This is a genomic window from Arthrobacter sp. R3-55 (assembly GCF_054161505.1).
The window spans coordinates 3,206,226-3,321,568 of record NZ_CP096423.1 but is presented as its reverse complement, the minus strand read 5'-3'; the positions used below and the strand labels follow the sequence as shown (position 1 = coordinate 3,321,568).

Here is a 115,343-nt window from a genome sequence, read left to right as displayed (position 1 = left end):
CCAGCACCATGGAGATGGTGACCAGCACAACGTGGACCGTGAGGAACTTGGTGGCCTTGCCGGCGGCGTCGCGGGCGCGGGGGTCCTTCATGACGCGCTTGAGGAACTGCGGCCACACAACCAGGGACCACACGCCGGCAACGATCAGGACAACCGCAAGGAGTGCAGGGATCTCCACGCTTAGTGGCTTTCGAGCCAGGCCTGGGCCTGCTGCGACTGGATGTTCAGGGCCTTGCCCACCATCGGTTCCGCGGCGTCGGCAATCTTGCCGCCGAGGAACGGAACCGAGGAAGAGACGTTGCCCTCAAGCTCGATCCTGGTGTTGCCGCCGTCGGCCACAAGGCGCTGGACGGCCGTGACGTCCAAGGGCGCACCCGAGATCTTCAGGGCAATGTTGCTGGCACGCGAGCCATCGGCGGCAGGAGCTTCCCACTGCTCGGTCTGGGTGACCTTGAGGGTCTCGCCAACAAACTTCCGGGCAATGTCCGGCAGGCGCGTGGTGGGCAGGGTGCGGACGGTAACGGTGCTGAAAGCACCGGCGGGATCGCCGTTGATCGTGAACGATTCCAGGGAGCCGCCCACCAGTTCGCTCGTGTGACGCAGGAATTCTTCGTCAACAAATACGGCAGCTACGCGGTCAACGCTGTGCGGCAGGGTGGTGGATGCGCTCAGGGCCATGGGTCCTCCGTGAATGGTGGTGGTGAAGCTTTTTAGCTCCCAACATCCTACGGGGTTCCGCCGGCCACCCCTGAACCGGTGGACGTGGGCGAGCTCTCCTGGAGGGTGATGGCCGCTGCCGAAATGTTGCGGGCCATGGACGGGAAGATGAAACCGTGGAACGGGTAGACACCCAGCCAGTAGAGCCGACCGGCCAGTCCGCGCGGGAAGAAAATGGCGCGCTGTTTGTAGAGGCTGCCGTCGCCGTCGGCCTCCACTGCCAGCTCCAGCCAGGCCCCGCCCGGGGCCCGCATTTCGGCCCGTAACCGCAGCAGGTGCCCGCGGTCGATGGCCTCCACCCGCCACCAATCCACTACCTCGCCGGCGTTGAGGGTCTTGGGATGCCGGCGTCCCCGCAACAAACCAGCACCGCCCTGAAGCTTGTCCAGCCAGCCGCGGATCCGCCAGGCCAAGGGCAGGGAGTACCAGCCGTTCTTGCCACCGATGCCCTCGATGATGGTCCAGACATGCTCCGGCCTGGCCTCGCTGTGGAAGGTTCGTTCGTCGAGGAACACTTTGTAGCCTGCCCAGTCGGGGTCGCTGGGAAGGGGATCGGCGTCGATGCCGGCATTGGCCCAAGTGGTCTCCACCTGCCCGTCCCGTTCCTTGCCCAACGCCAAAGCGACGGCACGGCGGTACTGCGTCAGGCCGCCGTCGGGCTGCGGAAAGTAACGGTCGACGTCGTGCTCCCGCGACACCGCGTCATGTTGGAGCGACTGCACCAAAGGCAGGGACATGGACAAGGGGATGGGTGTCACCAGGGCCACCCACAAACCGGCGAGCTTCGGTGCCGGCACGGGAAGCGCAACGACCAGCCGGCGCGGGAGCCCACGCTCCACTGCGTACTCGTTCATCATCTGCTTGTACTTCAGGACGTCCCGGGAACCGATGTCAAAGGAACGGTTCAGCTTCTCCGGGAGCGCGGCCGCAGCCACGAGGTAGTGCAGGACATCACGGACCGCGATGGCTTCCACCCTGTTGTTGACCCAGCTGGGGGCGGGCATGACGGGGAGGGTTTCGGCGAGGTGCCGGATCATCTCGAACGACGCCGACCCCGAACCGATCACCACACCGGCCTGGAACACGATCGCGTCCACCGGGGAGTCGAGGAATACCTTGCCCACGGTTTCGCGGGAACGCATGTGAATGGACAGTTCCTCGTTCTCCGGGTGCAGTCCGCCCAGGTAGACGATCCTGTCCACGCCGGCCTCCGCCGCGGCTCCAGCCACGAGCCGGGCCATGGCTTCTTCCTTGGCCTCGAATCCGCTGCCGGACGCCATGGAATGGACCAGGTAATACAGGACGTCCACACCGGCCAGGGCATCGGTGAGGCCGTCGGCGTCCGAGAGGCTGTTCTCGATGATCTCCACCTGGTCATGCCAGGGAACATCGGCGATCTTCTGCGGGGTGCGGACCAGGACCTTGACCGTATGGCCGGCTTCGAGGAGCCGGGGGACCAGGCGGCCGCCGATGTAGCCGGTGGCGCCAGTGACCAGCACCGTCTTGGTGTCCTGCGGGGTATTGGAATGCGTAGCTTCCGAAGGCTGCAAAAGGAACTCCTGTGGCTGGGGGTAGAGGTAGGCTGGAATGACCCGGCATTCATCTGAATTTCCGGGCATTTGTGTTGCCTGCCCTTGGACCCACCCTAGGAGTTTCTGTCATGAGCCTCAACGGTCTGCGCCGCGCACTGGCGGAGGATAAGACTTTTGCGCGCGTCCGCTCGGAGGCGCAGCGGTCTTTCCGCGACCGGAACGCCGACTACCAGATCAGTGCTCCCCAAGGGATGCGTGCCGTGTTGCTCGCCGAAATGGCGGACGCGCTGGCGGACGCTGGTGCCGACGACGCTCCCGTGGTCCTGGCTGTCACCGCAACCGGCCGCGAAGCCGAGGACCTCACGGCCGCGCTCGCTTCCTACCTCCCCGCGGAGTCCGTTGCCACCTTCCCCAGTTGGGAGACCCTTCCGCATGAGCGGCTTTCTCCGCGCTCGGACACCGTTGGCCGCCGACTCTCCGTCCTGCGCCGCCTGACCCACCCTGAAAGTTCGACGACGGCCCCCTTGCGTGTTGTGGTGGCTCCGGTTCGCGCCGTGGTCCAGCCCCTCGTGGCCGGCTTGGGGGACCTGGTTCCCGTGACGCTGCAGGTGGGACAGGAACGTTCCTTCACGGAGGTCGTCAGGGCCTTGTCCGACGCCGCGTATGCCCGCGTTGACATGGTGACCCACCGCGGCGAGTTCGCGGTCCGAGGCGGCATCCTTGACGTCTTCCCACCCACGGAGGACCATCCCATCCGCGTGGAGTTCTTTGGTGACGAAGTGGACCAGATGCGCTGGTTCGCCGTGGCCGACCAGCGCTCGCTGTCCGCCCCTGGAATCCACCATCCCACTGAACTGCATGCCCCGCCGTGCCGGGAAATCCTGATCACCGCGTCCGTCATGTCCCGTGCGGCCAAGCTCAAAGCCGATATGCCCGCAGCGGCGGACATGTTGGAGAAGATTGCCGGCGGTATTGCTGTTGAAGGCATGGAATCGCTGGCCCCCGTGCTGGTTGATGCCATGGTCCCGTTCGTGGATCAGCTCCCGGCCGGCTCGCTGTCGGTTGTCATCGAACCGGAGAAGGTCCGCACCCGCGCGCACGATCTCGCGGCGACCAACGAGGAATTCCTGGAAGCTGCCTGGGCAACAGCGTCCGACGGCGGTGCGGCGCCCCTTGACCTGTCGTCGCAGGCCTCCACGGACTTGCATGCGGCCAGTTTCCGATCCCTGACCGACACCCGGTCGGCCGCCCTCGCCCACGGCGTCTCCTGGTGGTCCATCACTTCGCTCGCCTCCGACGAGGACCTGGTCCTGGACATTGACGTCCTGAACATGCGGGCCCGCGAGCCGCGTGGGTACCAGGGCGACGTAGCGGAGATGCTGGAGTTCATTGGCTCCCGTGTCCGCGAACAGTGGCGGGTAGTGGTGGTGACCGATGGTCCCGGGCCCGCGCAACGCCTGGCCGAGTTGTTCCATGATTCCGACATTCCCTGCTCCCGGGTGGAGTCCCTGGATCAGGAACCCCAACCGGGCATCATCGAGGTGACCACCGCCGCCGTCGGGCGTGGATTTGTCCTGGACGGCCTGAAACTGGGCTTGCTGACTGAAGCCGATTTGTTGGGCCGTGCCACGGCAAGTTCCACCAAGGACATGCGGCGCATGCCCTCCAAGCGTCGCAACGCCGTGGACCCGCTGCAGCTGCACGCGGGCGACTTTGTGGTCCATGAGCAGCACGGCATCGGCCGGTTCGTGGAGCTCATCCAGCGGAAGGTGACCGGTACCTCGGCCTCCGATGCCGGCCTGCGCGAGTACCTGGTCCTTGAGTACGCGCCGTCCAAACGAGGCGCTCCGGGGGACCGGCTCTTCGTCCCGACCGACCAACTGGACCAAGTGACCCGCTACGTCGGCGGCGACACCCCTGCGCTGAGCAAGATGGGCGGTGCCGACTGGGCCAGCACCAAGTCCAAGGCCCGCAAGGCCGTCAAGGAAATCGCCGGAGAGCTGATCCGGCTGTATTCGGCCCGCATGGCGTCCCGCGGCCACGCCTTTGCTCCCGACACCCCGTGGCAGCGCGAACTTGAAGAAGCCTTCCCTTATGTGGAGACGCCGGACCAGCTGACCACCATCAATGAGGTCAAAGCGGACATGGAACGCGAAATTCCCATGGACAGGCTGGTCTCCGGTGATGTGGGCTACGGCAAGACGGAGATCGCCGTCCGCGCAGCGTTCAAAGCCGTCCAGGACGGCAAGCAAGTGGCTGTCCTGGTGCCCACTACGTTGTTGGCCCAGCAGCACTACGAAACCTTCACCGAACGCTTCTCCGGGTTCCCCCTGCGGGTGAAGCCGCTCTCCCGGTTCCAGAGCAGCAAGGAAGCCAAGGAAACGGCCGAGGGCGTCAAGAGCGGCGCCGTGGATGTGGTGATCGGTACGCATCGGCTCCTGTCCAAGGACTTCGAGTTCAAGGACCTCGGGCTGGTGATCGTCGATGAAGAGCAGCGCTTCGGTGTGGAGCACAAGGAGGCGCTCAAAAAGATGCGCACCAACGTGGATGTGCTGGCCATGAGTGCCACACCGATTCCGCGAACCCTGGAAATGTCGCTGACAGGTATTCGGGAAACGTCTACCCTGGCCACGCCCCCGGAGGAGCGCCACCCCGTACTGACCTATGTGGGCCCCTACACGAACAAGCAGACGTCCGCCGCGATCCGACGCGAACTCATGCGCGAAGGCCAGGTGTTCTTTGTTCACAACCGGGTTTCGTCCATTGAGCGCATCGCCGCCCAGATCCGTGAGCTCGTCCCCGAAGCCCGCGTTGAAGTAGCTCACGGGCAGATGTCCGAGAGCCGCCTTGAGAAAATCATTGTGGACTTCTGGGAGAAGCGGTTCGACGTCCTGGTCTGCACCACCATCATCGAAACCGGCCTGGATATCTCCAATGCCAACACCTTGATTGTGGATGGCGCAGACAAGTACGGGCTCTCGCAGCTCCACCAGCTCCGCGGACGTGTTGGCCGTGGACGTGAACGGGCGTACGCCTACTTCCTTTACCCCTCCGAAAAGCCACTGGGCGAGGTAGCCCTGGAGCGCCTGAAGGCAGTGGCGGCGCACAATGAACTCGGTGCCGGCATGCAGCTGGCCATGAAGGACCTTGAGATTCGTGGTGCGGGAAACCTGTTGGGCGGTGAACAGTCGGGCCACATCCAAGGCGTGGGCTTCGACCTCTACATTCGCCTGGTGGGCGAGGCTGTGGCCGAATATCGCGGGGAGGCCGAAGAGAAGGCCGCCGAGATGAAGATCGAGCTCCCCGTCAACGCCCACCTTCCGCACGACTACGTGCCCGGGGAAAGGCTGCGCCTGGAAGCCTACCGAAAGCTGGCCGCTGCCATCACCTACGAGGCCATCGACGAGGTCCTGGCCGAACTGGTGGACCGTTACGGCGGGCCGCCGCTGCCAGCCCAGAACCTCATCGCCGTGGCCCGCTTCCGGGTGGGTGCCCGCGAAGCCGGCCTGTCCGACGTCGCGCTCCAAGGCAACTTCATCCGGTTCTCGCCGGCCCAACTGCCGGAGTCCAAAACCATGCGCCTGAACCGCATGTACCCGGGCTCCCAGGTGAAACCCGCGCTGGATGCCGTGCTGATTCCCAAGCCCAAGACAGCCAAAATCGGTGGACGCGACCTTCAGGATGCCGAGATTTTGCAATGGGCCAACAACGTTATTGAAGCGATCTTCGCTGAAGTACCTGTAAAGGCGGGCTAACTTCCATGATGGGAGGACATCACGCCGCGTCGGGAGCCGCGGCGTGGATAGCTATTGCCTCGACCGGCCCCTACGCACTGGGTTGGTACCCCTTGGATTCCACCGGGATCCTGATCGGCGCCATGGCGACGGCGGGAACTGCTTTGGTGGTCGACTGGGACCACCGCCACAGCACCATCGCCAATTCCCTGCCGCCGCTGTCCAACGTGATTGCGGTGGGGATCGAAAAAGCCAGTGGAGGGCACCGGCAGGGAACGCACTCTTTGTTGGGTGCCTCCGCATTTGTGGTGCTCGCAGCCATGGCGGCCCAGTTCCAGATGGTCACCCCGGTAGGCAAGCTTTCCATCGGTGCCGGGCTGCTGTGCATGTTCATGATCAACCTAGCGGCCAAAGCATTGAACCTGTTCCCGAAATCCGGGTGGATTACCAACTGGCTGTTCGCCTTGGTGATGGCCGGCCTGGTCACTTGGTTTGCGCCGGACCAATGGGGTTGGTTGCCGCTGTCCATGCTCACGGGCGTGGTGGTGCACATCGTGGGGGACATGATCACGGTGGGCGGGGTGCCACTCTTATGGCCCATTGTCATCAAGCCGCCTAAATTCCTGCGCAAATCCCTGATTCGGGGAATCTGGCGGCCGAACGGAGCCTTCTCCATCCCGTTGCTGGGGCGGGCGGGTTCCCGGCGCGAATGGTTGGTCCTGATACCCGTGAGCGGCTACGCCATGGTGGGCATGGGAGCCGCCGCGTGGACCCTGGCGCAACAGCACTGGCCCGGCGTTCTGGCAGCACTGGGCGGTGTGGTGCAGATGCCGTGACGGCGTGTTGCGATGGAGTAGTTTCGAGGCTTAAAAGAAAGCGGCCCGGGCATCCCGCCCGGGCCGCTTTCCTGCATCTAACGTTTAGTTTTCGCCCGCGGAGTCCGAGCGGCCAAGAATGGTCTGCGGGATCCAGAACGCCAGGGCGAACAGGCCCAGGCAAACGGCCATCGGCCACGGGTTGTCCAGGCTGAGGAAGGACAGCGAGTAGATGGCGCCCAGGAAGAGCACAATCATGACCAGGAACAGGACAATGCTCTGGACCAGGTTGTTCTCGCGCTCGATGGGGGCGCTTGTTGTGTTCTTGGACATTCGTTCCTCCTCGGCCCCGCGGGGCTCAAAATCTCTGGTGGTCCTGGAAGCCTTTAGTAGGCGGATGAACCCTGCTCACCCTTGACGACGGCAATTCCGGAACTCGCTCCGATACGTGTTGCACCAGCAGCAATCATAGCCTGTGCATCGGCGAGGGAACGCACTCCACCTGAGGCTTTGACGCCCAGGTCCGGTCCCACGGTCTTGCGCATCAAGGCGACGTCTTCCACGGTTGCCCCTCCACCGTTGAATCCGGTGGAGGTCTTCACGAAGTCAGCCCCTGCCTCCACAGCTGCTTGGCAGGCGATGACCTTCTGCTCGTCGTCCAACATGGATGTCTCGATAATGACCTTCAGGATGGCTTCACCGGCGTGGACCGTTTCGGCCACGGCCCTGATGTCGTCCACCAGCGCACCTTTGTCATTGGCCCGGGCGGAGGCCATATTGATGACCATATCGATTTCGTCAGCGCCATCGAGGACTGCTCCGCGGGCTTCGAATGACTTGACGTCGCTGGGCGTGGCGCCCAGCGGGAATCCGATGACCGAACACGTCAGCACACCGGAACCTTTGAGGGCCTTGGTGACCGTTTTGACCCAGACCGGGTTCACGCAGACGGACTTGAACCGGTATTCGATGGCTTCGGCGCAGACCTTGAGGACGTCTGCTTCGCTGGCCTCCGGCTTCAACAGGGTGTGGTCGATGTAGGAGGCGATGTTCGCCGGGGCGACCGCTTGGTTGCTCATGGGATCCTTCCGTGCCGGGCGTGGCCGGCCCGGTGGCCGCAGGGTTGTCACTGCCCGTCAAAGGACCATCTTGCCACATGGGTTGCAGACCATTGGGGCTTGTCCACATAGCCAAAGCGGGGCCTGATGCTTATCCCTGTGCCTCTGGAAGAGTGCCGGTATGGAACCCATGCATCCGTGCCGGGCTGAGTGGATCACGCCGCCATCGGGACTTGCTGATCCTCAGTTCCCCGCGTGCCCAACAACATCCCGGAAGCGCACAACATCGCAGAAGACTCGGCGGAGAGGAGCAAACCAAGGCGAAGACCATCGCAGGAGGCCGCGTCGCCGATCGCCCAGATGCCCGGGACGGTGGTGGCGAGGTCGCGCCCCACGGAAATGCCGCCGTCGGAGGCAACCAACAAACCGGCGCTCTCGGCGAGGTCGTTACGGGCGGTGCGTTCCTCGGCAATGACCACGAGGTCGCCCTTCATGCTGCTGCCGTCCTCGAACACAATGCCAGTGGCCGGCAGCTTGGAGCCCGGCACACCTGGTGTGGAATCGACTGCAGCAACGGGGGCGGGGTCGGCAACGATAGCAGCGGGGCGAAGGGTGGTCCGCACGGGACGCACCCCCCGGGCCCGGAGCACGGCTTCTGCTTGTCCGGCGGCGGGCCCGTTGCCCACCAGAATTCCGAGGGGTCGACGACCCACCGTGTTGGTGACGTCCTTGACGGCTTCACCGATGGTGGCGGCGTCATCGATGGTGGAATAGCTCAGGCCGGATTCGGCTCCTGCTACCGGCGGGAGGGAAGGCGCCGAGCCGGTGGCGATAACCAGCTGGTCATAGGAGAACTCCAAGCCGTCCACCGTGGTGACGATATTGGCGTCGGAGTCGATGAAACTGGCCGGCTGCCCGAAGCGGATCGAAACCTGGGGGAGTTCTGCCAGTTCCAGCAAGGCGTCGGGGCACTCGTCGCGATTGCTGAGGACGGTGATGGTTCCCTCGAAGGCACGCTGCCGGGAGTCTGTCCGTCCCGCAAGCCGGCGCACCAAAGCCTGAGCCGCGGGGCCTGCGCCTGCGATGACGATGTGGAGGGAAGGTGCGGACGGGGTGGCGGACATGTTTGGCCCTTTCGCTCAAATGACGTGCTGTTGATCTTCAGCGTAGGGGGCTGGTTTTTCGCGGGTGTTTCCCCGCTGTTGCCATCTTTGGCGTATCCGTAGCGCGCTGTTTACCGGCCGGTAATAACGTGCGTCACATTGAGCCGGCGGGCGCCTTCAATACCGGCGCAGCAGTTCGCGGAAACCTCTGCCCGCGAAACCCGCCGCCGCCCCTGCGCGGTCCACGATTCCGTGGGCGCCCACGGGTTCAACGGAGGCCAGGAGTCCGGCGGCATCGCCCAGGCTCATGGTCAGATCGGCAATCAACCCACCCACTTCAAGCCGGGCGCGCCGGGAATCTGCCCAAGCATCCGGCCCCGGATCATCCCTAAGGGTGCGTGTCACCGCGAGGTTCTGCCATCCGCCGTCCACCCTTATCCGGGCGCGGTAGGTGACGTCGTCACCGCGGGTCTCCAGCCGCCCACCGGCCAAAAAGGCCCGCCCGAAGCTGGAGTGTTCCAGATAGCCACTGAGCTGTGGAGCTTCGTCATGGGGATCGGAGGGAGAAACCACTGTGGCCTTGAAAGTTACTGGCAAGCCCTCCAGCGTGCCCCGGAGCGTGTCGTTGAAGCGGACTCCTGGCGCCGGCTCGGTCATCGCCGTGCAGCCGGCGTCCTTGGCCAAACCGGCCGGCCGCATGGTGTCCAAGTAGGCCCGGGCGTCCCTGTAACCCATGCCGATCAGGGTATCGGCGTCGATCCTGCCCAGATAGAACTCCGGATCCAAGGGAAGGGGGTGCCGGGGACGGACCACATGGAGCACAAACTTCCGCCCAGCGGCCTCGGCAGCATCGAAATCAGCCAGGAGGGCGCCCATGGCACTCATCTCGATCATGTGCACGTACTGTTCCAACGGCCCGTCGCCCCAATACGGCGTGTTACCGATGCACCAGATCAGCCATACTTCCTCTGCACCACGCCGCAGGGCTTCGGCCACGTTGGCATCCCTGATCCAGACGGCGTCGGTCCACACCTTTCCGTCCCGACGCAACGGGGTCAGGAAAATCGGAAGTGACATGCCTGCAGCCATGAGCCCGGCGTCAATGTCCGCTGCGTCGATCGCGTGGCAGCGCTTCTCGGTGAACTCCACCACGTTGAAGGAACCCTCGACGGCGTCCGGTTGGGTTGCCCGGGCACGGATGGTGGCGTCGTGGATGCCCAAGGCGGGGAAGACTTTGCCGAGGATACCGTCGGCGTCGCCCACGGCGGGTAACGACCAAGGGCCCTTGAGGTAGTCGCCCAAAGGCAAAGCCGATCCGAAGTCCTTGACGTCAACGCCTGACCAGCGGGTGCACATCTCATCCGGTGAAACGCCGGAGAGCATCATGCCGGCCGTGAGGATCCCGCCGGAGGTGCCATCGACGTGCTGGAATTCCAGGCCTTCCTCCGTGAGCGCTTTCACTACGCCGGCCTGCCAGGCCACCCGCATGCCGCCGCCGGCGAGGACCAGTGAGCGCTTTGTGGTGTGTTTCACCCTGTCAGCCCGATGTTGGCTGGTGCTGCGCTGATCCGGCGCCAATAGATGAAGAGCAGTATCCCGGTTGCAAGGTCAAAGAAGGCAACCAGCAGGGCAACGGGGGCGAAGACGCCGTTGAGGACGCCGATGCCCACCGCCCCGAAGGCTCCTGTTTTCTGCAGACCGGACCACAGCACCACTTCGGGGGAGGGTACGTCGTTGAGCAGGGTATGGAGGAGGAGTCCTCCCACTACCACCATGAACATGCCCACAGTGCCGAAGAGTTGGCGGGTTTCGGGGGTGGAGTCCGCGCCGATGAGTTGGAGGACTTGCCCGCCGAAAGGGACCTGCACGGCTCCGGTCAGGACGGTGATGATGGCAATAGCTGCCAGGACCGCACGGAGGGGATCGGCGAGGGCCCAGGCGAGGGTGCCCGGCGGGTGTGTTTTCCGGGATGGTGCCGGACGCCCGGATTGGGTGGGCTGGTGGGCGCTCACGCGTATGACTCCAGTAGCCGGCCGCGGTCTACCAGGAGCCACACCATGGCGGCCCAGGTCAGGGTGGAGACGTAGAAGCGGATGTCGTTGAGCATCATCCAGCGTTTGAGCAATGACCTCAGTTCGGTGTCGTCAGCGAAGTCGCCGCCGCGTATCCGGACGTTGATGGGGATGATGATCCCTTGCCCCACCCAGGTCAGGACGATGATTCCCAGCAGGCAGATGGCGGCGGGGATGACGCGGATAGTGCCCCACTCGGACCAGACCAGGATGCCGCCGGAGATGAACATGACGGGCACCACGATGGTGAAGAACTTGGTGGCCGCCCGGGTGGGGATGCCGAAGTGCATGTCCACGTTATCGCGGGCCAACGATTCCCAGGTGGGGTAGAGGAAAAATTTGAGGACCCACATGGTGCCCACGTACATGGTGGCACCGAAGAGGAAGTAGAGGGCATTCAGGAGCAGTAGCCAGTTCACCGGGCACCACCGTGGGGCGCCGGGCTTGGAACGGCGCCGGGGACCCGGCTCCGGTCCGGCGGCGTCAACCATTCCTGCCCTTGGCCCAGCTCCACCACACTGTCCATCATGTCCCCGCCACGAAGGGCTACAGCCTCCAGTGGGGTGGGAGCGGTGAGGAACCACGCTTCGTAGTGGTCATCCAGGACTCCGTGGGCTTGGGGCAGCCAGGCGGTGAACACCGGTTTGCTCTCTACTTGCAGGTTTTTCAAGGGTTCGACGCCGGGCGCGTCACCGAGGACGAGCCGCGCCTTGGCCTGGGCGCCGAGGGCGATGTCTCCTGTGGCTTCGAAGTAGATGTCCGATTTCCAGAGCATGTTCCGGAAGACGCAGTAGTTGGAGGCCGCCAATTTGAGGGGCAGGTTCAGGGGTTCGGGCCGTTGGATTTCGATGTAGCAACCCAAACGGCCGTCTTTGTCGTATTGGGCTGAGACGGTGGTGTCGGTAACCACGAAGTCCAGGTTGGCCTGGTGCTTGGGCATGCCCCAGATTCCCTTGCCCCCTTTGACGGAAACTTCTGAACTGACGGGCAGGTCAACTACGAACTGGCCGAGTTTGAAGGTTTTTTGGAACATCAGGGGAAGGATGGGCGGGGCGGGCCTGCTTCCGTGGGTGATGGCGATGGCAAGGGAGTACTCGATGTATTTGCCGATGTCGGTGGATTTGTAGTTGACCACTGTCACCACCAGCAGCCCCTTGCCGCCCAGGACGAAGGGCCGCATTTCCGAACCGGGGAGTGCGGCGGCGGCTGCGCGCTTGTTGATGGGGAACGCTGCCATTAACACGGGCGAGTCATCGGAATTGACGGGCATGAGGTATTTGATGCCGTCCGCGAAGGCATGCTGCCCGCGCAGGCGTTCCTGTCTCCGCGGAACGGGGGAGGGCAGGAGCTTGAGCAAAGGTGTGGCCAGTTCGGTGAGGTTTTTCATGGCTTCGGCTCCTGGGCTGTGGTCAGTACTGGGGTTCGATTCAGTTCGTCGATGATGATGGGGAAGGTGTCCTGCCAGGCATGCTCGCCGAAGAAGACGTCCAGGTGGCCGTAGCCGGGGATGAGGTGGAGGGAGTCCTTCCCGGGGCGGTGCTTTTGGAAGAATTCGTAGGTGCGTTGCTGGCTTTCGGGAAGGAAGCATCGGTTGTCCAGGCCGGCGATGAAGGCGAACCTCGCATCGGTCTGCGGGGCGTCGGCCACCAGGTTGTCCGGCAATTCAGGATGGTCCCCGGCCGCCACCATGTGCCCGGCCTTGATGCTGCGGCCCATTTCTTCGAAGAATGTCACGGGTACTTCCGCAAACTCACCGGTGAGCCATTGGTGGGTGGCGTCGTCGAGGTTTTCATGGGACCAGAGGGCGGGACGACCGCTGCCGTAGGTGAAGCTGACCATCTTGCAGACCGTGTTGTCGCATTCATGGTGGGTGGCTTTGACCAGGCCACGGATGGCCCGTGTGAAATAGCCTTGGGACTTGTAGCCCCACGCCGGAGACAGGTATGGCGTGAAGGCTTTGACCACTGGCGTGAGGTAATCGATTTTTAGCCGCGAGAACGCCGGTACTACCGGGTGCAGGGATACTGCGTTGGACACGATGGTGTCCACCTGCGGCAGCAGTCCCGCCACGGCCGACATCGTGAAGGACGTGGACCCCTGGCAGTGGATGACGGCTTTCAAGCTCTGCGCGCCGGTAGCGTCCAGGATGTGCTCGACGGCGGCTGGATGGTCGTGCACGGCGGCATCGGCCAGCGTCCATGACAGAGGATCAAGGTCGATCGATGCACGCCAATTCAGCATCCAGACATCCCACCCGTCCTCGAGGAGGACATCAACAATGGTGGTACCGACCGGCGGCCTGAACAGTTCGGCCCGGACGCCGGAGCCGTGAACCAGGATCACCGGCCCTTTGTCCGCTTCAACAGGTGAGGTGACGTGGACCAGGCTCAGCGGTGTGTTGTCCCGGGCACGGATCGGGATGACCTCGGTCCTGTGCTCGGCACGGGTGATCATCATGGGGTGCTTCCCTTCCCTGCGATGGTGATGGGTTCTTCAAGCAGCCGCACGGACGGCAGGCCGGGCACCGGAACAAGCCGCGCGCCGTCGTCGTCCGGTGCCAACTGCCAATCGCGGCAGATGGTGTCCACCATCAGCGGGTAGACGGTGAGGTTGTTATCGGCAGCGAGGTGAAGGCGGAGGAAGCCCTTGTGGTCCTCGATCGATTGGCCGGACATTTTCCAGGAGGCCACCTCTCCGCTGGGTGTCGCCAGGATGTACAGGGCGAAGGCCTCGCTGCCCAGCGCCCAGCCGCCCAAGTGCACCAGGGCAATCGACAGCAGCAGGATCAGGACGTCCGGCCACCCTTCCGGCCAGGGAATAAGGATCACGACGGCGGCACTGACCGCGAGCGCGGAGAGTTGGTACAGTGCGCCGCGGACGAAAACGACGATGCCCGCTGTGGCCACTCCCAACCAGCGCGCGAGCAGGGACCCAACGGCCAGGAGGAGGGGCACCGCAAAGATCAGGAAGAGCACCACTACCAGTGTGTTGCCGCGGGCCAGGCTGCGCAGGCTGTCCACGAATCCTTCCCCGCGGAAGGCGCTGAATACTGTCCACAGCGTTAAGGCAGCCACCACATGCACTATGCCCAGCGACAGGCCGAAGCCAGGGTTGCGGATGGGGAGCCAGCACGGGGAGAAGGGGTTCGCCAGTTGCGGCCCGAGCAGACGGGAGTCCCCTTGGCCGGGAAACGTTGTGGGCGCTCGGGTGAAGGTGCGGGGTGTGCCCTTTTGTTGTGTTCCGGTCTGGTGGGGGTTGCGCACGCTGGAGGATTCACCGGTCACGGCCGGGCCGGGCAGGGTGAGGTGTTCGGGGAGGTCGTGGGTGTCGGAGAGGTAAGCGCCGCCCAGCCCGCAGGTGATCATCTGGGTCCTGCCGGGATCCGGGATCCCGTCCTGGTTGCCGGAGGGATCCGGAGGAGGGGAGTCCTCGTAGCGGGAGTAATGGTGCAGGTCTCCGGTGAGCCAGAGCCTGACGTTGGCGCCGGTGGCCTCGAACAGGCCGGATTCAGGGTTGAAGCGGCGGCGCAGGTAGTCCTGTTCAAAGAAATCCACCTGCCGGAACCCGCCCCAGCCGGGTTCAGCAGCATCAACCCAGAACGGGGCGGCGACGCAGAGGATGATCGCGTCACCGGGGACCAGGTGCAGGGTGACGTTCCGGTAGAAGTAGTCCAGCTGTGGCTCGTCAATGTATTGCCCGAGTTGGCTGTCCAGGCCCAGCAACCACCAGCCGGGGGTGCCGTTCCGGCCCGGACCGGGAGAGGTTCCCGTGAGTCGGAGGGCAAAGTAGCTCCGGGTTTGGATGGTCCGCCAGCTTCCGATGCTCCGCTGCCTGGTAAATACGCGGATGAAAGAGGTGAGGCCGTCGTACCAGTCATGGTTTCCGGGGAGGGCGAGCATGACCGGAGGCATGTTGTGGGGCCCGCTTTGCGCACCTTCGGAGCTTCTTGGCGCGCTGAGCGGGCCTCGCAACGCAGGTGGGAAGGCCGTCCGGTACGGACCCACCATCCGATTCTCGTACGCTGACGGGGACGCCACCGGATAGACTTCATCCCCGCCCAGGACCAGCACGTTGCCCCGGGGAAGTTCCCGCCCGTCCACCCTGAGCGAGTCCTGGGCCAGCAAGGACGCCACAGTGTAGGTGGCATCGAATCCGTCGCCGAGGTCAGCGGCAAAGTCGAGCCACATCTCCGTTGTTGTCGGCGCTGAGGCACGCTCCTTTTGAAGATCAGCAGGCGCTGGAAGGCCCCGGCTGGTGACAGCGGGCTGGGCCGGTTGGCCAGGAACAGGCAGCTTGTCCAAACGCAGTGGGTCCGCGGGAAAACTGCCCTCGAGCTCGCGCTTGTCGCCAAAGTCGGCAAAGACTGTAGCCGCAGCCACCTTCAACGCGGTCCGGGCCAAGGACATGGGCGAGAGCCAACGAACCGCCGTCTGGGGCGTGAAGCCCAGGACAGCGTAGTGCTTGGCGAGCTCCCGGCTTTTCATTTCTTCGGCTTGGCGGGGAACGGGACCCGTCTCAGGCCCCGGCCGTAGACCTGCCACAGTTCGCCGCCGAACAGCTTCCCGAAGGTCACCAAACCTGCCGCAGGCGCCGCTCCCTTGGCACGGAACGTGGTGAGTTGCCTGGCGAAGTCCAGAGGACGGATGTAGAGGATGCCCGCGCCAACGACGCCGTCGTTGCCAGTGCCGCTGGCGACACCGGCGGCCGGTTCAGTACCCTCGCTGTCCGGAGGAACATGGCCCCGCAGCACGGTGGCGTACAAGGTGGTGGTGTCCGCCCAGAGGTCCAAACCCGCCTCGTTGTGGATCAGTTTGTGTCCGGTGAACGTGAACGGTGTTCCGCCCGGGTCCCGCAGCCACAACCGGTACAACATGCGCCTGGCCGGTGCGCCGTCGTCGGAGGTGTCCTGGACGAACAGATTGAACCAGCCCCGCTCCACGGGCATCCGGCCGCCGAAATAGTCCGCCAACACATAGCCCTCAGCTGTGGCCGGATGAGCCGGATCGGACGCGAACGCCTCAATATCTTCTGCAACGATGGTCAGCTCGAACATGATCTTCCTGCCCCGGTCCCGGCCCAGGCTCCGCCCCTTCTCCGGATCGGTGACACCAGGACTGAACCAGCCGTGCATCTGCTCGGTGAATCGGACGGACGTGGCCTCCTTACCGCTTACGCCTGCAGCGCCGCGACTGCCCAGTCCGCGGCTGCGCACTTGGGGAACCGCGGAGTCTTCAGCTGCGGCGCTCGCAGGTTTTTCCTCCGGTGCGGCCTTGCCTTTGGTGGCGTCCGGCGCCAACGCGCGCGGAGCCAACGCGGCGACGTCGACGACGGCGCCTGCTGCCTCCCGCTGGGCGGCCGCCTCTTCGCTGGCCCCGCCGGAGCCTGCCGCATCTGCCGGGCGGATGCCCCGGCGGCCGGGTTCCCCTGCGTTCCCGAGGATGTGGGCGCAGGTGCGTTCGGCAAACGCTGCGATGGTCAGGGACGGGTTGGCGCCCACGGGGCCCGGCATCGCGGCTCCATCCACCACGAATAATCCGGGATACCCGAAGACCTCGCCATAGGAGTCACAGACCGCCTCGCCCGGATGCCGCCCGGAGGGTGCTCCTCCGATCGGGTGGACCGTGATGACGCGTTTGGCCCACCAGAGGGGGTTGTCGATGAAGTCCCCGTCCAGGTCTTTGGAAATGGACTCCATGGTTTCGCGGACGCGGCCGAAGTACTCCTTGGACGTTGCCATGGTCCAGGCGATGGCCAGCCTCCCGTCGCGAAGGGTCATGACGCCGTCCGGAACGTCCCTGCCCATTCCCAGCAGCGGCACCGAACTGGAGGACAAACGGCCGTCGCCCAACGCTGCGGCGAGGTCGGCGGAAACGTTGGACCGGCCGGCGTCGAACAGCCTGTCCTTGAAGAGCTGCCCGGCCACCTTGGCGGTCCGCTTGATGGTGGTGCCCAGCTGGGCTGTCTCGATGAGCCAGTTCATGAAGGCCGGATACCCTGCGTCCTCCACGTAGTAGCCGCGGCCATCGCCGTCGTCGTCGTGTGAATCCGGGACCCTGATGGCCGTGGTGATCACCGGACCCCGGCTGCCGGCCAGGTTCCGCACGCCGGGCCGTGAGCCGTTGGCCGGGGGTGTCTTTGCACCCATGATGAACGTTAGAAGGTCCCCGTTTCCGCTGAAACGGGTGCCCAGGGCGTCGCTGAGTGCGGGGAGGGAACCCCGGTTGCGGAGCAGGAGGAAGTTGGTGCCGAACGTGCCGGCACCCAGGATGAGCCGGCGGCAATGGATGATGCGTTCGGTGAGGAGCCCGCCATCATCATCCGGATGATGCACCACATAGCGGACTTCATAACCCCCGCCCTGCGTACCCGGGTCCAACGGACGGATCCCGCGGACATCGTGGAAGGTCCGGACGTCGGCTCCGTTGAAGGCCGCCGCAGAGATGTAGTTGTGGTCCAAGGTGTTCTTGGCGCCGGCGTTGCACCCGATGTCGCATTCACCGCTGAGCGTGCAGGTGGTGCGCACCGTGGCGGGTCCATGGATACTGCCGTAGCCGGGCATCGGCAGTGCGTGGTTGGTCCGCGGTTCGGTCCCAGGCGCTGCCGAGAACGTCACGGCTATAGGGGGTCTGGTGATGGACAGTCCCAGGTTCGCGGCGGACTTCTCCATGGCCATGGTCTTCGCGGTGTCCTTATAGGGGTACGGGACAGGCTGGAGCATGGCTTCGGCGGCATCGTAATAGGGATCGAGGTCTGTTCGGGTGAAGGGCCAGTTCTCATAGCCGCCGCCGGGGATGGGGGATTCGTTGACGAACCACTTTTCGTCTTTGCGCAGGAGGACGTTGGCATAGATCAGCGAACCACCGCCCAAGCCGCTGGACACCAGACCCTCGGTGCCGCGGAACGTCCAGGCGTCAAAGAGACCGTACAGGCCCCGGTCCGGGTCCCAGAAGTTGCGGCCCATCTCCGAGGGCGAGCGCGCGAAGCTGCCCGGCGGGTACGGTTTTCCGCGTTCCATGAGCACCACGGACTGCCCGGCCTCGGCCAGTCGAAGCGCCGCAACGGAACCGCCAAAGCCGGAGCCCACCACCACGGCGTCGACCTTTTCGATGCCATCGCCGCGGCGTGCCTGATCAGAAACGGGGTCGGGCCCCGCATCCCCACTGTTCCCGGTCCCCAGAGGACCCATGGCCGTTCCTCTCAGAGGAAAGCTGACTACATAGCTGCAGCTGACGGCGCCGGGCCTGGCCGGGCGATGCCTCCGCGGACTATGGGGCTTATGTTCCCACCGGGCAGGGGATCTGTAAATGAGGCGGTGACAGTGGATTCCGAGTGCACTAGGGAATGCGGGTGTAGATCATGTCAAAGTCGTGTTCCAGCGGCCCGCCCGGGTAGCTGCCGCGTTCCAACCGGGCCGTGATGGTGTTGCCGTCCTCGGAGAAGTGGCCGACAAAGCGTTGGGGCCAGTCGGGCCCGTCCCGGAACAAGGTCCACACCTTGTCCTTGAGCGTCATGTCGTAGATCCTTGCGACGCCCCGGGAGTCAAAGTAATGCTGTTGGAAGGCTCCATCCGAGCCCGTGGCTCCGATGACGCTGACCGCATTGGGATACTCCGGCCGCTGGACCGTGGAACGCTGAATGAGGAAGCCTCCACTCTCCAACCATTCAAAGGTGGTCCGGCCGGGCACATCCTTGCCCGGAACTGATGTTTCCCAGCTACCGACGAGGATATTAAGCTGCTCCATCGTGGGTTGTGGATCCCGTGCCATGGCCGGCCTCTTTTCGCGTCTTCACGCTGTTGAACAGCTTCAGGGTATGACTCGTCGACGTCCCCGCATAGAGTCTGAGGGTGGCTGAGTCTTCGAAAGTTGCTCTTGTAACAGGAGTGGGCAGGCGCCGGGAACTGATCGCTGCAGCCCGCGGTCTTGGGCCGGTGCGTGGCCTGGTGATCTCCCATTGCGAATCAGTGGATAGTTCCATCCCCACCACTTCCCTGGAGAGTTGGGATCGTCATTTTGCGGTGAATGCGCGCGCTGCCTGGCTGCTGATCAAGGCCTTCGCGGAGCAACTTCCGCCTGCCATGCCAGGTGAGGCAGGCGGACGGATTGTGGCCCTGACCAGCGATCACACCGTGCACAATGTGCCGTACGGTGCCAGTAAGGGAGCATTGGACCGGATTGTCACTGCTGCCGGCGTTGAACTCGGTGATCGGGGAGTGCGGGCAAATGTGATTAATCCGGGACCGATCGACACTGGCTGGATGGACGATGCCACCCGCGGGTGGGTCAAAGGTGCAACGCCGGCCGGGCGCCTGGGAACTCCGGAGGATACTGCCCGGCTGGTGAGGTTCCTTTTCTCTGACGCCGGTTCCTGGATCAACGGCCAGATCCTGAACAGCAACGGTGGTTTCAGCGTTTCCTGACCACTGGTGCGCCTGGCACTCAGCTGGTGGCAGGATGGGCCCATGAGCCGAGTCACCTGTGATCTCACTGTTTCCCTTGACGGATATGTTGCCGGGCCCAACCAGTCCCTGAAGGAGCCGCTTGGTGAGCGCGGTGAGAGCCTGCACCGTTGGCAGTTCGAGGAACGGGAAGCCAACTCGGCTGAAATTGCGGGCATCCTCGAAGCCGGTGCCTACATCATGGGGCGCAACATGTTTGCCGGCCCCGGACCTGGCGCGTGGGAAAAGGACTGGCGAGGATGGTGGGGTGAGGAGCCGCCCTATCACTCAGCTGTCTTCGTCCTCACCCACCATGCCCGTGAGCCGTTGGAGATGGACGGCGGCACCACCTTCCACTTCGTCAATGATGGGATCGAATCGGCGTTGGCCCAAGCCCGGGAGGCCGCCGGGGACAGGGATGTGGCGGTTGCAGGGGGAGCGCAAACCGCCCGCCAATTCCTCTCCGCGGGCCTCATGGACGAGCTCAGGCTCCACATCTCGCCAGTGATCCTTGGTGGTGGTGAGAGATTGTTCGACGACGTGGGGAACGTGACCCTGGAGCCGATCGAGACCCGTGGCACCGGGCTCGTCACCCACGCACGGTATCGCGTGCAGCGCTGATCCGGACCTGGCGACCAACGCGGCACTACGGCTGGCGGGTGACCCTGCGCGTCTCTCGGAACTCCTCGGGTACCGTGACAGTGCCTTTTGGTACGGCGACGGTAATGCCCTTCTTTGTGACACTGGTGACGTTCTGACCCAGCTGCTTCGCGTACTCGACGACGGGCCTCGCCGCAGCCTTGTTGCGGACGATTGCTACGAGCGCGACGACGAGGAACGCAAGGGTCATCAGGCCGGGCACCATGACGACGACCACCTGGTTGATGAGACCGTTCAGGAACAGTACCGGGCCGAGGAACCACAGCGCCACCGTGGAGAACATCATCACGAGAACCAGTTTCTCAGAGCGTGCGTGGACGGCCTGTGCGTGTGCCAGCTCATCCGGGTAGCGTTCCTTGAAAATGCGGGTGACATCGGCGCTCAGCGCGTCAACGACGTCGTTGTTCAGTGCCCGCATGGCTCTCCAATGCTCGTTGTACCGTCCGGCGGCGGACAGTGTTTGCCCTGCAGCCGGAGGGGATGGTCCTGCCAAGAAGCCGTTACCTTGGCTTCCTTAAAGTACCCTTCTTTCGCCGCATCTACTGAGTGGGATGTACTGGCGGACCTCCATGTAGCTTTTCACCAAGTAGGCCCGGTTTTCAGTCGTAAATGTTCGTCTGCCTACTCGTTGTTAGCTGCAGACTGGCAGCCCTGGAGGGAGACGGAGCAGTCAAAGTACAGAATTGCGTGAATACAGCAGCCGATGTACTTTGTTTGTATGGAGACGCTCACTCAGGCACCTGTGCTGGCCCGGTTCGGCTATGCGGTGTCAGACCCTACCCGCGCCCGGATTCTTCTGGCACTCTCGGGTACCCCGTCATATCCCTCGGATCTGGCCGATTCGTTGGGGGTGTCGAGGCAAAGCATGTCCAATCATCTGACGTGTCTGCGCGGCTGTGGGCTGGTGGTGGCGGTCCCTGATGGGCGGCGGAGCCGGTATGAGCTGGCCGACGTGAGGCTCGGACATGCCATCAAAGACCTGATCGCTGTCGTCCTCGCAGTCGATCCGGCCTGCTGCGCCCCGGACGGGACGTGCCTGGTATGAGCGCGGTCCTCGAAGCTCCTGCGCCGGAGCGCCGGCTTGTCCTGATGCGTCGCATCCGCCTGTTCGCGGCCGCGACCATCACCTATAACGTCATCGAGGCGGTTGTCGCACTCTGGGCCGGAGGGGCTGCTGACTCGTCGGCGCTGATTGGCTTCGGCCTCGATTCGATCATCGAGGTTACCTCGGCTCTTGCCTTGTCCTGGCAGTTCTCCGCCAAGGACCCGGAGCGGCGTGAGCACCTGACGTTGCGGATCATTGCCATCTCCTTCTTCGCCCTTGCCGCGTTCGTGGCCGTGGACGCTGTCCGCTCACTGACCGGGGCGGGAGAGGCCCAACATTCAACGCCGGGCATCGTTATCGCTGCGTTGAGTTTGGCGATCATGCCGGTGCTGTCGTGGGCTCAGCGCCGCGCCGGGCGGGAGCTCGGCTCCCGGACCGCAGTCGCCGACTCCAAGCAGACTCTGCTCTGCACCTACCTCTCCGCCGTCCTGCTGATAGGCCTGGTTCTGAACAGCACCCTGGGCTGGTGGTGGGCCGATGCCGGTGCGGCACTGGTCATCGCCGGGATCGCCGTCCGGGAAGGCATCAACGCCTGGAAAGGCGAGGCTTGCTGCGCCATTCCGCACGCCGATCGCCACGCCGACGAAGAAGACGACTGCTGCACGCCCACCGATAAGACCCCAGCAGCATCCGCTCCGGCAATCATCGAACTGGCACTACCGGCCGATGCACAGTCCTCGGACGCCTGCTGCGCCGGGTGCGGATCGGACGCCGCGGCTGAGCCTGTGACCGTGAAGCTTGGGGCAAAGCCGGCCGATCGATGAGCGCAGTAATTTCCGGCCGAAGGGTCCGCATCGCCATCTGGATCCTCCTCGGCGCAATCGTTGGCGCCGGAGTGATCTGGTACGCAGTACTCACCGCCAACAAGCCGGCTCCACCGGCCCCACTCGCGGCCGCCGACGCGCAGCTCGTCAGGGACGACAGCCACCGGGTCACGAGCCCGGCCACGGAGAAAGCCCAGTTGGTCGAATTCTTGGACTTCGAGTGTGAGTCCTGCCGCGCCGCCGAACCGCTGGTGGCGGAACTGAAGAAGGAATACGGGGACAGAATCACGTTCGTCCACAGGTACTTCCCGTTGCCCGGTCACCGGAACTCCGGCACCGCCGCCTTGGCCGTGGAAGCGTCGGCCCAACAGGGCAAGTACCAGGAGATGGCCTCCAAACTCTTCGCAACCCAAAGCGAATGGGGTGAAAAACGGGACTCCCAAGCCGCGCTGTTCAGGACGTTCGCCCAGGAACTCGGTTTGGACCTGACACAATACGATGCCGCGATCGCAGACCAGAGCACCAAAGACCGGATCAGTCAGGACGTCGCCGATGGGAAGACCCTCGGCGTGACGGGTACGCCTACGTTCTTCCTGAACGAAAGGAAGCTCACCCTGAACACCGAAGCCCAATTCCGGCAGCTCCTCGACGAGGCCGTGCGTTAAAAGTCCCACTCTAGGCTCAGCCGGGAGGGGCCCCCTCCGCGCCCACCCTCAACCGTTTGCTGCAACATTCCTGCAGGAAACGCACGATTCCCCAGCGCGACCAGTCCGCCCATGCTCTAATTTCACACCCGCCGGCGGTCTTGCAGGCCTGGAATGCCAAACCATCGTGCACCCTCGGAACTTGGTGGAGTCAGCGCAATGTCCGCCATCGGCTGTACACTCAAGTATCGAACATATATTCGAATAAAGGTGTGTTGTGGGCGTGATCGTCGGCCCCCGCGTGATAGATGCGGGCTTTTCCCTGATGTCAGTATTGCTGGCACCTCTCCCGGTGGCGGCCGGGTATCCCTCGCCTGCGCAGGACTATTTTGATGGCAGGATCGACCTCAACGAGCACCTCATTAAGGATGTCACCAGCACTTTTGTGGTCCGGGTGACTGGGCAGTCAATGGAAGGTGCCGGGATCAGTGATGGCGATGAATTGATCGTTAACCGCGCGCTGCAACCAAAGGACGGGTCCGTCGTCGTGGCCGTCCTTGATGGTGAACTCACCATCAAGAGGCTCCGGATCACGCCCTCTGGAGTGATCCTCCAGGCCGACAATCCCAAGTATCCGGACATTCGCGTCCCGGCGCTTTCCGAACTCACCATCTGGGGAGTTGCCACCACATGCCTGCACCACATCTGAGCGGGGCCGGTTTGCAAGGGCCCGTTCCCAGCGAACTCTGGGAACGGATGGGCGCCGAATTCGGCTTGCCGGATCTGGAAAGAGTCCGTGGTCGGCTCGCCCAATTACATGAGGATCCTGAACCTGTGATGCAACAACTGGTACGGGTGTTTTCTGCAGATGGCACGTACTGTCCGGGTTTTCAGTTCCGTGAAGACTTGTCCTTGCACCCCGTGGTGCTGCGCCTGTTTGCGCATGCCATGGAACTGAGGATTCCGCACAACTACTTTTCGGCCTGGATGGTCACCGGCTGTCCGGCACTGCGGGATGCCAGGCCTGTGGATTTGTTGGACCGGCTGGTGCCAGCTGTCCTCGTCTCTGCCTTGGAGCGCTCCTTTGGATCCAGACCAGGGGATGGGCGTATTTGAGGGCCGATGATCTTCCTTAAATACAGTCTCGACGCCGGCCACTACGCCACCTTCACCATGGGTTCTGTTCGTACTCCTCCAAGTAAGAGCGGAAGTAGTCCGGCGTTAACCAGTGTGATGACGCCTGCAGTGACGAGTAGTCCTTCCGGGCCTATACCGATCCAGAGCGGAGCCCCCATGACTCCACCGAGGGCATCACCAACCAGGAAGGCGGTCTGCGAAATCCCGAAGATGAATCCTGTGGCCTTCGCAGGGATCACGGCGTACTGGATGGTTTCTTCTGCCGCAACGGCAAGGGATACGAATGCGGCGCGCACAATGAAAATAATCGCGATCCACAGAACACCAAACCCCAAGGCGAGGGCGGCCGCCGTCGTAATGAGTCCAGTAAAAACTTCGGCGACTGTGAAAAGTCCGAAGGGTTTGGTCCCCTTGCTGTGGCGTGAAAAGAGCCACGTGGCTCCGATCTGGGCGAGGCTCATGAACGCCATAATCAATGCTGCCTGAGCCGCTGTGGCTCCACCGTTGGTCAGAATCAGAGGCAGGTACGGTGCAACCAAGCTGACATAGAAGCCGGAGACTGCTCCTATGACAGCCAACTTGGCCGCGATCGCCGTGTATCGCCGGCGATCAAGTGTGGAATCGGCCTGTCGAGGCTCTTCTTCCACACGGGGACGCACAGGCGGCTGAGGGGAAATGAGAACCCAGACAAACGCGGCGGCAATCAGCGCAGGCGCGGTCAGCAATGCAGTCCTTGCTCCGTCCAGCTGCGTTGCCGCCAGCGCGAAGACCGAGCCGGCGCCCACAGTGCCCAAGAGGATGCCGGTCTGATTGCCCAGATTCCTGGCTCCAACAATCTTCGGTATCTCATCATCAGTTGCAGTGGCACGGACCCAAGGCCTGATGGCCACGAGGACCAGCGAAGCGCCTGCCCCGGCAATTGCCGAGAAGACAACGACAGGGACGACGTCGGTAAAAAGTCGACCAGCGATTCCGATACCGTAGATCAGCGTCCCCAAACGAACAGAATTGAGGCCACCAAAGCGATCTGCGAACGCGCCCCAAGCAAAAGAGAATCCTCCTACGACTGCCATGACGGCATACCCGATGCCGAATGCGACCAGCGCGCCAAGTTGTTCAAAATAGAGGGGTTGGGCGATCTTGGACATCCACATGCCACCGGCAAAAAGAACCGTGAATAGTCCGAGCTGTCCGCGCAATCCGACTTTCATGCGGAATAGCTCAGAATCGCTTCGCCGTTGGCTGTCTTAAGCTGCGGCCAGGTCAAGCGTCCGTTCCCCGGGCTTTCCATCCTTGACTGCATTGACTTCCCCCAGGCCATAAATGATGGCAAACCTTTGCTGCCTCGGATGAGGAAGTTAACACAAGCAACTGCACAATCAAAGTCATATGGATTCTATTTTTCACCAGACAGCAACTGTCGGGCTGAGGCTGCTGCTCCTTGCCCTCGCTGCACCCGGCCCGCCGGTCTATCCGCGTTGCGGGCTCGTCTCCAGGGCCCGTCGACGCTGAAGGGCGCCCACCACGAAGTACGGCAACGTGCGCAATAAAAGCTGAACAGATAGTCCGGTTCCTCGTTGGTGCCGCGGGCCGCGTCGCCACAATGGCGTCAGAAGCGTGATCGGATGGCGGGGTGCGGAAACGCTTGCCAGGCGACGATGTAACGGCGGCCCGGTTCGAGGTTTGTATTCTGCGGGCATGGGGCTAGCCGCCGTGGCGGCAACCTACACCCAAGTGGCGGCTGGCAGCGGCGAAAGTGTCGTCATCGAACAATCAGGTTTCGACCCCAGGCCTATTCCGTTTATTCACAAAAATCGTGGGGGCTCTGGCAACGAACTGTCCCGTGGCTGTCCGCCATAGAGGTCTTCGACCCCAAGGACTGCATACTGACGGAGGGAAGTGGCAACCTTGTGCTCCACTGCGGAGCCGATGGCATCGTGGTGCCGCGCTAGGGTCGCTTCCCACGAACCAGGAAACATTTGAGAGCCAATATCGGCAGCTAAGTTCTTCGACCCAGGAAGCGGCAGGTTCTTGACCGCCGTCTTCTTGTCGGGGCCTGGCGGTACAGTAAAGGTATTCGAATATATATTCGAATGCGCGGCGTGTCCTGCTCCGGAACGGCGGCGCGCGTGCTATGCCCGAACGGAGGAGAACCATGTCCAAACCAGCACCCATGCATCGGATGCAGGAGATTGCCCACGTGGATATCAACTGTTTCTACGCATCGGCGGAGCGTGCTTTCAACCCTTCCCTCGAGGGCAAGCCGCTGATAGTGCTGTCCAATAATGATGGCTGTGCTGTGACCAGGTCTCCGGAAGCGAAGAAGCTGGGAATCGGCCTGGGCGACCCATGGTTCAAACTCGCTCCGCGGGCCAAGGAGTGGGGGCTCATTGCCCTCTCAAGCAACTACGAGCTCTACGGGGATATCAGCTCCCGCGTGATGGAACTCCTGGCCCGGTACTCAGCATGGCAGGAGGTCTACTCCATCGATGAGGCGTTCCTCGGGGTGAAGGGCCGCTCTGAGGACCTGCTGGAACTGGGGCGCACCATCAAAACTGCGTGCCAGCGACACGTGGGGGTGCCGGTCTGCGTGGGGATTGCCCGCACCAAGACGCTCGCCAAGCTGGCCAACAAATGGGCCAAACACAATCCGGCCTTCAACGGCGTATGCCGTTGGGACTCGGTTCCTGAAGCCCAGCGGGAGGCCTTGATGGCAAGGCTGTCGGTGATTGAGATCTGGGGTGTAGCCACCAGGCTGACCAAACGGTTGAACGCCATGGGGATCTTCTCCATCCTTGACCTGGTCAGGGCCGACCCCGTGGCCCTGCGGGACAAGTTCTCCATTGTCATGATGCGCACAGTGCTGGAGTTGCAGGGAACCCCTTGCATCCCTATGGAAGAGGAAAGGATCGGGCGTGACCAGTTGATCTTTTCGCGCTCCTTTTCCACCCCGATCACGACGACGGCGCAGCTGCGGCAGGTGCTCAGCGTCTACGGCCAGATGGCAAGTGCCAGGCTCGCCAAACACGATCTTCAAGCAAAGCTGCTCACAGCGTTTGCCGCCACCTCGTTCTATAATCCCAACGACAAGTCCTTTCCCACGGTTAACGTCAAGCTGCCTATGCCCACCTCGGATCCCGTGCTGCTGACCAAGGCCGCCCACGCGTTGGTTCCCAGAATCCAGGAAGGCGTCAGGTACGCCAAGGCCGGGATCATGGTCACGGATCTCAGGCCCAGCGGCAACCAGAAACCGTTGGAGATCTTCGAGAACCGGCACGAGGAGCGTGGCATCGGCCCACTGCTGGAGCAAGTCAGCAAACGGTATGGCCGCGGCTCCATCGGTTTGGGGCACGCCGGCATCAAGGGAGGACCGGACTGGTCCATGAAACGGGACATGCTCAGCCCCCGGTACACCACCAACTGGGACGAACTTCCCTTGGTAAAGGCGGCCTGAGGTGGGCGGACGTCACCACTGCAGCAGAGGCAGCCAAGGCAATCTAAGCCCGCAGCCGGTAACCGCGCTTCACTACTGTTTCCACGAGCTTGCCGTCCGGGAGAGAGGAACGCAGGCGGCTGACCGTCATGTCCAGGGCATGCACGGAGCCGCGGAGGTCCAACAGATCCGAGAGCGCCTCGCGGGACAACACTGCCCCGCCCGCGCCGAGCAGGGCACGCAGGAGCAACAGGGGAGCGGGCGCCAAGTCAATGACCTCGCCGTTGATCCGCAGGCACCGCCCGCGAAGCTCAATGGTGGCGCTCCTTGTCTCCAAGCGGCGCACATGGTTGAGGGACAAATGCTCGGTGACCAGACGGATCAGCGCCCCCATGCGGTAACGGTCAGGGATCAGTGGCGTCAGACCGGCGTCGACCAATGGTTGTGCGGTGACAGGCCCCACTGCGGCAACCGTCACAGGGCCCTTCAAGGCTTCGATGAGCTGACGGTAAAGGCCCATTTCGTGGGCTGTGCTCCACATCGCATCCACGGCAGGTGCGCTGGTGAACGTCAGGACATCGAGGTTGCCGCCCACCACAGCCTCGATCAGGCGCGGGAGCTTGTCCTCGCCGTCGGGCTTCACCCACCGGTAAGGGGTGACGGTCAGGACCGTGGCACCGGACATGCGCAGCCGTTCCAGCTGGCGCACATCGGTGTAACCATGCAGCTGCACGGCCACCGTCTTGCCGCGCACGCCCTCGGCCAGGAGCATGTCAACCAGTGTGGCCGTGGTTTCGTCACTGCTGATTCCGACGTCGGCAAGTCCGGCCGCCCGCACGGCACCGCGGGCCTTGGGGCCCCGGACGAACATCCGGCAGGCGGACAGTGTTTCCAGCAATTGCTCGCCGATCCCGAAAGAATCAGCGGCCTCGCACCAACGGCGCATGCCGTAAGCGGTGGTGGCGATACAGATGTCCGGCTTCGCGGCAATGATGGTGCGGGTGTCCTCGATGAGGACCATGTCTTCCTGGACAGGGGCGATCTTCAGCGCGGGGGCGTGCAACACGCTCGCACCGCGGCGCTCCAGGGCCTCAATAAGGTCACGGGAACGGCGGTGCGAGGTGACGCCGATCCGGAATCCATCCAGAGGCGCTTCGGCGGCCTCGGAAACTTCCGGTACGGCATTAGGGTCCTGGACTTCAATGGCGCGTGCAACAGTCATGTGTTCTTACCTTCAGGCTTCAAGGAGCGAAGCCGCGAGGCGGCTCAGTTCGGCGGATGCTTCTGCATGGTTGCGGTTGGCTTCAGCCACCTTGACCACTTCGCCAATAACCAGCACAGCCGGGTTGCTGCAACCGGTGGCAGCTGTTTCGATCGTACCCAGGTCAGCAATGGTGGTGCGCTGCCCGGGGCGGTATCCACGTTCCACCACTGCCATGGGCATTTCCGGGTTCATCCCTGCCCGGCGCAACCCTGAGGCCAGCTGGGGAAGGGTGCCGATGCCCATGAGGACCACGATCGTCCCGCCAAGGCCGGCTAGATGCGTATGCTCCTTTTCGGTCAACGGGGCGTGGCCGGAAACTACGGTGAACATGTGGCTGACTTCGCGGTGCGTCACCGGGATTCCGGCTGCGGCGGGAACGGAGATGGCGCTGGTGACACCGGAAATAACCCGTACCTGTACGCCGGCCGCAACACAGGCAGCCACTTCCTCGCCGCCCCGGCCGAACACATAGGGATCGCCGCCCTTGAGCCGGACCACGTTCTTGCCCGCCAGGGCAGCTTCCACCATGAGCTTCTCGATGTCGCGCTGGGTCACCTTGTGAAGGCCCGGCTGCTTGCCCACGTCCACCAGTTCGGCAGAGGTCAGATCGGCGAGCTCCTGGTACGGGGCCAACCGGTCATAGAACACAACATCGGCATCGCGCAGGGCATCCACGGCGCCAACGGTCAGGAGGTCCAGTGCCCCCGGACCTCCTCCGACCAAGGTCACGTGGCCCTCGGCGCCCGGGGCAGGCTCAAAGGCCACGGGAACACCGGCCTCGCGGCAGCGTTCCACCAACGCCAGCCAGCCGTCGTCGCCGTCGTCCACTACTGCCACCAGGAAGGGGCGCTCCGGGAGCGGTCCGTCACCGGGCGCACCTGCAGGTGTGCTCAGGCGGTACACGTTGGCGCCGGCAGCCTGGTATCGCCGGATGGCTTGGCGGGCAGACCTGGCCGAGCCCGTTACGAGGACGTCGCGGTCGGTGAGATCAATGGTGAGCTGCATGGTGGACCCCTAGTTTTCTACGCCGACGGTTTGGCTGCGGACCGGGATGGTGGAGGCGATCAGCACGCCGCCCTTTTCCTCGTTGGTGGCCGGGCGGATCTGTCCACGCTCCGGAACGAAGGAAATGGATTCATCCTTCTGGTTGGGCGCGTTGACGAAGGAACGGAAACGGCGGAGGCGCTCCGGGTCCTTCAAGGTCTCCGCCCACTCGTCCTCGTAGGTGTCAATGTGTTTGGCCATGGCGGCTTCAAGCTCCTCGGCGATACCCAGGGAGTCCTTGACCACCACTTCCTCGACGTGCTTGATGCCGCCGTCCAGCTCCTCCTGCCAGCGCGCGGTGCGCTGGAGGCGGTCAGCGGTGCGGATGTAGTACATGAGGTAGCGGTCGATGTACTTGAGCAAGGTTTCATCGTCCAGGTCCTTGGCCAGCAGCTGGGCGTGCGCCGGAGTGGCGCCACCGTTACCGCCCACGTAGAGGTTCCAACCGTCAGCTGTCGCAATCACGCCGACGTCCTTGCCTCGGGCCTCGGCACACTCGCGGGCGCAACCGGAAACACCCATCTTCAACTTGTGCGGGCTGCGGAGGCCGCGGTAGCGAAGCTCCAACGCGATGGCCATGGCTACCGAATCCTGCACTCCGAAACGGCACCAAGTGGATCCAACACAGGACTTCACCGTCCGGAGGCTCTTGCCGTAAGCCTGTCCGGACTCGAAACCGGCGTCCACCAGTTCCTTCCAGATGTCCGGAAGCTGCTCCAGGCGCGCACCGAACATATCGATACGCTGGCCGCCGGTGATCTTGGTGTAGAGGTTGTACTTCTCCGCAACGGCTGCGATGACGCCAAGGCCCTTGGGGGTGATCTCACCACCGGCGATGCGGGGGACCACCGAATAGGTGCCGTCCTTCTGCATGTTTGCAAGGGCGCGGTCATTGGTGTCCTGCAACGAACCTCGGCCGGCATCCAAAACGTAGGCCGAGTGCTGGCTGGCCAGGATGGAGGCAATGGTCGGCTTGCAGATATCGCATCCCGCGCCGGTGCCGTATTTGGCCATGATCTCTTCGAACGAGGTCAGTTCCAGCACCCGGATGGCGTCGAAGAGTTCCTGGCGGGACAGGCTGATGTGCTCGCACAGTGCCTTGGAAACTTCGATGCCGGACTTCGTCAGTTCGCCTTCGAGGAGTTTCTTGAGCATGGGGACGCATGAGCCGCATTGGGTGCCGGCCCGGGTGCAGCCTTTCAGCTCACCGAGTTCCTGCGCGGGGGAGTTGCCCTCGCAGGCTCCGCAGCCGTTGATGGCGTCGCGGATGGTGCCGGCGGCCACGTTGTTGCAGGAGCACAGGATGGCGTCGTCGGGCAGCTCAGTCTCAGGTGCCTCACCGCCACCGGCAGCACTCAAGTATGCTCCGGGTTCAGCGGCGAGTTCGCGGCCCAGGAGCGGCCGCAGACTCATGTACGGGGAAGCGTCGCCCACGAAGATGCCGCCCAGGAGGGTCTTGGCATCATCAGTGGTGACAATCTTCTGGTAAACGCCGCGTGCGGGGTCGGCGTAGACGATCTCCAGGGAGTGCTCGGTCCGGGCGAAGGCGTCACCAAAGCTGGCCACGTCCACACCGGACAACTTGAGCTTGGTGGCAGTGTCGAAGCCGGGGAACGTCGCCTCGCCACCGTGCAGGCGGTCGGCAACGATCTCGGCCATGGTGTTTGCAGGTGCCACCAATCCAAGGCACATGCCTCCGAAGTTGGCCACTTCACCGATCGCCCAGATGCCGTCTACTTCAGTGGCGCAGTAATCATTGATCACCACGCCGCCACGCTGGCCCAGGCTGAAGAGCTGCTCCTCGCCCTCTGCCGCGCGGAAGAGGTCATCGCGCGGCCTGACGCCGATAGCTACGATCACGAGGTCCGCATCAATGGTCCGGCCGTCCGCCATCAAAACGCCGGTGACGTTGCCGTCGTCGTCCGTCAGTACTTCGGAGGGGAAGACGCCACCGTGGACCTCGAAGCCCTTGGCTTCAATCAGGCGACCGAGCGACTGCCCGGCGCCCTCATCCAGCTGGGTGTTCATCAGCCAGGGTGCGCCGTTGATGACAATCGGAGTGGCACCCAACTGCTCGGTGCCGGCAGCGGACTCAAGGCCCAGCAAGCCACCACCAATAGTGACCGCATTGACCTTGCGGCCAAGCTTCCCGCGCAGCTCGGCGATGGCCTTGTTGATGGCCCAGACGTCTTCGAGGGTGCGGTAAACGTGAGTGTGTTCGGCGCCGGGAATGGGAAGACGGGCGGCATCCGAACCCGAAGCAACCACCAAGTGGTCGTAGTCATAGGTGTTGCCCGCAGCGGTCAGGACGCGCTTAGCGACGGAATCGATCTTGACGGCGCGCTCGCCGGTGATCAAGGTCAGGGCTTCGTGGTCCCACATGGACGCATCGCCCAGGGTGAGGTCAACATCGGTTTCCGTCAGGGCCTTGCTCAGCGCCACACGGTCATAAGGGAGATGCGCCTCTTCGGTCAGCACCGTAACCTGCCAGCCTTCAAGACCGCGATTGACCATGGCATCGGCGAAACGGTGGGCAGCGGGGCCGCCGCCGACGACGACGACGCGGCGCGGGTTCTCTGTACTTGAAGTGTGTCCGGTCACTGGTGGGCCTTTCGCAGATGTTGCATACGGATCTGTTGCAACTTGTGCCTTCAGCCTAGGGACGGGCAGTTTCGCTTCAGTTTCCCTTTTGTTTCGTGATCTTAACTTCTGCATCACGAACGCATTTCAGGTGGCGTGAGGTCTCTTTTACGCATTGGACACAAACCGGGACACCTGATGAAACACCCGGGTCCTAGCGTGGAGGAGTGGCCGCAAGCGTGGCCCGGTCCGGGGGAGTGACGGTGAAAATGCCAGCACCCGGACACTGTGAGAGGGGCTGAAATGACCGTAATTCTGGACCGTGCCGAAGACCTGACCAGCACCGCCACTTGGCACCGCGTTTGCCCGGTGGACGAACTCGAACTTGCCTGGGGCGAGGCCGCACTGATTGCCGGCCGCCAGGTTGCACTGTTCCGCACCGCGCCCACCGAAGTCTTTGCCGTGGATCAGCAGGATCCGGCCACACTGGCCAACGTCATGGCCCGTGGAATCATCGGATCCCGCGGAAGCCGGCCGACCATCGCATCGCCGCTGCACAAAGAGGTCTACGACCTCGAAACCGGGGAGTGCTTCACCAACCCCGAACTCGCCCTCGATGTGTTCGCCAGCCGTTTGGTGGATGGCTTCATCGAAGTTGAGCTCTAACCCGCCTAGAGACCCAACGCTTCGCGGACGTCCCTGAGCACATCGTCCAGGGAGGTCCGCGCTGCTTGGCGTGCGGCAGGCAGTTCCGCCGCCGATTCCACAGCCTGGATGACTTCCAGGTAACACTTGAGCTTGGGTTCGGTGCCACTGGGCCGGATGATGACGCGGCTTTGGTCCCGGGTCAGGTACAGCAGGCCGTCCGTGGGCGGCAATGCTTCGCTTCCCTCTGCAAGATCGGTGAAGACCTCGACGGCGGAGCCTCCGAAGGCTTCAGGCGGATTGACGCGCAGGCGGTTCATCATGGCATCCAGGAGCCCGAGGTCTGCCACACGGATGCTCAACTGATCACTGGCGTGCAGGCCGTGCACCAAGTAGAGGTCGTCCAGGGTGTCAAAGATCGTCTTGCCCTCAGCCTTGGCAGTTGCTGCCAGTTCCGCGATCAGTACCGCCGCTGAGATGCCGTCTTTGTCCCGCACCAGCTCAGGCGCAACGCAGTACCCCAAGGCTTCCTCGTACCCGTAGGTGAGGCCGGGAACCCGTGAGATCCATTTGAAGCCCGTGAGCGTTTCTTCGTGGGCGTATCCTGCGGCAGCGGCGATCCGGGACAGAAGACGCGAAGAAACGATCGAGTTGGCGAAGACGCCCTCTCTGGCTTCCTCGCCTTCGCGGGCTGCCAGGCGTGCCACGATGTGTGCACCCAACAGGGCGCCCACTTCATCGCCCCGAAGCATCCGCCAGCTTCCTGTAACGGGGTCCAACGCGGCCACCGCAGCCCGGTCGGCGTCGGGGTCGTTGGCCAAAACGATGTCTGCGCCTGCATCTGCGGCAGCTGCGAGCGCCAGGTCCAGCGCACCGGGCTCCTCAGGGTTGGGAAAAGCAACAGTGGGGAAGTCCGGATCGGGTTCGGCCTGTTCGGCCACGAGCGTGACATCACTGAATCCGGCTGTGTTCAGGACGGAGACAGCTGTTTCACCGCCGACGCCGTGCATGGGTGTGAGGATGATTTTGAGATCCCGGGCCGGGAAGTGTTCCTGATCCACCAGCCCGGCCATGGCGGTTTGGTAGTCCGCGGCGATGGCCACTGGCAGTACGGTCCAGCCGCCGTCTGCCAGTTCGATGGTGTCCAGGGCACCCACGGCGTCGATTTTCGCCGCAATCTGTGCGTCGTACGGTGCCACGATCTGGGAGCCGCGTCCGCTCTCGGAGACAGCGTGCCGTCCGAGGTAGACCTTGTATCCGTTGTCCTGCGGCGGGTTGTGGCTGGCTGTGACCATCACGCCGCCGTCGCAGTCCAGGTTCCTGACCGCGTAGGCGAGCAACGGCGTCGGAAGTGCTGAGGGCATCAGGAACGTCTCAATGCCTGCGGCGGTGAAGATCGCGGCAGTTTCCTGGGCGAAGATGTCCGAGTTGTAGCGGGCATCAAAGCCGACGACGGCGCGCGGCCGGGTCCCCGGGGCCGCCGCGGCTACCGTCTCGGTGAGGAAAGCCGCCAGGCCTGCTGCTGCCCGGCGGACCACCACGCGGTTCATGCGGTTTGGGCCTGGCCCGAGTGCTGCACGGAGTCCGGCTGTGCCGAATTGCAGTGTGCCTTTGAAGCTGTCGCCCAGTTCCTGGGCTGCTCCTGCGTCACCGCCCGCGGCGAGCCCGGCCAGCTCGGTCAGAGCGGCCGACGTAGCCGGGTCCGGGTCTTGGGAAGCCCACTGGCGGGCGTCGGTGAGCAGCTGGTCAAAGGCGGCATCGCTGGATGTCATAGGGTCAAAACTATCCTCATTGACACCCTCTCGGGCAACGAGGAGCGAGATCCCACCCCTAAGAGCGGTTGTAAAGGGTGGGATCCCGCCCCTCAGCGGGTGCTAAAGGGTGCGGGAAGTAACAAGGAAGTCCGTGTCGCCGTCCACGCTGAAAGCCGACGACCCCGTGTTGTCCCAGTCGGGGAAGAAGGTATCTGAAAGAACGGCGCTTCCATCTGCAGTGAAGACTTCCACCGAGGACGAGTCCAACAGGATCGTGAGATGGACTTTGCTGTTGGCCGAATTGTTGGCCGAAGGCAGGGTCACTTCATGGAATGGACTGAACTTTTCGGAGAAGTTGCTGGTGCCCGCCTGAGACCGATCCACCCTGACGGTACGCGTTTCCTTGTTGTAGGAGACGCACAGGCCGTCCTCGGAGCCGGCGGATGATTGGCGGAGGAGAAGGCCTGCTTCACGCGCATTCTTCAGGTTCATCTCCAGCTCGATCAGCTGCGAGCGGGCACTGAAGTCCCCGCCCAGCTCCTTGGCGGAGGAACCGACGGTGAGGTTTTTGCTCTTAACTTCACCGGAACGTTCCAGTGTTTCCCGCGCCACGCCCGCTATGGCGGATCGGAGCTCAAGCCGCTTCCGGGCCCGGACCAAGGTGAGTTCGCGGGGAATAGCCATGGATCCCCGCCACGGCGTGGTGGGAACATCCTGCGCGTAGTCCCAGTTGCCCATCCACCCCAGAAGGACTGGTTTGTCTCCAGGAGCGCCGGTGATGGAGTTCGCGGCGTAGTAATCAGCTCCATGATCCAGCCACTGGGACTCGTGGAGCGGCGCGTCGGGAGCTGCCGCGTTTTCAGCCGTGAAGCGCGTCCCATCGAATTCACCCACGAAGTACTGCATGCCGGAGCCGCCTGCGATACCGCCGGGGTTGATGCTGAGGAGCATGACCCATTTCCTGGCTGTGGAGTCCTCCACGTCCATTTGCACAAGCTCAGGTACTTCCCAGAGGCCTCTTTGGGCGCCCACGCCGGAGAAGTCACTGAGGTATTCCCAGCGCAGGAGGTCCGTGGACTTGAACAACTTGACCACCTGGGCATCAGCCACCACGGTGGTCATCACCCAGTAGCGGCCAGGCTCGTACCAAGTGATCTTGGGATCGCGGAAGTTGTTGTTGGTGGGGGCAAGGTTCAGGACGGGGTTGGCCTTGTACTTCTGCCACGTGGTCCCGTTATCGAGGCTGAACGCCACCGACTGCGCCTGGGCACCTTGAGGCAGCGCCCCGTTCTTGCCGTAGGCGCTGGTGTAAAGGGCCACCATGGGCGGGTTCTCCGCCGAGCCAAGGCCGGAGGCGTTGAACTTGTCCACCACGATGCAGCCGGAGAAGATCTCTTCTTCCGCGCTGGCTTCCAAGGCAACGGGCTGCTGTTCCCAATGCACCAGATCCTTGCTGGTGGAGTGGCCCCAGGACATGTTGCCCCACGAGTTGCCCCGCGGGTTGTACTGGTAGAACGCATGGTAGGTGCCGTCGTGGTAGACGAGGCCGTTGGGATCGTTCAGCCAGTTTTTCTCAGCCGTCAGATGCCCAACGGGCCGCCATGGGTCCGAAGGGGACGGGCGGTGACCGCCCGGGCCGGGGGCCGGCGTCGGGCTTTCTGCTTGCGTGCAGGACGCGGCGGAAAACGCGACCACGACGGCGGCACTTGCGGCCAGCAGGTGGCGGCGGGACAGGTGGGGGCTGGGGAAAGTCATAGGGGGAGATCCTGGGGTTGGGGGTGGCAGGGGTGACGGTCCTTGTGGGTCCGGCACCCCTGCCGTGGCCTGTTGGCCGGGTGGTGTTTCGGTCTACTTGTAGAGACCTTCGCCGCCAACGCGGACGTTGGTGGGAAGGTAACCGAACGGACCGAGGCCGTTCTTGCCGAAGCTGCGGTCAACCTGTGTGACGCCGCCCTTGAAGTTCATCTTCACGGTGGGGGACAGGGAGCCGCCGCGGACGCCGTCAACGTTGTCGATGAAGGACTGGACCAGGCCGCCCGGCTGAACGTAGTGCGAGTAGGCCTGGAACTGACGGCCGTTCTGGCGCGGGTCCGGACCTTCCGGTGCGTTGGCCGGCATGTTCAAGTCCGTGGGGGAACCCAAGGCCAGGCCGCTGTTGTTGACCGGCTGGTAGTCGGAACGGACGCCGTTGCCGACGAAACCGTACACTCCGTCAGGGCCGCGCATTCCATCGGCATACGTGAACTGGTGGCTGATGGTGAACAGGTAGTACTTGTTCTTGCCGTTCTCGTTCTGGATGTAGATCTGCGGACGTTCTGTCTGATCGTTGACGCAGTTGGCCGAGAGGATCGGCGGCAGGAAGCTCCACTTGGTGAGGTCCTTGTTGTCCGCCACCGCGAGGCCCACGTTGGCGGTCTGGTACCAGGCGCCCGTGCTGTTGACCTGTTCCACGGTCTCAACGTTGGGGTCGCCCGGGGCGTAGCCGAGGTCTTCCTGCTTGCACTTGTAGGAGCCGCGGGTGCCGCCGGTGTTGCCCTCGAAGACCATGAAGGTTTTGCCCGGGTGGGCCGGGTCCGCGAACGTGTACGGGTCACGGAATGCGAAGCCTGGGTTCTGGGCTTTGTTCTGGTACAGCTTTCCGTCCGGCTCCAGCAGTTTGGTGTGCTGGAAGCCATCGAATGTCACGCCGTCCTTGGTGGCGTGGATGTTGCCCAGGGCTTTGGCGATTGCAGCGTCCGGAGCGATTCCGCCCCCGCCCGCATTCCGCTCGGCCACATCGTAGAACGTGGTGGCCGTGTAGAAGACGTTGATCTTGTTGCCCTGCATGAGGCGTGTGGACCCGGACCATTCCGTGTTGCCGATGGACGTGTTGTCCAGGAACAAGTGTCCGCCGTAGTTCCACTTGTCCTTGGCGGGATCAGCGTTGGTCTTGCGGAAGAAGTAGCCGATCCTGGCGTTCCAGTGGCGCTGGTCGAAACCATAGCCTGCATGCCGATCGGCAACCAGGGAGAAGATGACGTCCCAGCCCTTGTAGCTGATCTGGTTGGCGTTTTCGTCTGTCAGGGACCAGGTGTCCCAAACCCAGACGTCATCGTTCATGGCCGGGAAGTCCTTGGGGATTTCCGGCATGGTGACGTTGGGGCTCATGGAGTTCTCACCGGGAGCGACGTTGGGGTTGCTCTGGGCCATGATCTGTTTGGCGTCGGCACGCGTCCACTTGGACGTGAAGTCCGCAGCGGGATCATAGGCCTGTTGCGTGTGTTTGGTGGGCAGTGGGAAACCGGGCGTGGGTGCCGGCATGGTGCTCGACGGCGGATCGGCCGGCAGGTTCGCTTGTGCGGCCGGCGTCACCAGCAGGATGCTGCCGGCAACGCCGGCCGAGACTGCGAGGGCTACTGCCTGTCGCAGCCGGCGGCGCGGCCGGTGGAGGGTTGAGTGCGTGTTCATGCTTGCTCTTCTCGCGGAGTGTTGGACTTCGTGGAGTGGGGCGCATGCCCTGACCCCTGTTGGGGTTCTCGACTCAGGCGTCCATCGATCCGCTGGTGGCGTCTTCGAGGGACGCCATCGTTTCGAGGTGCGGGGGAGCCTTGAAGCTCTCCGCCGCGGTGGCTCCGGCACGTCGACTTACCGGGGCACTCTCCACGCTAGACACGTGTTAGGCCGGAGAGCAAAGGGCGTTTCAGGGCGCAGTGCCGGTTACTCGCCAGTACTTGCGCAAGCGCTTACATTGGCAACGTGCGCGCGTGGCATTGATGGCGGGCTCGGGTCAAATGTTTCGCCACAAATCAGATTTATCCTGAGAATTTGCTGTGCGTTTACTTCTCCGCCGGAATTGTTAGCGCACACCTTTAAGAACACGCACGTTAAACAACGAAGCGGGGCCACCGTTGATGGTGACCCCGCAGTGCTGCTGATTAAAGCTTGGCGATGATCTCCGCCAGAAGCTTGGAGATCCGCTTTCCTGCCGCCTGTCCGGCTTCAAGGACCTCCGCGTGACTCAAAGGAACCGGGCTGATGCCGGCGGCGAGGTTGGTGACCAGGGAGATGCCGAATACTTCCATCCCGGCGTGGCGGCCGGCGATCGCTTCCAGTGCCGTTGACATCCCCACGAAGTCTGCCCCGATCCGCTTGGCGTACTGGACTTCTGCCGGTGTTTCGTAGTGCGGTCCGGTGAACTGTGCGTACACGCCATCCTGCAGGGAGGGATCTACTTCACGGGCGAGATCGCGGATGCGGGAAGAGTAGAGGTCTGTGAGATCAACGAATGTTGCGCCCTCAAGCGGTGAGGTTGCGGTGAGGTTGATGTGGTCGCTGATCAGCACTGGGGTTCCCGGTGTCCAGTCCTCGTTGAGTCCACCGCATCCGTTGGTAAGGACCAGCGTCTTGCAGCCTGCAGCGGCGGCGGTACGGACGCCGTGGACTACGGAGCGCACGCCGCGGCCTTCGTAGTAGTGCGTCCTGGCACCGAGGACCAGGGCCCTCTTGCCTTCCTTGGTGAGGACGGAGCGGATGGTGCCCACATGGCCCACCACCGCTGGTTTATGGAAACCGGGGACTTCTGATGCGTTCAATGTGGCGGTGGTTTCGCCAATCAGATCGGCGGCTTCGGCCCATCCGGAACCAAGCACCAGGGCTACGTCATGAGACTCGACGCCGGTCTCCGCGGCAATGAAGTCTGCGGCGGCTTTCGCGGCCTCAAAGGGGTCTGTGTTCATCAGCTCAGTGTTACTCACTGGTACAAGCTACCTTGCGGCCACAGGAGTTTGGTAGGGACCCGCGCGCCGGTGAGGGTCGGCTGGGTGGCAGCCGGAGCCGCAATGAGCGAGAATTGAGGATTGTGACCACCCAAGTTGACTTCAGTGCCCCCCGTATCGCGATCCTGGGAGGTGGTCCCGGCGGATATGAAGCTGCCATGGTGGCTGCCTCGCTCGGCGCCCACGTCACCATCGTTGAGCGCGCAGGTCTCGGCGGCTCAGCTGTGCTGACCGACGTCGTGCCTTCCAAGACCCTCATTGCCACCGCCGACCTCATGACCCGCGTCGGTGAGGCGGATGAGCTGGGAGTGAAGTTCGACGGCGACGGCACGGCCTCAAAGCCCCGTGCAGACCTCAAACACATCAACGACCGCGTGCTGAACCTGGCCCATGGACAGTCCGAGGACATCCGTGCAGGCCTGGAACGCCTGGGCGTGGAGATCGTCATTGGTTCCGGAAAACTGCTGGACAACAACACCATCGAGGTCCTGACCCTCGAAGGCACCCGCACCATTGATGCCGACGCCATCCTGCTGGCCGTCGGCGCACACCCCCGTGAGCTTCCCACCGCCAAGCCCGACGGCGAACGCATCCTCAACTGGGCCCAGATCTACAACCTGGATGAGCTTCCCGAGGAACTGATCGTTGTGGGTTCGGGCGTCACCGGCGCCGAATTCGCCTCGGCCTACAACGGTTTGGGCTCCAAGGTCACCCTGATCTCCAGCCGTGACCAGGTCCTCCCCGGCGAGGACACGGATGCGGCCAAGCTGCTGGAAGGCGTCTTCGAGCGTCGCGGCGTCAACGTCCTCTCCAAGTCCCGCGCCAACGCGGTGGAACGGACGGACGACGGCGTCAAGGTCACCTTGGGTGACGGATCGATCGTGACAGGTACCCACTGCCTGGTGTGTGTTGGTTCCATCCCCAACACAGCCGGCGTGGGCCTTGAAGAAGCCGGCGTGACCCTGACGGAATCCGGTCACATCAAGGTGGACGGTGTTTCGCGCACCACAGCCCCCAACATCTACGCTGCCGGCGACTGCACGGGTGTCTTCGCCTTGGCATCCGTCGCAGCCATGCAGGGCCGCATCGCGATTGCGCACTTCATGGGCGACGGCGTCAAGCCGCTGAAGCTCAACCAGGTTGCGTCCAATATTTTCACCTCCCCGGAGATTGCTTCCGTGGGTGTGTCCGAAGCCGATCTTGCCTCGGGTAAGTATCAGGGCGATGTTGTAATGCTGTCCCTGCTCAGCAATGCCCGCGCCAAGATGCGCAACACCAAGGATGGGTTCGTCAAGATCATCGCCCGCAAGGGTTCCGGCACCGTGATCGGTGGCGTAGTGGTAGGTCCGAACGCGTCGGAGCTCATCTTCCCGATCTCGGTCGCGGTAACGCAGAAGCTCCACGTTGATGACGTGGCCAGCGCCTTCACCGTGTACCCATCGTTGACCGGATCCATCTCGGAAGCTGCGCGGCGACTGCACGTGCACATGTAACTGCCAGCCAAAGCGGACGCCCGTTTCGGGGCTTCGCTGCGCATCATGCCGTTCGAACGGCACCCTGCGCAGCGGGCCATCGAAACGGGGTGTTCCTGCTCTGTAGTCTTACAGCGCGGCGATGGCCTCGGCCAAGGTCAGGTGCAGGGCAGGGCCATGGCCGGGCAGGATCACGTTGGCTTGGACAGTCCTCAGGGAGCGTGCCGCAGCCAGGGCCGTTGTGGCGTTCGAGTGGTACATCCTGTGCAACATCTGTGGACCGGGCTTCGTGCTGATGGGATGCCCGCTGACGAAAGTATCGCCCACTGCAACGGCGCCGGCATCCGGCAGCAAGAGAGCCACGTTGCCCGGGGTGTGCCCGGGCAACAGGATGGCCTCCGGCTTTCCGGGCAGGCTCCGAAGTTCCTCAGCCGTCCAGGCCTCGGCACGCGTGGCTGGTTCTGCCTGAAGCGCTTTGGCTTTGATGACGTGGAGCATCCATCGGAAAACCCGGGGACGCCAAGCACGAACCAGAACCTGGCCGAACGTGACCTGATGCTTCTCCTTGCCCTGTAGGTGGGCGAGTTCCTCCGGGGAGCACAGAACAGGTGTGCCGAAAGTCCGTGAGAAGTACGCAGCGGACCCTGTATGGTCCACGTGCCCGTGCGTGATGAGCATGGCCTTGGCATCGGCAGGATCCAAGCCCAGCTCACGGATGGACTCGAGGACCACGTCACGGTCGGCGGGGTAACCGCCGTCAATCAGCAAGAATCCGGAAGTGTCCCGCACGATCAGCCAATTGGACGCAGGACCCTCGACGAAAAACACGCCTGGTGCCTGCTCGGATACGTTCACTCGGGCATTCTAGGCGGGGAAGAGGCGGGGGGAACGCGAGCACGCCGGAAACCTGCGAGACCACTCGATCCGTGACGGCGATTTCGCAGGCTTTCAGCGAATTCGTGGCCCTGGCGGCGGGCTGGTCAAGCGCGCTCAGGCAACTGCCGCCTGGAAATGCTTTTCAATGATTCCCTTGATGTCCTCATGGCATCCTCCGCACCCTGTCCCGGCGCGGGTGGCCTTGGAGACCTCGCCCACGGTACTGCAGCCTTCCAGTACGGACTCCGAAATGCCGGCCGCACTCACCCCGGCGCAGCGGCACACAGTCCGCTGGGGGTCGTTGCTGGTGGCTCCGGATTCAAGCTGGTCAGGTCCATCCAAGCGGAGCAGCAGGGACCGGTCGGCGGGCAGTTCCGAGGCGCGCTCAAAGAGCACCACCAACTCGGCGGCGGTCCGGGGCATGCCCACGGCCACCAACCCTTCGAGCACTCCACCGCGGGTGGTCATCTTGACGTACCGGCCGTGCTCGGGGTCGGCCCACTGGGAGATCTGCCGACGGGGACGCCCGGACGCTGCACCGGCTTCCAGCAACTCCTCATCCCACGGATCCGCCTGGTTATCGCCTGCCACGGCAAGGTTGATGCCGCGTGCTTTCAGGACAATCACGCCGGGCTTCTCCGTGGGCAAGGCTTCGACGGCGTCTGCCGCTTCCTGGCCATCACGCGCCAGCACCACGAGGTACTCGGCCAACCACTCGGCCTGGCGCCAGCCCGGTCCCACCAATCCGGAAGGTCCGCCGGCAGTTCTGCAATCAACACACGCAGCGTCGGGGCAGCGCACTTCAGCGCAGTCGCCGATCGCGAACATGTGGGGCTCGTGATAGGTCCGGAGGTGGTGGTCCACCAGTATTCCCGTGGCGGTAGGAAGTCCGCATCCATCCGCCAACTCGATCCGGGGGCGCACACCACAGGACAACACCAGGAGGTCGCCGTCGATCGCTGAACCGTCGTCCAGCAGCAAAGCGGAGAAGCTTCCACCGGGTCCGGCTGTCTCCACGCCGGTGGACCGTGCGTTACCTGCCATCCGGACACCGCCGGCTCGCAGGCTGTTGGTGAGGACTGTTCCACTGCCGCGGTCGATGCTCCTCCCGAGCGGGAAGGGCCCGTTGTGAACCACCGTTGTTTGGGCACCTTCTTCAGAGGCAGCCAACGCGGTTTCCAGCCCGAGCACGCCGCCGCCCAGGACCACCACGCGCTTACCTTCGGCCACGGCGGAACGAAGCACGGCAGCATCCCGCAGATCACGCAGGGCAGTAACGCCGGGGGGAAGTACAGGGTGGGCAGGATCGGGATTGAGTCCGGTGAGGTTCGGAATCACAGGACGGGATCCTGTGGCGAACACCAAGCGGTCATAGTGCTCGGAGTTGCCATCGGACAGCACTACGTTCTGGCGGGCCCGGTCGATCCTCTTGACCTTGACGCCCAACCGCACTTCCACGCCGTCGGCTTCCAGATCAGAGGCATCAGCCATGGCCAAAGCCTCGGCCGTGGTACGGCCGACGCCCAGTTCGGCCACCATTACCCGGTTATATGCTGCCTCCGGTTCCTGGCCCACCACCAGGAGCTGCACCAGCCCGGAGCGGACGGCAGGAAGCAACTCGTCCACGAGCCGCGAGGCCACCGGCCCGAATCCAACAACAACAATGCGCTCACTCATGAGGCCTCCTTGGCGTGTACCGGCAAGCCGGCCATGGCTGGACTGCTTGTGGGAATGGCCGGTGAAGCTTGCGTGGCCGCTGCCTTCCGGACCCACACCCGGCTGGTCTTGAACTCCGGCATGCCGGAAATGGGATCCGTTGCCGCCTCCGTGAGGCGGTTGGCATTCTCTTGGCCGGGGAAGTGGAACGGCAGGAAGACGGTGTCCGGGCGGACCGTGGTGCTGAGCTCGGCACGGCAGAGCACCTCGCCGCGCTCGTTCGTCACAGTGGCGTAGTCGCCGTCGGCAATGCTCCGCGAAGCAGCTGTCCCCGGGTGAATAAGGAGTCGCGCCTGTGGCTGTGAGGCCAAGAGCTCGCTCACGCGCCGGGTTTGGGCACCGGACTGGTAATGCTCCAGGAGCCTGCCTGTTGCCAACGCCAGGGAATCGTCCGCGAACGAACGGACAGCCCGCTTGGAGGGAGTGACCGGAACCATCACAGCCCGCCGGTCGGCATGGGCAAAGCCGTCGGCGAAGAGCCGCGGCGTTCCCGTGCTGCCCGCGGGGTAGGGCCAATAAGCCGCTTCGCCACGGTCCAGCATGGCGTAATCGATGCCGGAGTAGTCAGCCAGTCCGCCGGCAGATGCCAGGCGAAGCTCTTCGAAAACGGTCTCAGGATCGTCGCTGAACGTCGAAGGAGCTTCAAGCATCCCGGCCAGCCGGGACATGAGCCACAGCTCGCTGCGGACACCCGGGGGAGGGGTCAGCGCGCGGCGGCGACGGATTACGCGTCCTTCAAGGTTGGTGAGGGTGCCTTCTTCCTCGGCCCATTGCGTCACGGGCAACACCAGGTCAGCTTCGGCAGCGGTCTCAGACATGAAGAAGTCGCAGACCACCAGGAAGTCCAGGCTGCGAAGACCCTTGATCACAGCGTTGGTGTCCGGCGCCGAGACCACCACATTGGCGCCGTGCACGAAAAGGCACCTGACGCCGTCGGGCTGTCCAAGAGACTTAAGAAGTTCGACGGCGGGCAGGCCGGGACCGGGGATGAGCGATTCGTCGACGCCCCACACTCCGGCGACGTGGGCGCGCGCGGCGGGGTCGGTGATTTTGCGGTATCCAGGGAGTTGGTCGGCTTTTTGTCCGTGTTCGCGGCCGCCTTGGCCATTGCCCTGGCCGGTGAGGGTGCCGTAGCCGCTGCGGGCGGAGCCGGGCAGGCCCAACAGGAGGCTGAGATTGATTGCAGCGGTGGCGGTATCCGTGCCGTCAACGTGCTGCTCCACGCCGCGGCCGCTGAGGATGTAGCTGCCGCCGTTGCGGGCTCCTTGGGCCAGTCGGCGTGCTGTTTCCCGGATGAGGTGGGCGGGTACACCCGTGATGGTTTGGACGCGCTCGGGCCAGAACGAGGACAGGCTGCGCACCACTGCGGCGTAACCGCTGGTGTTGGCCTCGATGTATCCGGCGTCGGCCAGGTCTTCGTGGACCACCACGTGGCTGATGCCCAAAAGGAGCGCCAAATCGGTGCCGGGCGTCGGCTGCAAGTGGAGGCCGCCGCCGTCGGACGTGAACGCTGCAGTCGCCGAACGGCGGGGGTCCACCACGATCAAGCCGCCGGCGTCACGGGCGCCCTGCAGGTGCTGGACGAAAGGAGGCATGGTCTCGGCAACGTTGGAACCGAGCATGAGGATCACGGACGCGGTGTCCAGGTCCGTGACGGGGAAGGGGAGCCCGCGGTCTACGCCGAAGGCGCGGTTACCGGCGGCTGCGGCGGAGGACATGCAGAACCGGCCGTTGTAATCGATGCGGGAGGTGCGCAGGGCCAGCCGGGCGAATTTGCCCAGCAGGTAGGCCTTCTCATTGGTGAGGCCGCCGCCGCCGAAAACTCCCACGGCGTCATTCCCGTACTGCTGTTGGGTTTCCTTGACTGCTGCCGTGATGAGCATGAGGGCCTGGTCCCAGGAGATCGGCTGGTGGACCCCGTCCGATCCTTTAAGCATGGGCTCTGTGACGCGCCCGTTGTGATGCAACAACGACGCCGATGTCCAGCCCTTGCGGCACAGCCCGCCCCGGTTGGTGGGGAAGTCGCGCCCGGAAACTTCCAGGGGCACCTCGGGCTTGGCCGGTTCTGCGGCGGGTTTGGCCGCTGCCGCTGTCCCTTGCACTGCCGAAGCAGCCGGGGTCAGCGTCATGGCGCACTGGAGCGCGCAGTAGGGGCAGTGGGTATCGGCGCCGTTGGGCATCTAGATGTGTCCGATCGTGTTGCGCTTCTGGGCTGGCCGGATGTAGCAGACCCAGCAGACTATGAGCATCAGGACGTAGGCTCCCACGAATCCGTAGAACGCCGGAGTGTAAGAACCGCTGGCCGAGTTTGAGGCGTTGAGAACCTGCGGGATGACGAACCCGCCGTAGGCACCGATTGCGGAGATCAAGCCCAGCGAGGAAGAAGCGAGCCGGGCTGTGGTGGCACTGGGGGCTCCTGCGCGGGCGGCCCGGCTGGAGGTTGCGAAGATGACCGGGATCATTCGGTACGTTGCACCGTTTCCGAACCCGCTGGCCAGGAAGAGCAGCAGGAACAAGGTGAGGAAGAGCCAGAAGTTTTTCAGCGGCAGCGTCCAGATCATGGTCAGCGTGATGACGGCCATGGAGGCGAAGGAGGCAATGGTCATGCGTGCGCCTCCCATGCGATCGGCCATGCGTCCGCCGTAGGGGCGGGCCAGGGAACCGACCAACGGGCCGAGGAAGGCCAGGGAAAGTGCCACCGCTCCGACGTGGATGGAGGAGAAGTCCGGGAAGTAGTCCTTGATCAGCTTGGGAAAGACGCCTGCGAAGCCGATGAACGAACCGAACGTGCCGATGTACAGGAACGCCATGATCCACAGGTGCGGTTCCTTCAGGGCGGCCAGTGAACCGGCCACATCACCCTTGGCGCTGGTGAGGTTGTTCATGTACTTGTAGGCGCCGAAGGCAGCGATGATGATCAGCGGGATCCAGATGATGCCTGCCATGGGCAGGTTGACGGTCCCGGCGGCCAGCAGGGTGATGGCGATGGGGACGACGAGCTGCGCGACGGCGGCACCGAGGTTGCCGCCGGCAGCGTTCAGGCCCAGGGCCCAACCCTTTTCGCGGGCAGGGTAGAAGAAGGTGATGTTGGCCATCGAGCTGGCGAAGTTGCCGCCACCGAAGCCGGCGAGGGCGGCCATGAGGAGCATGATGCCGAAGGGCGTCTCCGGGTTGGAGACACAGATGGCAAGGCCTGTGGTGGGGATCAGCAGGAGAAGTGCGGAGACGATGGTCCAGTTCCGGCCACCGAACTTGGGAACCATGAAGGTATAGGGGATGCGGAGCGTTGCGCCTACGAGGCTGGGGATGGAGATGAGCCAGAAGATCTGGTTGGTGTCGAACCTGAACCCGGCGGCGGGGAGTTGGACCACCACGATGGACCACAACTGCCAGACGACGAATCCGAGGAATTCGGCGAAGATGGACCAGTAGAGATTGCGCTTGGCGATGGACCGGCCTTCGGCTTCCCACTGGCCCTTGTCCTCGGCATCCCAGTTGGCAATCCAGCGGCCGGGGCGGTGTTCAAGGGCGGGGGCGGCGGTGGCAGTGGACTGGACAGGGGCCAGTTCATCTGCGGAGCGATCAACAGTCACGGAGTGCCTCCTTGGTGGGGGACGTTGTTCTTCCAAGGTAGGTTTCGCGCATTTCGTGAACGGGCGCCGTTTGTAAACGGCCTGTGACATTTCCCTATCGGCGGGGTCACCGGCGCGTGAGGCCGTGGTGAGGTAATGTGGCGCGGACCACACTGTGGGATTTTTCCACCCGTCCGCATGCTGGACTTGGTTGTCCAGTCAATGGACGGCGGGAACTATTATTGAACTCTCGAATAATCCATCGCCGGGTAGGCTCCTGGGGTACCGGCCGGCGTGAAAGAAAGCTGCAAATACATGTCTTCCACCGCACCATCCAAGGAAGGCGAGTCCACTAAGCCAGTGAACTCGCGGGGCAAGGTGATCTTCGCGAGCCTGATCGGCACGACGATCGAGTTCTACGACTTCTACGCCTATGCCACCGCGTCGGTACTCGTCTTCCCGAAGCTCTTCTTCCCGGACGCCACTGACATCAACGCGCTGCTGAGTGCGTTCGCCATCTTCGGTGTGGCCTTCTTCGCGCGACCCATCGGCGCTGTGGTCTTTGGCCACTTTGGTGACAAGATAGGCCGCAAGGGCACCCTGGTTGCTTCTCTGTTGACCATGGGTATCGCCACGTTCCTCATTGGCCTTCTGCCCACGGCCTCCATGGCCGGATGGGCCATCCTGGCCCCGATCATGCTGGTCATTCTTCGCTTCTTCCAGGGCCTGGCCCTGGGTGGAGAATGGTCAGGCGCTGCGTTGCTCGCCACGGAGAACGCGCCCGAAGGCAAACGCGCCATCTACGGAACATTCCCGCAGCTGGGTGCGCCCATCGGCTTCATCATCGCCAACGTGATCTTCATCTGGATGAACGTCTCCCTCAGCGCAGAAGAATTCCTTGCCTGGGGTTGGAGGGTTCCGTTCCTCCTCAGCGCGGTCCTTGTGATCGTGGGCCTCTACGTTCGCCTGAAATTGGTGGAGAGCGCATCCTTCACCAAGGTGATCGAGCAGGACAAGGTGCAGAAGATGCCCCTCGCAGCCACGCTCAAGAGCCACTGGCGCCCCGTTGTGGCTGGTACGTTCATCATGTTCGCCACGTACGTGCTGTTCTACATCATGACCACCTTCACCCTGTCCTACGGCACTAAGCCCACGCTGGCCGGCGCCCAGGCAGCAGCGGAGAAGGCCGGCAAGCCCATGACGGCCGATCAGATCGCCGCGTTCGTCCCCGGCCTCGGAATTACCCGCTCCGACTTCCTCTGGATGCTGATCATCGGTGTCGTCTTCTTCGGTATCTTCACGGTGGTCTCCGGGCCGCTCGCAGAGAAGTGGGGCCGGCGAAAGTTCCTGCTGGGCGTCACCGCCGGAATCTTCGTCTTCGGTGCGCTGTGGTTCACCATGTTCGGCCCCGGCCAGGCAGCTGCCATGGTTGGCCTCATTGTGGGCTTCACCCTGATGGGCCTGACTTTCGGACCCATGGCGGCGATCCTTCCCGAGCTGTTCCCGGCCAACGTCCGGTACACGGGATCGGCAGTGGCATACAACCTGTCCTCGATGATCGGTGCGGCCCCTGCCTCGTTCGTGGCCATTGCACTCTGGTCCGCAGCGAACGGCAGCACCTGGCTGGTAGGCGCGTACATGGCCGCCGCAGCTGTGGTCACCTTCGTGGCGCTTTGGCTCACACGCGAGACCAAGGACACGGACTACGAGAACAACGTCTCCTAGGACGTATTGCAATACCCCTTAACGACGGCGGCTCCGCACCAGTGGTGCGGAGCCGCCGTCGTGTTCGGGTACTTTGCCTTAGTCCTCGATGGTGGCAATGACCGCACCTGCGGCGACCGTCTCGCCGGCAACGGCGGCGAGGCCACGAACGGTACCTGCCTTGTGGGCGGTCAGCGGCTGTTCCATTTTCATGGCTTCCAGAACCACGATCAGGTCGCCCTCAGCCACTACGTCGCCTTCAGCAGCTGCCACCTTGACTATGGTGCCCTGCATGGGGGACGTCAATGCGTCTCCGCCCGCAGCGGCAGCCGTGGCGCCGGCTGAACGCGAACGCTTTTTGGACTTGCCGGACTTGGTGCCTGAACCGCTGGAAATTGCTGCGGCGCCACCACCCAGTCCGGAGGGCAGAACCACTTCGAGCCGCTTGCCGCCAACCTCGACGACCACGCGCTGGCGCTCACCGGCGTCGGGCGTTTCAGCGCCGGCGACGTTGGCAGACCATGCAGGGATGCTGTTGACGAACTCGGTCTCGATCCAGCGGGTGTGGACCTTAAACGGGCCCTCAGCCGGGGCGAAGGCGGGATCGGTGACCACTGCGAGGTCGAACGGGATAACCGTGGGGATACCCTCAACCACCATCTCTTCAAGGGCGCGGCGTGAACGCTGGAGGGCTTGCTCGCGGGTGGCGCCAGTGATGATCAGCTTGGAAAGCATGGAGTCGAAGTTGCCGCTGATGACATCTCCCTGCTCCACGCCGGAATCGATCCGGACGCCAGGGCCGGTGGGGTTCTTCAGCGTCGTGATGGTCCCGGGGGCAGGCATGAAGTTGCGGCCCGGATCCTCGCCGGTGATGCGGAATTCGAAGGAGTGGCCTCGGACCTCGGGGTCCTCGTAGCCGAGCGCTTCGCCACGGGCAATGCGGAACTGTTCCCGGACGAGGTCGATTCCGGTGACTTCCTCGGAGACGCAGTGCTCCACCTGGAGGCGGGTGTTGACCTCGAGGAAGGAAATGGTGCCGTCCTGGCCCACCAAGAACTCGCACGTGCCGGCGCCGAGGTAATTGGCTTCTTTCAAGATGGCCTTGGAGGACTCGTAAAGCCGCTTGTTCTGCTCTTCGCTCAGGTACGGAGCAGGGGCTTCCTCCACGAGCTTCTGGTTGCGGCGCTGGAGCGAGCAGTCGCGGGTCGAAACCACCACGACGTTACCGAAAGCATCGGCCAGGCACTGTGTCTCGACGTGCCGCGGAGCATCCAGGAAACGCTCGATGAAGCACTCGCCGCGGCCGAAAGCGGCGATGGCTTCACGGACCGCGGATTCGTAGAGTTCCGGGATTTCCTCCATGGTGCGGGCAACCTTGATGCCGCGCCCGCCGCCGCCGAAGGCAGCCTTTATGGCGATGGGAAGGCCGAATTCCTCGGCGAACTTCAAGATTTCGTCGGCGGACTCCACGGGGTCAGCCGTACCAGGGACCAGGGGAGCGCCCACCTTTTCGGCGATGTGGCGGGCCTGGACCTTGTCGCCAAGGGCCGAAATGGCTTCGGGTGAGGGGCCGATCCACGTGATGCCGGCATCGATGACTTTGGCTGCAAACTCGGCGTTTTCGGCCAGGAAGCCGTAGCCGGGGTGGATGCCGTCGGCGCCGGACTGCTTGGCGACGTCGATGATCTTGTCCATCACCAGGTACGACTCGGCTGCGGTGTTGCCACCTAAAGCGTAGGCTTCGTCGGCCAGACGGACGTGGAGGGCGTCACGGTCAGGATCGGCGTAGACCGCTACGGAGGCAATGCCTTCGTCCCGGGCGGCTCGGATGATGCGGACCGCGATTTCGCCGCGGTTGGCAATCAAGACCTTGGTAAGAGGGCTGGAAATGGGCTGCGCCGGGTTAGCTGACAAGTTGTTGACTCCTTCTGTCCTTGAGGAGCCTAGCGCGATTGTGAGGGTTCCGCCCATATTGATGGGGGATTCCGTGTGTGAGGCGATGTTCCTTTGTAGGGTTGCTACAAAGTGCTTCTACTGCTCGTCGTTGTCCCATAGTTCCGTGATGCCCACGTTGGCGTGGACCAGCAGATCCCGGAGGGTGGAGATGGAAAGCCCGACGACGGCGTGCGGGTCGCCGTCCACCTTGCGGATGAAGGCCCCGCCCAAGCCGTCGATCGTGAAGGAGCCGGCGCAGTGAAGGGGTTCTCCGGTGGCGATGTAGGCGTCAATATCGTGGTGGCTCATCTGTGCAAAGTGGACCTCCGCGCTGGAAACGGCTCCAACCGTGGCGCCGGTGCCTTCGGGGTTGTCAGTTTCCGATGCGTCCTCTTCCGCGTCAGCGGCGGTGTCCCGGCAGTCAACCAGCCAGTGGCCGGTGTGGAGCACTCCCTGCGATCCGCTCATCCGCAGCATCCGTTCCCGGGCAACCTCCGCGGTGTAGGGCTTGCCGTGGGACTCGCCGTCGAACTCGAATACCGAATCGCAGCCTATTACCAAAGCACCTTCAGCTTCGGGGAGGGACGCCACAGCCTCGGCCTTGGCACGGGCCAGCAATAGCGCGGTGTCGTGGGCGTCGGTGACGCCGTACTTGGCCTGGACAGCATCCTCGTCAACGTCCGAGACCAGGACGTCATGCCTGATTCCGGCCTCCGTGAGCAGCTTGGTGCGGGCGGGGGACTGGGAGGCAAGGATCAATCGGGTCACGGTCCCCAGCCTAATACGAACCCTCTCCCACTTCCCGCGTGCTTAAACCGATCGCTCTCTCACGTCCCGCATGCTTAAGCCGATCCCTCTTTCACCTCCCCCGTGCTTAAGCCGATCGCTCTCTCACTTGCCTCAAGCAAGTGAGAGAGCGATCGTGAATATCGGCTGTTATGTGATCGAGCGTTAGTGGACGAGTTCCTCGGTCTTCCGACGATCGGTCCGCTCCAGCTTGGCACCCTCAACATCGACGTCCGGCAGGATCCGTTCCAGCCACTTGGGCAGCCACCAGGCCTTGTCGCCCAAGAGGTACATCACGGCTGGAACTATGGTCATGCGGACCACAAAGGCATCGATCAGTACACCGAACGCCATGGCGAAGCCGAGCGGCCGGACCATGGTGAGGTGGCTGAAGATGAAGCCGGAGAACACGCTGACCATGATGATCGCAGCCGCGGTGACTACGGCTGCAGCGTGGCTGAAACCGGATCGTACCGCGTGCTTGGCGGTCTCACCGTGCATAAACGATTCCCGCATGCCCGAGGTGATGAACACCTGGTAGTCCATGGCGAGACCGAACAGCACACCGATGAGGATGATGGGCAGGAAGCTCAGGACAGCGCCCGGATTGGCGACGTCGAAGATCCCTCCGAGCCAGCCCCACTGGTAGACGGCAACTACGGCGCCGAAGGCAGCAGCGAGGGACAGAAGGAAACCGCCGGTTGCCAGCAGGGGCACCACAATCGAGCGGAATACCAGCAGCAAGAGCAGCAGGGAGAGTCCCACGACGATCGCCAAGTACGGCGGCAATGCAGCGCCGAGCTTGTTGGAAACGTCAATGTTGCCCGCGGTTTGTCCGGTCAGGCCGATTTTCACGTCAAGGTCGTCGCTGATCACAGCACCCTTTGCGCGGAGATCAGACACCACCTGCACGGTGCCCGCACTGGCCGGGCCTTCCTTGGGAATCACCTGGAACACTGCGGTGCGACGATCGTCGCTCAGTGCGATCGGTACCGCAGCAATGACATTCTCAACGCTCCGAAGCTGATCCGCGACATCGAACTGCTTGTTCTTGGCGTCGTTTTCGCTGAGGCCTTCAGGGAATTCGCCGACGACGACGATCGGTCCGGTGACGCCTTCGCCGAAGCTGCTGCGGGTGAGGTCATAGGCCTTGAACGCCTGCGAATCGACAGGCTCGGAACCGCCGTCGGGAAGTGCCAACCGCAGTTGCGAGGCCGGCAGCGCCAAAGCGCCCAACAATACGACGCTGGCAACCAGGGCAACCCACGGATGACGAGTGACCATACCGCCCCAGCCCCCGCTGCTGCGCTTCTCTTCGCGTTCACGGTCGGCCGCTTCGTGGCCCGGCTCAGCGTTGTGCTTTGCAGCTTTGGCCCAGGCGCGCTTTGAAATGAGTCTCCGGCCGATCAGGGCCAGAACGGCGGGGGTCAAGGTCAAAGCTACGACGACGGCGACGGCCACTGTCGCTGCGGCCGCAACACCCATCACGGCGAGGAAGGGAAGTCCCGGAACCACCAGTGCAGCCAAGGCGATGATGACGGTGAGACCGGCGAACAGCACGGCATTACCCGAAGTGCCCGTAGCCAAGGCCGCAGATTCCTCCGCGTCCATGCCGGCCAGAAGCTGGGTGCGGTGACGGTTGACGATGAACAGGGAGTAATCAATACCAACCGCGAGGCCAAGCATCAGGGCAAGCATCGGGGAGATGGAGCTCATGTCGATGACGCTGGTCAGTGCGAACGTTCCGCCGACACCTACAGCTACGCCGATCAGGGCCATCAGGAGGGGAAGCCCGGCCGCGATGAGTGTTCCGAGCATCAGGATCAGGACCATGGCCGCGACTGCGACGCCCACGATTTCAGCAACCCCGAAGATCTCCGAGACGTCCTCGGTGATTTCCTTGCTGGCGTAGGCCGTGACGCCGGCAGATGAGACGCCGTGGACGATCTCCTGGACCTCTTCGCGGACGGCGGGGTCAACGGCGTTGATGGAGGTCTTGAACTGGACCTGGGCTACCGCTGCTTTGTTGTCGCTGGAGACAAAACGGAGGCCTTCGGAGGCTTCGAGCTGTCGCTTTCCCAGAGCCAGCTCGGTGGCGCCGTCGGCAGCTTCCTTGGCTCCGGCGTCGAGCTTTTCCTTGCCAGCCGCAAGCTCTGCGCGCTGCGGGGCCATCCGTGCTTCAATCTCCGCAGGTGTCATGCCCGAGGCGGCCAGCTGCTGTTCCGCCCCGGCCAGTTGGGCTTCGCTCGCTTCGAGCTGCGCGCGGGTTGCGTCAAGCTGCGCCTTGCCCGCGGCGGCCTTGGCTTCACCGGCCGCGATCTCACCGGCGGACTTGTCCAACTGTTCCTGCGTGGTGAACGGGTTCACCGTTCCCTGAATGTCAGGCATGGCTTCAAGCTTGGTCAGCGCAGCGGCCACTGCGTCCTTCTTGGCTTGGTCGAATCCGCCGTCGCCGGCATCGAAGACCACGCTGGCGGAGCCTCCCGAAGAATCAGGGAGCGCTTCCTTGAGCTTGTCCGCCATCTGCTGGGTTTCGGTCCCCGGGATGGTGAAGTTGTTGGACATGGTGCCGTGGAAGGCTGCGGCCGAGCCGCCAACTGCCACCATGACGGCCAGCCAGATGGAGATGACCAGCCAGCGGCGCCGATACGAAAACTTGCCGAGACGGTAGAGGAACGAGGCCATGTCAGAACCGATCTGTGGTGGTTGGAGCGGAGGGGGAGGTGGGGACAGGCGCGTCCGACGGAGGCGCGAAGCCGGCTCCGAGGAGGCCCATCGCATCGATGAGGTGCTGGCGAAGGACCGCGAGGGATTCCGCCGAGAGGTCGGGCCCGCGGTCGGCGAACCAGACGTTCATGGCGGCCTTGCCGCACGAGATCACGGAGCCTGCCAGGGCGTGGAGATAGAGCTCGCTGATGCCGGCGCCGAGCCTGCTGCGGGCGGCGTCAATGATCTGCTCGGTGCAGTGTTCCCATGCTTCAAGCTCGGAGCGGGCCAACTGGCGGTTGTCCTGCGTCAGGCTGAACAGCTCGGCCATGGGGGCGACGGACATGGGGTCGGCCAGTGCCATGAGGGCCGCTTGAGCGGATTCGAGGATCGACTCATCTGCCGGACGCAGCCGAAACTGCTCCAAAGCGTGGTCCATGAAGCCGTCGGCCACGGAGGCCAGGGCCGCCTCTAGGCTTGGGAAATAGTTGAAGAAGGTTCGCCGCGAGACACCGGCGGCGGCCGCGATGTCTTCTACGGTGAAATTGCCGGACCCGTTGCTGCGCAAGAGGTCCAGGGCTGCGGATGCGATGGAGCTGCGGGTGGCCGCCTTGTTGAGTTCGCGCCTGGTGGGCGCTATTGACTCAGCAGTGCTGGGCGACTCCGCAGCAGCTTCCTGGCTACTGGTTTGTGTCACATACTTACACTAAGTGCAAGTTTGCACTCTGCGCAATTTGAGGCGGATGGGCATGCGAAAAGTCCCGCCCTTGTTCGTCACGGCCACCCCTGTGCAGGGAGGAGGGCGAACCAGGGCGGGACTCGGAAGCGTGAACCTAGAACTGAGTCGGGGGCACCGGCGGCGCGGGAGGAGTCGGCTGGCTCTGCTGCTGCGCGGCCGACTTGGTCAGGTAGATCGACTGTCCCGTTGCTCCGGGCTCGCCCTCTCCGAGCGGCAGTACGTAGACGGCGGTGCCGTAGGCGCACACTTCGGTCCAGTTGGTGCCCATTTCCGAGGTGTCGAACCGCATGGCGACGATGGCGTTGGCCCCACGCTGTTGCGCCTCATTGACCATGCGTGCCATGACTTCCTGGCGGCTTTCGTAGAGTGCCTTGGTCATTTCGGGCAGTTCGCCGCCCCCCAGGGAACGGAAGCCGGCCAGCATTTGCGAGCCGATGTCCCGTGAGCGGACGGTGAGGCCCATGACTTCGCCGAAGACGGCATCGATCCGGTGGCCCGGGATTTCATTTGAAGTGACGATCAACATGGTCAGAGCCTATCCAGAGATGGCCCCTTTAACGGGCAAGTCCCCCGGGGAGAACTCCCCGGGGGACTTGCGCACTTCCAAAGAGGTTGAGACTACGCCTTGGTATCGGCCAGTTCGCGCTCGTTGCTTTCGGCTGCTGCCTTGTCGGCGGCGTACTCGTCGGCAAAGGCGGCACCGTTGCGGGGTGCGTTGTACAGCGACTCATCCAGGATGCCCTGGCGCTTGGCCACGATGGCCGGGACCAGTGCCTGGCCAGCCACGTTGACCGCGGTGCGGCCCATGTCCAGGATGGGGTCGATAGCCAGCAGGAGGCCGACGCCGGCCAGCGGCAGTCCCAGCGTGGACAGGGTCAGTGTGAGCATGACGACGGCGCCGGTGGTACCTGCCGTAGCGGCCGAACCCAGGACCGAGACCAGAACGATCAGCAGGTACTGGCTGAAGTCCAGGTTGATGCCGAAGAACTGTGCCACGAAGATGGCTGCAATGGCCGGGTAGATTGCTGCGCAACCGTCCATCTTGGTGGTGGCGCCCAGCGGCACGGCGAAGGAAGCGTAGCCGGAGGGGACGCCGAGGTTCCGTTCAGTGACGCGCTGCGTGAGCGGCAGCGTGCCGATCGAGGAACGGGAGACGAACGCCAGCTGCACGGCCGGCCACACGCCGGAGAAGTACTGCTTGATGGAGAGCCCGTGAATGCGCACCAGGATGGGGTAGAGGACGAACAGCACCAGAGCCAGCCCGATGTAGATGGCGGCGGTGAACTTGCCCAGGGAACCGATGGTGTCCCAGCCGTAGATGGCCACAGCGTTACCGATCAGGCCGATGGTGCCCAGCGGAGCAAGGCGGATGATCCACCACAGCACTTTCTGGATAACAGCCAGAGCGGAAGCGTTGAAGGTGAGGAAGGCTTCGGCCTGCTTGCCCACCTTGAGTGCGGCCACACCGATCGCGATCGCAATGACCAGGATCTGCAGCACGTTGAAGTTGACCGCGGTGCTGACGGTGGTGGCAGCGTTGGCGCTCTCGGTCACTGTGGAGCTGGCGCCAAGACCCAGGAAGTTCTTGGGGAAGAGACCTATCAGGAAGGCCCACCAGTCACCGGTTTTGCCGGCGTACTTGGCTTCTTCGGTGATGCCGGTTGCGGCGCCCGGCTGCAGGAGCACGCCCAGGCCGATGCCGATCAGCACCGATACCAGCGAGGTGATCGCGAACCACAGCAGGGTGTTCCAAGCCAGTCGCGCAGCGTTGGAGACCTGGCGCAGGTTGGCAATGGAACTCACCACAGCGGTGAAAATCAAAGGAACGACGGCGGTTTGCAGCAAGGAGACGTAGCTGGAGCCGATCGTCTGGAGAGTAGCCCCCAAACCATTGGGGGCGGCCTTGGTGCTGCCCGTGTACTTGGCGATGAGACCGAGGATGAGGCCCACTATGAGGGCTGCGATGATCTGGACGCCGAAGGAACCGGCCCACTTGGGGAGCCGGAAGCCGCTCTTGCCAGCTGCTGGGGAAGTGTTGGTTGAGGTGCTCACCGGAACACGTTAGGTGCATGGCCAATAACATAGCGAACGGACGTTGAGAAATGTTACGTGCGCAAAAGTTATTCCCGCAGCTTTGTGACGTTGGTCTCACGGGTGGCTTGGAGAGCTTGCGTGTCATTGACAGTTGGCCGCGTGTGAGCCAGGTCGCCCATCTCCCGGTAATCAAGAGGTTCGGCTTCCTCCGGTCGCGAGAGGTCTCGTATTAGCCCTCCGGGTGCGTCAGCCCGGTTATCCACAATCGTTTGTCTGTTTGTTGGATTTATTGGTTGGTGTTGGTAGTTTGGGCATCGTCTGGTTGCCTGGGCTGGTTTGGTTTGGGTGTTGCGATTGTTCTTATTGGGAGGAAAGTTCTATGTCGCGTGTGTTGTCTACTGAGCAGGCCAAGGCTGCTATTGGTCAGGTGCAGTCGATTATTACTGGTGGGTTTACGGATCAGATTTCGGCGTTGGATGCCCAAGGTCGTGTGTTGTCGGATCCGAATGTGTGGGATGGTCCGTTGGCTGCTGAGTTCCGTGGTTCGACGTGGCCGGAGACGAAGGCTGCGTTGGATAAGGCCAAGGAAGAGTTGGAGCAGTTGCGGGGTCAGTTGCAGAAGATTTCGCAGGATATTTTCTCTGCTGGTGGCGGGGCCTGATTCTTTTTTGGTGTGAGTGTGGGGGCCGGGTGATCGTGCTGCGTTGATGCGTGGTGTGGTTGCCCGGCCGTTGCACTGTCTTGCTGTAGCGCCCGTTGTTGTAGCGCGGGTTGTAGCGCGGGTTGTTGTGGTGTGGGGTCGTGCCGTGTGGGTTGTGGTGCGGGTTGTTGTGGGTTGTTGGGTTTTGTTCGCGTTCTTGTTCTGTGGGGGGCTGTGGTTGTGACCGAGTTCGTTGAGATGCCGTTGTTGCCGGATTCCGGTGTTGGTCATGGTGGCCGGTTTGTGTATGGGGTTGCTGAGTCGGTGAAGGGTGCTTTTGAGTCCGCAGCGTCGCGGGTTGAGGAGCATTCGGGGTCGCGGACGCCGTTGGTGTCCTCGGCTGGGGAGGATTTCCGGGGGCATTTTTCGGAGGTGTTCGCGGCGAACGCGGTGACGGCGTCCCGGGACGCGGAGTCTTTGGCCGCGGCGTTACGGACGGTGGCCGGGTATGTGGGCACCATGATCGAGCGTGCGCGGGAAGAGGATGACCGGCGTCGGGAGAACAACGAGTGGGTGCGGCGGCATAACAACCGTAACTGGCTTGAGCAGTTTGGTGACAGCCTGTGGGGTGAGGAGGCGCGTCCGAATATGGAGCCGGGGAGTGGGCCGTCGTTCCCGTCCGAGGCTCCGGTGCCGGGGTCGCGGGTGCCCCCTGGCCCGGGTGGCGGGTTTGGGGGCGGGGTGTCCTCGGCGCGTCCGGAGTCGTTGCGGACTTTCGCGGCGGGTTCGCGTGGTCTGGATGAGGGTGTTGCGTCGGTGCCGGGGTCTTTGGAGTCGGAGTTGTCTTCGTTCGCGGACCGGTGCGGTTGGGGCCGGATTGACGCTGCGGGTGTGGTGACGGCGTTCCGGCAGTATTTGGCGGCGAATGAGGCGGACGCGGGGTGGGCGTTGGTGGTCGCGGACGCGTTTGCTGCTGCCGGGGGTGAGGGTGCGGTTTCGACCCTGTCGGATGCGGCGGTGAACGAGGCGTTGGCCGCGGCGGGTGTTTCGGGGACCCGGACGGGGTTGGTCATTGACCCGCCCACGGCGGCCGGGGCGATGCCCTCGTCCGGGTATGCCAATGATCCGGTGAACACGGCCACGGGGAATTTCATTGAACCCGAAACGGATCTGGGGTTCGCCGGGGCGGCCGCTGACTTGGCGGTCACAAGGATGTATAACTCTCTCGGTTCGGGCCTGGGCACTGTTGGGGTGTTTGGTCCGGGGTGGGCGTCGGTGCTGGACCAGCACCTGGCCTTCACTGATGAGGGGTGCCGGTGGGTGATGGCCGACGGGCGGGCGGTGGACTTCCCGCGTGAGGGTGCGGGTTGGGCCCGCGCCGTCGGGGAGAATTACTGGCTCACCCGCGAAGATGCCGGCACACCGTGGTTGGCGGAGCTGACCACGGTCCCCGAAGGTGTTACCGAGGTGCTGGTCGTGACCGACAATCAGGGCCGTTGGTGGGCTTACACCACTGCCGGGGTGTGGCTCGGGACCGGGGCAGGGCCCGGCCGAACCATCTCCGCCCACCGCAGTGAACCGGCTGCTTCTGTTGCGGAGACTGCGGTCGATGGTGGTGGGTTGGGTGTGGTGTGCCGGTTGGTGCATGTGCGGGGCCGGTTCGTGGAGATCGACTACGTCGACGGTGTTGTCGGGGTGGTTCGTTCATCGGATGGGCGCCGGGTTGAGTACGGGTACGACGCCGAGGGCCGGCTGACCAGTGTGGGCACGGAGACCGGCACCCGTAGGTATGGGTGGAACGAGCAGGGCTTGATCGCCTCGGTGGTTTCTGCCGCGGGTGTGGTGGAGGCCGCGAACACGTATGACGAGGCCGGCCGGGTCATCATGCAGGTCACTCAGCATGGGCGGCGGACGAGGTTCGCGTATTTACCGGGCCGGGTCACGGTGGTCTCTGATGAGGACGGGTCCCGGTCGAATTCCTGGGTCGCTGATTCGAAGGGCCGCCTGGTGGGGGTGCTGGATGCCGAGGACCGGCGCCAGTCCATGTCTTATGACGGGCACTCGAATCTGGTGTCTTTGACCGAGCGTGACGGCGCGGTCACGGTCCATGGTTACGACACCCGGGGCCGGAAGATCCGGACCGTGACCCCGGAAGGCGCTGACCTGACATATGGGTGGGACGATCAGGACCGTATCACCACCCTGGTGACCGCTTCCGGTGCCACCGTGACCTATGAGTACGCCGATGAGCTGTCCCGGGACCCGTCCGTGGTGGTTGACCCGTTGGGTGGCCGGACCATGCTGGTGTGGCGGGACGGGCTCCTGACCCAGGTCACGGACCCGGTCGGAGTCAGGATTGGTTTTGAGTACGACGAGTTCGGGGACCTGACCGGAACGTCCAACGCCGCTGGAGATGTGGCGAGGATTGTGCGGGACCGGGCGGGCCGTCCGGTGGCGGCGGTGAGCCCGTCGGGGGCTGAGACCCGGTTCGGTTATGACGAGGCCGGGGTGTTGGTGCGTCGGGTGGACCCGGACGGGGCGGTGTGGGCGTTCGAGCACGACGCCGCGGGCCGGACCACCGCGGTGGTCGCCCCGGATGGGGGCCGGACGGTGTTCGAGTACGCCCCCAACGGGGAGTTGTTCCGCACCACCGACCCGCTCGGACGGGTCGTGGAGCGTGTGGTTGATGAGCTGGGGAACCTCACGGCTGCGGTGTTGCCGGACGGGGGCAGGTGGGGCTTCACCCATGACAACCTCTCCCGGCTCGTGGGGGTCACGGACCCTGCCGGGCATGATTGGGTGCGGGAGTACGACACGGTCGGTGCCCTGACCGCCGTGGTGGATCCGACCGGGGTCCGGACCGGGGCGGTCACCGACCGGGCGGCCGGGACGGCGTCCCTGACCGACGCCTTCGCGTCGTCGACGTTGAGTTTTGATGAGTACGGCCGGCCCACGAAAATCGAATCTGTCGACGGGTCCGCGGAACTCATCACGTATGACGGTGCGGGCAATCCTGTCGAGTTGGTCGATGGTGAGGGCGGGTTGACGGTCCTGGGCCGTGACGCTGCGGGGAAGATCACCTCGATCACCTCCCCGACGGGGGCGGTGACCCGGTTCAAATACGACCACTGCGGCCGACCCTTCCGCAGTATTGATCCGGTCGGGGCGGTCACGGAACTGTCCTACGACGTCGACCAGCGTCTCACCGCGAGGAGACTGCCGACCGGTGAGGTCGAAACCTTCGCCTACGACGCGTGTGGCCGGTTGACCGCGAAGCACACCCCCGGGGACGGGACGGCCCGGTACGGGTACGACAAGGTTGGGCGGCTGAGTTTTGCCCAGGATTCCTGGTACGGGACCCGCCGCTTCGAATACAACCTCGCCGGGGAACTGGTGGCCACGATCAACGGGGTGGGTGGCAGGACCGGGTTCGAGTACGACACCCGCGGCCGGCTCACCCGCATCACCGACCCCAATGGTGGGGTCACGACCCGCACGTATACGGCCACGGACCAGGTCGATTCGGTGACGGACCCGCTGGGCCGGGTGACCACGGCGACCTATGACCCGGCAGGTCGGCAACTCTCGCAGACGGACCCGGACGGGCATACCACCACCTGGGTCTACGACGCCGCGGGCCGGGAAGCGTCCACCTCGGTGGACGGTGCCCTGATCGCCGCGATCGAACGTGACGTGGCCGGCCGGCGGGTGGTCATCACCGACCATACCGGCGGGGCGGGGTATGCGGTGGAGCACGAACTGTGCTTTGACCGCCGCGGCCTCCTCACCCGAAAGTCCAACGGCAACGGGACCGGGACCGGGACCGGGACCGGGAGTCAGGTGTTGGGGTGGGAGTATGACGGTGACGGGAACCGCACCGGCTTCACCGACCCCACCGGCACCACCACCCGCTACATCCGCGACCCCGCGGGCCGGGTCGTGAAGGTGTCGAACCCGTCGCTCGGGGACGCGGCCTTCACCCACGACGCTTCCGGGCGGATCACCACCGCCACCGCAGGGGACCTGGTGCAGGAGTGGGTGTATCGGGGAGGGAACCTCAGCGAGCACACCCGCACCACCACCGCCGACAACGGCACCAACCCTCCGGGTGCTGCTGATGTGACGTTGATCGGTCGTGAGGACGGCGGCCGGATTGCCGGTCTGTCCAGGGGCGGGGTCGTGACCCGGTACGGGTACGACACTGCCGGGCAACTGGTCTCCGCCACCACCACTGTGACTGGCTCGGAGGCGTCGGGTTCGGTGGTGGGGTGGGAGTACGACGCCGGTGGGCGGCTGCTCCGCGAAACCACCCCCACCGGGGCCCGCACTTTTGAGTACGACGCCGCGGGGCAACTCCTAACTGTCACGGACCCTGACGGTGCCCGGACTGAGTACGTGTATGACGGGTTGGGTCGGCGGGTGCGGGTGATCGACCCGGGCGGGTCCTGGACCGAATACGCCTGGGGCCCCACCGGCTACCTCACCGGCACCATCGAAAAAGACCCGGACGGGGCCGAACAAAACCGGCACCGGCTCCACGTCGACGCGCTCGGTGAACTCGCCACCGTGGATGGCACACCGTTGTGGTGGGACACCGCCGCGCCCGTGCCGACCCTGGCCGGTGCCAACAGCACCCAGGTGGTGTCCTTGCCCGGCGGGGTCACCGGCATCGGGGACGCGTGGACCGCGCCCGGGTGGCGTGCCGCCCGCCCGACCGATCAGCACGATCCCTGGGCCGTCCTCGGCACCCCCACCACCCCCAACCCGGGCAGCCCCACAGCTGCTAATGCTGGTGGTCTGGGTGGTGTGTTGCCCGCCGGGATCGGCCTGACCGCCGGTGGCGGGATCGACATCGCCGGACTCGAATGGCTCGGCCAACGCGCGTACGACCCGGCCACCCGGGGATTCCTCTCCACCGACCCCCTCGCCCCCGTCCTCGGCGCGGGCTGGGACGGGAACCCCTACTCCTACGCCGGAAACAACCCCCTCAACACCACCGACCCCACCGGCCTGAAACCCCTCACTGACGGCGACCTGAAAGCCTACGACGGCTCCTCCCGCGGAGCCCTCGCCGCCACCGGAGACTGGCTCGGAGACAACTGGGAATACGTCGTGGGAGGCGCTGCTGTGGTCGGCGGGGCCGTGTTGATGTTCGTCCCCGGCGGCCAAGTCGCGGGCATGGGATTGATGAGCTTCGGCGCCGACGTCGTCATCCAAAAAGCAACCACCGGCCAAGTCAACTGGGGCCAAGCCGCGATCTCCGGCGGCCTCGGCATGATCGGCGGCGGGGTCGGGATGATGGCGGGCAAACTCGTCAACAATCCCGTGGCCCGGATGGCCGTGGAAAACGGAGTTGAAGGGGCGATCAGCGGAGCCGGGGGCTACCTCACCGGCCCAGGACCCCACACCCCAACGGGCCTCCTCGGCGCAACAGCCCTCGGCGGAGGAACAGGCGCACTCCCTATCGGAGGCACGGGTAGCAAGCTTGATATAACATCAGCACCATTTACCAAGCTTGGGGACCTCCCGACCACACCCCATGTGATTCCGCCTGCGTCCATTCGCTTCAGCCAATCCTCAGTTAACGGAACCCAAGAAATAATTGAGAATATGAGGGCCAACGGATGGAAGGGCGATCCCATCGACGTGGTGCGAATGACCGATGGAGGACTTACAACGATCGACAATACGAGGTTGTTAGCTGCTCATTACAGTAATATTGATGTACTGGCCAACATACATCCACACGATGCCGCCATCCCGGGGAGCCATGCGGTTCGATTCCCGGGGCGAAATGATGAAATGCCGGTGACATGGGGTGATGCTGTCGAGAACAGAATAAGTTCACAAAATAGTCGTTTCAGGAATACTTATCCGAATGGATCACCATTGACAGGATGGATTGGGAACTAATGAACGCTTTTCTTTCGAATCAGTATCTGCCGCCTAAGTTTGAATATCCTAGCTTCTATAGAAGGCTTGTTGAGCTAAATCTCACTAATCTTGAGCCTTGGCGAATACTTCATGATCAGTTGCTGGCACAACGAGCAGTGGGATTAAAAGGGCGGTATCCCTCTCGTGTACTCGTTCCGTTCGCGCGGCGGGTGGACTCCGACGATGTTGCTTGCTGGGACATTGACGCGGGTTTTGGTGCGATCTCCGTCGTGCATGATTTTGCGGATCCTGGATGGGAGCAGAGGGAAAAATACGGCGATATCACTGATTGGTTTCGCAAAGCTATCGAAGATTTGATTGAGTTTGAGCAATAGCCGCCGAAGCCTTTGGGCTGATGTGGACATGCGAGACTCTAATTGCAGCCGTTATCCTGCGGTTCAGCCCGAGCCGCGTTCGAGGTCGACACGTAACTTGCCCCAATCTGGCACTCTTTCGTTGACCTGGAAGCCGGCTGGGGAATCGGACGTTTAACGACTTTGGAGCGTAGATGAACAGTCGACCAAGCCCGTCAGAAATCAGCCGCGTGTTGTCCCATGCCCTCCGGCATGCCCCGGGAGAGTATTCCTTGGTGCTGGATCCAGAGGGATGGGTGTCGGTAAAGGAGCTACTTGATGCTTTGCATGGGCTAGGACATGGATGGGAGTCTCTCGATGAGAGGACACTCAGTGAGGTGCTGGAAGCGGCGGAGAAGAAGCGTCACCGGATGGAGGATGGTCGGATACGAGCACTGCATGGCCACTCTGTTCCCGTGGTTGCATCGAGGGAACCGGGTCAGCCACCGCCGGTCCTTTTCCATGGGACGGCGCCCGCCAGTGTTCATCTGATCAAAGCGTCTGGAATCTTACCTATGCAACGGCAATATGTTCACCTGGCAGAAACAGTCGAACAGGCCACAGCAGTAGGCGCGAGGAAGGACAAGCATCCCGTAGTCCTCACGATTGCAACAGAGGTTGCCCAATCGTTGGGGGTCGACTTCTTTCGGACCGATTCAGCAGTTTGGCTGGCTGGCTCAATACCAGCTGCCGCGGTAGGAGTGCTAAAGGCCAATGAAAATGGCACGCACCTTGAGAAGGAAACGTGAGGACATCTTCCGGCGAGGAAGTTTCACTACACCCATCGGGAAAGTCGGGGAGACGGCGGAGGGATCGATGGGTTTTTTGGACGGTCGTGTCCTCGGCCTTACTGGTGCCTGTCGCTATATTTATTGTGGCGACGGTTTCAGATGCGTATGACGAGACTCATAGAGTGTCCATTGAATGCACGGTTACGGGTGCGGAGGGCGGTCTCGGGTCAGGGGGAGGGACCTGGTCGCGGGTGCAGATAAGCACCTCCGATTGTGGAACCCTGACGTTGACATGGGGTATCACCGAGTCGAACCGGGATGCCGTGGCAAACGAATTGGCCGGCGGTGGACGCTTCGCCTTCCAGATTGGCGCAACAACACAATCAACGTGGAAGTTGCACGAGATGTTACGCATCACGCCGATGGTCTATTCATTTCAACAAATCGACTGAGCTAGTGGAACAGCCCGGACATGGATGATAATGTGCTGGATTCTTGAAACACCTGGATACGAGGTAGACGACCCTCGTGAAGAGGTGCTTCAGGAGTGCCTCCCGGGCCATTCCTCAGCTGTCGATGACGGAGAAACTGATGTCTTACGAACGGCCATATCGGCAGTGTTGCGGACCATTGATAATGAGGAACTAGTCTCGCGCGTCGACGCTACGGAAACTCAGTTGAGGCAGCTCCTTCACCATATGAAATGAACTGTAGAGTCTCTTCGAGAATTCAGATGTGCTTGACGGCCACTGGGAGGAAAACCATGACGCAGAATCTTGCATTGCCAGTTCTTTATGACCGCATGATCGAGCGAGGCATAGTGGATCTGGAACCTTGGGAACTCCTAAGAGGAGCACAGCAGGCGCAGCGAATGAAACACACAGACGAGGTTTTCCCTGGCTGGAACCTGATTCCTTTTGCCTGCAGGTCCGATAACGATGATGTGGCCTGCTGGACCGGTAAGAACGTCGTGGTCGTCGATGACTACGACGTGATGCGGGACGCAACTGGGGCGGCCGTACGCCACCAGGCAGCGGAATACCACTCTATGGATGAGTGGCTGATTGCGGCAGTACGGGATTTCATGGAGTTTGACTAAACCACCGTCGCGACACACCGAGTGCCCCCAGCCTCTGGCCGGAGGCACTCGAGCCGAATCAGCCCAGCAACGCCCGGCGCAGCACGTCCAAACCGACCGAGCCGATGTTGAGCGCCTTGCTGTGGAAGGACTTGAGATCGAAGCCTTCACGGGACTCCAGCTCGGCACGGATCTGCTCCCACAGACGCTGCCCCACCTTGTAGGACGGAGCTTGTCCCGGCCAGCCCAGGTAGCGGGTGAATTCGAACTGAAGCTGGCCTTCGCTGATGTCGAGGTTGGCTTTGAGGAAGTCGAAGCCCTTCTCCGGCGTCCAGGTGCCGGTGCCCCAACGTTCGGGGACGGGCAGTTCCAGGTGGACGCCGATGTCGAACACTACGCGGGCTGCCCGCATCCGTTGGCCATCGAGCATGCCCATGTGGTCACCTGGGTCTTTTAGGTAGCCCAGTTCCAGCATGAGCTGCTCGGCGTAGAGCGCCCAGCCTTCACCGTGGCCTGAGACCCAGCAGACATTGCGGCGCCAGTTGTTCAAGAGTTCCCGGCGGTAGGTTGCCGTGGCGACTTGGAGGTGGTGGCCGGGCACCCCTTCGTGGAACACGGTGGTGGTTTCGGACCAGGTGGTGAAGGTGTCTTCGCCTGCCGGCACTGACCACCACATACGTCCGGGCCGGGAGAAGTCGTCGGAAGGGCCGGTGTAGTAGATGCCGCCCTCGTCGGTGGGGGCGATCATGCACTCAAGAGTCTTCATGACGTCCGGGATGTCGAAGTGGACATCGGCCAGCTCGGAGACAGCGCGGTCGGAGAGTTCCTGCATCCAGGCTTTCAAGGCGTCGGTGCCCTTGATCTGGCGGGCAGGGTCGCTATTGAGGATGGCCTTGGCTTCTTCAATGGAGGCGCCGGGCTTGATCTGCGCCGCGACCTTTTCCTGCTCGCCGATAAGCCTCTCGAGCTCCTGAACGCCCCAAGCGTAGGTCTCTTCCAGATCTACTTCGGCGCCAACGAATGAACGCGAGGCCAGCGCGTAGCGTTCGCGCCCGACTGCATCCTTCTCCGGCGCCAGGGGCAACAGTTCGTCCCGAAGGTATTCACCCAAGCCGCTGTACGCAGAACGCGCGGCCGCAGTCCCGGCGTCGAGCTTTGACTGAACCTCGGCGGGCAGCGGGGAGCCACCAATAGCAGCGTTGGTGGCCATTTTGGCGAAGAAGCCATCCTCTGAGGCGTAGCGGCCGGTCTGCTCGATCACGATTCGGACCTGGCGGGCGGCGGCTACTTTCCCGGCGTCGGCAGCGGAGCGAAGCGACTCAATGTAGCCTTCAATGGCGCCAGGAACGTTGGCTGCACGGCCGGCAAGGTGTTCCCACTGTTCAACGGTCTCGGTAGGCATGAGATCGAAAATGGCGCGGATGTCCTGGGCAGGAGAGGCAATGTTGTTCAGGTCGGCGAGGTCCCAACCCGACTCGTGGATCTCCAATTCCAGGCCGAGCCGCTCGCGCATGGCGTCCAAGGTGACGGCATCCACGTCGTCCGACGGCTCAAGGCCTGCCAGGGCATCCAGGGCCAACCTTGTGGCCTCCGCGTGAGCCTCGGCACCGGCCGGGGAGTAGTCCTGGTATTCGGTTTCGTGTCCCGGCAGGCCCAGCGTGGTGGCAAAGCCGGGATTGAGTTCGATCAACTTTTCTGTGTACGCGTCAGCGACGGCATCGATGGCGGACTTCGGGCGTACAGGAGTGTTTGCAGTAGTCACCCACAGAGCCTAGCCGCGACGCCGCTTACGTGAAAGGGTTGTTGAACTTTTCGCCGTGCGGGAAAACTAACCGCGGCTGCGCTTCCATGCGCCAGGGCCCGGTGACGGGTCCAGGCGCAGCTGCTGGCGTCGCACCCAATGCCGGACGTTCGGCTTGGCTGCGGCAGCCTCCTGCTGCGTACCGAGTGAAACCACGACGGCGGCAATCGCCGCGAGCTCTTCGGCTGTCGGTTCGCCCTTGACCACCGAAAACAGCGGGACGGCGGGTTCTGCGGGAGCAGCGTCCGGCGCCGAATCGGCGCGATGCTTCGGCGTGCTCACAGCGGGATGTTTCCGTGCTTCTTGGTGGGCAGGCTGGCGCGCTTGTCGCGGAGGGCTCGGAGGCCGCGGATGATCTGGAGGCGCGTGTCGGACGGAGCGATGACGGCGTCCACGTAGCCAAGCTGAGCTGCCTGGTACGGGTTGAGGAGTTCTTCCTCGTAGCCCTGGATAATCTCGGCGCGCTTGGCTTCCACGTCTCCGCCGGCTTCGGCAACGGCAGCAAGGTCGCGGCGGTACAGGATATTCACGGCACCCTGGGCGCCCATGACGCCGATCTGGGCGGTGGGCCATGCGAGGTTGAGGTCCGCGCCGAGCTTCTTGGAGCCCATCACGATGTACGCTCCACCGTAAGCCTTTCGGGTGATGACCGTGAGCTTGGGGACCGTTGCTTCGGCGTAGGCATACAGGAGCTTGGCGCCGCGGCGGATGATGCCCTGGAATTCCTGGTCCTTGCCGGGCAGGAAGCCGGGGACGTCCACCAGGGTGATGATGGGGATGTTGAAGGCGTCGCAGTGCCGGACAAAGCGGGCAGCCTTTTCCGAGGCGGAGATGTCCAGGGTTCCAGCGAACTGCATGGGCTGGTTGGCCACGATGCCCACGGTGTGTCCCTCAACGCGGCCGTAGCCGATCATCACATTGGGTGCGTACAGGGACTGCATTTCGAGGAAGTGTGCGTCGTCCACGATTTGCTCTATGACCTTGCGCATGTCGTAGGGCTGGTTGGCGGAATCGGGGATCAGCGCGTCCAGTGCTTGGTCGTCGTCGTTGAGTTCCAGTTCCTGGTCGTGCTCCACCACGGGTGCTTCGGAGAGGTTGTTCGAGGGCAGGAAGTCCAGGAGTTCGCGCACGAACTCGATCGCGTCAGCCTCATCGGAGGCAAGGTAGGTGGAGGTTCCGGTGGTGGCATTGTGCTGGCGTGCCCCACCGAGGGTTTCCATGTCCACGTCTTCGCCGGTGACCGTCTTGATGACGTCGGGGCCGGTGATGAACATGTGCGAGGTCTTGTCCACCATCACCACATAGTCGGTCAAAGCAGGGGAGTAGGCGGCGCCGCCGGCGCATGGGCCCATGATGAGGGAAATCTGGGGGACAACGCCGGAAGCATGGACGTTGTTGCGGAATATGTCAGCGAACATGGCCAGCGAGGCGACGCCTTCCTGGATGCGCGCGCCGCCGCCGTCGTTGATACCCACAACAGGGCACCCGTTGCGGAGGGCGAATTCCTGGACCTTGACGATCTTCTCGCCGTTGACCTGGCTCAACGAGCCACCGTAGACGCTGAAGTCCTGGCTGTAGATCGCGATGAGGCGGCCATCAACGGTTCCGTATCCGGAGACCACGCCGTCGCCGAGGGGTTTCTTTTTCTCCATGCCGAAAGCGGTGGAGCGGTGGACTGCGAGGGCGTCGAATTCGACGAAGGAGCCCGGATCAACCAGGAGATCAATGCGTTCGCGGGCAGTGTTCTTGCCCCGTGCGTGCTGCTTCTCAATCGCTTCCGGGCCGGAAGGTTGCTCTGCACGGGCCTGGCGGTCGCGGAAGTCGGCAATCTTTCCCGCTGTCGTTGTCAGATCGTGGCTCATCAAGTGTCTCCGGCTCTGTAGCTGATTTTCGCTGGCGCAGTTCGGTGTTGGTCATGAAGCTTAAGTAGCTTCCGTACAAAGAACAGGCCCCGCAGGCCAGTCTAGTGACGCCTTTGCCGCGAACCGCTGTAGAAACCCTACAATTTTCCGCGTCCAAGCCAAAGCCACCCACATGTTACCCGCCAGTAACATAGTTGGGTTAGAGTGTCCCCATGACTTCAAGCAACGACGCTTCCGGCGCACTTGCGCCGACGCAGACTCCCTACGTAGCTACTGGTTCGCTCAAGGGCAGGACCATCCTGATGTCCGGCGGCAGCCGGGGCATCGGCTTGGCCATCGCCACCCGTGCGGCCCGGGATGGCGCCAACATCGTGCTCATGGCCAAGACAGGGGATCCCCATCCCAAACTCGAAGGCACGGTTTTCACCGCCGCCGATCAGCTGGTCGCTGCCGGTGGCCAGGCATTGCCGCTCGTCGGGGATGTCCGCAATGACGACGACGTAGCCGCAGCCGTCGCCGCCGCCGTCGAGCGTTTCGGAGGTATCGACGTCGTGGTCAACAACGCCTCGGCCATTGACCTTTCCCGGACCGATGCTGTTGACATGAAGCGTTACGACCTCATGCAGGACATCAACGTTCGTGGCACCTTCCTGCTCTCCAAGCTAGCGCTGCCGGCGCTCAGGGAATCCAGCCACGGCCACATCCTCACCCTGTCCCCGCCCCTGAACCTGGACCCGAAATGGGCCGGCATGCATCTTGCCTACACCATGGCCAAGTACGGAATGAGCCTGACCACCCTGGGATTGGCCGAAGAGCTCAAGAACGACGGCGTGTCGGTCAACTCCCTCTGGCCTTGCACGCTGATTGATACAGCTGCGATCCGGAACATGCCCGGCGGGCAGCAAATCGTGCAAGCAGCACGGGGCCCCGAAATCATGGCCGATGCCGCACATGCTGTCCTGACCGGTTCCGGGGCAACAGGCAAATTCTTCACCGACGAAGAGGTCCTGACAGCTGCCGGTGTGTCGGATTTTTCGCCCTACAGCCTCGGTGCACCCGAAGACCGCCTGGTTCCGGACATCTTCCTCTGATTTCCACGCGGGGTTCTCCGGGTGTATTCCCAGACCCTTTTCAGGGCACGGGCCATCTGTGTGCGCCGCAAATGGATAGGATTCAGCTATGGATGCCGAACAGCCAGACAGCAGCGAACCCCACGTCCAGGGCGCCGGTCCCGAGCGGCCCGCGTTGGACCGGGAAGCATTGCTGCAGCCGGAGTTCCTGTCGGCAGCAGGCATTTCGCAACTGAACATCGTTCAATCCACGGGCTCCACCAACCAGGACCTGGTGCGGGCGGTCACCGTTGAGCCCAAGAAGTGGACTGACCTTTCCGTGCTGACCGCCGAACATCAGACGGCGGCTCGTGGACGGTTGGACCGGCAGTGGGAATCGCCCGAGCGTTCAGCGGTGTCTGTATCCATGGTGCTTCGTCCTGTCACAGCCGAAGGCATGCCGGTACCCACTCAGAGCTACTCGTGGCTGTCCCTCCTGGCTGCAGTTGCCCTGCGTGAAGCTTTGCAGGAAACGGCCGGGGTCACTGCCGATATCAAGTGGCCCAACGACGTCCTGGTGAACGGCCGCAAGATCGCCGGCATCCTGGCGCAGATGACGAACATCGGCGATGGCTCGGTTCCCGCTGTCGTCCTCGGCGTGGGCCTCAACGTGACGCTGGCTGAGGAGGAGTTGCCGGTCAAGACAGCGACGTCGCTAGCGTTGGAAGGGGCAACGACGACGGACCGCACCGCGCTGCTGAAAAGCTACCTGTCCCGCTTCGCACGGCTTTACCGCAGTTTCTGTAATTCAGAAGGAGATCCCGCCGCAGGTTTGGCCGGCGGACCTTCCCTGCACAAGCGGGTGGAGTCGGCCATGGTGACGTTGGGCCGGGAGGTCCGGGCACATTTGCCGGGGGATCATGAGCTTGTGGGCCATGCTTCGCGTTTGGACGAGCACGGCTCCTTGCTGGTGGTGGACCACGGCGGCAGGGAACATGTTGTGACGGCCGGTGATGTGGTGCACCTGCGCGCCACAGAAAGCGGTTATGCGTAAAGAGTTGCTTCCGGGAGAGCAGGTCATCACCATCACGCGCCAACAGGCCCGCTCCCTCTTCTTTCCCGTGCTTGCCTTCGTCATCGCTCCGGCCCTCACAGGCTATGCCTGCGCTTGGATTGTGAAAGGCAATGCACAGCGGGTGGCGCCTTTCATTACGGCGGAATGGACTCCTTGGTTGATAGGGCTGTCCGTACTGCTGGCTGCGTGGCTGGTGGTTGGGTACAGCCTGCGGCGGGTGATGCGATGGAATTCCGTCCGGTACATCCTCACGAGCAGGCGGATACTTGCCAAATTCGGAATGTTCCGGCGTCGGGACTGGCAGATATCGCTGATGGCGATCCGCAATGTGGGAGTCCATCAGAGCATGCTCCAACGGGCTTTGCACTCAGGGAATATATCCTTGGATACCGGGCACTCCGGAACGGCCACCTTGGTGGATGTTCCGGACGTCGCGAAATTCCGGGGATTCATTCTTGACGCGATGGACGAACTCCCGCAAGGTGAAGTTTTTGAGGGCCAAGTATTGACGGACTATGACCAGTTGCCATGGGAGCTGAGAGAAGGTGGAAGAGATGAGCGTTGAGGATCAGCAGTCCGGCGAGGACACGGACCAGGAGTTCGACGCCGTCCCTGAACCTTCAGTGGATGAGGACACCGAGGCCGGGCCTGCTCCGGTTGTCGTGCAAACAGGTCCGCCTACGGGTGTCATGTCCGCCGAGCGTCTGGCCATCAAGGCCTTGGAATCGAAGCTGCTGGGCGGCGAACGCAAGCTCCGTCGTCGTGAAGTTGCCGCAGGTGCGGGAGTTTCCATTCTCTCGGCGAGGAAAATCTGGCGTGCTCTGGGATTCCCGAACTTCGGCGACGAAGACGTTGCCTTTACGGAACGGGACCAAGCCGCTCTCTCCACCATCCTGGACCTGGTCCGGGCCGGGATATTGACCGAGGAAGCCGCCATCTCCGTCACCCGTTCCATCGGGCAGATGACAGACCGGATGGTGGTCTGGCAGATCGAAGCGCTGGTCGAAGACATGGTCTCCGAGCAGGGGATTCCGGATGCAGTGGCGCGCAAGCAATTGGTAGGCCAGTTGCCGGCCCTGGTGGATTCGCTCGAAGAGATCCTTGTGTACTCCTACCGCCGTCAACTCAACGCTGGTGTGCAGCGCCTCGCCGTTCGCGCTGAGGCCGGACTTCAGGCCAGCGAGGAAGGCCGTGAGGGCGACGAAGACGATTCGCCTTTGCCCTTGGCGCGGGCTGTGGGCTTCGCCGACCTCGTCTCCTACACCAGCCTTTCGCGCCGCATGAACGAGAAGACGCTCGCTCAGCTGGTGCAGCGTTTTGAGAACAAGTGCGCAGAAATCATTTCCGTGGGTGGCGGACGTCTGGTCAAGACCGTGGGCGATGAAGTCCTCTACATCGCCGAGACACCAGCCGCAGGGGCCGAGATTTCCCTGGCATTGGCGCAGGCCTTTACTGAGGACGAGATCCTGCCGCAATGCCGTGTCTCCATGGTTTGGGGTCGCATCCTGTCCAGGCTGGGTGACATTTATGGACCGACGGTCAACCTCGCTGCCCGCCTCACCACGTTGGCTCAACCGGGCACTGTCCTGGTGGACGCCATGACCGCAGCTGCTCTGGGGCAGGATGACCGCTTCGTCCTGGTTCCGCAGAAGTCTGAAAATGTTCGCGGTTTCGGCGAGATCCATCCCGTCATGCTGGCCCGTGGCCGCGGCAAGGGTTTGGTGCTCGACTAGGCGCCTCCGGACGGGCCACCTTCCAATGCGCACGCTCTCTCACTTCCCTCGGGCTTGACCCGGACGCTCTATCACTTCCCCCATGGTTTGAACCGGACGCTCTCTCACGTCCCCCTGGTGTGGACCGGTCGCTCTATCACTTTCTTCAAGGAAGGGAGAGAGCGTTCGGGTTTATGGGGTGTGATGAACTGCTCCCCTGAAGTTGGACTGAGAATTTCAGTTCCGATTTGAGGGGAGCAGTTTTTATGTGTTCGCGTAGTTCTTTGTCTGTGGTGCAGCGGGTCTCGGCTGTAGCGTGTTTTGAAAGGGGTCTGGGGTATCGGGCGGCGGCCCGGTACTTGGATGCGCCGCCTGTGCCGGTCAGGGGACTGTATGGGTTATGGAGGATTCATGGGCGAGGAGTGTTGGTGACCAAGGCGCCGAAGTCATACTCTTTCGAGGTCAAGCTGGCGCTGGTGCAGCGGTTCCTGGCGGGCGAAACCGGGCCGGACTTGGCTGTTGAAGCGGGCCTGTCTTCACGTCAACTGCTGCAGAAATGGGTCAGGGCTTATCGATTGGCGGGTGAGGATGGGTTGCGGCCAAAACGCAACGGCACGCCAGCGAAGCCGAAGGTCGCACCTTCTCGGGAACCCGGGGCCGTGCCCTCGCGGAAGCCTGGTGCCGTGCCGTCCGTGAAGTCCGGGGCAGCTCCGCGGTCTGCGGAGGTTTCGGAGCTTGAGCAACTGCGTCGGGAGAACGAACTGTTGCGGGCTGAGGTGGCCTACTTGGGAAAATTGCGGGCCTTGAGGGCTCAGGAACGACGGTGAAGGTTCAAGCCCTCGTTGCTCTCAAGGCTGATTACCCGCTCCCGGTTCTGCTGCGGGTCGCGGGGCTGGCCCGCTCGACGTTCTTCTACCATCAGGCCCGGCTCCTGTCCCCGGACCCGAAGGAAGCTCTCAAGAGCGCCATCACAACGATCTTCACGACCAACCACGGCCGTTACGGACATCGCCGCATCCACACCGAGCTGGTGAAGCACGGCTGGACGGTGGCGAAGAAGACCGTGCTGAAACTGATGCGCGCCCTGGCCCTGCGCTGCAAGGTTCGGCAGCGGAAACGCTATAACTCCTACCAAGGCGAACAGGGCGTGATTGCACCGAACCTGCTGAACCGGGAATTCGACGCCGATGCTCCGAACCAGAAGTGGGTCACCGACGTCACCGAGTTCCGCGTCGGGGACCGGAAGCTCTACCTTTCACCCGTCATGGACCTTTTCGACCGGCAAATCATCTCCTATTCCATCGGTAACTCCCCGAACCTGGAACTGGCCAACACCTCGCTGCGTCAGGCCATCACCTGCCTGGAACCGGGTCAAAAACCGTTGGTGCACTCGGACCAAGGTTTCCAATACCAGCACGTGTTCTGGCGGCAACTGCTCAGCGAAGCCGGCGCCACCCAGTCAATGTCCCGCAAGGGCAACTGCTACGACAACGCGGTCATGGAGAACTTCTTCGGACATCTCAAGGAAGAACTCTTCCACCACGTCCGGTTTCTCAGCACCGACGCCCTGGCAACAGCACTGCACGAGTACATCCGCTGGTACAACAACGAAAGGATCTCCACCAAACTCGAAGGCCAGAGCCCGGTCCAATACCGGGCCCAGACCCTCGCAGCCTAAAATCCCAATAGCCAGTCCAACAATCGGGGACCAGTTCATGATGTGGGAGAGCGTTCGGGTTTAAGGACTGTGATGTGGGAGGGCGTGTGGGTGCGATTTAGGTCACGACTTAGCTAATCGATGGAGTAACCCGGTAGGCTGTGGGGTGATTGTGTCGTGTTGCGCCGTGGGGGTCGGCGATGGCGGCTCCGTGCTGCCTGAACTGTGGGGGAATGTGGGATGGCTCTGTCTGATGGGTCCGGAAAACGCCGTGCCAATAACCGCCGGCGGAAGGTCATTTCAGCCACTGCTTTCACTGCCGCCGCAGCTGTCCTGGTAACAGGTGCCATCCTCTATCCGGGTTTCAAGACCACCGAGGTGGACCTGAACGACGGCGGTGTATGGGTGGTCAGCAAGACCAAGAACGCGGCCGGCCGCCTCAACTACCCGTCCAAGTCGCTGGATGGGGCAGTCACTCCAGCCAGCACCAACTTCGATATCCTCCAGCAGGCCGGCGACATTTTCATCGATGACGCCGATGGCGGGACCATCAACCCCGTCAGTGCAGCCAACATGCGCCTCGGTGGCGACCAAAAACTGCCAGGCTCGGCAGAGGTGAGCTTCGGCAACAAGGTCCTGGCTGTCACAGACCCCTCCAAGGGCAAAGTATGGGCCGTTTCGCCTACCTCCATAGGCGGTTTCAGCGATGAATCCGAACCCTTGTTCGAGCAGTCGCCCGGTGTGGTCTCAGTGGTGGGTGTGGATGACACCATCCATACGCTGGACCCGAAAACCGGGACATTGACGGCCACAAAGGTGGACATTGACGGTAAGTCCGTGGACTCACAGGTCAGGAATGACGACGCCTTAAAGGCCGACGGCGAAGTCCAGTTGGCAACCGTCGGCGACAAAGCAGTGGTCCTCAACGCGGCCACAGGCGAGATCGTGCTGCCCGGGGGCAACAGGGTGCATCTGGACGATGCCAGGGAAGCAAAACTGCAGCAGAGCGGCCCCGACGCCACCAGCGTCGCCATCGCCACTCCGAAAGCACTGCTCCTGCAACCCTTGGACGGCGGAACCGCGAAGACTGTTCCGGCAGACGGGCAGGGGATTCCGGCCGCGCCGGTGCATCTGGGATCCTGCACGTACGCCGCGTGGTCCGGTGCCAACAAGTACGTCCGGGAATGCACCAACGAGGCAGATAACAGGCGGTCCGACGTTCCCAAGGCGAGTGCGTCGCCGTCGTACGTTTTCCGGGTCAACCGCGATCTCGTGGTGCTGAACGACGTCAACTCAGGCAACGTCTGGATGGTCAACCAGAACATGCAGTTGGTCAACAACTGGGATGACGTCATCCCGCCCCAACAGACCTCGGACGACGCCGAGAAGGACTCTGCGGATGAAGTCCAGCAGACAGTCCTTCCGGACAGGAGTAAGCCCAACACCGTGCCGGTAGCCAAACCTGATGCCTTCGGGATCAGGGCCGGTAAGACCACCGTCCTGCCCGTCTTGGACAACGACGCAGATGCCGACGGCGACGTCCTCACGGTCAGCACCAGCGAGCCATTGAAATCAGGCGCTTTGTCCGCCGTTTACGGTGGCACCGGCTTCCAAATTGCGGTTCCCGCAGGGACCACGGGCTCGGAAACTTTCAAGTATTCGGTGGATGATGGCCGTGGCGGTACAGGCGGCGCCGATGTTGACCTGAGGGTTGTGCCAGCGGAGGAAAATAACGCCCCCCAGCCCAAACCGAACCGGAACAACGCCTTGGTGGTCCAGTCCGGGAAGATCGCCAGCCAGTTTGTTCTCACCGATTGGTTGGACCCCGACGGCGATGACATCTTTGCCGTCGCCGTCTCCAGCAGCGATCCCGCGGACCAGGTCCGGATCAGGCCTGATGGCTTGCTCACCTTTCAGGACTCGGGGGCGGGGCCGGGCCGTAAAACGCTGACCGTCAGTGTTTCGGACGGGTCGCTGACCACCCAAGGGCAGATCAGTGTTGACGTTCGTGCTCCCGGCGCACTGCCGCCGATCGCGAACGCGGACCATGTAGTTGCAGTGGCCGGCCAGGACACCGTGATCGCGCCCCTCAAGAACGACACCGACCCCCAAGGCGGCACCTTGCGGCTGGCTCAAGCCCAGCCGGATCCGCAGTCAACAGCCGTGGTGGGGCCGGACCAGCAAACCTTTACTTTCAATTCCACGACCGTGGGCGCCCACTATGTGACCTACATGGTGACCAACGGGCCTGCGAGTGCGCAGCAGTTGGTGCGTGTGGACGTGGTTTCCGGCAACAGCGACGGTGCGCCCGTTGCCGTCCGCGATATTGCGCTCCTGCCCAGCGGCGGCAGCACCGTGGTTGATGTTTTGGGCAATGACTCGGATCCCAGTGGGGGCGTCCTGGTGGTCCAGTCGGTCACGGCGGCGGACGGGCTTCCGGTATCGGTCGCGGTCCTTGACCACTCGGTCATCAAGATCACCGACATCCGTGCCCAGGGGCAGTTGTCTTTGAAATACACGATCTCCAACGGCAAAGCCTCCGCAACCGGGGACATTTCCGTCCAGGTTGTCCCGGCGCCCACCAAACTCCAGGCGCCGCAGGCGAAACCGGACGAAGTCTCCGTCCGTGCCGGCGACGTCGTCACCATCCCGGTCCTGGAGAACGATACAGACCCCAATGGTGGAGAACTGACGCTGGACCCGGTACTGGCCCAGCAGCCGGACGAGAAAGCCGGGCGGATCTTCCTTGCCGGCAACACCCTGCGCTACATCGCCGGCCAGGAACCCACCACTGTTTATGCCATCTACAAGGTCAGTAATGCCTCGGGTCAAACTGACTCGCAACAAGTCACCATCCGCATCCGCGCCCGCGACGACGCCACCAACACCAGGCCGGAGCCCCGGAATCTGACAGCCCGCGTGGTTGCGGGGATGACGGTAAGAATCCCTGTTCCCTTGGACGGCATCGATGCCGATGGCGACTCGGTGCAGCTGATGGGCATCGATAAAGCTCCCGAGCTGGGGACAGCGATCCTGCGGGACGGGTACCTCGAGTTCACCGCTGGAGGAACGTCTGCCGGCACTGACACCTTCAGCTACCGCGTACGGGACCGTATTGGTGCGGAGAACACCGGTACGGTGATCGTGGGCATCGCGCCTGCGGAAGCCGATAACCAGAAGCCCATCGCGGTGGACGACGTCATTGATGTCCGGCCCGGCCGACGGGTGGCGGTTAACGCACTGAAAAACGACTCAGACCCCGACGGCGACCCCATCGCTTTGGTGTCGGCGTTCGAGGCCAAGCCGGAACTGCAGGTTGAGGCCGCTGCAGGAAAGGTAGTCCTCACGGCGCCGGGTGCAGCCGGCACGGATAGCATCAGTTACCGGATTCAGGACGATAAGAAGGCTGAAGCAGCCGCGGTCATCCGTGTCCAGACCAGCCCGACAGCGCCATTACATGCCCCAGTGGCAGTGGACGACCGGATCACGCTGGCCGAGACCCTGGGTAAGACTGCGGTTGACGTTCCGGTGGTGAAGAACGATTCCGATCCCGACGGCGTGGCGGAGGACCTGACCATTTCCCTGCCGGACGGGAACCCGAATGCGCGGGTCGGGACCGCAGGCAACGTGGTGGTGACACTCCTGCCCGAAGACCAGTTGATTCCGTACACCGTCACCGATATTGACGGACAATCAGCTACGGCCGTCATGTGGATTCCGGGCCAGGGCCTCCAGTACCCCACACTTTCCACCACGGAGATCGTGGAGGTCACAGCGGGGGAGGAAGTCACTTTGGCCCTCCAGGACCACGTCAAGGTCAGGGACGGCCGCCAACCCCGCATCACGGTGGCTGACAAGATCCGTGTCCTGGGCGGCGACTCCACCAACGTCATTGCTGGTGACGGTACTGCGCTGAGGTATGCGGCCCGGCCTGAGTACGTTGGCCCCGGGTCCATCACCTTCGAAGTGACCGACGGCAGTGGTCCGGACGATGCCGAGGGCTTGAAGTCCACTCTGACCATCCAGACCAAGGTGCTCCCGAACCCCAACGCCAACCACGCCCCCACCTTCAGTGGAGCTGCGATTGAGGCGCCGAAGGGAGATACCACCGAGCTGGACCTGGCCAACCTTGCCGCGGACGTTGATGAGCAGGACCAAGGCAAGCTCACGTTCAGCGTGGACGGTGACCTGCCCGGCGGATTCGACGCGCGGGTGGAGGGTACGGTCCTGAAAATCACCCCCGGAGGCTCACTCAACCCCGGTGCCCGCGGGACCGTGCCGCTCAAGGTGACAGACGGCCGCTCAGAGCCTGCGAAGGCAGCCGTCACCGTCTCCGTGGTCTCATCGAACCGACCCAAACCGGCAGCGAACGATGACGTCCTGGACAAGGCCAACGCCGGCAAGTCAGAAACCATCAATGTGCTGGGCAACGACTTCAACCCCTTCAGCGAACCCTTGACCGTGCTTTCTGCCGTGGTGGAAACCGGATCCGCATCAGGTGAGCCTGCCATTGGAGGCGACTCCATCACTGTGACGCCTGCCGACGGCTTCAAGGGGGTCCTGGTGGTCAGGTACACCATCAAGGACAAGACCGATGATCCCAGCCGGCAAGCCGTGGGCCGTGTCCGGATCACCGTGCGGGACAAGCCCGACGCTCCTTCGGCACCGGTGGCCACCGACGTCCGCAGCAAAACGGCCGTCCTCAAGTGGGCACCACCGTCGGACAATGGCGCAGCCATCACCAAGTACACGGTTAAAGCGGCCGGGTTCCAGCAGGAATGCCCCACCACCACCTGCACCCTCACTGGGCTCACCAACAACGTAAAGTACGTCTTCACCGTGGTTGCAACCAATGAGGTAGGCGAATCCCAGCCCTCTGTGCCCTCCAACGAGATCACTCCGGATGAGAAGCCGTCGCCCCCGGACGTCCCCACGGTCAAGGCCGGCGATAAGGACCTGGCGATCACTTGGACCCCTGCCAAAACCGAGGGTTCGCCGGTGAAGCACTACAATCTGGAGATCTCTCCGCCGCCCGCCAACGGCATTGCCGTCAAGAACGATGTCACCGGCCTCAGCTACACCTGGCCGGGCCTGACCAACGGCGTGAAGTACAAGGTCCGTGCTCAGGCTGTCAATGACCTCGGCCCCTCAGACTGGGGGCTGTATTCCGCCGAGGACCACCCTGCCGGTATCCCGGGAACACCGGCGCCGCCGAGTACCACTGTGGTGTCCGCAGTTGGTGCGCAAAACCAGCTCCGTGTCGACTGGGCTGAGCCGGGTATCAATGGTGACCCCATCAAGAGCTATTACGTCACCATGAGCGGTGGCAGCGGCACCACCCAGACTCAGACCATTCCGGGGAACGTCCGGACAGCCACCTTCAAAGTTTCCACCAACGAATCGGCGTACACGTTTACTGTCCAGGCCGAGAACAAAGCAGGCAAGAGCCTGGTCAGCGCCGCTTCGCCACCGCGCAGGGCCACCGGAAAGCTGGGTACCGTTCAAAACGTCAGCGCGACGCCGGCCAACACCGGCGCCGCTGGTGGCCAGCTCACCATCAACTTCAGTGCGCTCGGCGACACCCAGCGCAACGGTTCCAAGGCCAACGAAGTCAGCTACACCTACTCCGCAGGCGGACGCTCCGGCGCCATCCAGCCCGGGCAGACCGTAGGAGGCTTCGCCAATGGCCAGGCCACCACCGTGACAGTGACGGCACATTCAACCGTGGCGCCCAGTTCCGATGCCGCTGCCGCGCCACCCGCCACGCCATTTGGTGCGCCGGGGACGCCGTCGGCGTCGGGGTCCAACGGAGCCGTGAACCAGAAATCGGTGACCTTCAACTGGTCGTCACCATCGGCATCCACCAACGATGTGAAGACGACGAAGATCCGCATCGACAACGGCGGGTGGGAGACTGTGGGAGCCTCGGGCAGCCGGACCATCAACACCGCCGCGTGGGAAGAGGCTCACAGCATCACGGTGCAGACGTTCAACTCGCTGGGAACAGGTGGGCCCCTGGCATCGGCCAGTGCCAAGTCCGGACGCCAAGGGGAGTGGACCACCACCATGAACCCAGGAGCCGTGGTGCGGTCCTGCAGCTTTACCTTGGGCGGCGCGAACTATAGGGAATCGGACAGAACCTGCGACGGAAAGGGTGGCAACCAGCCACCTTGGTTCTACTCGGCTGATCAAGGACCGCTGGTTGTGCGTTGTTACATCGACCAGTCGGATCATGTCGTCGGCATGTTCCGCTGGTGGCGCATCGAATCAGGCTCCTACCGCAACGTGGGCCGGTACATCATCGCAGGTCACACCAACCTTCCAGACCCCGCAGGCATTGGAGCGCCCCCGTGCTGACGGCCGCCGACGCCAGCGATGGGGCACTTCTCCCCATCGCGCGGCCGGTGGTTAAGGCCGTAGTCTGTCAAAGCCAATGGATAGCCCGGTCTCGGGTTTCATCGATTGGACGTGGGGTGCGTGGGATAGTCTTAGGGACTGAAAATTCCGCCGCCGTATGGGGGTACTGCGGAATGCGCGGCTGCCGGCATGTGTCGGTTGGCCAGGACGCCGCTGGGGGGCGGCTGTATATCAAGGGAATTTTGGGGCTGTGAGAAATTTCTTCGGCAAGCTGGGGCTGACAAGGCGTCAAAACAAAAAGTTCATAGCTGGAACTGCCGGCACCGCAGCGGGAGCGTTGTTGATCGCCGGTGCTGTGCTGTACCCGGGTTTCAAGACCACTGAGGTGGATTTGAACGACGGCGGCGTGTGGGTGGTGAGCAAAACCAAGAACGCCGTGGGCCGGTTGAACTACCCGTCGCGCGTTCTTGATGGTGCCGTGACCCCGGCAACCACCACCTTTGATGTCCTGCAGCATGACGGCAACGTCTTTGTCGACGACGAATCCGGCTCCACCATCAACCAGGTCTCTGCAGCGAACCTGAAGCTTGGCGGCGATAAGCAGCTGCCGTCGTCGTCGCAGGTGAGCTATGGCTCCACCGTACTGTCGGTGACCGATCCCGCCCGCGGCAAGGTGTGGGCGTTGTCTCCCTCCACCGTCAACGGTTTCGACGAAGAAGGCACCGAACCGGTCCTGACCGGCGAACAGGGATTGGTTTCCGCTGTAGGTGCCGATAACCGCATCTACACAGCGGATCCGGGGAAGGGCGAGATCACCGTTACCGCGGTTGATGCCAATGGCGAGCGGACAGACTCACAGGTCACCAAAATTGACGAACTCAAAGGCGCCGGAGACCTCCAGATCGCCGTCGTGGGGGACAAGCCAGTAGTCCTCGACGCCGGTTCCGGCAACCTGTTCCTGCCCGGCGGCCGCAAACTCCAGTTGCAGGACGCAAGGGAAGCCAAGCTGCAGCAGAGCGGCGAGGACAGCAGCTTCGTTGCCATCGCCACTCGGAAGGCCCTGCTGAAGCAGCCCTTGGATGGGTCCACAGCGGCAACAGTCAACGCCGACGGCGAAGGTGTCCCGGCTGCACCAGTGCAGGTCAGCAAGTGTGTTCACGCAGCCTGGTCCGGGGCCAACAAATATGTCCGCGACTGCGAGAACGATGCCGATGACAAGAAGAACGACGTCCCCAAGGCCAGTGCTTCGCCCAGCTACGTTTTCCGCGTCAACCGCGACCTCGTAGTCCTCAACGACGTGAACTCGGGCAGTGTGTGGCTGGTCAACCAGAACATGCAGCTCGTCAACAACTGGGACGATGTTGTCCCTCCCAAGAACCAGTCCGATGACCAGGACCAGGAGTCCGCGGACAACAACACCATCAACGTCCTGCCGGACCGTACCAAGCCCAACCGTGCACCGGAAACGAAGCCTGACGAGTTCGGTGTCCGTCCTGGCCGAACCACTATCCTCAGCGTCCTGGACAATGACTCAGACCCCGACGGCGACGTCCTCACCGCAGCTGTGGGCGCGAACGGACCAAAATCGGGGGCGCTGGAGAACATCTATGGTGGCTCAGCGTTCCAACTCAAGGTTCCCGCTGACGCCAAGCCCGGTACGGAAACCTTCGACTACAACGCTTCGGACGGACGTGGCTTGTCCGCAGGTGGCCAGGTGACGCTGCGCGTCGTGGCTCCGGAGGACAACAAGCCTCCCTTCTTCAAACGCGGCGAGCCCACCACCATGCTGGTGGAGCAGGGCAAGTCCGTTAGCCAGAACATCCTGACAGACTGGATGGACCCTGACGGCGACGACCTCGTGCTTCTGGACGCCAAGACGGACAACGACCAGGACCAGGTCAAGGTCCGCCGCGACGGCCTGCTCACGTACCAGGACTCGGGTGCAGCACCGGGCAAGAAGAACGTCACCATCACGGTATGGGACGGCCGGGCCACCACCACCGGCAGGATCGTCGTCAACGTTCAGCCGCCGGGCGCTTTGGCGCCGGTGGTCAACGCCGACCACGTCACGGCAGTGGTAGGGCAGGACCTTGTCATCGCACCCCTCAAGAACGACGTCGATCCCAACGGTGGCGCCTTGCGCGTTGCCCACGTGGAAGCCGCCGGCCCGGCGGAGCTGGGTCCAGTGACCGACGGCGGTACATTCACTTTCCGGAGCACCACACCGGGCCCGGTCTACTTGACGTACATCGCCAGCAACGGCCCCCAAAGCAGCCAAGGCCTGATCCGCGTGGACGTCGAATCCGGCAAGGACTCCGGTGCGCCGGTTGCGGTCCACGACGTCGCCCTGCTCCCTGTAGGTGGCAGCGTCCTGGTTGATCCGCTGGCCAACGACTCGGATCCTTCCGGCGGGGTGCTGGTCCTCCAATCCGTTACCGTCCCGGACGGCTCATCGGCCTCGGTCAGCGTGATCGACCACAGCGTGCTGCGCGTTACCGACGTACTCGGCGCGAAAGAACCTTTCGTGTTCAGCTACACCATGTCCAACGGCCGCGGCTCGGCCACAGGCACCGTGGGCGTCGTCCCGGTGCCGGCCCCCGCCGTCGTCGAGGCTCCGCAGCCGAAACCGGACGAAGTCAACGTCCGCGTCAACGATGTTGTAACCATTCCGGTCCTGGACAACGACACCCACCCGCAGGGTGAGGAACTCTCTGTTGACCCCGTACTGGCGCAGACCATTCCGGAAGAGGACGGCAAGGCGTTCATTTCCGAGAAGACCTTGCGCTTCCTTGCCGGCCCCACTCCCAAGACCGTGCGTGCCATCTACAACGCGGTGGACCCGCAGGGCCAGAAGAGCGCCGCGGCTGTCACCATCCACATCCTGCCGCTGGAAGGTGCGCAGAACTCACGCCCGCAGCCGCAGAACCTCACCGCACGCGTAGTGGCCGGCGGCAGCGTCCGGATTCCGGTACCACTGGACGGAATCGACCCCGACGGCGACTCGGTCCAGCTCACAGGCATCGACAGCACCCCCACCATGGGAACCGCGACGGCGGGCAGCAGCTTCATCGATTTCGTCGCCGCCGGTGATGGCGCGGGAACCGACACCTTCCGATACAAGGTGATTGACCGCCAAGGTGCGGTCAACACCGGAACGGTGACTGTCGGCGTCGCGCCCCGCGGTGAAGACAACCAAAAGCCTGCTCCTGTGGATGACGAAGTGCAGGTTCGGCCCGGACGGCAGATCGCCGTGGATGCCACTGCCAACGACACCGATCCCGACGGCGACATCATCCGTATCCTGACGGACAGCATCGAGGCCGATGCAGGACTCGAAGCACAGGTCAGCAAGACCAGCGGCCGGGTCCTGGTCACAGCGCCGGCAGCCGAGGGCACTGTCAACGTCCGCTATTCGGTGGCCGATGACCGGGACGCCGTGGGCCAGGCCAGCATCAGGGTAATCGTCAAGAACGACATTCCGCTGCAGGCTCCCATCGCCCGCGATGACCGTGTGACGTCAGCCCAAACGTTGGGTAAGACCGCTGTGGACGTTCCGGTCCTGAAGAACGATGAAGATCCGGACGGCGTGGGGGAGAACCTCAAGGTCACCACAGGGTTGGAGACGGCCCGCCCCGGTTCCGAAGGCAACGTAGTGGTGGACCTCACCGAGCAGCCGCAGTTGGTGCCGTACACCGTGGAGGATGTGGACGGACAGAAGTCCACAGCCATCATCTGGGTTCCGGGCATCGGCCAGCAGGTTCCGACCCTCGCCAAGGACGAGGTAGTGGAACTTGTTTCCGGCCAGTCCGTCACCGTCAACTTGGCCGAATGGGTCAAGGTCCGGGAAGGAAAGTCGCCCCGGTTGACCCAAGCGGACCGCATCAAACTCATCGGTGCTGACGGCAGCGACCCCGTTGCGGGCAATGGAACGGCACTGAAGTACACTGCCGGTGCTGAATACGTTGGCCCCGGGTCCATCAGCTTCGAAGTCACTGACGGAAGCGGTCCCGACGACCCCAACGGCCTGAAGTCCACATTGAGCATCCGTACCAAGGTGCTGCCTGATCCGAACAAGAACAACCCGCCGGTGCTGCTTGGCAGTGACGTGGACGTTCCCAAGGGTGACTCAGCCAGCCTGGACCTGGAGAAGCTCGCGTCCGATCCCGATTCCGACGACGTTCAGAACATGAAGTATGAGTTGGCCGGCGCAGCCCCGGGTGGATTCAAGGTCAGCATCGATGGCAAGACCCTGAAGGTCTCCGCCGACGACTCCGTGCAAATCGGCCAAGGCGGCACGGTCCAGGTGAAAGCCAAGGACCCTCGCGGCCTCGAAGCGATTGCAACCTACAAACTACGGTTGACGGCGTCCAACCGGCCCAAGCCGGTTGCCAATGACGATCTTGAGCCGGAGGCACAGTCCGGGAAGTCCGTCACCGTCAATGCGTTGGCGAACGACTCCAACCCGTTCCCGGATACGCCACTGAAAATTATCTCTGCGGTGACTGAAACAGGTGAAGGCACAGCAGAGGTCAGCGGTGGGAACGTCACCGTCACGCCGTCGTCGGGCTTCACCGGCACCATGGTTGTTGCCTATGTGGTGGGTGACAAGACAGGCGAAACCTCACGTTATGCCACGGCGCGCATCCGCCTCACGGTCAAGGACAAACCTGCGGCTCCCACCACGCCGCTCGCCCAAAGCGTGGGCGACCAGACAGCGTTGCTCAACTGGAACGCCTCCGCTGACCGCGGCTCGCCCATCACCAAATACACCGTGTACGGCGAGGGCGGATTCAAGCAGGACTGCCCGGCCAACACCTGCACGTTGACTGGACTGACCAACAACGTGAAGTATCACTTTGCCGTCACGGCGACCAATGCGATCGGTGAGTCTGAACGTTCGCCGGCATCCGCCGAGGTCCGTCCGGACGTCAAGCCCGATACTCCCATTGCTCCCACGCTGAAGTTTGGCGACAAGCAGGTGTCCGTGGCTTGGGTAGCCCCTGGCAGCAAGGGCTCGCCCATCAAGTCCTACGATCTTGAGATCTCACCGGCTCCGGCAGGGCAGAACCCCCAGATCCAGAACCTCACGGGCAACAGTCACGTGTGGACCGGACTGACCAACGGCGTGGCCTACAAGGTCCGCGTCCTGGCCCGGAATGACGCCAAGGAACCGTCCGAGTGGAGCCCCTACTCCGCGGCCGAAACACCAGCCGGTGTCCCGGCAACCCCTGCCGCGCCGTCCGTGGCGGGCGCCGGATCCGTGGGCGACCAGAGCCAACTCCAGGTCAGCTGGACCGCCCCGAACAACAACGGTGACGCCGTGTCCGCCTACACACTGACCACCTATCGCGGCGGCGCTGTGGTGACCACGCAGTCAGTGGGTGCCACGTCGCAGAACGTCACCGTAGCCAACAGCGAAGCTGATTATACGTTCACGGTGTCGGCTACCAACAAGGCAGGCGTCAGTGGGGTGAGCCAGCAGTCCGCGGCAATCCGTGCTGCGGGCAAGCCCGGGATGGTGGCTGCGCCCACAGCAGCTTTGGTGGAAACCAACGCGGCCGGAGGGAAAATCCGGGTGGCCTTCAACCCCCTGTCACAGCGGGAACGCAACGGCGCCAACGCTAACGAGATCAGCTACCGGTATGCGCTGACGTCCGGAGCCGCCAGCGGAGCGATTCCGGCCGGTGGTGGAATTGTTGCGGCACCCAACGGCCAGGATACGGCCGTGGTGGTGTGGGCGGTCTCCTCAAGAAACCCCACGCCTGGCGACAGGAGCCCTGCATCAAACGCTGTCAATCCTTATGGGCTTGCGGCTGCGCCGACCGTTACCGGCAGCAAGAGCAGCGGCGTCGGAGACAAGACGGTGTCCTGGACGTGGAACCAACCCAGCGGTAATGGCAGGCCGGTCACCGGTTACCAGTACAGCCTCGATGGCGGGGGATGGACTGACACCGGTCAGCGGAGTTTCTCCACGAGCGTAGGCTTCAGCGAAACGCACACCCTGAGAGTACGCGCCATCAGCGGCGGTCAGGCCGGCAACGTCGGAAGCGACACGTCGCGAAGCGGTTCGGCGCCCCCACCCCCGGAGCCGACATCACAGATACAGGTAGATGCGTCCAGCGTGCGGACTTGCCCGGGTAAGCCCGGCCAAACGGACAGTTACACCCCCGGCAGTCCCGCGAAGTGCGGTGTGGGTTGGGTGGAACGCTCCTGGGGCAAGATCACCGTCAACTGCACCAAGGACATCTACGGAAACGGCACCCCGTGGTACCGGCTCCAAGGCTCGCCCAAGGACGGCTGGTTCGTGAAGTCCACCACGGTGGATCTCTACGGACCGCGTCCCGGCGGCTGCTAGCCCGTTCGGGCCGGCAGCCAACAACAACGTCAAACCACCACCGATACTTAAGGAACAGGATCAACCCATGACCATGACAAACGAGCAGGCCGCGTGGTTTGCAGAAACGTTCGAGAAGCTCGTGGCCAATGTGGGCAAGGCGGTGCTCGGCAAGGAGCACGTCATCCGGCTGACCTTCACGGCGATGCTGGCCGAGGGCCACGTCCTGTTTGAAGACGCGCCGGGAACGGGCAAGACGTCGCTGGCCCGCGCCTTGGCAGCAACGGTGCAGGGTTCGCACAACCGTATCCAGTTCACGCCCGACCTCCTGCCCTCCGACGTCACCGGTGTGACCATCTATGACCAGAAGACACAGAAGTTCGAGTTCCACAAGGGTCCGGTGTTCAACAACATCGTCCTGGCCGATGAAATCAACCGTGCATCGCCGAAGACACAGTCCGCGCTGCTGGAAGTCATGGAAGAATCCCGGGTGACCGTGGATGGAACCACCTATGAGGCAGGCCGCCCGTTCATGGTGCTGGCAACCCAGAACCCGATCGAGCAAGCAGGTACGTACCGCCTGCCCGAAGCACAGTTGGACCGCTTCCTGATCAAGACCTCCATCGGGTACCCGGACCACGCCTCCACAGTGCGCTTGTTGGGCGGGGCCAACTTGAAGGACCGGTCCAAGGAACTGACGGCGCTCATCACCACCCAGGCTGTGGCCGACATGGCCGATCTCGCAGCCACCACCCACGTGGACACTGCCGTGCTTGAGTACATCTCGCGGTTGTGCGAGGAGACCCGCAACGCATCCGAGACCCGCCTTGGTGTTTCCGTCCGTGGTGCACTTGCCATGGTCCGGGCCGCCAAGGTCTGGGCTGCCGGGCAGGGCCGTAACTTCGTGCTGCCGGATGACATCAAGGAACTGGCCCCCGTGGTGTGGACCCACCGCCTGGTGATGGATCCCGAAGCGGAGTTCTCCGGTGCAACGCCTGAGGTAGTCCTCACCCGGGTCCTGGCAGACGTCGCGGCCCCGCAGCAACGCGCCACGGCCTAGCCCGCGGCACCGGCGTCGGGTCAAACCAACACGGCGCACAGCACCCCCACCCTGCACCCCAGCTCAAACAAAGGCCTCCACATGTCCTCCAGCACACCCCTGACCAGGGCTGCTGACTCGTTCAAGCGCGCTACGGCCGCTGTGAGCGGCAAGATTCGCGGCGCCCGCACCCCCCGGAACGAGCCGGGCAACCGTCCTGGCCGTACCGGGAAACCGGGCAAACCCAGCTCCCTGCACCCGGCGGCCGTGTGGGCCGAAGCCGCTGGAACTGCCGGCGAATTCCTCTCGCCGGCGTGGACCAAGGTCCGCGCTGCCTGGTTGAAGTTCGTGTGGCCGGTCCTGTCCGTGGTGAGCCTGCTGGGCTGGGTGGTCCTGGCTGCAGCAATCGGACTCTGGTGGGCCGGACAGGCGTGGGGCTGGCAGGAAGCGAAGGCCGCGGCGATGGTCGCGTTCCTGTTGTTCGTCCTGGCCATTGCCTTCATTGTGGGCCGCTCGGCCTACGGCGTGGTCCTGGACCTTGCCCGCACGCGCGTGGCCGTAGGCGATGACGCTGTGGGCAGTATTGCGGTTTCCAACGTCTCCACCAGGCCGTTGCTGCCGGCCGCATTGGAACTTCCCGTTGGTGCCAATACTGCTGTGTTCCATCTGCCCCGCATGAAGCCGGCGCAGGTGCATGAGGACCTCTTCACCATTCCTACGGCCCGGCGTGCCGTGATCGTGGTGGGCCCGGTCCGTTCGGTCCGCGCGGACCCCCTGCACCTTCTCCGCCGTCGCGTCATGTGGACCGAACCTGTGGACCTGTTCGTCCACCCCCGCACGGTGTCGCTGGGCAGCTCTGCAGCCGGCTTCATCCGCGACCTTGAAGGCATGCCCACCACGGAGCTGTCCAGCGCCGACGTTTCTTTCCATGCCCTGCGGGATTATGTTCCGGGCGATGACCGACGCCATATCCACTGGAAGACCACGGCGCGCACCAACAAACTCATGGTCCGCCAGTTCGAAGAAACCCGCCGCGCCCACCTCGCCATCGCCCTGTCCATCAATACTGACGAATACGATTCCGAGCCTGAGTTTGAAATGGCCATCTCAGTGGCGGCATCCATCGGACGCCAGGCCATCAGCGAACAGCGCGATCTCGACGTCCTGACCCAAAGAGGACCGCTCCGCTGCGAAACCGGCCGCAACCTGCTGGACGACGCCACCCGCATTGTCGGGGCACCCATGCGGAAGACCGCCGTCGACCTCGCACGTAACCTGTCCGACGCCGTTCCGAACGCTTCGGTGGTGTTCTTCGTCGTGGGCAGCCACGTCAGCGCGACCCAGCTGCGCACCTGCGCCGCGTCCGTACCTCCCGGAGTCCGCAGCCTGGCGGTGCGCGTCCAACCAGGCGCGGCGCCGTCGAGGGCCAACATTGCGGACCTGACGGTCCTCACGGTGGGCGACCTGGACGATCTCGCCATTGTTCTTCGAAAGGCGGCAGCATGAGCACCGCGCCCAATCTTCGCGTGCGTCCCCGCGCCGCCAAGGGAGCCAGGTCCGCAGGCCGTGCCAACAGCGCCGCCGGCGGGTCGATTTTTGCCGATGGCCGCCCCTTGTGGCACTTCGCGGTGGACTGCGGCGCCTTGGTGGTGCTGCTTTTCCTTGGAGTCCTCGGCTTCAGCCTGAGCTTCGGAGGGGATCCGCATTATCTGATCGCCGGCCTGGGCGGTGTGCTGCTTGGACTGGGCATCGCTGTCCTGAACGCCCATCTCCGTTTGGGGCTGTTGATCACCGTCGCCGTGACCTTTGGCGCCTACATGCTGTTCGGCTCCGCACTTGCTGTCCCTGATTCAGCAGTCTTCGGTGTCCTGCCGAGCCTTGATTCGTTGCGGACCCTGCTGTTGGGCGTGGTGTTTTCCTGGAAGGACATGCTCACGGTAGGTGTTCCCGTGGGTACAGCCAATGGCATGCTCATTGTGCCGTTCCTCAGCTCGCTGGTGACCGCCTTGGCCGCAGGTCTGCTGACGTGGCGCCTGAAGAGCCCGTACTGGCCCTTGCTGCCCGTTTTGGTGTTGTTCGTCACGGGTATTGCCTTCAGCACCAGTGCCGGTTTCCTCAATGTGGAACGCGGTGTTTCCCTGACCATCGTTTCGATCGTATGGGCCACGTTCCGTCGCGATGTCCTTCGGCAAAGGAGCACCAAGACTGTCTCGGCCAACAGGCCGGATTCCGACGCCGGTGCCGCGCGCCGCGGCCAGCTCCGCAGGCTGGGGACTGCTGCAGCTGTGATTGCGGTTGCCGTCGGTGTCACCGCCATCGCCTCGCCGATTGTCACCGCGAGCGACGACCGGAAGGTGTTGCGGAACACGATTGTCCCGCCGTTCGATCCGCGCGACTACATCACTCCCTTGGCCAGCTTCCGGAACTTCGTCAAGGACGAGAAGGACAGCACGCTGTTCACTGTCAAGGGCTTGCCCAAGGACGCCCGCGTGCGCTTAGCCGCGCTCGATGCCTTCAACGGCCTGAACTACACCATGGATCCCAACAGCTCCGGCAACTTCAGCAAGGTGGGAGATGCCCGCTCGCTCAATACGCTGGCCGATACCGGGAGCCCGGTAAAAGGAACCAACTACACGTTGGACATCACCATTGAGGACTACCAGGGCTACTTCGTCCCTGGCGGCCGGCACACCACGGGCATGAGTTTTGCTGACACGTCCGGTGCGGCGTCGGGCCTGTACTTCAATGCCGGCACGGACACCGCGGTGACCACTAAAGGCCTGGCCAAGGGCGAGAACTACACGGTCCAGGTTGCGGACCCCGGCACCTTGGAGCACGGTCAGCTGACACAGTACGACTTCGCCAAGCTCACGCTGCCGGAGGCACAGGAAGTGCCGCCGATCGTTGCATCGCAGGCCAACGAATTGTCTGCAGATGCGCCCACGGCCATTGACCGCGTACGGCAGATCGAAGCACATTTCCAGAAGAGCGGTGCGTTCAGCAACGGCCTGGTGACGGAGGGACAGCTTCCGAGCCTCCCCGGGCATAGCGCCGCGCGTGTCCGCAACATGCTCTCTGCCAAGCAGATGCTGGGCGACGATGAACAGTACGCCGTGTCCATGTCCCTCATGCTCCGGCATCTGGGCATCCCCTCGCGCGTGGTGATGGGCTTTTATCCCGATCCCAAGAGCCCCGAAAACGGTGCCGGGGACGTCAAGATCACCGGCAAGGACGTCCACGCCTGGGTTGAGGTGGCTTTTGACCGTGTGGGCTGGGTTGCCTTCGATCCCACTCCGCCCAAGGACAACGTGCCCATCCCGCCGGATCCGGAGAACAAGTCCAAGCCCAAGCCACAGGTGTTGCAGCCTCCGCCCCCGCCGCAGGAACCGGCAGACCTTCCGCCGGACTCCACCCCGGATGCCCTGGACGCTGACGAGAAGAAGAACAACCCCTGGCTGTTCTGGGGTCCGCTGTTGGCCGCCATCGGTGTGGCGCTGATTCCGTTGGGGATCCTCGCACTGCCACTGCTGCTCATCCTCCTGTTGAAAGCACGACGCCGGAAGGCCCGTTTCCGTGACGGCCACCCCGCCCAGCGGGTAGGCGGTGGATGGAACGAGGTGATCAGCCTTGCCACCGATATGGGCGCCTCGATCGATACCAAGTCCACGCGCCGCGAGTCGGCCACGGTCATCGCGGAGGCGTTCCCGAACGCGGGCGGCACCACCACGATGCTGGCCCACCGCGCCGACGCTGCGGTCTTTGGTGCCGGCCAGCCGAGCGAGGAGGAGGTCAAGCATTATTGGGAGATCGTGGATTCGTCCTTGACCGACATCACCGGAAGCGTCGGTTTCTGGAAGCGGCAGCAGGCCCGGTTCTCGCCGCGGTCCCTGTTGTCCGATGGCCGGGCTGCCTTGAGGCGCCGGGAGTTGGGAACCACTGATCCGGCGTCTCGTCGTCGCTTCACCTGGCCGTTCAAGAAGGACACCACCAATGAGTAATGAGGCCGAACTCTGCCCGGCCTGCAAGCATGCAGTCCGTCCCGGGGCTGCGTTCTGCACCCAGTGCGGTTCCCCCCTGAGCAACCGCGGAGCCCGCAAGGAAGGGAACATCAACCACGCCCAAAAGGCGGCTTTGGAGTTCGCTACCCGGCAGGGCCTGCCCGATCCCGGTAGTATCTCGGTAGTGTCGGCGCCGGCGTCGCCGACGCACCCGGTGCCTTCGGGAGCCACCATCGCGCCGGACCGTATCACTGGGCCAGGGGGAGGGACCACCATGACCACCAAGCTCGAGCTGGTGCCCGCATCTGCCGGGAAGAGGCTTGGCGCTGCTGTACTGGACTGGCTGGGTCCCATCGCTGTCCTGGCTACCACCTTCGCCATTGGCATCGCCGGCATTACGCAAACCCGCAGGAACGGCTTCATTGTCTATGACACGGGCCTGCTGGTTCTCCTCGGCAGCATCGGCCTGGGCGTGACAGCGGTCTATGTCTTCGTGCTGCTGGCACTCGAGGCCAAATCCGGCAACACTGTGGGCAACCAACTCATGGGTATCCGAAGCGCCGACGCCGAGGGCTACGCTCCCGGGGCGGGTGCCGTGTTTGTCCGCGGCATCATCACCGGCGGCGTCCTGCTCCTTGGCGGGATCACCTCGGTGGTCCTTTCCGCCCTTGGCCTGATTTCCCTGGTCCTGTGGATCGGGCTTCCGTTGATGTTCCTCGGTGTCGTCTGGGCTCTCCTCGTGGTGGTTTCCAATGCCTGGGACAAGAACGGCAAGCTGCGCGGCTGGCAGGACAAGGCCGCAAAGTCTTTGGTGTTCGACGTCCATGCAGGGCGCAACCCCGTGGCTACCGGAGGTATCCAGGGCCCCTATAGTTTTGCGCCGATGGATCTGCCTCCGGTGCAGCCGGTTGCTTCCCCGGTACCCTCCGGTGCCGGGCAGTCCACGACGATTCATGCTTCGCCTGCACAGGGAACTCACGCGCAGGCGGGCCCTGTGGTGCCGGCAGCCCAGCAACCCTCACATGACCCCAACCAGTGGCGTCCGCCGTCGGCTCCACGGCCACCAGCGGCAGCACAACAACAGGCACCGGCCACGCAGCAGCCCCAGGTCATCCACCCTCAGGTGACGCCTCAACCCCAGGCCGAACAACAACCGTCCGCGCCGGTTCCCGGCTTTGGAAGCCATCCCGACGACGACGTCGAGCGCACCCAGATGCGCCCGGGCACCGCACGGGCACAAGCGGTCCTGCGGATCCAGGTAGATGACGGACAGGACGTGCAGCTGGGCGGTTCGGTCCTTTTGGGACGCAATCCTGCCGCGCAGCCGGGTGAAGCTGTAGAGCAACTGTTGCCCGTGGTCGATCCCGGCAGGTCCATCTCCAAAACCCATCTGCATCTTCGGGTCGATGGTGATGGTGTCTGGGTCACGGACCGAAACTCGACCAACGGCAGCGCCGTTACCACGCCCGATGGCCTCCAGACACGACTCCATCCGGGCCAGCCAGTATTGGTCCGTCCCGGTTCCACCGTCCACTTTGGCGACCGTTCCTTCCACCTAGGACAAGCATGAATTCACAGCCGGCCACCCCTGCCAACGCCGAAACCGGAGCCCCCGGGGGGCCGTCCTTCGGCCTGAGCTACGGGTACGGGACGGATCGCGGGCTCCGGCGTGAACTGAACGAGGACTCGTTCATCGCTGCCGACCCCGTTTTTGCTGTGGCCGACGGCATGGGTGGGCATGAGGCCGGCGAAATCGCCAGCGGCATGTGCGTCCGGGCCTTGGGCAGTGCCCCCGAACTTGCTGCCGGTGTGCGTACCGCCTCTGCTGCGGATTTGCAGGCCTGCCTGTTGAGGGCCGACGCTGGAATCCGCAACGCCACGGGAGCACGCGCAGGAACCACATTGTCCGGCGTGGTGGTGGTGGAACAGATGGGCCTGCCCTATTGGCTGGTGATGAACATCGGCGATTCCCGGACCTACCGCCTCAGCCAAGGGGAGTTCACCCAGGTCAGCGTGGACCACTCCGAGGTCCAGGAACTGGTTGATTCCGGAGACATCACTGCCGAGCAGGCAACCATTCATCCCCGCCGCCACGTAGTGACCCGTGCCTTGGGCACCGGTGATGAGACCGAGGCCGATTTCTGGTTGCTTCCCATCCAGGAAGGCGACCGGATCATGATCTGCTCCGACGGCCTCAACGGTGAACTGGGCGATGATCACATGTTCCGCATCCTCAGCACCGTAGCCCATCCCCAGGATGCCGTGGATGCGCTGATCCAGGCTGCCCTGCGAAGCGGCGGCCGGGACAACGTCACCGTGATCGTGGTGGACGCCAAGAACGTCTTGAACGACGCCGGCATCGCCACCACAGCGCCCCGCCCCGAGGTTGCATCCGAGGTTGAAGAGGATACTCTTCCCCGGGCCTGGGTTAATGGCACGGATGAGCCATCCCCGGCTGACCAGGAGGAAGGCGCCGATGGCAAGCAGTAACCTTTCGCTGACCCGCTACCAGCAGGGTGACTGGTTTGGCGTGGTGCGGAACGGAACCGTGGTGCTCCTTGGCCCCGACACCCCGCATGCGCTGATCGATACCGTTTGGGAGTTGCTGGACTCAGCTCCCGAGGCCTATGAGGTCCTTCACGAAGTGACGGATGCCTTTGGCGTTTCCCTGAGCCGCATCCCTCCGTTCGGGATCATCGATTCCAAGGATGCGCTCCGTGTTTTCCTCCGTGGTGATCTCGAATTGCTGGTCCAGTCCGAATCGGGCGCCGAGGAGCTCACCGGCCGTGATGTGACGACGTGGACGGAGCGCCGGCTTGCCGGCGTAACCTCCTACAGTCTCCGGATCGGTGGCGGCTCAGCCTCGGACATGCCGTTGAACAGCCTTCCCCTGGCGGAGGGTGTGGTGCTGTTGTCAGTCCTGGAAGCCGCCGGCGGATCAGCCCGCGAGGCCGGTCCTGCCATCCATGCTGCCGCCGTTCCGCTGGCGGAACCGAAGGAACCGGCAAAGGACAGGGAAGAGCAGCCCGCGGTTCAGGACCGGGTTTCCGATGAGACCATGATCGGTTACACAGAGACTGACCTTGGGCTGACCATCGCACCGGGCCAACTCTCCGCCGGACAACCTTCCAACGGCCAGCTCTCCGACGGCCAGCTCTCCGATAACCGGGCCTCAGGTGGCCAGTCGGCGGCCGACGAGTCTGCCCAAACTGACGAAGCTCCCGAAGCCGACGAGTCTGCCGAAACCGACGGGTCTCCGGAAGCCGACGGGTCTCCGGACGCCGGAGCGGTTGCCGGTGGGGCACTTTCTTCCATGGCACCTGCCTCGGTGGGGGAAATCCCTGCGGCAGTTGAGTCTTCGCAACCGGGAGCGCTCCCGCATCCCGATCACATGCAAGGCCCGGAAAAGGACGACGAAACCGGGGAAGCGGCGTCTGCGGAGCCATCCGTCCACGATCCAGCGGTGGAGGACGCCCGGGAAGAGTCGGGGGCCCCTGTCCACACCAGCACCACCGATCCGTTGTTGCCCACGTTGGAAAACACCACCAACTACGATCACTTGTGGGACAAAACGGTGATGCGGAACATTGAAGACGCCGCTGTCCGGGCGGAAGAAGACTCCGACGACCACGACGCCCCTGCATCCAAAACGCCGGATGCTTCCCAGTCCCACACTCCGGGAACCCCTGTTGAGCAACTCCCTGCTCCGGAGCCGGCAGCCCGGGAATCCGTTGAGCAACCCGCGGCAGCCCCGCAAGGGTCCGGGCTGATCGATTCCGTGCCCTGGCTCCGCAGCAGCCCCGCCACGCAGGAGGCAGCCAGTGCCCCGCCTGGGCTTTCGAGCATGCCTGCCATGCCAGCTACAGGTACGGCCCCATCCACGGGAGCTGGCCCTTCACAGCCAGGTACGGACCCTGCCCCGCAGCTTCCGGGCGGCTGGCCGCCTGCGCCGCCTGCCGGCGTCGTCGACGAGGATTCAGACCATGACGGCCAAACCATCATGAAGAGCAGCCTGGTTGCTGACCCTGCGGATGCAGCCAGTCCCGGACCTGAGGTTCCGAACGCCGCGGTTGCCAACGGGCCCAGCGTCCTGGCAAGGGTGTGCCCGCAAGGGCACGCAAATCCGCCTACGTACCCGCAGTGTTCCGTTTGTGGCACCGCATTGTCCGGCGATGCGCAGCAGGTCCCGCGTCCACGTCTTGGCCGGATGCGCCTTTCCACAGGTGAGCTGATTGATCTTGACCAGTCGCTGATCATTGGACGGCAACCTTCCGTTTCCCGTGTCCAGGGCGGCACCATGCCCAAGCTGGTGCAGGTGGAGAGTCCCGGTGGGGACATCTCCCGCTCCCACGTCGAGGTCAGGTTGGAAGGTTGGCACGTCATGTTGTGCGACCTGAAGGCAACCAACGGAACAGTGTTGATCAGGGAAGGCCAGGCACCCCGCCGGCTTGCCCAAAACGAGATGGCCATCCTGTTGGACGGCGACATCGCCGAGTTGGGTGACGACATTTCATTGCGTTTCGAGGAGATTCTTTGAGTTCCAAGAGGCCCCCTGCGCCGCCTCCACCCATTCCCGGATTCCAGTACGTCAGCCTGCTCGGCTCGGGCGGATTCTCAGATGTGTACCTGTACGAACAAGACAGGCCCCGCCGCAAAGTAGCCGTCAAGGTGCTGCTCTCGGACCTGAAAACCGAGGGCGCACGGCGTCGCTTCGAGTCCGAGGCCAACCTGATGGCCCAGCTATCCTCGCACCCGTACATCGTGACGATCTTCGAAGCGGAGATCACGGAGAACGGCCATTCCTACCTCGCCATGGAATATTGCTCCAGGCCGAGCCTCGATGTCCGGTACCGCCGGCAGCGCTTCAGCGTGGACGAGGTCCTGGCCGTCGGCATCCAGGTGGCTTCCGCCGTCGAAACCGCCCACCGGGCCGGCATTGTGCACCGTGACATTAAGCCTGCAAATATCCTGGTCACCGACTACAACCGGCCTGCCCTGACGGACTTTGGTATCTCCGGTACCATCGGCGCCGACACCGAGGACGACGCCGGGATGTCCATTCCGTGGTCGCCGCCGGAGCAGTTCCGTGGCGGCGCCGTGGACGGGGTTCCCGTGGACATCTGGGCCCTTGGCGCCACCCTGTACACGCTCCTGGCCGGCCGTTCGCCCTTTGTTCTGCCCGGGCAGGACAATTCGCAGCGCGAGCTCATTTCGCGCATCACCAACTCGCCCCTTCCCAGGCTTGGGCGGGCGGATGTTCCGGAATCCCTGGAACTCGTGCTGGCCACGTCCATGGCGAAATCGCCGGGGTCCCGCTACTCGTCAGCGCACGCTTTTGCCTTGGCGCTCCAGCGGATCCAGACAGAGCTGAATTTGTCAGTGACGCCCTTTGAGGTTCTTGAGGAACCCGGTCACGGCGACGAGCAGCATCCGGATGACAACTTCGAGGAAACCCGGGTCCGGAGCATTGCGTCCATCGATCCGGACGCGTCCGGAACGGCCACCACGGGTTCCGCGCCCACGTTCCCGGCGCGGACCTTTCCCTCCACCGTTCCAGGGGCCACCCAGCCTCCTGGGCAGTTGGCCGGTCCGCCGCAGACAGTGCAGCCGAACCAGCTCAGGCCCGCCCAGCCAACGCAAGCCCAGCCAACGCAAGCCCAACCAACGCAAGCCGGCACCACTCAGCAAACCCCGCCCCGGTTCCATGCGCCCGTCCGGGACAACAGCCCAGCGGAGGAACCGGACGTTGCTGAGTCCACAGTCCTTCGCGGTTGGCAGTCCTCACCGGGCACGGTGGACGATGCCACGGTCAACCGCTCCAATGCCTCTGCAGGGGTACCGCCGGCGGGTGAAGACGACGTCCCGGCAGCGGACCACAGCAAGCGCAATCTGTGGCTCGCCGCCACCGGCGCAGCAGTGCTGGTGGTCGCCGTCGTGGTTGGCATGGTCCTGGGCTCCTCGGCACCACCGAAAGTCGCTCCGACGGAAACGGCCAGCAAAGCTCCGGCCGACCCCTTGGATAGTGGCAGCGTCCCTGACGTCGAAGCACTGGCCGCGGCGCGGGATACCAAGGATCCGAACATCATTGTTTTCTCGTGGAAGAACCCGCAGCCCAAAGAGGGCGATACCTACAAGTGGCGTACCAAATCGGCCAAAGCCGACGGCGCCTACGAGACCACACGGACAGAGAAGGCATTCGTCTCCGGATTCGGTGAACCGCCCATTTGCGTGCAGGTCATTATTGTCCGATCGGACGGCAGCGCGTCGCCTGAGGGGCCGGGCTCCATCGCTTGCCTGGACGGGTAGCCGGCAGATGAAACTTACTTACCGCCGACTGAGGAGGCACAGATCATGGGGGATCTAGCAATAGATTTCTGTGGGGAATGGTACGAACCATCCGACGAAGACGTCTTTGACATTGGTCGCGAAGGTGACCTGGAGGTCGACGACAACCCGTACCTGCACCGACGCTTCCTGCAGATCGCCCGTTACGACGGCATGTGGTGGCTCAGCAACGTGGGCAGTATGTTGTCTGCCACCATCGCCGATGGTTCCGGTGGGATGCAGGCCTGGCTCGCACCCGGAGCAAGGATCCCGCTGGTCTTCAGCCACACCAATGTGATCTTCACAGCCGGGCCCACCACCTATGAGTTCGCCGTCCACTTGAAGACGCCGTCATTCCGGCATGAGGCCCGCGAAGAGGACCAGGCCGGGGACACCACCATTGGGCCCGTGGTCTTTACCGACTCGCAGAAGGCCTTGATCGTGGCCTTGGCTGAGCCCATGCTGCGGCGCGAAGGCACCGGTTTCAGTGCCATCCCTTCCTCAGCAGAAGCCGCCAAGCGGCTGGGTTGGGCTCTGACACGCTTCAACCGCAAGCTGGACAACGTGTGCGACAAACTGGACCGCGTGGGCGTAGTGGGCTTGCGCGGTGGTGCAGGGAAACTTGCCACCAACCGCCGGGCCCGCCTGGTGGAGCACGCTGTGACCTCGCATTTGGTGACCCCGGCCGATTTGCACCTCCTTGAGAAAATGACTGGAGTCGACGAAGGATGAAGTTTCGCCTGACCTTGCGGCGCGATCCTGCAGAAGCAAAGGACCTCGCCGTAACGGTGGATGGCCGCGCCACCGTTGCTGACATTGCTACGGAACTCTGGGCCGCCGACCCCGCACGCAAGGGGACCGAACCGCCGTCGAACCTGTCCATCAGTGTGGACGAAGCGTTTGTTGGCGGCGGCCTGTCCGGGCACATCCTGCGGCCCACCGACAACTTGCTGGAGTCCGGACTTCGCCCCGGTTCCAAGGTCTCGCTCGCCCAGGTCAGCGAACAGTTCGCCTCGAACGGCCACGCAAACGGCACTAACAGGGGACCGGCAGCTGCGACGTTGCGCGTCATGTCAGGGCCCGACGTCGGACGCGAATTTTCGCTGCCTTTCGGCACCAGCTACATCGGCCGGGACCGGGACGCCGACATCCGGCTCACCGACCCCCTGACCTCCAAGCGCCATGCCCGCGTCACAGTGGGCGAAACGGTGGAGATCGTGGACACGAACTCCGCCAACGGCCTGCTGATGGATGGGCTGCCCGTCACCCGGGCAACCTTGCAATCCTCGGACACGGTCACCCTGGGGGACACCACGGTAGGGGTGGTGGCGTTGTCGCGCAACCATGGCGGCGGACCGTCGTCGCCTTTGGTGGACTTCAACCGCTCACCGCGGGTGCTTCCGAGGTTCGAGTCTCCCAAGCGCGTGCCGCCGGCCGGCCCTAAGCGCCCCGAGCACCAGCCGTTCCCGTACATCATGCTGGTGGCGCCGCTGCTGATGGGCGGCGTGCTCTTTGCCGTCACCCAGAACCTGCTATCGGTGCTCTTCATGGCCATGATGCCGCTGTTCATCGTGGGGCACTATGTGGACCACAAGATGCAGAGCAAGCGACAGGCCAAGGAAGGCCACAAGCAGTTCAAAGCCGCCATGCTGGCGTTCCGCGAGGACATTGACCGGCAGCAGAACATTGAGCGCGCCGTCAGGCTCCAGGAAGCGCCGTCGGTCAGCGATACCGTGGACGCGATCTACAAGCTTGGCCCCCTGCTGTGGACCAACCGTCCCGAGCACCAGCACTTCCTGGGCGTCCGGTTCGGTCTGGGTTCCGCGCCGTCGCGCATCCCGTTCGACGAGCCCGGTGCCAACGAGACAGAACCGCAATACATGCGGGAAATCCAAGAGTGCCTGCAGCAGGTCCGCGTGATTGAGGGCGTGCCGATCGTTTCCCAACTGCGTACCTCCGGCTCGTTCGGCGTCGCGGGGGACCGCAGCGTGGTGGACGATGTTGCCCGCGGGATGGTGCTCCAACTGGTGGGCCTCCACTCGCCGGCGGAAGTGGTCCTGACCTCACTGACCTCGGCACGCTCCCGCGAACGCTGGGACTGGCTGCAATGGCTCCCGCATGTGGGTTCAGGCCACAGCCCCCTCTCCGGCGACCACCTCGCCGCCGGCCCCGGTGCCGGAGCCGCCTTGTTGTCCCGCTTGGAAAACCTCGTGGAGGAACGCGAATCCATGGCCAAGGAACCGGGACCCCAGCCCCGTCCCGGGCTTAAGGACGAACACGAAGAAATCCCCGCGCCCGTGGTTCCGGCGGTTCTGGTGATTGTTGAAGACGATGCTCCCGTGGACCGGGGACGGCTGACCCGGCTGGTGGAACGAGGCCCGGATTACGGCGTGCACATCATGTGGGTGGCGGCCAACGTACAGTCGCTTCCCGCAGCGTGCCGTGATTTCCTTTCCGTCGACGGCGATCACGGCACCACCACCGGACAGGTGCGCCTGGGCCGCCACACATACCCTGTGAGCTGCGAAAGCCTCGACGCCGATCTCGCCACCCAACTGGCGCGCATGATGTCGCCGCTGGTGGATGTTGGAAACCCGCTCGACGACGACTCCGACCTCCCGCGTGCCGTTTCCTACGCCACGCTGATCGGCAAGGAGTTGATGGACAACCCGCAGGCCGTGGCCGAGCGCTGGCAGGAAAACAACTCAGTCCACGCAACGGCAGTGCCCAACCGCAAGGACAACGGCAGCCTCCGTGCTTTGGTTGGCTCCAAGGGCGTGGAGCCGTTCTACCTGGATTTGAAGAACGAGGGCCCCCACGCACTGGTCGGTGGAACCACCGGTGCCGGCAAGTCCGAATTCCTCCAGTCGTGGGTGATGGGCATGGCCGCGGCGTACAGCCCGGACCGTGTCAGCTTCCTGTTCGTGGACTACAAGGGCGGTGCCGCTTTCGCGGACTGCCTCCACTTGCCCCACACAGTGGGCCTGGTGACCGACCTGTCCCCGCACCTGGTTCGCCGTGCGCTGACGTCCCTGCGGGCCGAGCTGCACTACCGGGAACGGCTCCTGAACCGTAAGAAAGCCAAGGACCTGCTGGCACTGCAACGCGAAGCCGATCCCGAGGCCCCGCCTTACCTGATCATCATCGTGGACGAGTTTGCGGCTTTGGCCACGGAAGTTCCCGAGTTTGTGGACGGCGTGGTGGACGTCGCCGCCCGAGGCCGTTCGCTGGGCTTGCACCTGATCCTGGCCACCCAGCGCCCCGCCGGCGTCATCAAGGACAACCTGCGGGCCAACACCAACCTCCGCGTTGCTTTGCGCATGGCCGATGAAGTGGATGCCGTGGACATCCTCGGTGTTCCCACTGCTGCTTACTTTGATCCCTCGATTCCGGGTCGTGGCGCTGCCAAAACCGGCCCTGGCCGCATCCAGGGTTTCCAGACCGGCTACGCCGGTGGCTGGACCACCGAGAAACCCCAGCGTCCCAGGATCGACATCGTGGAGATGGCCTTCGGTTCCGGACCCACATGGGAACCACCGTTGGTGTCCCAGGTAGAGGAAGAACCGGCTGGACCCAACGACATCGCCCGCATGACCGGAAACATCATCCGTGCCGCCGACGTCCTGTCCATCGAACCTCCCCGGAAGCCGTGGCTTAACGAACTCGCCACTACCTATGATTTCTCCAAGCTCCCCAATCCGCGCACGGATGAGCGGCTGCTGCTGGGTGTAGCGGACGATCCCGCCCACCAGGACCAGCCCACAGTGTTCTACGAACCGGACAAGGACGGCAACATGGCCGTCTACGGCACGGGCGGATCCGGCAAGTCGGCTGCGTTGCGCAGTATCGCCATCGCCGCTGCCGTCACACCCCGCGGTGGTCCGGTGCACGTTTACGGCATCGACTGCGGTTCCTCGGGCTTGAAGATGCTGGACGGACTCCCGCACGTTGGTGAAATCATCAACGGCGACGACGTAGAACGCGTGGGCCGCCTGCTGCGCTGGCTCAAAGAAGTGGCCGATGACCGTGCAGCCCGGTTTGCTGAGGTCCGGGCCTCGACCATTGTCGAGTACCGGCAGTTGGCCAACCGGCCGGATGAGAAGCGCATCTTCATCCTGGTTGACGGCATGTCCTCCTTCCGGGAAGGCTACGAGTACAGCAAGTTGTCCGCGCTCTGGGATATCTTCCTGACCCTGGCTACCGACGGACGTCCCTTGGGCATCCACCTGGTTGTCAGCGGTGACCGCACCAACTCTGTTCCGGCGTCGCTCCTTGCCTCCATCCAGAAGCGGTTGGTCCTGCGCCTTAGTTCCGAAGACGACTACATGACCCTGGACGTCCCCAAGGACGTCCTCAATGCCGCCTCGCCTCCCGGCCGAGGGCTGCTGGATGGGCTGGAAGTCCAGCTCGCCGTGTTGGGTGGCAACTCCAACCTGGCCCTGCAAGCGCGCGAAGTGGCAAAGCTCAGCCAGGCCATGCTCCGTCAGGGACTCGAGCAGGCACCGCAGATCCAGCGACTGCCGGAACTGGTGGACCTGGATATCCTCCCCACCGGTGCCCCGGACAACCCCGTGATAGGCGTCGACGACGAAACGCTGGGTTCGGCGGCAATCGCCGCCAAGGGTTCGCTTCTCCTGGCCGGCCCTCCGGGTGCCGGACGGACGGTTGCGCTGGTTACCTTGGCGTACGCTTTGCGTCGCTCCAACCCGCGGACGGACCTGATCTACATCGGTTCACGCCGTTCCGCTGTTGCCTCCTTGAACATCTGGAGCCGCTCGCTGGTGGGCCCGGATGAAGTGTCGGACGTCGTGGATGACTTGATCGACAAGGCCTCGGACAACCCGGGGAGTATGGCCATTTTCATTGAGGGGCTCACCGAGTTCACGGACACACTGGCAGAGTCGGGCGTCGGGCGCTTGGTCACAGCGGCCATCAAAGCCGACCAATGGGTGGTTGGGGAGTCCGAAACCTCCACCTGGTCCCAGGCCTGGTCCCTGGCCCAGCCGTTCAAGTCCGGACGCCGTGGACTCTTGCTCAACCCCGGTGATGTGGAAGGCGACAGCCTGCTCAACACCTCCCTGGGCCGGATCAGCACGGACTTCATTCCGGGCCGTGGCTACATTGTTGGACGGGGCAAGGTACGCAAATTGCAGATCGCCATGCCGCCGGAGAACCGAAGCTAGGATTTGCCGCAGCGCGGGGGATGTAGGAGGATTTCACAAAACACCCGAACTCCTTGAAAACCGGCGGCACCCCAACGCCCCGGCTGAGGTTAATTCCATGCGACACTCCGTTGTCCCTGCCGTTCTTCTGACCGCCTTTCTTGTTGTGGGTGGTCTTTTGGCCCCCGCTGCTGCTGTCCACGCTGCCCCGTGCGGGGAAGGTAAAGCCACGTGCGCGCCGGTGCAGGCTCCAACGGAGCCCGCACCCACCCAGCCGGGCCTGGCTCCTGAGACGGACAAGAAACCCGCACCGCAACCGGAGCCAACCAGGGTCCGGGAAACCCAGAAGGCGCCGACACCCGCGCCGGCCGTACCCCAGCCGCCCGTCCAGGCACCGCAGCCGGCGGTCACCCAGTTCGTCACCGTGGCACCACGGGTGACCAGCCCGGCATCGGAATCATCCGAACCCACGCCCACGGCCGAGCCGACCACAGCGTCAGCAACGCCGTCGGCCTCGCCTTCTTCAAGTCCTGCCTCCGCCAGCCCCAGCCCCTCAAAGTCGTCCAACTGGAACACTCCTGTGGACAAGGGCAAGGAGACGCAGGCAGCGGCGATGGTCGGCACCTCATTCTCCGGCCCCAACATGCTGGGTCTCTTCGGTATCCTGGGCGGCGTCCTGCTGGTTGGCCTGGGCGGCCTTGCCTTCGCACTCTGGAGCAAGAACAGGCTCTCCTCGCACTAGCCCACCGCATAATGTCCGCACGGTGCGGCAAGATAGACGTGTGAGCACACCAGAAACTGCGAATCCGGTAGAAACCACAGGTGAGGACACGGCTGAGGCCGGTGTTGAAACAGAGGGCACTCCGCCCTCGGAGTCCTTGCGGGACGAGTACGAGCACCTGGCCGACCTCGTCCGTAAATACAGGTATGCCTATTACCAGGAAGACTCGCCCACGGTATCGGACGCCGAGTTTGATGAGCTGTACCGGCGGCTGGAGGAGTTGGAGGCACTTCATCCTGAACTGGTCTCCAATGATTCCCCCACGCAGGAAGTGGGCGGTGAGGTCTCCTCGGCCTTTGCGGCCGTAGAGCACCTGCAACGGATGTACAGCTTGGATGACGTCTTCTCCCTCGATGAGCTCGAGGCTTGGGTGCGGAAGGCAGAAGCGTCCGTGGCGAAGCTCGGAGACTCTGTTCCACCCATCGCCTGGCTGACCGAGTTGAAGATCGACGGCCTCGCCGTGAACCTCCTCTACCGCGACGGCAAACTGGTCCGCGCTGCCACACGCGGGGATGGCACAACCGGCGAAGACATCACGCACAACGTCCTCACCATTAAGGAAATCCCGCGGGAGCTCAGCGGTTCCGGGTATCCGTCCGAAGTCGAGATTCGTGGTGAGGTGTTCATCCCCTCCAAGGCCTTCGTCGAATTCAACGAGACCCTTGTAGCTGCCGGCAAGGCCCCGCTGGCCAACCCCCGGAATGCTGCGGCCGGTTCACTGCGGCAAAAGGATCCCGCCGAAACGGCAAAGCGGCCGCTGAGCATGTACGTCCACGGCATCGGTGCCCGCGAAGGCCTTGACGCCAAGAGCCAGTCCGAAACATACAAGCTGCTGGAGGCTTGGGGCCTGCCCACCAGTCCCTACCTCAAAGTCCTGGACTCTTTTGACGAGGTCCTTGAATTCATTGCGCACTACGGCGAGCACCGCCATGACCTGGCGCATGAGATCGACGGCATTGTGGTCAAGATCGATGACTTCGCCACCCAGCGCGCCCTCGGCTATACCTCCCGGGTTCCCCGATGGGCTGCGGCGTATAAATACCCACCGGAGGAAGTCCACACCAAGCTCCTGGATATTGCCGTCAACGTTGGCCGCACCGGGCGGGTCACTCCCTTCGGTTTGATGGAACCTGTCAAGGTGGCCGGCTCCACCGTCGGCATGGCTACGCTGCACAACCAGGACGTGGTCAAGGCCAAGGGCGTCATGATCGGTGACATCGTGATCCTCCGAAAGGCCGGGGATGTCATTCCGGAGATCGTGGGCCCGGTACTTGCCCTGCGTGAGAAGCAGGACCCTCCGGTCCGGGAGTTTGTGATGCCCACGGAGTGCCCGTCCTGCGGCACCCCGCTGGCTCCTGCCAAGGAAAGCGACGTGGACATCCGCTGCCCCAATGCGAAGTCGTGCCCGTCGCAACTGCGTGAGCGGGTCTTCCACCTCGCGGGCCGTGGTGCGTTCGATATTGAAGCTTTGGGGTGGGAAGCGGCCATCGCCCTCACCCAGCCGGCGGAGCCTGAAACGCCTCCGCTGACCAGCGAAGCGGGCCTGTTCAGCCTGAAGCCCGAAGACCTGGCAAATGTCCTGATCCGTAGGGAGAAGCGTTCAAAGGGCGTGGGCACGGGCGAGTACGAGCTCGTTCCGTATTTCTACACCAAGGGAACGGCCAAGTCTCCGTCCAAGCCAACGGCTACCACGGAGAAATTGTTCGTGGAGTTGGAGAAGGCCAAGAAGCAACCGCTCTGGCGTGTCCTGGTTGCGCTCTCCATCAGGCATGTGGGCCCCACCGCCTCGCGGGCACTGGCTACGGCATTTGGCAGCATGGACGCCATCCGTAACGCCACCGAAGAGCAGATGGCGCATGTGGATGGAGTGGGTCCCACCATTGCGGTGGCCTTGAAGGAATGGTTCGCCGTGGACTGGCACAACGAGATCGTGGACAGCTGGGCTGCGGCAGGTGTGCGGATGGAGGACGAACGTGACACTTCCATGCCGCGGACACTCGAAGGCCTCACCATCGTGGTGACCGGTACTTTGCCCAACTTCAGCCGCGACGAAGCCAAGGAGGCCATCATCATCCGTGGCGGGAAGGCGTCCGGTTCAGTGTCAAAGAAGACCAGCTACCTGGTAGCCGGCGAGAGTGCAGGGACCAAGCTGGATAAAGCGGAACAGCTCGGTGTTCCTGTGCTGGACGAGGACGGATTCCGCGAGCTCCTTGCCAACGGTCCCGCCGCCGCTGAGCCGGAGACCGAAGCAGCACCGGAATCGGCACCTGAAGCAGCAACCCAAGAAGATACTGCCGGGACGGACTCCGAATGACTGACGTGAACGGGCTCCTGGCTGTAGCCCAACGTGCCGCTGCTGCCGGTGCTGCTGTGCTCGCGCAGCGGTCCATCAGCGGCACGGGTGGCGATGGGCTCGAAACCAGCAACAAGGGCGAGGCCGGCGACTGGGTTACTGCCTTTGACGTCGCGGCTGAGAACGCTGTCCGCGAAGCCATCCTTGCCGAGCGGCCCCATGACACCATCACCGGGGAGGAACACGGCACCACCAGGCCTGAGACGCCTTCCGGATACCGCTGGTCCATTGACCCCCTGGACGGGACCACCAACTTCATCCGTAACATCGCCTACTACGCCACCTCTGTGGCGGTGGCCGATTCCGACGGCGTATGGCTGGCCGGCGTGGTCCACGCACCTGCCTTGGGTCGCGTCTATTCGGCCGCCCGGGGACAAGGAGCCTGGCTTGAGGTCGGGGGAGAGATCACCAGATTGGCAGGTCCTGTTCCCGGCCGGACCGGCCTGATCCTGGCAACGGGTTTCAGTTACGATCCCGCGACCCGTGCCAGCCAATCCGCCGGCTTGGCCGAGCTCATGGAAGGATTCGCCGACGTCCGGCGCCTTGGTTCCGCTGCCCTGGACCTCTGCCTGGTGGCGGATGGAACGTTTGACGCCTACGGCGAGCGTGGACTGAACGAGCACGACTTTTCCGCGGGAGCCTTGGTGGCGGAGGAAGCCGGATGCTGGGTTCGCAGGCCACGGTTGGAAAGCCCCCTCAATGGTGGGCCCAGCACCGAGGATCGTTTGGCGGCCTGGATGTGCGCGGGGACCCTGGAACTGTCCGGCAAGTTCCCCTTGTAGCCAGCAACCCGTGATCAGAAGCCTCGCCATCGCCAACTACCGGTCAATCCGGGATCTTGCCATGGAATTGCATGGGCTGGACATCGTGACCGGGGCCAACGGCAGCGGCAAATCCTCGTTGTACCGCGCCCTGCGTCTGCTGGCCGAGTGCGCTGGGGGAGATTCCGGAAATGTGGTGGGATCACTTGCGCGTGACGGCGGCCTGGCCTCCACGCTGTGGGCCGGTCCGGAATCCATCAGTGATGCCATGCGCCGCGGCGACGTGCCTGTCCAAGGCACTGTCCGGCGTGAGTCCGTGAATTTGAAGCTGGGTTACTCCGGCGACGACTTCGGATACCTGGTGGATTTGGGGATGCCTGCGGGCAGCGGCTCCGGGTTTGATCCGGAAACCGGCCGGCCCCGCCCCTCGGCCTTCAGCCTTGACCCGGAAATAAAACGCGAGCAGATCTTCTCCGGCCCCGTAGCCAGGCCGGGGTCTTTGCTGGTGGACCGGAAGGGAAGCTTGGCCAGATTACGGGGACCGAGAGGGGAGTGGGCCGAGTTGTCGCGGCGCCTGGATACTTTCCAGAGCATGCTGACCGAGGTTTCGGACCAGGATCGGGCGCCGGAAGTGCTGAGGGTTCGGGATTCAGTGCGGTCCTGGCGGTTCTACGATCACTTCCGCACAGATGCCGAAGCTCCGGCGCGTCAGGCGCAACTTGGCACACGTACTCCGGTTCTGCACCATAGCGGCAAGGATCTCGCTGCTGCGCTCCAGACATTGCGGGAGGTGGGGTTCGAGCGGCAGTTGGATGCCGCCGTCGGGCATGCCTTTCCCGGGAGCCGGCTGGAAATAGCCGTCCACGACGGCCGGTTCAGCGTGGAGCTGCGGCAGCCGGGCATGCTGCGGCCCATGAAGGCTGCCGAGCTATCGGATGGGACCCTGCGGTTCCTTTTGCTGACAGCTGCGTTGCTGACCCCGCGACCGCCGGAGCTCATGGTCTTGAACGAACCCGAGACCAGCCTCCACGTTGACCTGATGCCGGCACTGGCCGGACTGATCGTCCAAGCCAGTGCCAACAGCCAGATGATCGTGGTGACCCACTCTGAAGCCTTGTTGAGTGCTTTGCGGAGCAGCGGCGCCGCCCATGAACATGAGTTGTACAAGGACATGGGCGAGACCAGGATCAAGGGTCTGGGCCCGTTGGAGGGGCCGCCATGGAGTTGGCCCAAGCGCTGAAATCCGGCTCAGGCTGGAATCCGGCTCAGAAGGCAGAGCCTATGGATGTGAGCTCCTGCGGGGCGCTTCCGGCGTAACGGTTCTCAGGGCGTGCCAGCCCGTAGTGACCACGGAGCGTGGAGGCCGTGTACTCGGTCCGGAAAAGTCCACGCCGCTGAAGGATGGGGACCACCTGGTCCACGAAGACCTCCAAACCGGAAGGCAGCACGGGCGGCATGATGTTGAAGCCATCAGCGGCACCGGCAAAGAACCAGTCCTGGATAGCGTCGGCCACCTGTTCGGGCGTACCGGAGAACGTCCGGTGGCCGCGTCCGCCACCCAGGCGTCCAATCAGCTGCCGGACGGTGAGCTGTTCGCGCCTGGCCAGCTCCACAATGAGCGTGTAGCGGCTCTTGGCTCCCTCAATCTCGTCCTCTGAGGGCAGGTCGGCGGGGAGTTGGCGGTCCAAGGGGAGGTCCTCGGGGGACAAACGGAGTGCCTTGGCCAATTGTTCACGGGCGTACTCGGGCTTGATGAGCTGGTCCAGTTCCCGCTCGAGTTGGAGGGCTTCGGCCTCGGTGGAGCCGATCACGGGGACGATTCCGGGCAGGATCTTGATGCCTTCGGGGTCCCGTCCGGCCGCTGCGGTGCGGGCCTTGAGGTCTGAATAGAAGGCCTGGGCATCGGCCAGCGTCTGGTGGGCCGTGAAGACGGCTTCTGCATACTGTGCTGCCAGGTTCTTACCGTTGTCCGAGGACCCGGCCTGCACCATCAAAGGGTGGCCTTGCGGGGAACGGGGCACGTTCAGGGGGCCACGGACGCGGAAGTGCTTTCCTTCGTGGTCGATGGTGCGGATCTTGGTGTCGTCACCCCAGACGCCATCGGCCTTGTCCGCCAGGATGGCGTCGTCTTCCCAGCTGTCCCACAGCTTCCGGGCCACTTCGATAAATTCGGCAGCTCGTTCGTATCGGACTGCGTGTGCGGGCTGATCGTCAACACCGAAGTTCCGCGCGGCATCCGGGCCGGCCGTCGTCACGACGTTCCACCCAGCACGGCCTCCGCTGACCCAATCAACGGAGGCAAAGCGGCGGGCAAGATTGAAGGGATCGTTGTAGGTGGTGGAAGCGGTAGCGATCAGGCCAACTTTCCGGGTCGCTGCGGCGAGGGCCGTCAGCAGCACTGTGGGCTCCAACTTCCCTGCCGGGCGCCGGCCTACCTCCCCGAACAGCACCGGGGAATCTGCGAAGAAGATGGAGTCCAGCTTTCCCCGTTCCGCTGTGCGGGCAAGGTGCTGGTAGTGCTCCACGTTGGTGGAGGCAAAAGGGTCACTCTCGGGAAGACGCCACGATGCCTCGTGGTGCCCTGTGCTCATCAGGAACGCGTTCAGGTGCAATTGGCGGTCTGGCGGGGTCATGGTTCTCCTCGTGGTCAGGACGGGTTTGGGGCCGGTGTGTGGCAACTCAAGCACGGGTCCGACGGCCTCCGCCAGCAGTCCGACATGTCCCCGCAACAGCGCGAAACCGGGCTTCATGGCACGAAACGCGGCTCCATCAGGCGCCACGTGGGGCAACACAAAAACGGCCCCCGCGGCCGGAAGCGAACAGCGTAGCGCCAGCCGTCCGGCGTCGTACTTTTCGAACGTGACTGATAGCTCCATCACGAAAAGGCCATTCCGGCGCTGTTCCTGCCTCTCACGCGACTACCATTGGTAGGTGCTTTCGCCGATTACCGTCCGTCCCGCCCTGCCCGAAGACTACGACGCCGTTGCCCGCATTACGCAGGATTCTTACGTCACCGCGGGGTACTACGGTGACGCCGACCACCCGTACCTGCAGAAGCTTCAGGACGTGGCTGGACGCGCGGAGCACGCAGAGATCCTGGTGGCAGAGCGCAATGGCCAAATCATCGGCTCCGTCACCGCGGCACCTGCCGGCGGCGGTTTCTCCGACATCGGCCTCGAGGACGAACTGGAACTCCGAACCCTGGTAGTGGATCCGTCAGTCCAACGCTCCGGTGCGGGCAGGGCCCTGGTGCAGGCCGTGGTGGATCAAGCCAAAGCCATGGACGGTATCAAGGCAGTGTCCCTGACCACCGGTGCCACCTGGGAAAGTGCCAACGCCCTCTATGCACGTACCGGCTTTGACCGCGCACCGCACCGCGACTGGTTTGTGCCCGGCACCGACATAAAACTGTTCGTTTACCGGCTGGACCTTCCACAGTCATAAAGTTTCCTTCGTAAACGCCGGTCAAAGGACCGCGAAGCGACAGGAGGGCGCGGCATGCGCAAGACATTCGGCACGGGCTCGGTCTGGGAACAGACCCTTGGATACTCCCGGGCTGTCCAGGTGGACAACACCCTTTTCATTTCGGCGACGGCCGCCTCCGGACCTGATGGCATTGTGGGCGAGGACTTCTACTCGCAGACCAAGTACATCCTTGAAAAGCTCGGTGCTGTCCTGGAAGACGCCGGATTCTCCTACCAGGACGTCGTCCAGTCCAAGCTGTACCTGACGGACATCAGTAAGTGGGAGGACGCCGGCCGCGCCCACGGTGAAGTGTTCGGCGAGATCCGTCCCACGCTGTCCTTGGTGCACGTCCTGCCGTTCCTCGACCCGGAGATGTTGGTAGAGATCGAGTTGGTAGCGCAAAAGTCCGCGTAGCGCACAAATGCTACTTACTTGGGTCAGGCCGGGACGCCGTACCGGTGTTCCGGCCGGCCCGTGGTCCCGTAGCGCAACTGGATTTCGACGGCGCCATCGTCCGCCAGCGAGGACAGGTACCGTTGCGCTGTGGCCCGGGAAACGCCAACGCGTTCCGCGACCTCGGCGGCTGAATACTGCTCACCGGGAAGCAACGATTCCAGGACGGCCGCTTCGGTGGCGGAGCGGGGTTTGGCCGTAGGGGTGACGTCTCCGGGGATCAGGGAGCGTTTGGCCCGTTCAATGGTGCCTTGGTCAACGGCCGTCTGCTGCCCCAAAATCCGCCGATACCTGGCGTAGGAACGGAGCTGCTGGGACAGGGACTCAGCGGTGAAGGGCTTGAGCATGTACCCCAAAGCGCCGCGACGCAAAGCGACCTTGATGGATTGGGCGTCAGAGGCCGCCGTTAGCATGATGGCATCCACGTCCAATTGGCCCAACAGATCCAGGCCGGAGCCGTCCGGGAGGTATACGTCCAGCAGCACCAGATCGGGGCGCAGGCTATGGATGGCCTGCAAAGCCTGGGACACCGACCCCGCCGGTGCCAAGGCCATGAATCCGGCCACCGAATCCACGTAGGCGGCGTGGAGCCTTGCAACGTGGAAGTCGTCATCCACAATCAGCACGCGTAAATCCTCAGCCATTGCTGTCCTCCCTCAACGTCGAGTCGGTTCCGGTAATACCCTCCGCAGCATCCATGACGCCGGGGATCGTTGCCATGAATACCGCGCCGGGGCCGCCCTGGCTCCCGGGCTCCAGGACGCGGACATCACCGCCGCGCCGCCGCGCAAGCTGCCGCACCAGCGCCAGCCCCAAACCTTGTCCAGCCCCCGAGCGTACCGGGTGTTCCGACGTCGTGAATCCTTCCGCGAAGACTTCTTCAGGTTCAAGGCTCCCCAAACCGTCGCCGGAGTCTCCCACCACGATGTGCAAAGTCCCGCCGGCTGTGGCGGCGTCATCAAGCAGTTCAACCTCCACCCAGCGGTCCACGGCGGAACCGACGACGGCGGCACTCACCGCGTTGTCGATCAGGTTGCCAAGGACCGTGGTCACGTCCTGGGGATCGGCCACGTGTCCACGAACCAGTGTTTCGGGTCCGACCCGGAGGGCCACGCCGCGTTCCGAAGCTTCCACACCCTTGGCGCCGATGAAGGCCTGCAAATACGGATCCTGAAGCAATTCGGCCTGTTCCACCGGGAACTTCAGCGGGCCCGTGGCCGAGATGCGCGCAAGGTAATCTTTTGCGGAATCGTACTGGCCGATGCTGATGAAACCGGCGATGGTGTGGAGTTGGTTGGCGAACTCATGGCGCTGGGCGCGGAGGGCCGTGGACATGGTCCCCACGGCATCGAGTTGGCGGGTCAGCTGCTGCAGTTCGGTGCGGTCCCGCAGCATGACCACCCAGCCGAGGTCCTCCTTGCGATGCCAGGCCTTGCGTGCGCTGGCAACCAGGACGCGCCCGCCCGCCACGATTTCCACGGCTTCGGCGTCACGGGCCGCCGGCTGGGTGAGCTGCTTGAGGTGTTCGGGAACGGCGGCGGAGACCCAATCCTGTCCCGTGGCATCGGGCATGTCCAAGAGCCGGGCGGCAGCGGCATTGAACACAGAGATGCGCCCGTCCGCGGCAATGCCGATCACGCCGTCGTCGACGCCTTGAAGTACGGCCACTTGGTCGTGGACGAGGGTGCTGATTTCCTCGGGCTCCAAGCCGAGGGTGAGCCGCTGCAGCCTGCGCCGGAGCAGGAACGATGCCAACACGCCGGCCACCAAAGAACCCCCGGCGGTCAGGGCAATGGGCGCAATGTCGCGGGCAAGGCTGTTGCTGAGCGACTCCACGGAATAGCCCACACTGACTTCGCCCACAATGGCACCGGAAGCCCCCGGGGCGTAGACGGGTACTTTGGCCCCGGCCGAAGGTCCCAAAGTCCCGGTGTTGCGGGTGGTGATCTCCTGTCCTCCGAGAGCCACGGACGGGTCCGTGCTGACGCGCTCGCCCAAGCGGGCCTTCTCGGGATGGGCCAGCCGGAGCCCGGTTTCGTCCGTGATGACCACGAACAGGGCGCCCGTCCGGTTTCGCACGGCTTCAGCGGCAGCCTGAAGGGGGCCGGCCGCAAGGATATCCGGGGGAGGCGTCCCTTCTTCCCTGCTGATGGCTTGGACGTTGGATCTGATACCAGGATCCGCAGCAACAGTCCGGGCGAGGGTGAGCGCCTGGTTTTCGGCTTCGTCGCCGATCCGTTCGTACACCAGCCACGCATGGACTGCGCCGCTGAGCAGGACCACCAGCAGGACCACTCCAAGCTGGAGGAGGAGGGTTTGGGTGGAGAAACGCATGCTCCATTCAAACACTGCGCACAATGCGCAAAACCTTCGTAACGAGCATTATTCCTGACAATTCACACAAACCCCTCCCCGTGACGGACGCCACCATATCGTCTGTAGTGCGCATCACACCGACGTGGCGCCATTCACAGTAGTAAGGAGCCGGCCGTGCTGGTTTTGCTTGGATTCGCAATGATTGCGGTATTCATGGTCCTGATCATGACCAAAAAATTGACGCCAGTACTGGCGCTGATCATCGTCCCCACCGTCTTCGGCTTGTTCGCCGGGGCGGGCCTCGGCATCGGCGACATGGTGATGGAATCCATGAAGTCCATGACGTCCACGGCTGCGCTCCTCATGTTCGCCATTATCTACTTCGGCCTGATGATCGACGTCGGACTCTTTGATCCGTTGGTGAAGTTCATCCTCCGCAAGTTGGGCAACGACCCCGCCAAGGTTGTCCTCGGTACTGCGATCCTTGCAGCCGCGGTCTCCTTGGACGGTGACGGCTCCACCACCTTTATCCTCACCACGGCCGCCATGCTCCCGGTCTACCTGCGGCTCAAGATGAGCCCGGTGGTCCTCACCTGCGTGGCCGGCCTGGCCAACGGCACCATGAACATCCTGCCGTGGGGCGGCCCTACCGCCCGTGCAGCCACCGCGCTCAACCTTGATGTCAACGACGTCTTCGTCCCCATGGTCCCGTCCCTCATCGTCGGCCTCATCGTGGTCCTGGTCTTCGCCTGGCTGCTGGGCCTGCAGGAACGCAACCGCCTCCGCACCACCGCTCCCGAAATCTGGGGCGACGTCGCCGAGCCTTCCGAAGCGTTCGACGGCGGCAACGGCCACGGCGGTGCCGTCACCGCCGGTTCGGGCTCAGGTTCAGGATTCGGCGCCGGCCGTTTCAGCTTCGGACGCAACGGCTCGACCTCAAGCAAGCCGGGCGCGGGTGGAGGTTCCTCCGTCGCGGTTCTTGAAGATCCGGCAACCCTGGTGGACCTCCATGACACCGCCATGGCGGACACCGCGCTGGACCCCAACCGCTCCACGCTGCGTCCCAAACTGTTCTGGTTCAACCTGGGCCTCACGGTCGCCGTCATGGTTGTCCTGGTAGCCAACATTGTTCCGCTGCCGTTCGTGTTCATGGTGGGCTCCGCGATCGCCCTGCTGGTCAACTTCCCCAAGGTCAAGGACCAAGGCGCGCAGTTGATCGCTCACGCACCGTCCATCGTCGCTGTGGTCAGCATGGTCATGGCCGCCGCAGTCCTCACCGGTGTCCTCAATGGAACCGGCATGGTCAAGGCAATGTC

80 protein-coding genes and 1 pseudogene (2 of these 81 cut by a window edge) are annotated in these 115,343 nt (G+C 63.5%); 42 read left to right on the top strand and 39 right to left on the bottom strand.

The features are described 5' to 3' along the window. The 3 genes in view from M1D51_RS15240 to M1D51_RS15230 are tightly spaced (at most 47 nt apart) and all read right to left on the bottom strand, a layout consistent with a single transcriptional unit that may run on beyond the window. Positions 1 to 178, bottom strand: the 5' portion of a protein-coding gene (locus M1D51_RS15240; protein ID WP_458107080.1) for an SCO4848 family membrane protein. The gene continues 44 nt to the left of window position 1, outside the view; only the first 178 of its 222 coding nucleotides appear in the window; it begins with the start codon at positions 176 to 178; the stop codon falls past the left edge of the window. A 2-nt stretch (positions 179 to 180) separates the two neighbouring features. Beyond that, the gene (locus M1D51_RS15235) at positions 181 to 678 is read right to left on the bottom strand and encodes a DUF2505 domain-containing protein (protein WP_458107079.1); all 498 of its coding nucleotides are present in this window, start codon (positions 676 to 678) and stop codon (positions 181 to 183) included. A 47-nt stretch (positions 679 to 725) separates the two neighbouring features. Next, the gene (locus M1D51_RS15230) at positions 726 to 2,336 is read right to left on the bottom strand and encodes an SDR family oxidoreductase (RefSeq protein WP_458107078.1); all 1,611 of its coding nucleotides are present in this window, start codon (positions 2,334 to 2,336) and stop codon (positions 726 to 728) included. Between the two features lie 41 nt (positions 2,337 to 2,377). On the opposite strand from M1D51_RS15230, the gene mfd reads away from it, so the two are divergent. Then, positions 2,378 to 6,004 (top strand): transcription-repair coupling factor, encoded by a 3,627-nt coding sequence (gene mfd, locus M1D51_RS15225; RefSeq protein WP_458107077.1) that lies wholly within the window; start codon positions 2,378 to 2,380, stop codon positions 6,002 to 6,004. A gap of 5 nt (positions 6,005 to 6,009) precedes the next feature. Then, a complete protein-coding gene (locus M1D51_RS15220) occupies positions 6,010 to 6,819 on the top strand; it encodes a metal-dependent hydrolase (protein ID WP_172324507.1) in 810 nt (269 codons plus the stop codon). Between the two features lie 84 nt (positions 6,820 to 6,903). Here M1D51_RS15220 and M1D51_RS15215 read toward each other — a convergent pair whose 3' ends face one another. From M1D51_RS15215 to M1D51_RS15165, 11 genes are all read right to left on the bottom strand, one after another. Next, a complete protein-coding gene (locus M1D51_RS15215; RefSeq protein WP_172324506.1) occupies positions 6,904 to 7,131 on the bottom strand; it encodes a hypothetical protein in 228 nt (75 codons plus the stop codon). 53 nt (positions 7,132 to 7,184) lie between these two features. Next, a complete protein-coding gene (gene deoC / locus M1D51_RS15210; RefSeq protein ID WP_458107076.1) occupies positions 7,185 to 7,877 on the bottom strand; it encodes a deoxyribose-phosphate aldolase in 693 nt (230 codons plus the stop codon). Positions 7,878 to 8,071: 194 nt separating this feature from the next. Then, positions 8,072 to 8,980: an FAD-dependent oxidoreductase gene (locus M1D51_RS15205; protein WP_458107075.1), complete on the bottom strand. Its 909-nt coding sequence runs from the start codon at positions 8,978 to 8,980 to the stop codon at positions 8,072 to 8,074. 156 nt (positions 8,981 to 9,136) lie between these two features. Then, positions 9,137 to 10,492, bottom strand: coding sequence for a patatin-like phospholipase family protein (locus tag M1D51_RS15200; protein WP_458107074.1), 1,356 nt, complete (start codon positions 10,490 to 10,492; stop codon positions 9,137 to 9,139). Continuing rightward, on the bottom strand, positions 10,489 to 10,971 hold the full coding sequence (locus M1D51_RS15195) for a hypothetical protein (RefSeq protein ID WP_309138446.1): 483 nt from the start codon (positions 10,969 to 10,971) through the stop codon (positions 10,489 to 10,491). The genes M1D51_RS15200 and M1D51_RS15195 overlap by 4 nt, the downstream gene beginning before the upstream one ends. Next, positions 10,968 to 11,450, bottom strand: coding sequence for a hypothetical protein (locus M1D51_RS15190; RefSeq protein WP_458107073.1), 483 nt, complete (start codon positions 11,448 to 11,450; stop codon positions 10,968 to 10,970). Before M1D51_RS15190 ends, M1D51_RS15195 begins: the two co-directional genes overlap by 4 nt. After that, positions 11,447 to 12,418 carry an acetoacetate decarboxylase family protein gene (locus tag M1D51_RS15185; protein WP_458107072.1) on the bottom strand — a complete coding sequence of 324 codons (972 nt, stop codon included), beginning with the start codon at positions 12,416 to 12,418 and terminating at the stop codon, positions 11,447 to 11,449. Before M1D51_RS15185 ends, M1D51_RS15190 begins: the two co-directional genes overlap by 4 nt. Further along, positions 12,415 to 13,488 carry an alpha/beta fold hydrolase gene (locus M1D51_RS15180; RefSeq protein WP_458107071.1) on the bottom strand — a complete coding sequence of 358 codons (1,074 nt, stop codon included), beginning with the start codon at positions 13,486 to 13,488 and terminating at the stop codon, positions 12,415 to 12,417. The genes M1D51_RS15185 and M1D51_RS15180 overlap by 4 nt, the downstream gene beginning before the upstream one ends. Further along, entirely contained in the window at positions 13,485 to 15,515 is a 2,031-nt protein-coding gene (locus M1D51_RS15175) for a hypothetical protein (protein ID WP_458107070.1), read from the bottom strand. The genes M1D51_RS15180 and M1D51_RS15175 overlap by 4 nt, the downstream gene beginning before the upstream one ends. Beyond that, a complete protein-coding gene (locus M1D51_RS15170) occupies positions 15,512 to 18,217 on the bottom strand; it encodes a GMC oxidoreductase (RefSeq protein WP_458107069.1) in 2,706 nt (901 codons plus the stop codon). Before M1D51_RS15170 ends, M1D51_RS15175 begins: the two co-directional genes overlap by 4 nt. 148 nt (positions 18,218 to 18,365) lie before the next feature. After that, complete coding sequence (locus tag M1D51_RS15165) at positions 18,366 to 18,797, bottom strand: hypothetical protein (RefSeq protein WP_172325153.1); 432 nt, start codon at positions 18,795 to 18,797, stop codon at positions 18,366 to 18,368. 140 nt (positions 18,798 to 18,937) lie between these two features. On the opposite strand from M1D51_RS15165, the pseudogene M1D51_RS15160 reads away from it, so the two are divergent. After that, a pseudogene (locus tag M1D51_RS15160) lies at positions 18,938 to 19,450 on the top strand (SDR family NAD(P)-dependent oxidoreductase); the annotation flags it as partial. Between the two features lie 42 nt (positions 19,451 to 19,492). Further along, positions 19,493 to 20,089, top strand: coding sequence for a dihydrofolate reductase family protein (locus M1D51_RS15155; RefSeq protein WP_458107068.1), 597 nt, complete (start codon positions 19,493 to 19,495; stop codon positions 20,087 to 20,089). 25 nt (positions 20,090 to 20,114) lie between these two features. Here M1D51_RS15155 and M1D51_RS15150 read toward each other — a convergent pair whose 3' ends face one another. Further along, on the bottom strand, positions 20,115 to 20,621 hold the full coding sequence (locus tag M1D51_RS15150) for a hypothetical protein (protein ID WP_458107067.1): 507 nt from the start codon (positions 20,619 to 20,621) through the stop codon (positions 20,115 to 20,117). A 225-nt stretch (positions 20,622 to 20,846) separates the two neighbouring features. Here M1D51_RS15150 and M1D51_RS15145 point away from each other — a divergent pair, with 225 nt between their 5' ends. The 5 genes from M1D51_RS15145 to M1D51_RS15125 all read left to right on the top strand — a co-directional run bounded on the left by M1D51_RS15145 (position 20,847) and on the right by M1D51_RS15125 (position 23,757). Further along, on the top strand, positions 20,847 to 21,173 hold the full coding sequence (locus tag M1D51_RS15145) for an ArsR/SmtB family transcription factor (RefSeq protein WP_458107066.1): 327 nt from the start codon (positions 20,847 to 20,849) through the stop codon (positions 21,171 to 21,173). Continuing rightward, positions 21,170 to 21,997, top strand: a complete 828-nt coding sequence (locus M1D51_RS15140) for a cation diffusion facilitator family transporter (protein ID WP_458107065.1) — start codon at positions 21,170 to 21,172, stop codon at positions 21,995 to 21,997. The genes M1D51_RS15145 and M1D51_RS15140 overlap by 4 nt, the downstream gene beginning before the upstream one ends. After that, on the top strand, positions 21,994 to 22,662 hold the full coding sequence (locus M1D51_RS15135; RefSeq protein WP_458107064.1) for a DsbA family protein: 669 nt from the start codon (positions 21,994 to 21,996) through the stop codon (positions 22,660 to 22,662). Before M1D51_RS15140 ends, M1D51_RS15135 begins: the two co-directional genes overlap by 4 nt. A gap of 256 nt (positions 22,663 to 22,918) precedes the next feature. Next, entirely contained in the window at positions 22,919 to 23,350 is a 432-nt protein-coding gene (locus M1D51_RS15130) for a LexA family protein (RefSeq protein WP_172322630.1), read from the top strand. Beyond that, positions 23,332 to 23,757 carry a hypothetical protein gene (locus M1D51_RS15125; protein WP_253951383.1) on the top strand — a complete coding sequence of 142 codons (426 nt, stop codon included), beginning with the start codon at positions 23,332 to 23,334 and terminating at the stop codon, positions 23,755 to 23,757. Before M1D51_RS15130 ends, M1D51_RS15125 begins: the two co-directional genes overlap by 19 nt. 41 nt (positions 23,758 to 23,798) lie before the next feature. On the opposite strand, the gene M1D51_RS15120 is transcribed toward M1D51_RS15125, so the two are convergent. After that, positions 23,799 to 24,989, bottom strand: coding sequence for an MFS transporter (locus M1D51_RS15120; RefSeq protein ID WP_458107063.1), 1,191 nt, complete (start codon positions 24,987 to 24,989; stop codon positions 23,799 to 23,801). A gap of 944 nt (positions 24,990 to 25,933) precedes the next feature. Between M1D51_RS15120 and M1D51_RS15115 the strand changes: the two genes are divergently transcribed. After that, on the top strand, positions 25,934 to 27,232 hold the full coding sequence (locus M1D51_RS15115; protein WP_458107062.1) for a Y-family DNA polymerase: 1,299 nt from the start codon (positions 25,934 to 25,936) through the stop codon (positions 27,230 to 27,232). Between the two features lie 43 nt (positions 27,233 to 27,275). On the opposite strand, the gene M1D51_RS15110 is transcribed toward M1D51_RS15115, so the two are convergent. Genes M1D51_RS15110 through nirB form a run of 3 tightly spaced genes read right to left on the bottom strand, consistent with a single transcriptional unit; the run spans position 27,276 to position 32,120 of the window. Beyond that, positions 27,276 to 28,433 carry a uroporphyrinogen-III synthase gene (locus M1D51_RS15110; protein ID WP_458107061.1) on the bottom strand — a complete coding sequence of 386 codons (1,158 nt, stop codon included), beginning with the start codon at positions 28,431 to 28,433 and terminating at the stop codon, positions 27,276 to 27,278. Between the two features lie 12 nt (positions 28,434 to 28,445). Continuing rightward, a complete protein-coding gene (cobA, locus tag M1D51_RS15105) occupies positions 28,446 to 29,480 on the bottom strand; it encodes a uroporphyrinogen-III C-methyltransferase (protein ID WP_172322627.1) in 1,035 nt (344 codons plus the stop codon). Positions 29,481 to 29,489: 9 nt separating this feature from the next. Further along, entirely contained in the window at positions 29,490 to 32,120 is a 2,631-nt protein-coding gene (gene nirB / locus M1D51_RS15100; RefSeq protein ID WP_458107060.1) for a nitrite reductase large subunit NirB, read from the bottom strand. A gap of 282 nt (positions 32,121 to 32,402) precedes the next feature. Here nirB and nirD point away from each other — a divergent pair, with 282 nt between their 5' ends. Then, positions 32,403 to 32,765 (top strand): nitrite reductase small subunit NirD, encoded by a 363-nt coding sequence (gene nirD, locus M1D51_RS15095; RefSeq protein WP_172322625.1) that lies wholly within the window; start codon positions 32,403 to 32,405, stop codon positions 32,763 to 32,765. 5 nt (positions 32,766 to 32,770) lie between these two features. Here nirD and M1D51_RS15090 read toward each other — a convergent pair whose 3' ends face one another. The 4 genes from M1D51_RS15090 to M1D51_RS15075 all read right to left on the bottom strand — a co-directional run bounded on the left by M1D51_RS15090 (position 32,771) and on the right by M1D51_RS15075 (position 39,213). Continuing rightward, entirely contained in the window at positions 32,771 to 34,516 is a 1,746-nt protein-coding gene (locus M1D51_RS15090; RefSeq protein WP_172322624.1) for a phospho-sugar mutase, read from the bottom strand. 102 nt (positions 34,517 to 34,618) lie between these two features. Continuing rightward, positions 34,619 to 36,253 (bottom strand): glycoside hydrolase family 32 protein, encoded by a 1,635-nt coding sequence (locus M1D51_RS15085; protein WP_458107059.1) that lies wholly within the window; start codon positions 36,251 to 36,253, stop codon positions 34,619 to 34,621. A 93-nt stretch (positions 36,254 to 36,346) separates the two neighbouring features. Then, positions 36,347 to 37,945: a glycoside hydrolase family 68 protein gene (locus tag M1D51_RS15080; protein ID WP_458107058.1), complete on the bottom strand. Its 1,599-nt coding sequence runs from the start codon at positions 37,943 to 37,945 to the stop codon at positions 36,347 to 36,349. A 467-nt stretch (positions 37,946 to 38,412) separates the two neighbouring features. Further along, a complete protein-coding gene (locus tag M1D51_RS15075; RefSeq protein WP_458107057.1) occupies positions 38,413 to 39,213 on the bottom strand; it encodes a purine-nucleoside phosphorylase in 801 nt (266 codons plus the stop codon). A 122-nt stretch (positions 39,214 to 39,335) separates the two neighbouring features. Between M1D51_RS15075 and M1D51_RS15070 the strand changes: the two genes are divergently transcribed. After that, the gene (locus M1D51_RS15070) at positions 39,336 to 40,745 is read left to right on the top strand and encodes an NAD(P)H-quinone dehydrogenase (RefSeq protein ID WP_172322620.1); all 1,410 of its coding nucleotides are present in this window, start codon (positions 39,336 to 39,338) and stop codon (positions 40,743 to 40,745) included. Positions 40,746 to 40,853: 108 nt separating this feature from the next. Here the strand turns inward: M1D51_RS15070 and M1D51_RS15065 are convergent, their stop codons facing one another. The 4 genes from M1D51_RS15065 to M1D51_RS15050 all read right to left on the bottom strand — a co-directional run bounded on the left by M1D51_RS15065 (position 40,854) and on the right by M1D51_RS15050 (position 46,909). Then, entirely contained in the window at positions 40,854 to 41,579 is a 726-nt protein-coding gene (locus M1D51_RS15065) for an MBL fold metallo-hydrolase (protein WP_458107056.1), read from the bottom strand. A 135-nt stretch (positions 41,580 to 41,714) separates the two neighbouring features. Next, positions 41,715 to 43,277 carry an FAD-dependent oxidoreductase gene (locus M1D51_RS15060; RefSeq protein ID WP_458107055.1) on the bottom strand — a complete coding sequence of 521 codons (1,563 nt, stop codon included), beginning with the start codon at positions 43,275 to 43,277 and terminating at the stop codon, positions 41,715 to 41,717. Continuing rightward, positions 43,274 to 45,496, bottom strand: coding sequence for a molybdopterin oxidoreductase family protein (locus tag M1D51_RS15055; RefSeq protein WP_458107054.1), 2,223 nt, complete (start codon positions 45,494 to 45,496; stop codon positions 43,274 to 43,276). The genes M1D51_RS15060 and M1D51_RS15055 overlap by 4 nt, the downstream gene beginning before the upstream one ends. After that, positions 45,497 to 46,909, bottom strand: a complete 1,413-nt coding sequence (locus tag M1D51_RS15050) for an MFS transporter (protein ID WP_458107053.1) — start codon at positions 46,907 to 46,909, stop codon at positions 45,497 to 45,499. A gap of 294 nt (positions 46,910 to 47,203) precedes the next feature. On the opposite strand from M1D51_RS15050, the gene M1D51_RS15045 reads away from it, so the two are divergent. Continuing rightward, positions 47,204 to 48,613: an MFS transporter gene (locus tag M1D51_RS15045; RefSeq protein ID WP_458107052.1), complete on the top strand. Its 1,410-nt coding sequence runs from the start codon at positions 47,204 to 47,206 to the stop codon at positions 48,611 to 48,613. Between the two features lie 78 nt (positions 48,614 to 48,691). Here M1D51_RS15045 and M1D51_RS15040 read toward each other — a convergent pair whose 3' ends face one another. The 6 genes from M1D51_RS15040 to M1D51_RS15015 form a co-directional block, all read right to left on the bottom strand. Then, entirely contained in the window at positions 48,692 to 50,563 is a 1,872-nt protein-coding gene (locus M1D51_RS15040; protein ID WP_458107051.1) for an acetyl/propionyl/methylcrotonyl-CoA carboxylase subunit alpha, read from the bottom strand. Positions 50,564 to 50,623: 60 nt separating this feature from the next. Next, positions 50,624 to 51,295, bottom strand: a complete 672-nt coding sequence (locus M1D51_RS15035; RefSeq protein ID WP_172325660.1) for a Maf family protein — start codon at positions 51,293 to 51,295, stop codon at positions 50,624 to 50,626. 183 nt (positions 51,296 to 51,478) lie between these two features. Further along, the gene (locus tag M1D51_RS15030; RefSeq protein ID WP_458107050.1) at positions 51,479 to 53,998 is read right to left on the bottom strand and encodes an MMPL family transporter; all 2,520 of its coding nucleotides are present in this window, start codon (positions 53,996 to 53,998) and stop codon (positions 51,479 to 51,481) included. 1 nt (position 53,999) lies between these two features. Continuing rightward, the gene (locus M1D51_RS15025) at positions 54,000 to 54,716 is read right to left on the bottom strand and encodes a TetR family transcriptional regulator (RefSeq protein ID WP_458107049.1); all 717 of its coding nucleotides are present in this window, start codon (positions 54,714 to 54,716) and stop codon (positions 54,000 to 54,002) included. Positions 54,717 to 54,852: 136 nt separating this feature from the next. Beyond that, a complete protein-coding gene (locus M1D51_RS15020) occupies positions 54,853 to 55,284 on the bottom strand; it encodes a YbjQ family protein (RefSeq protein ID WP_026542732.1) in 432 nt (143 codons plus the stop codon). 92 nt (positions 55,285 to 55,376) lie between these two features. Next, on the bottom strand, positions 55,377 to 56,810 hold the full coding sequence (locus tag M1D51_RS15015; protein ID WP_458107048.1) for a dicarboxylate/amino acid:cation symporter: 1,434 nt from the start codon (positions 56,808 to 56,810) through the stop codon (positions 55,377 to 55,379). Between the two features lie 361 nt (positions 56,811 to 57,171). Between M1D51_RS15015 and M1D51_RS15010 the strand changes: the two genes are divergently transcribed. The 5 genes from M1D51_RS15010 (at position 57,172) to M1D51_RS14990 (ending at position 65,549) form a co-directional block, all read left to right on the top strand. After that, positions 57,172 to 57,453, top strand: coding sequence for a hypothetical protein (locus M1D51_RS15010; protein WP_026547649.1), 282 nt, complete (start codon positions 57,172 to 57,174; stop codon positions 57,451 to 57,453). Between the two features lie 219 nt (positions 57,454 to 57,672). Continuing rightward, on the top strand, positions 57,673 to 63,345 hold the full coding sequence (locus M1D51_RS15005) for a DUF6531 domain-containing protein (RefSeq protein WP_458107047.1): 5,673 nt from the start codon (positions 57,673 to 57,675) through the stop codon (positions 63,343 to 63,345). Further along, positions 63,345 to 63,701 (top strand): hypothetical protein, encoded by a 357-nt coding sequence (locus M1D51_RS15000; RefSeq protein ID WP_280627571.1) that lies wholly within the window; start codon positions 63,345 to 63,347, stop codon positions 63,699 to 63,701. Before M1D51_RS15005 ends, M1D51_RS15000 begins: the two co-directional genes overlap by 1 nt. 173 nt (positions 63,702 to 63,874) lie before the next feature. Further along, positions 63,875 to 64,468, top strand: coding sequence for an RNA 2'-phosphotransferase (locus M1D51_RS14995; RefSeq protein WP_458107046.1), 594 nt, complete (start codon positions 63,875 to 63,877; stop codon positions 64,466 to 64,468). A gap of 745 nt (positions 64,469 to 65,213) precedes the next feature. Beyond that, positions 65,214 to 65,549: a hypothetical protein gene (locus M1D51_RS14990; RefSeq protein ID WP_139183447.1), complete on the top strand. Its 336-nt coding sequence runs from the start codon at positions 65,214 to 65,216 to the stop codon at positions 65,547 to 65,549. Positions 65,550 to 65,607: 58 nt separating this feature from the next. On the opposite strand, the gene M1D51_RS14985 is transcribed toward M1D51_RS14990, so the two are convergent. The 3 genes from M1D51_RS14985 to M1D51_RS14975 form a co-directional block, all read right to left on the bottom strand. Next, positions 65,608 to 67,290 (bottom strand): DUF885 domain-containing protein, encoded by a 1,683-nt coding sequence (locus tag M1D51_RS14985; protein ID WP_458107045.1) that lies wholly within the window; start codon positions 67,288 to 67,290, stop codon positions 65,608 to 65,610. A gap of 66 nt (positions 67,291 to 67,356) precedes the next feature. Next, positions 67,357 to 67,611, bottom strand: coding sequence for an acyl-CoA carboxylase subunit epsilon (locus tag M1D51_RS14980; protein ID WP_458107044.1), 255 nt, complete (start codon positions 67,609 to 67,611; stop codon positions 67,357 to 67,359). Next, positions 67,608 to 69,191: an acyl-CoA carboxylase subunit beta gene (locus M1D51_RS14975; RefSeq protein WP_091550702.1), complete on the bottom strand. Its 1,584-nt coding sequence runs from the start codon at positions 69,189 to 69,191 to the stop codon at positions 67,608 to 67,610. Before M1D51_RS14975 ends, M1D51_RS14980 begins: the two co-directional genes overlap by 4 nt. 212 nt (positions 69,192 to 69,403) lie before the next feature. Here M1D51_RS14975 and M1D51_RS14970 point away from each other — a divergent pair, with 212 nt between their 5' ends. From M1D51_RS14970 to M1D51_RS14870, 21 genes are all read left to right on the top strand, one after another. Beyond that, positions 69,404 to 70,282 carry an SDR family oxidoreductase gene (locus tag M1D51_RS14970; RefSeq protein WP_026541415.1) on the top strand — a complete coding sequence of 293 codons (879 nt, stop codon included), beginning with the start codon at positions 69,404 to 69,406 and terminating at the stop codon, positions 70,280 to 70,282. Between the two features lie 88 nt (positions 70,283 to 70,370). Beyond that, on the top strand, positions 70,371 to 71,294 hold the full coding sequence (locus M1D51_RS14965; RefSeq protein ID WP_458107043.1) for a biotin--[acetyl-CoA-carboxylase] ligase: 924 nt from the start codon (positions 70,371 to 70,373) through the stop codon (positions 71,292 to 71,294). Next, positions 71,287 to 71,880 carry a PH domain-containing protein gene (locus M1D51_RS14960; RefSeq protein WP_458107042.1) on the top strand — a complete coding sequence of 198 codons (594 nt, stop codon included), beginning with the start codon at positions 71,287 to 71,289 and terminating at the stop codon, positions 71,878 to 71,880. The genes M1D51_RS14965 and M1D51_RS14960 overlap by 8 nt, the downstream gene beginning before the upstream one ends. Next, positions 71,870 to 73,048, top strand: a complete 1,179-nt coding sequence (locus M1D51_RS14955) for an adenylate/guanylate cyclase domain-containing protein (protein ID WP_172322006.1) — start codon at positions 71,870 to 71,872, stop codon at positions 73,046 to 73,048. Before M1D51_RS14960 ends, M1D51_RS14955 begins: the two co-directional genes overlap by 11 nt. 407 nt (positions 73,049 to 73,455) lie before the next feature. Next, on the top strand, positions 73,456 to 73,854 hold the full coding sequence (locus tag M1D51_RS14950; RefSeq protein WP_458107041.1) for a helix-turn-helix domain-containing protein: 399 nt from the start codon (positions 73,456 to 73,458) through the stop codon (positions 73,852 to 73,854). After that, entirely contained in the window at positions 73,851 to 74,705 is an 855-nt protein-coding gene (locus tag M1D51_RS14945; RefSeq protein ID WP_458107040.1) for an IS3 family transposase, read from the top strand. The genes M1D51_RS14950 and M1D51_RS14945 overlap by 4 nt, the downstream gene beginning before the upstream one ends. A 219-nt stretch (positions 74,706 to 74,924) precedes the next feature. Continuing rightward, positions 74,925 to 81,041, top strand: a complete 6,117-nt coding sequence (locus M1D51_RS14940) for an Ig-like domain-containing protein (protein WP_458107039.1) — start codon at positions 74,925 to 74,927, stop codon at positions 81,039 to 81,041. Between the two features lie 157 nt (positions 81,042 to 81,198). Continuing rightward, positions 81,199 to 87,396: an Ig-like domain-containing protein gene (locus M1D51_RS14935; protein ID WP_458107038.1), complete on the top strand. Its 6,198-nt coding sequence runs from the start codon at positions 81,199 to 81,201 to the stop codon at positions 87,394 to 87,396. Positions 87,397 to 87,463: 67 nt separating this feature from the next. Next, positions 87,464 to 88,435: an AAA family ATPase gene (locus tag M1D51_RS14930; protein WP_026541421.1), complete on the top strand. Its 972-nt coding sequence runs from the start codon at positions 87,464 to 87,466 to the stop codon at positions 88,433 to 88,435. Between the two features lie 81 nt (positions 88,436 to 88,516). Beyond that, complete coding sequence (locus M1D51_RS14925) at positions 88,517 to 89,920, top strand: DUF58 domain-containing protein (RefSeq protein ID WP_458107037.1); 1,404 nt, start codon at positions 88,517 to 88,519, stop codon at positions 89,918 to 89,920. Next, on the top strand, positions 89,917 to 92,412 hold the full coding sequence (locus tag M1D51_RS14920; protein ID WP_458107036.1) for a transglutaminase family protein: 2,496 nt from the start codon (positions 89,917 to 89,919) through the stop codon (positions 92,410 to 92,412). The genes M1D51_RS14925 and M1D51_RS14920 overlap by 4 nt, the downstream gene beginning before the upstream one ends. Beyond that, entirely contained in the window at positions 92,405 to 93,982 is a 1,578-nt protein-coding gene (locus M1D51_RS14915) for an RDD family protein (protein ID WP_458107035.1), read from the top strand. The genes M1D51_RS14920 and M1D51_RS14915 overlap by 8 nt, the downstream gene beginning before the upstream one ends. Next, positions 93,979 to 94,902, top strand: a complete 924-nt coding sequence (locus tag M1D51_RS14910) for a PP2C family protein-serine/threonine phosphatase (protein WP_172322013.1) — start codon at positions 93,979 to 93,981, stop codon at positions 94,900 to 94,902. Before M1D51_RS14915 ends, M1D51_RS14910 begins: the two co-directional genes overlap by 4 nt. Beyond that, on the top strand, positions 94,889 to 96,949 hold the full coding sequence (locus M1D51_RS14905) for a hypothetical protein (protein WP_458107034.1): 2,061 nt from the start codon (positions 94,889 to 94,891) through the stop codon (positions 96,947 to 96,949). Before M1D51_RS14910 ends, M1D51_RS14905 begins: the two co-directional genes overlap by 14 nt. After that, entirely contained in the window at positions 96,946 to 98,718 is a 1,773-nt protein-coding gene (locus M1D51_RS14900; RefSeq protein ID WP_458107033.1) for a serine/threonine protein kinase, read from the top strand. Before M1D51_RS14905 ends, M1D51_RS14900 begins: the two co-directional genes overlap by 4 nt. 45 nt (positions 98,719 to 98,763) lie before the next feature. Next, positions 98,764 to 99,468 carry a hypothetical protein gene (locus M1D51_RS14895; RefSeq protein ID WP_026541428.1) on the top strand — a complete coding sequence of 235 codons (705 nt, stop codon included), beginning with the start codon at positions 98,764 to 98,766 and terminating at the stop codon, positions 99,466 to 99,468. Beyond that, positions 99,465 to 103,919 (top strand): FtsK/SpoIIIE domain-containing protein, encoded by a 4,455-nt coding sequence (locus M1D51_RS14890; protein ID WP_458107032.1) that lies wholly within the window; start codon positions 99,465 to 99,467, stop codon positions 103,917 to 103,919. The genes M1D51_RS14895 and M1D51_RS14890 overlap by 4 nt, the downstream gene beginning before the upstream one ends. Before the next feature lie 97 nt (positions 103,920 to 104,016). Beyond that, positions 104,017 to 104,640: a hypothetical protein gene (locus M1D51_RS14885; protein ID WP_458107031.1), complete on the top strand. Its 624-nt coding sequence runs from the start codon at positions 104,017 to 104,019 to the stop codon at positions 104,638 to 104,640. A gap of 40 nt (positions 104,641 to 104,680) precedes the next feature. Next, positions 104,681 to 106,993, top strand: a complete 2,313-nt coding sequence (gene ligA / locus M1D51_RS14880; protein WP_458107030.1) for an NAD-dependent DNA ligase LigA — start codon at positions 104,681 to 104,683, stop codon at positions 106,991 to 106,993. Continuing rightward, positions 106,990 to 107,814: an inositol monophosphatase family protein gene (locus M1D51_RS14875; RefSeq protein ID WP_458107029.1), complete on the top strand. Its 825-nt coding sequence runs from the start codon at positions 106,990 to 106,992 to the stop codon at positions 107,812 to 107,814. The genes ligA and M1D51_RS14875 overlap by 4 nt, the downstream gene beginning before the upstream one ends. 10 nt (positions 107,815 to 107,824) lie before the next feature. Then, positions 107,825 to 109,033 carry an AAA family ATPase gene (locus M1D51_RS14870; RefSeq protein WP_458107028.1) on the top strand — a complete coding sequence of 403 codons (1,209 nt, stop codon included), beginning with the start codon at positions 107,825 to 107,827 and terminating at the stop codon, positions 109,031 to 109,033. 25 nt (positions 109,034 to 109,058) lie between these two features. On the opposite strand, the gene M1D51_RS14865 is transcribed toward M1D51_RS14870, so the two are convergent. Beyond that, entirely contained in the window at positions 109,059 to 110,426 is a 1,368-nt protein-coding gene (locus tag M1D51_RS14865; RefSeq protein ID WP_458107027.1) for an LLM class flavin-dependent oxidoreductase, read from the bottom strand. 298 nt (positions 110,427 to 110,724) lie between these two features. On the opposite strand from M1D51_RS14865, the gene M1D51_RS14860 reads away from it, so the two are divergent. Both M1D51_RS14860 and M1D51_RS14855 read left to right on the top strand, forming a co-directional pair. Beyond that, complete coding sequence (locus M1D51_RS14860; RefSeq protein WP_172322022.1) at positions 110,725 to 111,237, top strand: GNAT family N-acetyltransferase; 513 nt, start codon at positions 110,725 to 110,727, stop codon at positions 111,235 to 111,237. Positions 111,238 to 111,291: 54 nt separating this feature from the next. Then, a complete protein-coding gene (locus M1D51_RS14855) occupies positions 111,292 to 111,672 on the top strand; it encodes a RidA family protein (RefSeq protein WP_172322023.1) in 381 nt (126 codons plus the stop codon). Positions 111,673 to 111,695: 23 nt separating this feature from the next. Here the strand turns inward: M1D51_RS14855 and M1D51_RS14850 are convergent, their stop codons facing one another. Further along, a complete protein-coding gene (locus tag M1D51_RS14850; protein ID WP_172322024.1) occupies positions 111,696 to 112,355 on the bottom strand; it encodes a response regulator in 660 nt (219 codons plus the stop codon). Next, positions 112,348 to 114,045: an ATP-binding protein gene (locus M1D51_RS14845; protein ID WP_458107026.1), complete on the bottom strand. Its 1,698-nt coding sequence runs from the start codon at positions 114,043 to 114,045 to the stop codon at positions 112,348 to 112,350. Before M1D51_RS14845 ends, M1D51_RS14850 begins: the two co-directional genes overlap by 8 nt. A 156-nt stretch (positions 114,046 to 114,201) precedes the next feature. Here M1D51_RS14845 and M1D51_RS14840 point away from each other — a divergent pair, with 156 nt between their 5' ends. Then, a protein-coding gene (locus M1D51_RS14840) for a CitMHS family transporter (protein WP_458107025.1) crosses the window boundary here: on the top strand, positions 114,202 to 115,343 show its 5' portion. Its footprint extends 361 nt past the window's final position; 1,142 of the gene's 1,503 nt are visible here — the first part of the coding sequence; it begins with the start codon at positions 114,202 to 114,204; its stop codon lies beyond the right edge, outside the window.

Bases quoted from the DNA above. Each gene is read 5' to 3' on its own strand.
- M1D51_RS15235 (WP_458107079.1), bottom strand. From the start codon at position 678: ATGGCCCTGAGCGCATCCACCACCCTGCCGCACAGCGTTGACCGCGTA.
- M1D51_RS15230 (WP_458107078.1), bottom strand. From the start codon at position 2,336: ATGCCCGGAAATTCAGATGAATGCCGGGTCATTCCAGCCTACCTCTAC.
- mfd (WP_458107077.1), top strand. From the start codon at position 2,378: ATGAGCCTCAACGGTCTGCGCCGCGCACTGGCGGAGGATAAGACTTTT.
- M1D51_RS15220 (WP_172324507.1), top strand. From the start codon at position 6,010: ATGATGGGAGGACATCACGCCGCGTCGGGAGCCGCGGCGTGGATAGCT.
- M1D51_RS15215 (WP_172324506.1), bottom strand. From the start codon at position 7,131: ATGTCCAAGAACACAACAAGCGCCCCCATCGAGCGCGAGAACAACCTG.
- deoC (WP_458107076.1), bottom strand. From the start codon at position 7,877: ATGAGCAACCAAGCGGTCGCCCCGGCGAACATCGCCTCCTACATCGAC.
- M1D51_RS15205 (WP_458107075.1), bottom strand. From the start codon at position 8,980: ATGTCCGCCACCCCGTCCGCACCTTCCCTCCACATCGTCATCGCAGGC.
- M1D51_RS15185 (WP_458107072.1), bottom strand. From the start codon at position 12,418: ATGAAAAACCTCACCGAACTGGCCACACCTTTGCTCAAGCTCCTGCCC.
- M1D51_RS15180 (WP_458107071.1), bottom strand. From the start codon at position 13,488: ATGATGATCACCCGTGCCGAGCACAGGACCGAGGTCATCCCGATCCGT.
- M1D51_RS15175 (WP_458107070.1), bottom strand. From the start codon at position 15,515: ATGAAAAGCCGGGAGCTCGCCAAGCACTACGCTGTCCTGGGCTTCACG.
- M1D51_RS15170 (WP_458107069.1), bottom strand. From the start codon at position 18,217: ATGGGTCCTCTGGGGACCGGGAACAGTGGGGATGCGGGGCCCGACCCC.
- M1D51_RS15165 (WP_172325153.1), bottom strand. From the start codon at position 18,797: ATGGCACGGGATCCACAACCCACGATGGAGCAGCTTAATATCCTCGTC.
- M1D51_RS15155 (WP_458107068.1), top strand. From the start codon at position 19,493: ATGAGCCGAGTCACCTGTGATCTCACTGTTTCCCTTGACGGATATGTT.
- M1D51_RS15145 (WP_458107066.1), top strand. From the start codon at position 20,847: ATGGAGACGCTCACTCAGGCACCTGTGCTGGCCCGGTTCGGCTATGCG.
- M1D51_RS15140 (WP_458107065.1), top strand. From the start codon at position 21,170: ATGAGCGCGGTCCTCGAAGCTCCTGCGCCGGAGCGCCGGCTTGTCCTG.
- M1D51_RS15135 (WP_458107064.1), top strand. From the start codon at position 21,994: ATGAGCGCAGTAATTTCCGGCCGAAGGGTCCGCATCGCCATCTGGATC.
- M1D51_RS15125 (WP_253951383.1), top strand. From the start codon at position 23,332: ATGCCTGCACCACATCTGAGCGGGGCCGGTTTGCAAGGGCCCGTTCCC.
- M1D51_RS15120 (WP_458107063.1), bottom strand. From the start codon at position 24,989: ATGAAAGTCGGATTGCGCGGACAGCTCGGACTATTCACGGTTCTTTTT.
- M1D51_RS15115 (WP_458107062.1), top strand. From the start codon at position 25,934: ATGTCCAAACCAGCACCCATGCATCGGATGCAGGAGATTGCCCACGTG.
- M1D51_RS15110 (WP_458107061.1), bottom strand. From the start codon at position 28,433: ATGACTGTTGCACGCGCCATTGAAGTCCAGGACCCTAATGCCGTACCG.
- cobA (WP_172322627.1), bottom strand. From the start codon at position 29,480: ATGCAGCTCACCATTGATCTCACCGACCGCGACGTCCTCGTAACGGGC.
- nirD (WP_172322625.1), top strand. From the start codon at position 32,403: ATGACCGTAATTCTGGACCGTGCCGAAGACCTGACCAGCACCGCCACT.
- M1D51_RS15090 (WP_172322624.1), bottom strand. From the start codon at position 34,516: ATGACATCCAGCGATGCCGCCTTTGACCAGCTGCTCACCGACGCCCGC.
- M1D51_RS15085 (WP_458107059.1), bottom strand. From the start codon at position 36,253: ATGACTTTCCCCAGCCCCCACCTGTCCCGCCGCCACCTGCTGGCCGCA.
- M1D51_RS15080 (WP_458107058.1), bottom strand. From the start codon at position 37,945: ATGAACACGCACTCAACCCTCCACCGGCCGCGCCGCCGGCTGCGACAG.
- M1D51_RS15075 (WP_458107057.1), bottom strand. From the start codon at position 39,213: ATGAACACAGACCCCTTTGAGGCCGCGAAAGCCGCCGCAGACTTCATT.
- M1D51_RS15060 (WP_458107055.1), bottom strand. From the start codon at position 43,277: ATGAGTGAGCGCATTGTTGTTGTTGGATTCGGGCCGGTGGCCTCGCGG.
- M1D51_RS15055 (WP_458107054.1), bottom strand. From the start codon at position 45,496: ATGCCCAACGGCGCCGATACCCACTGCCCCTACTGCGCGCTCCAGTGC.
- M1D51_RS15045 (WP_458107052.1), top strand. From the start codon at position 47,204: ATGTCTTCCACCGCACCATCCAAGGAAGGCGAGTCCACTAAGCCAGTG.
- M1D51_RS15040 (WP_458107051.1), bottom strand. From the start codon at position 50,563: ATGGGCGGAACCCTCACAATCGCGCTAGGCTCCTCAAGGACAGAAGGA.
- M1D51_RS15030 (WP_458107050.1), bottom strand. From the start codon at position 53,998: ATGGCCTCGTTCCTCTACCGTCTCGGCAAGTTTTCGTATCGGCGCCGC.
- M1D51_RS15020 (WP_026542732.1), bottom strand. From the start codon at position 55,284: ATGTTGATCGTCACTTCAAATGAAATCCCGGGCCACCGGATCGATGCC.
- M1D51_RS15010 (WP_026547649.1), top strand. From the start codon at position 57,172: ATGTCGCGTGTGTTGTCTACTGAGCAGGCCAAGGCTGCTATTGGTCAG.
- M1D51_RS15000 (WP_280627571.1), top strand. From the start codon at position 63,345: ATGAACGCTTTTCTTTCGAATCAGTATCTGCCGCCTAAGTTTGAATAT.
- M1D51_RS14995 (WP_458107046.1), top strand. From the start codon at position 63,875: ATGAACAGTCGACCAAGCCCGTCAGAAATCAGCCGCGTGTTGTCCCAT.
- M1D51_RS14990 (WP_139183447.1), top strand. From the start codon at position 65,214: ATGACGCAGAATCTTGCATTGCCAGTTCTTTATGACCGCATGATCGAG.
- M1D51_RS14975 (WP_091550702.1), bottom strand. From the start codon at position 69,191: ATGAGCCACGATCTGACAACGACAGCGGGAAAGATTGCCGACTTCCGC.
- M1D51_RS14970 (WP_026541415.1), top strand. From the start codon at position 69,404: ATGACTTCAAGCAACGACGCTTCCGGCGCACTTGCGCCGACGCAGACT.
- M1D51_RS14965 (WP_458107043.1), top strand. From the start codon at position 70,371: ATGGATGCCGAACAGCCAGACAGCAGCGAACCCCACGTCCAGGGCGCC.
- M1D51_RS14960 (WP_458107042.1), top strand. From the start codon at position 71,287: ATGCGTAAAGAGTTGCTTCCGGGAGAGCAGGTCATCACCATCACGCGC.
- M1D51_RS14955 (WP_172322006.1), top strand. From the start codon at position 71,870: ATGAGCGTTGAGGATCAGCAGTCCGGCGAGGACACGGACCAGGAGTTC.
- M1D51_RS14940 (WP_458107039.1), top strand. From the start codon at position 74,925: ATGGCTCTGTCTGATGGGTCCGGAAAACGCCGTGCCAATAACCGCCGG.
- M1D51_RS14935 (WP_458107038.1), top strand. From the start codon at position 81,199: ATGGGGGTACTGCGGAATGCGCGGCTGCCGGCATGTGTCGGTTGGCCA.
- M1D51_RS14930 (WP_026541421.1), top strand. From the start codon at position 87,464: ATGACCATGACAAACGAGCAGGCCGCGTGGTTTGCAGAAACGTTCGAG.
- M1D51_RS14925 (WP_458107037.1), top strand. From the start codon at position 88,517: ATGTCCTCCAGCACACCCCTGACCAGGGCTGCTGACTCGTTCAAGCGC.
- M1D51_RS14920 (WP_458107036.1), top strand. From the start codon at position 89,917: ATGAGCACCGCGCCCAATCTTCGCGTGCGTCCCCGCGCCGCCAAGGGA.
- M1D51_RS14915 (WP_458107035.1), top strand. From the start codon at position 92,405: ATGAGTAATGAGGCCGAACTCTGCCCGGCCTGCAAGCATGCAGTCCGT.
- M1D51_RS14910 (WP_172322013.1), top strand. From the start codon at position 93,979: ATGAATTCACAGCCGGCCACCCCTGCCAACGCCGAAACCGGAGCCCCC.
- M1D51_RS14905 (WP_458107034.1), top strand. From the start codon at position 94,889: ATGGCAAGCAGTAACCTTTCGCTGACCCGCTACCAGCAGGGTGACTGG.
- M1D51_RS14895 (WP_026541428.1), top strand. From the start codon at position 98,764: ATGGGGGATCTAGCAATAGATTTCTGTGGGGAATGGTACGAACCATCC.
- M1D51_RS14890 (WP_458107032.1), top strand. From the start codon at position 99,465: ATGAAGTTTCGCCTGACCTTGCGGCGCGATCCTGCAGAAGCAAAGGAC.
- M1D51_RS14885 (WP_458107031.1), top strand. From the start codon at position 104,017: ATGCGACACTCCGTTGTCCCTGCCGTTCTTCTGACCGCCTTTCTTGTT.
- M1D51_RS14875 (WP_458107029.1), top strand. From the start codon at position 106,990: ATGACTGACGTGAACGGGCTCCTGGCTGTAGCCCAACGTGCCGCTGCT.
- M1D51_RS14865 (WP_458107027.1), bottom strand. From the start codon at position 110,426: ATGACCCCGCCAGACCGCCAATTGCACCTGAACGCGTTCCTGATGAGC.
- M1D51_RS14855 (WP_172322023.1), top strand. From the start codon at position 111,292: ATGCGCAAGACATTCGGCACGGGCTCGGTCTGGGAACAGACCCTTGGA.
- M1D51_RS14850 (WP_172322024.1), bottom strand. From the start codon at position 112,355: ATGGCTGAGGATTTACGCGTGCTGATTGTGGATGACGACTTCCACGTT.
- M1D51_RS14845 (WP_458107026.1), bottom strand. From the start codon at position 114,045: ATGCGTTTCTCCACCCAAACCCTCCTCCTCCAGCTTGGAGTGGTCCTG.